Consider the following 113801-nt stretch of genomic DNA (forward strand, 5'->3'; position numbering starts at 1 on the left):
ATTTCGCGCGCGTTTGGGCGGGTGCCTCGGCTGCCGCGAGTGTTGGGGCCCGGTGAGCCGGCCGGCGAAACTTCCGCCGGGGTGCTCGTCTCCGCCGGTACCGGCGACAACATGGCCGCCGCGCTCGGCCTGGATGCCCGGCCCGGCGACGTGGTGGTGTCCCTGGGCACGAGTGGCACGGTGTTCGCCGTGCACGGGTCGCCGGTCGCCGACTCGTCCGGGACCGTGGCCGGGTTCGCCGACGCCACCGGCCGGTACCTGCCGCTGGTGTGCACGCTCAACGCCGCCCGCGTCCTCACCGCGGCGGCGCAGATGCTCGACACGGACCTGGCCGGCCTGGATCGACTGGCGCTCGAGGCGCCGGCCGGGGCTGACGGGCTGGTACTGCTGCCCTATTTGGAGGGTGAGCGTACGCCGAACCTGCCCGACGCGAGCGGAAGCCTCGTCGGGCTGCGCCGCACCAACATGACGCCTTCGCACGTGGCCCGCGCCGCCGTGGAAGGCATGCTGTGCGGGCTGGCCGACGGGCTGGACGCGTTGCGCGCCTTCGGCGTCGAGGTACGGCGGGTACTGCTGATCGGCGGGGCGTCGCGCTCGCGGGCGGTCCGTGCGGTTGCGCCGGTGGTGTTCGGCGCGCCGGTGGTGGTTCCTGAGCCGGGGGAGTACGTGGCGCTGGGAGCGGCGCGGCAGGCGGCGTGGGCGCTGGGTGGCGGTGCGGAGCCGCCGAACTGGGGTGGCGACCAGTCCAGTGTGGAGTTGGTTGAGGGCGCGGACGGGGACGCTGGGAAGCGGATCCGGAGCGCGTACGCCGAGGCAAGGGTGGCGATGTACGGCCACTGATCCGGACAGACTCGTAGTCTGCTGCTGGCTGTCAGCTCATTTCTGTGGGCGGCCGGATCCGTCCGTTGCGGCAACAGGGCTCGGCCGCACGACGGCGCGTGCCCGCGCCCGTACGGCAATGCGACTGATCCGGATCGAGGGCGGCGGAGGAGGCAGTGCGCGGGTGGGCGTTCACGATCGTCTGGACCTTGTCATCTTTGACTGCGACGGGGTGCTGGTCGACAGCGAGCCAATCGTCATCGGTGTGCTGGCGGAGTGGATGCGGCAGCTCGGCGTTGAGATCACCGATCCGGAGGCGGAATGTGGGCGGGAGTGCGTGGGACTCGCCCAGGACGAGGCAGCGCAGCTGATCGCCCGCCGCGTTGGATCAGTGGTGCCACCCGACTGGTTCGATGCCCTGACCGTCGCGGTGGATGCCGCGCGGCAAGCCGGCCCCGGACCTGTTTTTGCTGGCCGCGTCACGCATGGGCGTGCGCCCGGATCGCTGTGTGGTGGTCGAGGACAGCGAGGCGGGTGTGGCGGCAGCTCGAGCCGCGGGGATGCGAGTTCTCCAGTACGCGCCGGTCGGATCCTCAGTGCTGAACGGCGTGGACCTAGCCTTCGCCAGCATGATGGAGCTGCCGTCGCTGCTCGGCGTGGCGACCGGCTGACGACGGCGGCCACCGCGTGCCGCAGGCCCGGGAATGGGGCGGAATCCCAACGCCGCCCACGGTAGCGTCAGGCCCATGGGTTCGACGGCGCGTAAGGTCTCGCTGACCGGCATCAAGCCGACCGGTGAGCCGCACCTGGGCAACTACATCGGCGCGATCCTGCCCGCGCTCGAGTTGGCCGATAGCTACGAGTCCGTCTACTTCATCGCGGACTACCACGCGCTGACGACGATCCGCGACCGTGACCTGCTGCGGCACTACACCCGTTCGGTGGCCGCGACGTGGCTGGCGGCCGGGCTCGACCCGGATCGCACGACGTTCTACCGCCAGTCGGACATCCCAGAGATCTTCGAGATGGCGTGGGTGCTGTCGTGCGTGACCGGCAAGGGGCTGATGAACCGGGCGCACGCGTACAAGGCGGCGCGCGACCGCAACCGTGAGGCCGGCAGGGAAGACCTCGACGCGGGCGTGAACATGGGCCTGTTCAACTACCCGGTGCTGATGGCGGTCGACATCCTCATCATGGACGCCGACGTGGTACCGGTGGGTCGCGACCAGGTCCAGCATGTCGAGTACGCCGCCGACATCGCCGGGGCGTTCAACAGCGTCTACGGTGACCGGTTCAAGTTCAAGATCCCGGCAGCCGTGATTCCGGACGAGGGCTCAGCGCACACCCTGCCCGGCACTGACGGGCGGAAGATGAGCAAGTCCTACGGCAACACGATCCCGTTGTTCGCCCCGGAAGCTGACCTGCGCAAGATGATCCGGCGCATTCCGACCGACAGCGCGCCGGTGGAGGCGCCGAAGGATCCGGACTCGGCGGCGGTGTTCACGCTGTTGGAGCGGTTCGGTGAGCCGGATGTTGTGGCCGACACCAGGGCCGGGCTGCTCGCCGGCGGGATGGGCTGGGGCGAGGTCAAGGCCCGACTGACGGATGCGCTGATCGCCCGGTTCGCGCCGTTGCGGGAGCGCTACGAGACGCTGATGGCGCAGGGCAGTGAGCTGGATGACCTGCTGGCCCACGGCGCGGACAAGGCACGTAAGCAGACCCGGCCGGCGCTGGAGCGGGTGCGGGACGCCATCGGTATCGGATAGCGCGCGACGGTCAGACGATCGCGTCGACCACCTGGTCGGCGCAGTGCCACGCGGTGCTCCATTTGCCGGGCAGCGCGACGACCAGGTTCGCGGTCGGAGTCCAGCCCGGTGGCGGGTCGCGGAGGTCGATGACGGTGCTGGATGGGTTGGCGTGCGGGTTGGTCGGCTCGCACACGGTGCCCCATAGCAAGTCGAGGTCGCCGTCGCCTGGACGGATGCCGCGCCGGTCGAGCGCGGCCCGTAGTCGATCATGTTCCGCCTCGGTCGTGTCGTACCGGCCCTCGACCGCGGGCAGGCCAATGCGGATACCGGCGACGTCCGGGCTGATCGCCAGCAGGTCGCCGTCCAGCCAGTAGGTCAGGCTCTTCGCGTCGACCCCAATGAACCGACCCCAGGCGATCCGGCGGACTCCCAGCGTGTGCCGGATGCCCGCGCGGGAAAGTAGGAGTGGCGTGTCGGCGCCGGTCGCCAGCACCACTACGTGCGCACGCTGCGTGGACTGGCCGGGCCAGACGAGTGTGCTGGTCGGATCGCGGCGTAACGTGACGTCGAGCCGCCGTGCCGGTGGCACACCGCTCGCCCGGGCCAGGTCGAGCAGGCGGGCGTGCAGAGCCGGTAGGTTCACGCTTCGGTCCGGGATACGGAAGGCCGCGGCCGGGGGAGGGAACGGGCCGGCGGTGCGGGGATCCACCTCCACGGCGTCGATGCCGATCCGGGTCCAGGCGTCGTGGTAGCGGTCGAGGGCGTCGATCGCGTGGAACAGGGCCAGCCCGTAGGAGTCGCCGACCTGCGCCGGCTCGATGAGGGCACGCCATCGGTCGTGATGCTGCCAGCACGCCCGCGCCACCGCGGGGAGGACCGGGGCGTATACGGCGCCGGAGTGCAGCTGTCCGAAGTTCGCCAATGACGCGCCGGGCCGTTCGTTGCTCACGCACCGCACCTGCAGGCCACGCCGGGCTGCGGTGACGGCGATGGCCAGGCCGCACAGGCCCGTTCCGATGACGAGGACGTCTACGCGCTCATCGAGCATGGGCCGCTCCGTTCTCGATCGGGGAGGATCCGAGGGTTCGTTCGTCGATGACCGTCACGTGGTACCGGTCGGCGAATCGGCGCACCAGCGCGGCCGGAGCCAAGTGGTGGTCGATCAAGCGTCGAAGCCGTAGGGGCGCCAGGCGAAGCCGGCTGCGGGTGGCGGCTCGGTGAGCCTGCATGGAGTCGCGCTCCAGGACAAGGCTGCGCAGGTGGGTCCGGATGGCGGTGCCGACATCGGATAGCGGCATGATCCGCTCGCTGAGCGCAGCGGCGGCGAGGTCGGGAACGCGAATCGTGAATCCGGGTCGGGTCGGTGCGGTCAGAGCTGCGGCGACCAGCCGTCGCGCGGCCTGGTCGAACGACCACGCCGGCCGGCATGCGGTCTTGGCGCAGGGCAGCGGGGTGAGTTGGGGTAGGAGCAGTGCCGCGCCGGAGACGCCGGAGCGGGCGTAGGTGATGATCTGCCGCCGCTTCGCCCGCCCGTACGGCGTCTGGTACGGGCCGGGCGCGAGCACCGCAGTGGTGCTCGCGGCGACCAGCGCCCACGAACGGCCGCCGGCGCTGAGTCGGTCGTGCAGGCCCACCACCGCGTCGGTGACGCCCTGCACGCTGCGCCGCATGGCGTTGACCCCGCTGCGGTCAAGCACGCTGTCGACGACGCAGACGTGGTCGTACCCGGCGGTCCAGGCATCTACCACAGTGGCGACTCGGGCCCGGTCCCCGGCGACCGTCAGGTCTGCGGTGATCCACCGGGTGTTGCCCGGTCCCTCGATGTCCAGCGGCGTACGCGCGACTGCGATGACGTCGAAGCCGGCCCCGGCGGCCAGTGGGCACAGGGCGTGGCCGAGCCGACCGGACGCTCCCAGGATGACGACGGCCTGGCTCATGGGGTGCATCGCCGCCACGTTTCGGCGAACTTGGCGAAGGAGAGGCAGAACTCCTGTCGCGCCTCGCGCCACGCGTTCGGCCGGGCGGCGCGTTCGGTGAATGCCTGACTCGCGTGGGTGATGTCGGCCGCGTCCCAGCCGCTGCTTAGCTCGATGGCGGACAACACCGCGGGTTGGCTCGCCTCGTCGTCGCTCATGACGCGCTCGTTGATCTCACGGGGAGTCATGTTGAGGTGGATGCTGGACGCCTGGATGCTCTTGGACATCTTGGGGTAGCCGGCGAGGCCTTCGAGAACTCTGAAGTACAGGGCGCCGATCCGGCTGCGCCAGCCCAGGCTCAGTTCACCGGCGTCGGCCTGCCGCTGCAGCACCAGGCGGGCCAGGTCGGTGAAGTACGCCTCCTCCATGCCGGACACCATGAGGACGTTGGTGGCACCGTTGTCGAACGGGCCGAGCACGTCGGCGACGGTGTACAGCGAGTCGACGACCACGCCGGTTTCGCTGCCGAGCAGTCCGTGGTCGGCGTACAGCTCCAGCAGGCTCTCGCGGTGCTTCTGGAAATCGGCCCGAGACAGGTAACGCGCGATTCGGCCGGCTCGGGTGAGGTTGTCGTGGTCGAGGTGGGAACGCAGTCGGGCTGTGTCCGGATCCAGGCCGAGCGCGACGAGGAACGCGAACATCTGGTCTCGCACCTGAACCAACGTCGACCAGGCGACATTGCGGGAGTTCCACGCTCCCAGATCTGAGATGACGACCGTCATCTTCACCGCGAGCCGGCGTTGCAGTTCGACCGTGCCGAGCATGACCGACAGGGTGCCGGCGGTCGGCGCGTTCGTCGGGCCGAATCCGGTGACGACGGCCATCGACTCTCGAGCCTTCGGGTCCAGGACCGTGAGTGCGTTGTCGGAGTGGGTGAAGCGGGCAGCGGTCGGGCCGAGGTGTTCGGCTACGACCTCGGCGGATTGTGGATCGATCCGCGTGGCGGGCATTGGGGCTCCTCTGCCGGAGGTGGGTGAGCGTCTATCGGAGGTTGGTGAGCGCCGTGAGCAGTCGCATGGCGCGGCCGGACCGGCGAGCGTGGCCGACGCGGTCGACTGCGTCGTCGATGTCCAGCCCGGTGGCGCTCGCGGTGAGGACGAGCGCGGCGTTCAGCTCAACCAGTCGGGTGGCCGGTGTCTCGCCGCCCGGGGCGAGAGATTCGGTGACGAGAGCGGCGTTACCGTCGTGTGTCGGCCGGTGCGCGATGGCTCGCCGCCATCCGTCTGTCGGCGCGATGCCCTGACGCGTGCCTGTTGTGATCATGCCGCCAGCCACGCGGGCCAGCCGCGCCGCGCCGCCGTCACCGTACTCGTCGACCATTTCGCCGGGGGACAGCTCGGTCGAGGCGACAGCGCCGGCGGCGAGGTCCGGCCTGATCCGCCGCAGCGCGGCGGCGGCGAGCGTGACGTCGCGGTGTGCCAGGCCGAGCACGAACCCGCTGGCGCGCACGCACATCGCCGCGACCGGCATGAAGAAGCTCGCCGGGTTCAGCGTGTCGAACACGCCGTCGTAACGCGCCGCGTAGCGCGGGCAGAAGATCGGGTACGCGACGAACGCGATGCCGTGCCGCTGCAGTGTCTGCGGAATGGCAGCCGGGCAGCTGACGGGCCGAATGCCGAGGACATCGAGAATGTCGGCGGCCCCGGAGACCGCGGACACCGATCGCGAGATCCCCTTGATGACGGGTGTCCCGGTCGCTGCGGCGAGGATCGCGGCGGCGGTGCTGACGTTGAAAGTCTTGAACTGTTCCTTGCCGCTGCCGGCGACCACGACGGCGCCTTCGGGTACGGGGACCGGCCGCGCGGCGTAGCGGCCGAGAACCGGATCGAACCTGGAAATCACCGTCCACCAGTCAGCCAGTTCTCCAGGCCCGAGTCGGTCTGCGCGCAGCAGGTCAGCGCACCATCGCCGCCAGCACGCGTCCGACGCGGGAGACGCGTCCCGCAGCATCGTGTCCAGGAACTCCGGACACCACGTGCCGGGAGGTGCGGTGAGGGACCGGGCGCTCACGCGGTCCACCACGGACTCGGCGTGGTGACCTGGCGCGCGCCGCACAATTCGGGCCGGGACGCCCCGGGTGTACGCCGGGGCAGACGTAGCGACAGGCGGAACAATCCCGCTGCCCACTCGTGCGCTGGGCACGGCCCCGGCACCGCGCAGGCCAGGCAGCGGCCGTCCACGCAGGACACCACATGCCGTGTCAAGACGGCCTGTGCTTGCTCGATCTGTTCACCGCCGGGATACCTTCCCATGAGTCCTCCGAGAGCAGTCGTTGGATGGGCGCGGCGGCGGCAAGTGGGTCATGCGAGATCGCTCCAGCCGACGTCGATCGCCGCCGCCGTCGCCCGGGACCCAACGGCCCGGCCCCTTCCGGCTCAGACCGTCACGTCCCTCGATGGCAAGCGTGGCCGTGGCGGGTGGCAGGTTGAAGCGGTGCGTCGTCAGCAGCTGTCAGCCGACACCGTCGCCCTGGCGGAGTACGGGCCGGCGCACGCCGATAGGGTGCGGGGCATGGATACGGGTGCTCGGCGGGCCAGCGAGTGGACCATCCACGGCGAGCGGGTCGTCGACGACACCAGACGCGCGGTGTTGAGCGTCGCCGACGTCGAACTACCCGACGGCGTCCGCTTCGAGCAGTACGTGCTCCGGGTACCCGCCGCGGCGATGGTGGTCGTCCTCGACGACGCCGACCGGGTGCTGATGATGTGGCGGCACCGGTTCATCATCGACCGATGGGTATGGGAGCTGCCCGGCGGCTACCTCGACCCGGACGAGGAGCCGGCCGCGTGCGCCGCCCGGGAGGTCGAGGAGGAGACCGGCTGGCGGCCCAGAACGATGGAGCCACTGCTGGAGTTCCAGCCCATGGTCGGCACCATCGATCAGCGCAACGTCGTCTACCTGTCTCGCGGAGCCGATCACACCGGCGCCGCGCCCGATGTCAACGAAGCCGAACGGCTCGGCTGGATCCCGCTGGCCGAGGTGGAGCAGCGGATCAAAGCAGGGGAGATCGTCGGCTCCGGTTCGGTCACGGGCCTGCTCGCGGTCCTGCTCGCGAGGGCGACCGGACGGATCTGACCGGTCTTATGCCGTCTGGAGCACCGGCCGTACCCGTTCCGTGAACTCCCGCACCGCCGTCACGTCGCCGTAGGGCGCGAGCCGGCGTGCGAGGTCGGCGAGGTAGTCGTGCGCGCGTCGGGACCGCAGGCCCGTGGCCGCCTCGACGGCCTGTCGGCCCACCGTGCCGGCCTGCTCCGGATCGCCCGAATGCAGGTGCGCGACGGCCAGCAGCGCCAGGTTGAACTGCCGGCCGCGCGCGTACGCGTGGCCATCCATCTGAAGCGACCGCACGGCGAACCGGGTGGCGAGGTCACCACGGCCGAGAGCCGCGAAACAGTGTCCGAACTTCGCAGACAGGTACGCCTCGTCGAAGTAGCCGATCCACTGCGGGGCGCTGGTGCGGTCCGCGCGGTCGAAGGCGCGTTCGGCGCGGTCCAGCGCCGCCGCGCACGCTGCTTCGTCGCCGCCGATCGCGTGGCCCTGCGCCTCCAGCACAGCCGACTCTGCCTGGATCGCGGTCGCCCCGGCCTCGGCCGCCGTACGCCCGGCGGCGCGGGCCAGGTCGACCGCTTCCGACGAGGCGCCCAAGTAGGCCGCCTGGTGGCTCATCGCCGCGAGGATCTCCGCGCCCAGCGCGCGGTCGCCCGCCGCGGCGGCCAGCCGTAGCGCGTGGACCAGATACCGCTGCGCCAGGCCGTTTCGCCCGACGTCGTACGAGGCCCACCCTGCGAGCTGGGTCACCTCGGCCGCCGCCGACAGCAACGCGGCGCCGGTGCGGGCGTCGTAACGGCCCCGCAGCAGTCCCGCCACCTCGGTGTCGAGGAACCGGACCACCCGGTCGCGGACGTGGCCACCGCCGTACCTGTTGTCGAGCGCCCGGTAGACGCTCGTGATCTGCCGCACGGCCTCGACATCCGGCTCTCCGACGACACGCTCACCGCGGCCGACGGGCTCCTCATCAAGCCGCGAGGTCAGCCAGCGGAGAGCCGGCGTGACGAACGCAGCCGCGCTGAACGTCGCGCCCACAAGAAGATCTCGCCGTTGCATGTCCGCCTGCCACAGCTCAGCCGCGGCCTCTACGCCGTGTCGCCAGTCTGGTGCGAACTCTAGCCCGCGCGCTGCCTTGCCGTCGGTGTCGCCGACGTCGGCGGTCTGTTCGCCGCTGTCGGCGGACACCTCGCTCACCATGGCTGACAACTGCCCGTCGGCACCGAGCGCCGCGTCGAGCAGCGCCGCCACGGACGCGCTCGGCCGCTTGCCGCCCGCCTCGAGATCCCATAGGTAGCCGTGAGAGCAGTGAACCTGCCGCCCGAGCTGGCGCAGTGACAATCCCCGCTGTTCGCGCAGCTCCCTCAGGCGGACCCCGAAGCCTGGGACAACGGCGACGATCTGTCGCGGCATGCCATGCTCCTCAGAACAAGGTCATGGTTGGCCGGTCGTCCGTCGGACGACGGCGTGGTCTGACGGTACCCGCTCAGCCGCATCGATGGGACCACAGCGTTCCACGCAGGACCGCCAGCGCGAGAGTGCGTTCGGCGGCGCCACCGCGGTCACCATAGGATTGAGCGGCGGTGAGCACCGCGAGCCAGTCGTCGACGGTCTGGCGGGCGAACTCCGCCCATGGCCCGTCCGGTTCGGTCAGCGACAGGGCGTACGCCGCCAGCCAGAGGGTCAGCAGCGGCCGATGTCGTTGGTCCGCCAACCAACGCCAGGTGGTTCTCACCGTGGTGGCTAGGTCTCCGTCAGATCGGACCTGCCCCAGCAACGCCAACTCAGCGGCGCGGGAGGCCGCCTGGATTGCGGAGGTGGACGGGCGCCGGGTCGGGTGCGTCTTCTGCGTCGCCGCCGACAAGAGCGCCGACCAAACCGCCGACCAGGCCACCGCGCAGCTGCGGATCCTGCTCGTCGACCCGTCCGCCCGCGGGCATCACCTCGGTGGCCGGCCGGTCGACGAGTGCGTGGCGTTCGCTCGCCGGGCCGGGTACGCGCGGATGAAGCTGTGGACCAACGATCCGCTGGTCGCGGCCTGCCACGTCTATCTGTCGCGCGGCTTCGCTCTCGTACAGGAGGAGCCGCACCACAGCTTCGACGTCGACCTCGTCGGCCAGGTGTACGAGTTCGACCTCCGTGAGGGAACGGAGCCCGCAACGGTCTGACCGGATGCCCAAACGCTCAACCGGGTAACAAACGGGCACCGCAAACGTCCGATCGATCACGCTCTTTGTGAGCGGATGACCTCATTAATGCGTTTCAACCGCTCGATTGCCTGCATCCGAACGGGCAAAATCAGACGTGAATGGTCACGCTGTGAGCCCGTTCACACCATGACGCGGATGTTAGACATTCTCCACCCCTGAAACCCGGGCGAAACAGCAGCGCTGGAGGGAGGTGCGGGTGAACACGGAGGAGCGCCGACACCGGATCCTGAGCCAGGCTCGCCGGGACGGCGCCGTCGACGTGGCCAAGCTCGCCGCCGACCTGGCGGTGGCGCCGGAGACCATCCGGCGTGACCTGCGCCTGCTGGAGAAGCACGGGCTGGTACGGCGTACGCACGGCGGCGCGTACCCGGTGGAGACCGCCAGGTTCGAGACGACCCTCGCCATGCGGACCACGCGCCAGGTGCCGGAGAAGCGGCGGATCGCCGCGGCAGCCGCCGAACTTGTGGGCGACGCCGAGACGGTCTTTATCGACGAGGGGTTCACCCCGCAGTTGATCGCCGAGGCGCTGCCGATCGACCGCTCGCTGACGGTGGTCACCGCGTCGCTGAGCACGGCCGCGATGCTGTCCGCAGCCTCGACCTCCACCACGGTGCTGCTCCTCGGCGGCCGGGTACGCGGCCGCACCCTGGCCACGGTGGATCACTGGGCCACCCGGATGTTGGCCGGCTTCGTCATCGACCTGGCGTTCGTCGGTGCCAACGGAATCTCCCGCGAACACGGGCTCACCACCCCTGACCCGGCGGTGGCGGACGTGAAGTCGCAGGTCGTCAAAGTGGCGCGCCGCCGGGTGTTCGCGGGCGTCCACACGAAGTTCGGGGTGAGCACCTTCTGCCGGTTCGCGGAGGTCGCCGACTTCGACACGATCGTCACCGACACCGCGCTGCCGACCCTGGAAGCGCACCGCTACTCGCTCCTCGGACCCCAGGTGCTCCGGGTATGACCGCGCTCGGCTGAGCGGGCGCCCGCCACCTGACAACGAAGTTCTCACCATCACTCTCATTACCCTCATTGGAGGTCTGCTGTGCAAAAACAGGGGACAAGAGGGCGCCGCTCGCCCGCGTTATCGCTGCTGGTGGGTGCGGCCACGGTTGGCCTTGTGCTCAGCGGCTGTTCGGGCGCCGGTGACACCGGCTCGGGTGCCGGCAGCGACAAGACCATCACGGCATTGATGGTCGGCAACCCGCAGATGGAAGACATCGCCAAGCTCACCGCCGACGCCTTCACCAAGCAGACCGGCATCACGGTGAAGTTCACGATCCTGCCGGAGAACGAACTGCGCGACAAGGTGACTCAGGACGTGGCCACCCAGGGCGGGCAGTACGACGTGGCGACGATCGGCGCGTACGAGGCGCCGATCTGGGCGAAGAACGGCTGGCTGCACGAACTGTCCAGCTACGCCGACTCCGACTCCGCTTACGACAAGGGCGACCTGATCGAGCCCGTGGTGAAGTCGCTGTCGGGCGAGGACGGCAAGCTGTACGCCGCGCCGTTCTACGGCGAGTCGTCCTTCCTCATGTACAACAAGGAGATCTTCGCCGCGAAGGGCTTGACGATGCCGGAGCGGGCCACCTGGCAGCAGGTGGCGGAGCTGGCGGCCAAGGCCGACGACAAGGCGAACGGCACCGCGGGCATCTGCCTGCGCGGCCTGCCCGGCTGGGGTGAGATGTTCGCCCCCCTGACCTCTGTGGTCAACACTTTCGGTGGCACCTGGTTCGAGAAGGACTGGACGCCGAAGGTCAACGCGCCGGAGTTCACCGAGGCGGTCAAGTTCTACGTCGACACCGTGCGCAAGTACGGCGAGCCCGGGGCCTCGCAGGCCGGGTTCACCGAGTGCCTCAACGCGTTCGGCCAGGGCAAGGCCGCGATGTGGTACGACGCTACCTCGGCCGCCGGCACCCTCGAGGACCCGAAGGCCAGCAAGGTCGCCGGCAAGGTCGGCTACGCGTACGCCCCGGTCGTGAAGACCAAGGCGTCGGGCTGGCTGTGGGCGTGGGCCTGGGCGATGCCCAAGACCACGAAGAAGGCCGACAACGCCTGGAAGTTCATCTCCTGGGCGACCAGCAAGGAGTACGAGAAGCTGGTCGGCGAGAAGCTGGGCTGGTCGCGACTGCCGGCCGGTAAGCGGAAGTCCACCTACGACGTCCCGCAGTACAAGGACTCGGCCAAGTCGTTCGCCGACATCACGCTGAAGGCCATCGAGGAGGCGGACCCGGTCAACCCGGGCGTGCAGCCGCGGCCCACGATCGGCGTGCAGTTCGTCGACATCCCCGAGTTCGCCGACCTTGGGACGAAGGTGTCCCAGGAGATAGCCGCGTGCATCGCGAACGGCACCCCGGTCGATCAGGCCCTAGCCAACGGCCAGAAGCTCGCGGAAGACGTCGCGAAGAAGTACCGCAAGTAAGAAGAAGTACCGCAAGTAAGAGGCAGCGGGCGCGCCCGCGGCGAGAGTCGCGGGCGCGCCGGCCCACCATGGAAGGGCCTGTCACATGACTCAAGCGATTGCCACCGGCGCCGCGCCGTCCGGTGCCCGGGCGGCCCAACAGAAGCGCGCCGGCGCGCGGGACCGCTTGGTACGCCGGCTGCCGCTGCTGCCCGCGCTGATCTTCGCGATCGTCGTGACGCAGATTCCGTTCCTCGTCACGCTCTACCTGTCCACCTTCGGCTGGAACGCGCTGCGCCCCGGCGAGCGCCGCTTCGTGGGCCTGGACAACTACGCGGCCGTCCTCACCGACGCGCGCCTGCGGGCCGCGCTGCTCAACACGGTCGTGCTGACGGCCAGCGCGGTGCTGGTGTCGCTGGTCCTCGGCCTCGGCCTGGCCCTCCTGCTCGACCGTAGGTTCCCGGGTCGTGGCGTGGTGCGCACGCTGCTCATCACGCCGTTCCTGGTCATGCCGATCGCCGCCGCGCTGCTGTGGAAACACGCGATCTACAACCCGACGTACGGTCTGATCAACGGCCTGCTCGGCGGCCACACCGACTGGGTCTCCAACTACCCGATGGTTGCCGTGGTGGCGACGCTCGTCTGGCAGTGGACGCCGTTCATGATGCTGATCCTCCTCGCGGGGCTGCAGAGCCAGAGCGAGGAGGTCCTCGAGGCGGCGCGGGTCGACGGCGCCGCGCCGCGGCAGGTGTTCACCCGCATGACGCTGCCGCACCTGCGCCAGTACCTGGAGTTGGGTGCGCTGCTCGGCTCGATCTACCTGGTGCAGACGTTCGACGCGGTCTTCACCATCACCCAGGGCGGCCCCGGCACGGCGACGACCAACCTGCCGTACGAGATCTACCTGACCACGTTCCGCAAGTTCGAGTACGGCGAGGCGGCCGCCGCCGGCGTCGTCGTGGTGATCGGCACGATCATCGTGGCCACGTTCGCGCTGCGGGTCATCTCCAGCCTGTTCCGGATGGAGGAGGGGCGTTGAGGAAACTCGCCTGGACGGTCACCGCGTGGGCGGTCGGCATCATCTTCGTCTTCCCCGTCCTGTGGATGGTGGTGACCGGGTTCAAACAGGAGCAGGACGCGGCCAGCAACCCGCCGACCTGGCTGTTCGACCCGACGCTCGACCAGTACCGGCAGGTCTTCGGCCGGCACATCACGCCGTACCTGCTGAACTCCCTGATGGCCAGCGGCTTTTCCACACTGCTGGTGCTGGTGTTGGCCACGCCGGCGGCGTACGCGCTGTCGATGCGGCCGGTCGACAAGTGGCGCGACGCGCTGTTCTTCTTCATCTCCACCAAGATGCTGCCGGCTGTCGCCGCGCTGCTGCCGCTGTACCTGGTCATCAAGCAGTTGGGCATGCTCGACAACGTCTGGAGCATGGTCATCCTGTACACCTCGATGAACCTGCCGCTAGCGGTGTGGATGATGCGCTCGTTCCTGCTGGAGGTGCCGCGCGAGATCGTCGAGGCGGCCTCGGTCGACGGGGCCGGGCTCGGGTTGACGATCCGCAAGGTGATCGCGCCGATCGTCTCGCCCGGGATCGCCGCCACCGCCCTGATCTGCTTCATCTTCGCCTGGAACGAGTTCTTCTTCGCGGTCAACCTGACTGCCACCCGATCCGGCACGGCGCCGATCTTCCTGGTCGGGTTCATCTCCTCGGAGGGTCTGTTCCTCGCCCGGCTGTGCGCGGCCGCGACGCTGGTGTCCCTCCCCGTACTGCTGGCCGGCTGGCTGGCGCAGAACAAGCTGGTACGCGGACTCTCGATGGGAGCAGTGAAGTGAAAGCAGCGGTCATCGTCGAGCCGGGTCGGATCGAGATCCAGACGATCCCGGATCCGACGCCCGGCCCGCGCGACGTGGTGGTCCAGGTCGCCGGGTGCGGTATCTGCGGCACCGACCTGCACATCATGGAGGGCGAGTTCGCCCCCGCGTACCCGATCGTGCCGGGCCACGAGTTCGCCGGCACGGTCGTCGAGGTGGGCCCGGACGTCACCGAGGTAGGTGTCGGGGACCGGGTCGCCGTCGACCCGTCCCTGCACTGTGGAGAGTGCTACTACTGCAAACGGGCGCGCGGCAACCTGTGCGAGAACTGGGGCGGCATCGGCATCAGCGTCCCGGGTGGCGCCGCTGAGTACACCGTGGTGCCGGTGAAGAACTGTTTCCGGCTGCCCGACGGCGTCGCGGTCGCCGACGCGGCCCTGATCGAGCCGCTGTCGTGCGCGGTACGCGGCTTCGACGTGCTGCCGCGCAACATGGCCGACCACTACCTGATCTACGGCTCGGGCACGATGGGCCTGATGATGATGGAGCTGGCCAAGCGGGCGGGGGCGGCCAGCGTGTCGATGGTCGACCTCAACCCGCAGCGGCTCGAAACGGCGCGGCTGCTCGGCTGCACCGCCGCGGTGACCTCGGCCGACGAGCTGGCCGCGCCGCGCGGCTGGGACGTGGTCATCGACTGCACCGGTGTCGCGGCCGCGATCGCCGACGGGCTGCGGCGGGTCGGCAAGGGCGGGACGTTCCTGCAGTTCGGTGTCGCGAACTACGACGCCCGGGTCGAGGTCGAGCCGTTCAAGATCTACAACCAGGAGATCACGATCACCGGCTCGATGGCCGTGCTGCACAGCTTCGAGCGGGCCGGCGACCTGTTCGCCACCGGGGTGCTGCCGCCGGAGATCTTCATCAGCCACCGGTTCCCGCTTGACCAGTACGCGGACGCCCTCGGCCAGTTCCAGGCCGGTGTCGGCCGCAAGATCCAGATCACTCCGGGGGCCTGAATGCACACCCTCGTGGTCGGAGACGGCTTCATTCCGGCGGACCCGTACGTGTCGGCGCTGCGCGAGCGGCTCGGGCCGGACTTCGGCCCGGTGCGCACCGTCGACCTACCGGGCGACAAGAAAGACCAGCACGAGTGGCAGCAGATCATGGAGGCGCGCGGCCCGAACGCGGTCGAGCCGGCGCCGGCCCTGCTGTCCGCCGTGGCCGGCGCCGAGGTGCTGTGCGCGCACTTCGCCCCGGTGGGGGAGAAGGTGCTCGCCGCGGGCGACGCGCTGCGCCTGATCGCGGTGGCGCGTACCGGGCTGGAGAACGTCGACGTCGACGCGGCGACGGCGCGGGGCGTGGGGGTGGTGCCGGTGTACGGACGCAACGCTGGCGCCGTCGCCGAACTGCAGATCGGACTCATGCTCGCCGAGGCCCGTAACATCGCCCGCGCCGACGCGTCGGTCCGTTCGGGTGGGTGGCGCAAGGACTTCCCCGGGGCGCGGATCGAGATCGCCGGCCGTACGGTCGGCATGGTCGGGTTCGGTCACGTCGGCGCGCAGTTCGCGCGGCGGCTGGCCGGCTTCGGCTGCCGGCTGATCGCCTACGACCCGTATACGTCTCCGGCTGCCCTCGCTGAGCACGGCGTCGAGCAGGTGTCCACCCTGGACGAGGTGTTCGCGTCGTCGGACTTCGTCGTCGTGCAGGCCCGGCACACGCCGGAGACCGACACGTTCATCGGCGCGGCGCAGTTCGCGTTGATGAAGCCGCACGCGTACTTCATCAACGTCGCGCGCAGCCGGGTCGTCGACACCGACGCGCTCCACGGCGTGCTCGCGGCCGGCCGGATCGCCGGCGCCGGCCTGGACGTCTTCGACGCCGAGCCGCTGCCAGCGGACAGTCCGTGGCGCGGGCTGGACAACACCACGCTCACCACGCACTTCGGCGGCGACACCGAGGAGACGAACCTGACCTCGGCCCGTCTGGTCGTCGAGGCGGTCGCCGAGTACGCGGCGACCGGCCGGGTGGCGTCCGGGGCGAACGCGAAGGCGCTGGGCTGGACGTGAATTATCTGCTCGGCATCGACGCCGGCCAGACGGTCACCAAGGCAGTCCTGTTCGACGACACCGGTCGGGCGGTGGCCGCCGGCCGCGCCGACACACGCGTGTCCAGCCCGTACCCGCGCTGGCAGGAGCGGGACATGGAGGAGGCGTGGCGGCAGACCGCCACCGCGATCGCCGCGTGCCTGCGCGCCGCCGGCCGCGACGGCCGGGCCGTCGCGTCGATCGGGCTCTGCGGGCACAACGACGGCGTGTACGCAGTGGACGGTGACGGATCGCCGGTGCGCCCGGCGATCCTCGCCACCGACTCACGCGCGCACGAGTACGTCGCGCGGTACCGAACCGACGGTACCGCGGAGCGGGCCCTGCCGCTGACCGGGCAGTCACCGTTCGCCGCCTCGCCGGCCGCCGTCTACGCCTGGCTGCGCGACCACGAGCCGGCGACGCTGGAGCGCGCCCGGTGGCTGCTGTTCTGCAAGGACTGGCTGCGCTTCCGGTTGACCGGGGTGCCGGCCACCGACCCGACCGAGGCGAGCGCGTCGTTCACCGACGTGGCCGACCAGGGGTACGCCGCCGACGCCCTCGCCCTCTACGGCCTCGAAGCGTGTACCGGGAAGCTGCCGCCCATCCTGCGGGCCGACGAGGTGGCCGGCCGGGTGACGGAGCGCGCCGCGGCCGAGACGGGTCTACGGGCCGGCACCCCGGTCGTGACCGGCGCCCACGACGTCGACGCGGCGGCCCTCGGCCTGGGTGCCGTCGATGCCGGCGCTGTCTCGATCGTGATGGGCACCTTCTCGATCAATCAGGTCGTCGCCGCCGACTTCCGCCTGGACCACCGCTGGCAGGCCCGCAACTTCCTGTCGCCGAGCCGGTGGATGCACATGTCGACCTCCCCGTCGTCGGCGTCCAACCTGGACTGGGCGGTCCGGCTGCTCGGCCCGTACGACGGCGACGGGCGACCGGACTTCGCCGCGGCGGTGGCCGCCGGGGCGGCGACCGCGCCCGCCGACGCGCCGCTGTTCCTGCCGTTCCTGTACGGGTCACCGCACGGCGACGGGATCGCGGCGTCGTTCGCCGAGGTACGCGCCTGGCACGGGCGTGGGCACCTGCTGCGCGCCGTGCTCGACGGTGTCGTGTTCAACCACCGCACCCACCTCGACGCGCTACGGGAGGCGTTCGACCTCGCCGGCCCGGCCCGGCTCGCCGGCGGCGGCGCGCGCAGCCCGCAGTGGTCGCAACTGCTCGCCGACGTGACCGGCCTGCCGGTGGAGGTGGTCAACAGCGACGAGGCCGGGGCCCGGGGCGCGGCCGCGCTCGCGGGTATCGGCCTGGGCTGGTACTCCTCGCTCACCGACGCGGTGGCGGCAACGGTACGGGTCGTACGCCGGCACGATCCCGTCGCCGACCCGGTGCTGGAGGAGCGCTACGAGCGGTATCTCGCGCTCGTGGCGCGGGCTCAGGCCTGATCGAAGAAGTCGCCGCCGCTGCTCTTCTGGCCCTCGCCGGTCAGAATGGCCGTGCCGAGCGGTGAGAGCAGGAAGACCCCGCGGGTCAGCCGGTGGATGTTGCCGCGGCGACCGAAGATCAGGCCCGCCGCGAAGTCGACGATGCGCCGCGCGTCCGGGTCATCCAGCCCGGAGAGGTCGATGATGACCGGGACGTCCTGGCGGAAGTACTCGCCGATGATCCGTGCGTCACGGAAGCCGCGGGCGTGGATCGTGGCGATCTGCATGGGCTCGGTTTCCGGCTCCGGGGCGCTGTCCACCGGCACCGGCAGGCGCCGTTCCGCAGCAGCCCGCTCCGCCGCCGCCCGTGCCGCGGCCGCCCGCACCGCCGGGTGCCGCCGGGACCGCACCGGCAGCTCGTCCGCGGTGTAGTCGTCCTCGTCCAGGTCTTCTTCGCTGTCCTCGGCAAGGCCGAGCCAGACACCGGTCTTTCGAAGCGACCCCATGCCCACGTCCTCTCGCTCGTGCGGTGCCAGCCGGGCGCGGCCCGACAGCGGCGTCTTCGATGACAAGCGATGGGCCGGCGGCCTTGACGGTACGCCAACACGCCGCCGCCAGGTGCGACAACGCGCCGGTGCGCGGTGCGACGTTCAATCGACCGGCAGCGCCAGGTTTCGCCCGGACGGGGGCGGGCAGGCCCTCAGTTGGTACCGACCGGACGAGGCGAGAGCGCGGCGAGGTGAGCGACGTGGGCAACCCGCAGGACCGGGACGCCAGGAACCAGGACTCCGGGGGCCAGGAGGTCAGGACCCCGGACATCCAGTACCCGGAAACCAAGCTCCCGGACGCCGCGAAGCGGGGCGCCGAGGAGGTGCTGGACGAGTACGACCGATACGGACCCGGCTACCTCGACGAGGTCACCGAGCCGCAGGACGAGGCGGGGCAGGCCAGGGCGGCCGCGGAAAGTCAGGACGTGGCCGACCACCCCATCGATCCGTTCATCTACGAGTCCGGCGGCCCGACGGACACCCGGGGAATGGTGACGACGACCGGCGGCAAGGCCGGCCCGGCCGCCGCTCACCCGTACCACAACCGGGAGCCCAAGGGGCCGGGCAAGGTGGCCAACCCGACCACCGGTGACGCCACGAGCGGCGGCATGGGAACCCCGGTCGGCGGCCCGTACAGCGACGCCACGACCGCAGTCAGCGTCGGCGGCACGATCGTCGGGGGCTGCGATGAAGAACCGGACGGCGCCCCGGCCGAGGGCGCCGGTGCGAACCGGACCGGCGACGGCAGCTACTCCGCATGACGCGGGGGTTCCTGCTGATCGGCCCCGAGTCCAGCGGCACGAAACTGACCGCTGAGCTACTGCGGCGGGCCGGCTGCCGATCGGTGGGGATCATCGGCGGTGACGACGGCCCGCAACTGCCGGCAGACGACCGGCCCCGGTTGTTACGGCGCAGCTTCCCGCACGGGTTCGAGTGGTTCACCGTACGGGACCTGGTCGCGCTCCTGGACGCCGAGGGCGTGAAGGCCGAGGGCGTGAAGGCCGAGGACGTCCAGGTCGTGATCACGACCCGGGACTGGTTCACGATGGTCGACAGCCAACTGAACCGCCGGCTGGCCGCCGACCGCGAGACCGCCTTCGCCAACCTCCGCCGCGCGTACCGCGAGATCTTCGCCGGGGTCTTCGAGCTGGGCCTGCCGTACCTCGTATCCAGCTACGAGGCGTTGACCGCGCAGCCCCGGTACGCCGAGCGTTTGCTGGACGCGATCGGCCTGCCGCCCGCCGCGGTCGAGTGTTACGAAGCGAATGCGAAATGGTACGGCGACCAGCCCGCCCGGACCGGCCCACCGCCCGGCGTATGGACCGCGGGGCAGTACTGACCGGCCGAAACCCGTTATCGACAACAGTCGACTCACCTGCGCGCGCAAGGCACGCTATCTTTGGTGGTTCGGGCATAAAAAAAGAACGGCGAGAATGCCGTTATGTCGCCAGAGAATAGCGGACAGGGAGTCAGTTTGTCAAACGCTCGGGCCTTCTGCGCCGACAACCGAGACGTCGACAACCGAGACGTCGACAACCCGGAGCTCGGTCGGGAGCAGGAGTACGTGTCGATGCTGTACGGCCGGCTCGACGACCTGCGTGCGCAGGCGTCCAATCGGCTGGACGCTTCCCTGCGGGCAACCGGCGGTACCCCGCAGGCGCGGTCTGAACGCGAGACCACCATCCGCATGTACACCGATCAACTGGCCCACCTCAGCGCGGTGGAGAACGGCCTGTGCTTCGGCCGGCTCGACTTCGAAGCCGGGGAGCGCCGGTACATCGGCCGTATCGGGGTCTTCGAGGAGAGCGGCGACTACGAGCCGCTGCTGATCGACTGGCGAGCGCCCGCGGCCCGCCCGTTCTACCTGGCGACCGCGGCGTCACCGGAGGGGGTCACGCGGCGCCGGCACATCCGGACCAGGAGCCGGACCGTCGTGGGCCTCGACGACGAGGTGCTCGACCTGACCGCCGTCAAGGCCGGCGCGCACGAGGAGGTGACCGGCGAGGCCGCGCTGCTGGCCGCGCTGGACGCCCGGCGTACCGGCCGGATGCAGGACATCGTCGAGACCATCCAGGCCGAGCAGGACCGGGTGATCCGCGCCGAGCCGGGCGGGGTCCTCGTCGTGCAGGGCGGCCCCGGCACCGGCAAGACCGCCGTCGCGCTGCACCGGGTCGCGTACCTGCTCTACACGTACCGGCAGCAGCTGTCCACGCGGGTGGTGCTGGTCGTGGGGCCGAACGAGACGTTCCTGCGCTACATCTCCCAGGTGCTGCCCTCACTGGCCGAGACCGGCGTGCTGCTCGGCACCGTCGGCGACCTGTACCCCGGGGTCACCGCCCGGCGCGCCGAGTCGGCCGAGGCCGCCGAGATCAAGGGGCGGCTGGAGATGACCGACGTGCTCGCCGCCGCGATCCGCGACCGGCAGGAGGTGCCCGACAACGACATCGACATCACGATCGAGGGCGACACTCTCCGGCTGGACCGGGCGATCTGCGAGGACGCGCGGGCCGCGGCACGGAAGTCGGGCAAGCTGCACAACCTGGCCCGTCCGATCTTCGACACCGAGGTCATCCACGCGTTGTCGCTGCAGCTCGCCGAGAAGATCGGCACCGACCCGTACGCCGACGACCCGCTCGGTGGCGACGACGCGCCGGGCGACCCACAGGTCCTGTCCGAGGCCGACCTCGCCGAGATCCGCCGGGAACTGCGCGAGGAGCCGGAGCTCAAGGCCGCGCTGGACTGGATGTGGCCGATCCTCACCCCGCAGAAGCTGCTCCGCGACCTGTACGCCTCCGACGAGCGGCTGGCCACCGCCGCGCCTGCGCTGACCTCCGACGAGCGGGCCCTGCTGCGGCGCGAGCCGGCCGGCGGGTGGACCCCGGCGGACGTACCGCTGCTGGACGAGGCGGCCGAGCTGCTCGGCGAGGACGACCGGCCGATCAACGCCCTCGCGGAGAAGCGGCGCCGGGAGCGGATCGCATACGCCGAGGGCGCACTGGAGATCCTGTCCGGTTCGGCCTCCCTCGACTTCGAAGACGACGCGGAGTCGGAGATCCTCGCGGCGACCGACCTCCTCGAGGCCGAGCGGCTCGCCGACCGGCACGACGAGGAGTTGCGGCTGACCCCGGCCGAACGCGCCGCGGCCGACCGCAAGTGGGCCTTCGGGCACGTCGTCGTCGACGAGGCGCAGGAACTGTCACCGATGGCCTGGCGGCTGCTGATGCGGCGGTGTCCGAACCGGTCGATGACCGTCGTCGGCGACGTCGCCCAGACCGGTGACCTGGGCGGGACAACGTCCTGGGAGCAGGCGCTCGAGCCGTACGTGGACCACCGCTGGCGGCTGGAGGAGCTGACGGTCAACTACCGCACGCCGGCCGAGATCATGGCGGTCGGTGGCGGCGTGCTGGCCGGCATCGACCCGTCCCTGCAGCCGCCGCGCTCGGTGCGGCACAGCGGGGTGGACCCCTGGGGCCTGCGGGTAGAGCCGGCACAGCTCGACGAGTGCCTGGTGGAGGCCGTGCTGCGGGAGGCCGCCGAGGTGGCCGACGGCAGGATCGGCGTGATCGTTCCCGCCGGGCACGAGTACGAGCTGGGCCGGGTGGTCACCAAGGCCGTGCCCGACGCGGCGATCGGCGAGCAGCCGGACCTGGAGCGCCGGGTGGTGGTGCTGACCGTACGCCAGGCCAAGGGGCTGGAGTTCGACTCGGTGATCGTCGTCGAGCCCGCCCGGATCGTGGCCGAGTCCACGCGCGGGTACCGCGACCTGTACGTGGCCCTCACCCGGGCGACGCAGCGCCTCGGCGTCCTGCACACCGCGCCGCTGCCGGCCGGCCTGGATGGGCTACGTCCGCTGACTGACGGGCTACGTCCGCTGACTGACGGGCTACGTCCGCTGACTACCGAGGCGGCGTCACCGGCGAACTTCTGAGCGCCGGCAGCACCTCGGCGCCGAGCCGAGCAGGAACAGGTCCACCCGAAGCCCGGTGGCCGCCGGCGTACGCCGGCGGCCACCGGGCTTCGGGTCTCAAGGACCATGGGGATCAGCAGTCACGGAGCTCCGGTGACTGGTTGAGCAGCTGGCCACGCGGGGAGATGAAGTCACGGTAGGCCTGCCCGTCCACGGCGGCGGGGGTGAACGCGGCGACCCGGTGGCAGTTCTGGAACGCCAACTTCACCCCGAAGTGGCGTTCGAGGCCCCCGCGGATCGCGTCGCTGGCGAGCGCCCGCAGCAGTTGGCCGCGCTCGGCCTCGCTGGGCGGCGGAACGGCGTGGTCGGCGAACTCGCCGCCGTCACGGCGGAGGTCGGAGACCGCCTCGGTGATGACGCGCCAGGCGTAGGGCAGCGAGTCGCGCACGCAGGCGACGAACTCGGCGTCGTCGACCGGGCCGGCCTCGGCCCGTTCCAGCAGGGCGGTTGGTACGTCGAGGGACATGTCGCTTCCTTCCGCTCAGCGGCCACGTGAGGGCGCCGCGTAGAGGTGATCGATCGACGGAGGTACTTCGACAGCCTGTCAATCGATACGGACGGCGTCTATCTGATTACAGATAGCGGGAACGGCCGCGCCCTGGCGGCTACTTCGTCAGACCGGCGACCAAGTTGATCGTCAGCGCGACGATGACGGTGCCGAACACGTACGACAGCAGCGCATGCCGAAGCACAACGGCCCGGAAGTCGGAGTTGTTCAACTCGGTGTCGGAGACCTGGAACGTCATGCCGACGGTGAAGGCGAGGTAGGCGAAGTCGGAGAAGCGAGGTCAGCGCGGAAGTGTCCCAGGCGACCAGCGGTACGAGCGGCCACGGCACCAGCCGCGCCGACAGCACGCCGGCACTGATTCCGGCGGCCACCGACGTCGCCACCCGCCGCCGTGCGGAGACGCCATGAACTGGCGTTTCGCCGGTTTCTCGTACCATCGTCGCGGTCTCCGCTCAATGATCGACGTGCAGCCGAAAACCGCACGTGCTCGATGACCGAGGTCGGCTAAGCGCAGCCCGCATCGGCGGCGACGCAACCGCGTAGAAAACGCGTCAAGAAACGGTCCGGACGCGTAGAGAACACGTACATGCGCTGGCTGGTCGGTAGTGCCAGCGGTGGAATGGTCTCCATTGTGCTCCGTTCAGTGCTCTGCCAGGGGTTTCTGGTCGACCGGTTCGGTGAGTTCTCCCGGCAGGGAGGCGCCAAGCGCAGGAAGGAGCGGCGCGGTGTCTGACGTGATCTTCGTGTTGTTGACGGTGCTCCTATTCGCCGGCCTGGCACTGCTGCTACGCGGGGTGGAGAAGCTGTGAACGCCGAGAACCTGATCGGCCTCGTCCTCGCCGTCGGGCTGCTGGCGTACCTGGTCGTAGCACTGCTCTTCCCGGAGCGCTTCTAGATGAGCACCGCAGGCGCGGGTGCGCTCTTCATCGCCTCTCTCGCGGTCGCCCTCGCCGTGGCGTACCGGCCGGTCGGCGACTACCTGTACCGCGTGTTCACCTCCCGCCGGCACTGGCGGGTGGAGCGGGTCATCTACCGGCTGGTCGGGGTCAACCCCGACGGTGAGCAGACCTGGCGCATGTACGCGCGCGGCGTCCTGGCCTTCTCCGCGGTGTCGGTGCTGGCGCTGTACGCGCTCCAGCGGCTGCAGAACCACCTGTGGCTCTCGCTCGGACGGCCCGCGGTACGGCCCGACCAGGCCTGGAACACAGCGGCCAGTTTCGTGACCAACACCAACTGGCAGTCTTATTCGGGCGAGACCGCAATGGGGCACCTGGTACAGATGGCCGGCTTGGCGGTGCAGAACTTCGCCTCGGCGGCGGTCGGCATCGCGGTCGCGGTGGCGCTGGTACGTGGGTTCGCGCGTAGCCGGACCACGGAAGTGGGCAACTTCTGGGTCGATCTGGTGCGCACCTGTCTGCGGATCCTGCTGCCGGTCGCCGTGGTCGGGGCGCTGGTGCTCATCAGCGCAGGCGTGGTGCAGAGCCTGTCGGCCGGGCGCGACGCGCACACCCTGGCCGGCGCGGCGCAGCACATCCCCGGCGGGCCGGTCGCGAGCCAGGAGATCATCAAGGAGTTCGGTACGAACGGCGGCGGCTTCTACAACGCCAACAGCGCCCATCCGTTCGAGAACCCGACCGGCTGGACCAACTGGATCCAGGTCTTCCTGCTGCTGGTGATCGCGTTCTCGCTGCCCCGGACGTTCGGCCGGATGGTCGGCGACCGGCGGCAGGGCCTCGCGATCGCGATCATCATGGCAGTGCTGGCGGTCGGCAGCGTGGTCGCGGTCAACGCCTTCCAACTCGCCCACCAGGGCACCGTGCCACAGGCCGTGGGCGCCGCGACCGAGGGTACGGAGGTCCGGTTCGGCGTACCGCAGTCGGCGACCTTCGCGGCCGCGACCACGTTGACCTCGACCGGTGCGGTCGACTCGATGCACGACTCGTACACCGCGCTCGGCGGAGCGGGGCTGACGGCCAACATGATGCTGGGCGAGATAGCGCCCGGCGGGACCGGTTCGGGCCTGTACGGCATCCTCGTCCTCGCCGTGATCACGGTCTTCGTGGCCGGGCTGATGGTCGGTCGCACCCCGGAGTACCTGAGTAAGAAGCTCAGCGCCCGCGAGATCAAGTTCGCGTCGCTGTACTTCCTGACCACGCCGGCGCTGGTACTGGTCGGCACCGCGGCCGCGATGTCGCTGACGTCGGCGCGGGCGTCGATGCTCAACGCCGGGCCGCACGGACTGTCCGAGGTGCTCTACGCGTACACCTCGGCGGCCAACAACAACGGTTCGGCCTTCGCCGGTCTCAACGCCAACACCACGTGGTACAACACGACGCTCGGCGCGGTCATGCTCCTCGGCCGGTTCGCGCCCATGGTCTTCGTCCTCGGCCTGGCCGGGTCGCTCGCGGCACAGCGGCCGGTACCGGCGTCGGCCGGCACGCTCAAGACCTACCAGCCCCTGTTCGTCGGGATGGTGGTCGGCATCGTCCTGATCGCGATCGCGCTGACCTACCTGCCCGCCCTCGCCCTCGGTCCCCTCGCGGAGGGGCTATGACTACCACACAGAAGTCGCCACCCGCGGCCCAGCCGCCGTCTGCCGCCCCGAACCGGGTCCGGGCCGGCCTGCTCGATCCATGGCAACTGATCAGGTCCTTGCCGGACGCGCTGCGCAAGCTCAACCCGACCACGCTGTGGCGTAACCCGGTCATGTTCATCGTCGAGATCGGCTCGGTGTTCACCACCGTGCTGGCGATCGCCCATCCGACCGTCTTCGCCTGGACGATCGCGATCTGGCTGTGGCTGACCGTGGTGTTCGCCAACCTCGCCGAGGCGGTCGCCGAAGGGCGGGGCAAGGCGCAGGCGGAGACGCTGCGGCTGGCCAAGAAGGACACCATCGCCCGCCGGCTGCGCAACTGGACTCCCGGTGCCGCGCACCTCGACGAGGAGGCCGTGCCGGCGCCGGCGTTGCGCCTCGGCGATGTCGTGGTGGTGGAGGGCGGCGAGATCATCCCCGGTGACGGTGACGTGATCGAGGGGATCGCCAGCGTGGACGAGTCAGCGATCACGGGCGAGTCCGCGCCGGTGATCCGGGAGTCCGGTGGGGACCGGTCGGCGGTCACCGGCGGCACGAAGGTGCTGTCGGACCGGATCGTCGTACGCATCACCCAGAAGCCGGGGGAGAGCTTCATCGATCGGATGATCGCCCTGGTCGAGGGCGCCAACCGGCAGAAGACCCCGAACGAGATCGCGCTGAACATCCTGCTGGCGGCCTTGACGATCATCTTCCTGCTCGCGGTCGCGACGCTCCAGCCGCTGGCCATCTTCGCGAAGGCACAGACCCCGGCCGCGCCGTCCACCCAGGCGTTGACGCCGCACGGCGTGACCGGCATCGTGCTCGTCTCGTTGCTGGTCTGCCTCATCCCCACCACGATCGGCGCGCTGCTGTCGGCGATCGGCATCGCCGGCATGGATCGGCTCGTGCAGCGCAACGTGCTGGCCTTGTCCGGCCGGGCGGTCGAGGCCGCGGGCGATGTGAACACGCTGCTGCTGGACAAGACCGGCACCATCACGCTGGGCAACCGGCAGGCCACGGAGTTCACGCCCGTGGACGGGGTGGACGAGAAGGTGCTGGCCGACGCGGCCCAGCTGTCCAGCCTCGCCGACGAGACACCGGAGGGGCGTTCGGTCGTCGTCCACGCCAAGGAGCGCTACGGACTGCGTGAACGGCAGATCCAGTGCGCCGACTGGGTGCCGTTCACCGCACAGACCCGGATGTCCGGCGTCGACCTCTGTGCTCCCGGCGACGTCCGGCAGATCCGCAAGGGCGCGTCGAGCGCGGTGCTGAAATGGGTACGTGACCACGGCGGGCACACCAGCGACCACGTCGCGACGGTCGTCGACGGCGTCAGCGCCAGCGGTGGGACACCACTGGTGGTGGCGGAGAAGCGGGCGGGTGAGCCGGCGAGAGCGCTCGGCGTCATCGATCTCAAGGACGTCGTCAAGGTCGGCATGCGGGAGCGATTCGACGCGATGCGGCGGTTGGGCATCCGCAGCGTGATGATCACCGGTGACAATCCGTTGACCGCCCGGGCGATCGCGGCCGAGGCGGGCGTGGACGACTACCTTGCCGAGGCCAAGCCCGAGGACAAGATGGACCTGATCAAGAAGGAGCAGGAGGGCGGCAAGCTGGTCGCGATGACCGGCGACGGCACCAACGACGCCCCCGCGCTGGCGCAGGCCGACGTCGGGGTGGCCATGAACACCGGCACGTCGGCGGCCAAGGAGGCCGGCAACATGGTCGACCTGGACTCCGACCCGACAAAGCTGATCGAGATCGTTCAGATCGGCAAGCAGTTGCTCATCACGCGGGGCGCGTTGACGACGTTCTCGATCGCCAATGACATCGCGAAGTACTTCGCGATCATTCCGGCGATGTTCGTCGCTGTCTACCCGGGCCTGGACCGGCTGAACATCATGCGGCTGCACAGCCCGGCCTCGGCGATCCTGTCCGCGGTCATCTTCAACGCGATCATCATCGTCGCGCTGATCCCGCTCGCGCTGCGCGGAGTGCGCTACGCCCCGGGGAGCGCGGCCGCGATGCTCCGGCGCAACCTGCTCGTCTACGGCGTCGGCGGCATCATCGCCCCGTTCGTCGGCATCAAGGTCATCGACCTGGTGGTCCAGTACCTGCCGGGGCTGTAGCGATGCGTCTTCCGTACTGGTTGTCGCAGCATCTCGCCGCGCTACGCGCGCTGCTCGTCCTCACCGTGCTGCTCGGCATCGGCTATCCGCTGGTCATGGTCGCCGTCGCGCAGCTTCCCGGGCTGAAGCACGCGGCCGACGGCTCGCCGGTCGTGGCCCCGAACGGCGCGGACGCCGGCAGCCGGCTCATCGGCCAGCCCTTCGCCGACGCCCACGGCCAGCCGCTCGGGCAGTACTTCCAGTCGCGCCCGTCGGCGGCCGGCAGCGGCAACGGCTACGACCCGACCGCCAGCGGCGGGTCGAACCTGGGGCCGAACAGCGTCGTCGACCCCGGCCCGGACAAGCCCAGCCTGCTGACCCTGGTCTGCGCCCGCAGTCGGAGCGTCGGCGAACTGGAGGGCGTGGACGGGCGGCGCCCGTACTGCACCCCGGAGGGGGTCGGCGCCGTCCTCGCGGTCTTCCACCGGAACGGGATCACCGGCCCGGTCACCCGCGCGGTCAGCCTCAACCAGCGCTGCCCCGTACCGCCGTTCGTCGCGACGTACCAGGGCGTGCCCGTCGAGTGCGCCAAGGCGGAAGAGGACTACTCCCGCGGCATCGTGACGCCGGTGCGCGGCGACGCCCCGGCCAACCCCGCGGTACCCGCCGACGCGGTCACCGCCAGCGCCAGCGGACTCGATCCCGACATCAGCCCCGCGTACGCTCGATTGCAGGCAAACCGGGTGGCGAAGGCGCGCGGAACTACCGTTGACACTGTGCTGCAACTGGTCGACCGGCACACCACCGGGCGCGCCCTCGGCTTCCTCGGCGAACCGGCCGTCAACGTCCTCGAACTCAACGTGGACCTCGACCGGAAATACCCCTACCGCCGTTAGGGGAGGACGGGATGGCGCGCGGACAGCTTCGCGTCTACCTCGGGGCTGCGCCCGGCGTGGGCAAGACGTACAAGATGCTGGAAGAGGGGCGGCGCCGCCATGACCGCGGCACCGACGTCGTCATCGGGTTCGTCGAGACGTACGGCCGGCGGGTGGTCGAAACGCTCCTCCGCAACGGTTTGGAGGTCGTGCCGCGTAAGGAGATGGCCTACCGCGGCGCCACTTTCACCGAGATGGACCTCGACGCCGTCCTCGCCCGCAGCCCGCAGGTCGCCCTGATCGACGAGTTGGCCCACACGAACGTCCCCGGCAGCGGTAACGCCAAGCGGTGGCAGGACATCGAGCAGTTGCTCGAGGCCGGCATCACGGTCGTCACCACCCTGAACATCCAGCACCTGGACTCGCTCAACGACGTCATCCAGGAGATCACCGGCGTGGTGCAGCGCGAGACCGTGCCGGACGAGGTCGTGCGCCGCGCCGAGCAGATCGAACTGGTCGATATGACCCCGGAGGCGCTGCGACGGCGGATGGTGCACGGCAACATCTACCAGCCGGACAAGATCGACGCGGCGCTGGGCAACTACTTCCGGGTCGGCAACCTCACCGCCCTGCGCGAACTGGCGCTGCTGTGGCTGGCGAACAAGGTCGACGACCAGTTGGACCGCTACCGCGCCGGCCATCACATCGACCAGACCTGGGAGACCTGCGAACGGGTCGTCGTTGCGCTGACCGGAGGCTCCGAGGGCGACACGGTGGTCCGGCGGGCCGGGCGGATCGCCGCGCGTACCAAAGGGGCCGAACTGCGGGCCGTGCACGTCGCGCGTAGCGACGGGCTGGCCGGTGCCGACCCGGCGCACCTGGCTCGCCAGCGGGTGCTGGTCGAGAGCCTCGGCGGGACCTACCACCAGGTCGTCGGCAGCGATGTCCCGGCCGCGCTGCTGGAGTTCGCCCGCGGGGTCAACGCCACCCAACTCGTCCTCGGTACGAGTCGCCGCGGCCGGCTCGCGCAGATCTTCTCGCCGGGCGTCGGCGTCACCACCGCTGCCGAATCCGGCCACATCGACGTGCACCTGGTCAGCCACGAGGAGGCGAAGCGCGGCCGGCAGCCGGTGCGGATCACCGCCGGGCTGACCCGCGGTCGCCAGCTCGCCGGGCTGGCCCTCGCGGTGGTGGGGCTGCCGCTGCTGACCCTGCTGCTGGATCGGGTGCGCGCCGACCTGTCGATGGCCGGTGAGATCCTGTCCTACCTGCTCGCTGTCTTGGCGGTCGGGCTCGTCGGAGGCATCCTCCCGTCCCTGTTCGCGGCCGCGCTGGGTGCCCTTCTGGTCGACTGGTACTTCATCCCACCGCTGCACCAGTTGGCCATCGCCCGACTCGGGGACCGGTTGGGATTGTTCATCTTCCTGCTGGCCGCGGTCGCGGTCAGCACCGTCGTCCAGTTGGCGGCGCGGCGGACGGGGGAGGCGGCCCACGCCCGGGCCCAGGCCGAGACGCTGACCACGGTCGCGGGCAGCGTCCTGCGCGGCGAGCGCCCGTTGCCGGCCCTGCTCGAACAGGTCGGTGAGACCTTTTCACTGGCCAGCGTCACGCTGCTGGAGCTGACCCCGGACGCGCCGCACGGTCCGGAGCAACGCCACGACCCCGCGGCCTGGCGGATCGCCGCGTACGTCGGCGGGCCGCCGGCTGCCACCCCCAGTGAGGGTGACACGGACGTGCCGATCATCGGCGGCCTCTCGCTCGTCCTGCGTGGGCGCCCGCTCGACGCCGCAGACCGGCGCGTCGTGGAGGCGTTCGCCGCGCAGGCGGCGCTCGCGCTGCGGCAGGAGCGGCTGGCCGAGCAGGCAGGCGCGGCCACCGTGCTGTCGGAGGTGGACCGCATGCGCAGCGCGCTGCTCGGCGCGGTCAGCCGTGATCTGCGGACCCCGCTGTCGGCGGTGAAGGACGCCGTCGCGAGTCTGCGCAGCCACGAGGTGGCCGCCGACGACGAGGACCGGGCCGTACTGCTGACCACCGCCGACGTATCTATCGACCGTCTCGGCCGGATGGTCGAGAACCTGCTCGACATGAGCCGGTTGCAGGCCGGAGCGCTCGCGATGCGCCTGCAGCTGGTCAGCGTCGACGAGACGCTGCCGCGCGCGGTCCAGGCCCTTGGGGAGGCGGGGCGCAGCGTCGGTCTCGAGGTTCCCGACGACGTACCCGAGCTGTACGCCGACCCTGCCCTGCTGGAGCGAGTCCTGGTCAACCTGATCGCCAACGCCGTACGGTTCAGCCCCGCCGGGCGGCCGCCGACCGTCTCCGTCAGCGAGCACGGTGGCCAGGTCGAGGTACGGGTGATCGACCACGGCCCCGGCATCCTGATCGCCGACAGGGAGAAGGTCTTCCTGCCCTTCCAGCAGTGGGACGGTGGCGAGCACGAGACCGGCGCCGGGCTCGGCCTGGCGCTGTCGCGGGGCTTCACCCAGGCGATGGGCGGCGATCTCACCCCCGAGACCACTGCCGGGGGAGGCTTGACGATGACGCTCAGCCTGCCCGCTGCCGACTTGGACGCGGTGGGCAAGCCACCGCCCGATATCGACGTCCAGCGGGCCGACCCGGCCATCCTCGACCGGATCGACAGTTGGACGGTGCGCGATGAGGGTAGCGGGCCATGAGCGCCCCCGAGGATCGGACCGAGCGATGAGCCAGGTGGTAGTCGACGCCGTACCGGTCGAACGCCGGCCAGGGCTGAGGGGGTGGCTGCTCGACGATCTCCAGCAGGACCACGCACCCGTGCCGGGCCCGCACATCAGGCCGGGGAGGGTCGTGGGTCGGCCGTGGTGGCAGGTGATGTGCCTGACCGGCCTGGACTACTTCTCCACGCTCGGCTACCAGCCGGGCATCGCGGTCCTCGCCGCCGGCGCGGTGGCGCCGATCGCCACCGTACTGCTCGTCGCGCTGACCCTGTTCGGCGCGCTGCCGGTGTACCGGTGGGTGGCCCGGGAGAGCCCGCACGGCCAGGGCTCGATCGCGATGCTGGAACGCATCCTGCCGAAATGGCACGGCAAGCTGTTCGTCCTCGTGCTGCTGGGCTTCGCGGCCACCGACTTCATCATCACGATCACCCTGTCGGCGGCCGATGCGACCGCCCACGTGCTGGAGAACCCGTACGCGCCGGCTGCGCTGCACGGCCATCAGATGGGCGTGACGCTGGTCCTGCTCGCGCTGCTGGGCGCGGTGTTCCTGAAGGGGTTCCGGGAAGCGATCACCATCGCGGTTGTCCTCGTCGGGGTGTATCTGACGCTCAACGCCGTCGTGGTCGGCGCCGCGCTGACCCACATCGCCAGCACCCCGCACGTGGTGGCGGACTGGCGTCACACGCTGTTGACGCAGTACCCCAGCCCGCTGGCCATGGCGGCGGTGGCGCTGCTGGTGTTCCCGAGGCTGGCGCTGGGCCTGTCCGGGTTCGAGACCGGGGTGGCGGTCATGCCCCTGATCCGCGCCCGCCCTGGCGAGATCGAAGACCGGATCCGGGGCGCGCACCGGTTGCTGACCACGGCAGCGCTGATCATGAGCGGCTTCCTGATCGCCAGCAGCATCGCGACGACGCTGCTGATTCCGCGGCATGAGTTCAATCCGGGTGGCCGGGCCTACGGCCGGGCGCTGGCGTACCTTGCGCACGAGTACCTGGGCAGCATCTTCGGCACCGTCTATGACGTCAGCACCGTGCTGATCCTGTGGTTCGCCGGCGCCTCGGCCATGGCCGGGCTGCTCAACCTGATACCCCGGTACCTGCCCCGCTACGGCATGGCGCCGGAGTGGACCCGCGCGCTGCGGCCGCTGGTGCTGGTCCTGACGACCATCGCGTTCCTGGTGACGTATGTGTTCCGGGCGGACGTGAACGCGCAGGGCGGCGCGTACGCGACGGGTGTCCTCGTGCTGATCACGTCCGCGGCCGTCGCGGTGACCCTGTCGGTCCGCCGTCGCCGGCACCACCGGCTGACCGTCGCGTTCGGCCTCGTGACCCTCATCTTCGTGTACACCACGATCGCCAACATCATCGAGCGCCCGGACGGTGTGAAGATCGCCTCGCTGTTCATCGCCGGCATCATCACGTTCTCGGTGCTGTCGCGGATCCTGCGCGCCACCGAACTGCGCGCCACCGGCGTGGAGATGGACGACCTTGCCCGGCAGTTCATCGAGGACGCGGCGGCGTACGGAGAGATCCACCTCATCGCCAACGAGCCGGACGCCCGGGACGAGGCGGAGTACCGGGAAAAGGAGGCTGAGGAGCGGCGCGACCACCACATCCCCGAAGAGGCTCCGGTGCTGTTCGTCGAGGTCCAGGTCACCGACCCGTCCGAGTTCGAAGCGCCCCTGCGGGTACGGGGGGAGGAGCGGTACGGGTACCGGATCCTGCGGGTCGAAGGTACGTCCATCGCCAACGCGATCGCGGCGCTGATGCTGGCCGTCCGCGACATGACCGGCAAGACCCCGCACATCTACTTCAACTGGACCGAGGGCAACCCCCTGGTCTTCCTGCTGCGCTACCTGCTCTTCGGTGCGGGCGAGATCGCCCCGCTCACCAGGGAGATCCTGCGGGAGGCCGAGCCCGACTACCGGCGCCGGCCGATGGTGCACGTCGGGTAGCGGGCGTCATCCCACGTGCACCAGTGGGCGCCGTAGGCGGCCGCCGATGTCGACCACCGCCAGCCGGGTGGCTGTGTGAGGTGGCTGACGTCAGCCGTTAAGAATGCGTCAAGATAGCGCCAGCGGTCGCCGAGACGTTGTAGAGAAGGCCTGGTCGAGGCCTGCGACGGGCACCTCGCGCGGGCAATCCGTGGGTCCTTTTAACGCCTTTTAACGCCTTTTCACGGCCTTGACCGCCGGAGGGGTGCCAATCCCCGCTGCGAGTTGATCGGTAGCTGACCGGGTAGCCCCGAGGAGAGGAGGCATCGGTGGCGACGCGGGGACAACTGCGCGTGTACCTCGGGGCTGCCCCTGGGGTGGGCAAAACGTACCGGATGCTGGAGGAGGGCCGCCGGCGGCGCGACCGGGGTACCGACGTGTTGGTCGGCTTCGCCGAGTGCCATGGCCGGCGCTTGACCGAAGCCCTCCTGGCAGGTCTGGAGGTCGTGCCGCGTAAGCAGATGAGCTATCGCGGCGCCTCGTTCACCGAGATGGATCTGGCCGCGGTCCTGGCCCGCCGCCCCCGGGTGGCGCTGGTGGACGAGCTGGCCCACACCAACGTGCCCGGCAGCGGCAACGTCAAGCGCTGGCAGGACATCGAGCAGCTGCTCGACGCCGGCATCGACGTGATTACCACGGTCAACATCCAGCACCTGGAGTCCCTCAACGACGTCGTCGAGAAGGTCACCGGCGTGATCCAGCGCGAGACCGTACCCGACGAGATCGTGCGGCGGGCCGAGCAGATCGAGCTGGTCGACATGGCCCCCGAGGCGCTCCGCAAACGGATGGAGCACGGCAACGTCTATCCGCCGGAGAAGATCGATGCTGCGCTGGGCAACTACTTCCGGCTGGGTAACCTCACGGCACTGCGCGAACTGGCGCTGTTCTGGGTCGCCGGCAAGGTCGACGAGCAGCTCGACCGCTACCGCGCCGACCACCACATCACCACGACCTGGGAGACGCGTGAACGGGTCGTGGTCGCGCTGACCGGGGGCCCCGAGGGCGAGACGCTGATCCGGCGGGCCGGACGCATCGCCGCCCGTACGAAGGGGGCCGACCTGATGGCGGTGCACGTGGCGCGCAGCGACGGCCTCGCCGGCGGCGACCCCGCGATCCTGGCCCGCCAGCGGGTCCTGGTCGAGAGCCTGGGCGGCACCTATCACCAGGTCGTCGGCACCAACGTCCCCACCGCGCTGCTGGAGTTCGCCCGCGGGGTCAACGCCACCCAGCTCGTCCTCGGCGCGAGCCGACGCGGCCGGCTCGCGCAGATCTTCGCGCCCGGGGTCGGGGTCACCACCACGGCCGAGTCGGGCTCGATCGACGTACACCTCGTCACCCACGAGGAGGTCAATCGTGGCCGGCGGCGGGTGAGCCCCGCCCGAGGGTTACCGGCGGCGCGCCGACTGGCCGGGTTGGTGTCAGCGGCGGTCGGACTGCCGCTGCTGACCGTGGCGTTGACGCAGGCCCGGGAACACTTCTCGCTGCCCAACAACATCCTGCTGTACCTGGTCGCGGTGGTCGGCGTGGCGCTGGTCGGCGGGCTGTACCCGGCGCTGTTCGCGGCGGTCGCCGGCTTCCTCCTACTCAACTGGTACTTCACTCCGCCCATCCACCAGTTGACCGTCGCCGAGGGCGAGAACATCCTCGCGTTGGGCGTCTTCCTGCTGGTCGCTGTGGCGGTCAGCGCGGTGGTGGATCTGGCCGCCAGGCGTACCGGCGAGGCGGCGCGGGCGCGCGCCGAGGCCGAGACGCTGTCCACCCTCGCCGGCAGCGTGCTGCGCGGAGAGCGCCCTCTGCCGGCCCTCCTCGAACAGGTCCGCGAGACGTTCGGCCTCGCAGCCGTGACCCTCCTGGAGCGCAGACCCGATGTCGCGCCCGGTGCCGAACGTCGCCGCTCCCCGCATGCCTGGCGCATCGCCGCCTCGGTAGGGGGAACGCCCAGTACCGCCCCGTCCGACGGCGACGTCGCGGTGTCCATCGGCGACGACCTGACGCTCGTCCTGCGCGGGCGGCCGCTGCACGCGGCCGACCAGCGGGTGGTCGAGGCGTTCGCCGCCCAGGCCGCGGTCGCGCTGCGCCAGGAGCGGCTGACCGAGCAGGCCGCCGCCGTCGGTTCCCTCGCCGAGGTGGACCGGATGCGGACGGCCCTGCTCAGCGCGGTCAGCCACGACCTGCGTACCCCGCTCGCGTCCGCCACCGCCGCGGTCACCAGCCTGCGCAGCCCCGATGTCGCGTTCAGCGCCGCCGACCGGGACGAACTGCTCGCGACCGCCGAGGAGTCCATGCAGCGGCTGGCGCGACTGGTGGAGAACGTGCTCGACATGAGCCGGCTGCAGGCCGGTGCGCTGGTAATGCACCTGCACCTCATCAGCGTCGCCGAGGTGATCCCCCGGGCGATCGACGATCTGGGCGAGGCCGCCCGCGACGTACGCGTGCAGGTCGCCGAGGAGGTGTCCGAGGTGTACGTCGACCCGGCCCTGCTCGAACGGGTCCTGGTCAACCTGATCTCGAACGCGCTGCGCTACAGCCCGGCCGGCCGGCCCCCGCTGATCACGGTCAGCGAGCACGGCGGCCAGGTGGAGGCGCGCATCATCGACCACGGTCCCGGCCTTCCGGTGACCGAGCGGGAAAGGGTCTTCCTGCCCTTCCAACGCCTGGGCGACCGGGACAACGGGACCGGAGTGGGTCTCGGCCTCGCCCTGTCCCGGGGGCTCGCCGAAGCCATGGGCGGCAGCCTCCTGCCGGAGACCACCCCCGGCGGTGGCCTGACCATGACGCTGAGCCTGCGCGCTCATCGGGCCGCCTGCCTGGACGGAGCCCGCCGGTGAGCCGCATCCTCGTCGTCGACGACGTACCGGTTCCAGCCGTAGGCCACCGCCCAGCACGGATCTCGCGGATGGACAATGCGAACGTGCATGGAGACGGCGGCGGTATCCGCGTTCACCGGATGGTGCGGCGGGGATGGTTGGGCGGCGCGGTCGCGATCGTCGGCCTCGTCGGCGTCACCGCCGCGCTGCTTCCGATGCGCGGTGGCCTGTCCCTGGCCGGCGTGACCATGCTCTACCTGGTTCCGGTCGTGGCGGCCGCGGTTGCCGGCGGCGTGTGGCCGGCGTTGGTGACCGCAGTCGCCGCCGATCTGCTGCTCAACTTCTGCTTCGTCCCGCCGTACCGCACCCTCGCGGTGGAGAGCCCCGGCAACGTCATCGTCCTGGTCGTGTACGTGCTCGTCGCGGCCACCGTCGCGCTCGCCGTCGATGTGGCCGCCCGGGCCAGGCAACTGGCCGAGGTCGACCGGCTGCGCTCAGCGCTACTCGACGCGGTCGGCCACGACCTGCGCACACCCTTGGCCGGTATCAAGGCCGCGGTGTCCAGCCTGCGGCAACCGGACGTGACCTGGGCCCCCGACGACCAGGCCCAGCTGTTGGCCACCGTCGAGGAGTCCACCAACCACCTCGTCGACCTCGTGGAGAATCTGCTGTCGCTGAGCCGGCTGCGGGCCGGGGTGCTGTCGGCCGATCCGCGGCCGGTGGCCCTCGACGCCGTCGTGGCCGAGGCGGTGCTGCATGTCCCCGGGCACGACCAGGTCGAGGTGGACGTACCGGATGACCTGCCGTTGGCGGTGGCAGATCCCGGGCTGCTGCAACGCGTCGTGGCCAACCTGCTGGCCAACGCCGTCACCGCGAGCCCCGGAGGTACCCCGATTCAACTGCGCGGCCGCGCCGCGGACCACCAGCTCCGGCTGGAGGTGATCGACCACGGCCCCGGCCTGCCGGCACCCGACCGCGAGCGGGTCTTCACCCCGTTCCAGCGCCTGGACGACAGCTCCAGCATGGGGCTCGGGCTCGGGCTGGCCATCGCCCGGGGCTTCACCGAGGCGATGCACGGCACCCTGACCCCGTCCGACACCCCGGGCGGTGGCCTCACGATGACCGTCACCCTCCCGGAGGCGCGATGACCCGCATCCTGCTCGTCGACGACGACCAGGGCCTGTTACGGGCCCTGCGGGTCAACCTCAGCGCCCGCGGCTACGAGGTACACACCGCCGCCGACGCCGCCACCGGCCTGGCCACGGCCAGCCGCCAACCACCCGCGCTGGCCATTGTCGATCTCGGGCTGCCCGACATGGACGGCATCCGGGTCGTGGAGGGTCTCCGGGGCTGGACGACTGTTCCGATCATCGTGCTGTCCGCCCGGCACGCAGAATCCGCGAAGGTCGCCGCGCTCGACGCCGGCGCCGACGACTACGTCATGAAGCCGTTCGGCATGGACGAACTCCTCGCCCGGGTACGCGCGGCGCTGCGCCGCAGCGCGCCCGGTATCGAAGCACCCGTGATAACCACCGCCGCGTTCACCATCGACCTGGCGGCCAAACGGGTCATCGGCCCGGCGGGCACGATCCGGCTGACCCCCACCGAGTGGCACCTGCTCGAGATCATCGCCCGCCACCCGGACAAGCTCGTCACCCAGAAGCAGTTGCTCCGCGAGGTCTGGGGACCGCACTACGAGACCGAGGCCAACTACCTGCGGGTGCACTTCGCCAACCTGCGCCGCAAGCTCGAGCCCGACCCGGCCCGACCGCGCTACCTCATCACCGAACCCGGTATCGGGTACCGCTTCACCGCTTGATCGTGGACCCGCGCGGTGCGCGGGCCGCACGTTGACGCAGGACGTTTCGGCACCGCAGAAATGGTGAGGTCCTGTCTGAACAGCGGAAAGGCAGTGCGGTCGCCGGGGGGAAGCGCGTGTACGACGCCGCAGTAGACGAACTGATCGCACCCCTACCCTTTGCCCGCCGTGAAACCGGGTTGCAGTCCCCGTTCCCCCCGATCGAGGACTATGGCTTCCTGTCCGACTGCGAGACGACCGCCCTCGTCGCGCCGAGTGGAAACGTCGAGTGGCTGTGCGTACCGCGGATCGACTCGCCGAGCGTGTTCGCCGCGATGCTGGACCGGGACGCCGGCGGGTTCCGGTTGGGCCCGGCGGACATCGTGGTGCCGGCCGACCGCCGGTACCTGCCCGGTACGAGCGTGCTGGAGACGAGCTGGGGTACCCCGACCGGTTGGATCATCGTGCGGGACGTGCTGCTCATGGGGCCGTGGCACCACGAGGAGGAGCTGTCCCACACCCACCGCCGGGCCCCCACCGACTACGACGCCGACCACGTGCTGCTGCGCACGGTCCGCTGCGTGACCGGCGAGGTGCAGGTGACGCTGGAGTGCGAGCCGGTGTTCGACTACGGCCGGCGCGGGGCACGGTGGGCGTACACGAACCACGTCTACCACCAGGGCGTCGCCCGCGCCGCCGGGACCGATCTGGAACTGGCGTTGACCACGGACATGCGCATCGGGTTCGAGGGCGGCCGGGCCACCGCGCGCACGCTGCTCAAGGAGGGCGACACCCGGTTCTGCGCGCTGACCTGGACCGAACATCCGCCGCCGTACACGTACGGCGAGGCGCAGGCGCGGCTGACCTGGACCGCGCACCACTGGCAGCACTGGCTGGCCCGCGGCAACTTCCCCGACCACCGCTTCCGCAACTATCTCGAGCGCAGCGCGCTCACCCTCAAGGGGCTCACCTTCGCGCCCACCGGGGCCCTCGCCGCCGCGGCGACCACCTCGCTTCCCGAGACGCCGGGCGGTGAGCGCAACTGGGACTACCGGTACAGCTGGATCCGGGACGCCTCGTGGGCCCTGTGGGGCCTGTACACCCTGGGCTTCGAATGGGAGGCCAACGACTTCTTCTACTTCATCGCCGACGTGGCAGAGCGGGACCTCGACCTTCAGATCATGTACGGGGTCGGCGGCGAGCGGGACCTCGACGAGGAGATCCTGGACCACCTGAGTGGCTACGAGGGGGCCCGCCCGGTCCGGATCGGCAACGCCGCGTACCAGCACCGCCAGAACGACGTGTGGGGCGCGGTGCTCGACGCCGTCTACCTGCACACCAAGTCTCGCGACCGGCTCGACGAGCGGATCTGGCGGATCCTCAAACGGCAGGTGGAGAACGCGATCACGCACTGGAAGGAGCCCGACCGCGGTATCTGGGAGATCCGGGGCGAGCCCAAGCACTTCACCTCCTCGAAGGTCATGTGCTGGGTGGCGGTCGACCGCGGCGTACGCCTGGCCCGCATCCGCGGGGATCTCGTGCTCGCCGCGCGCTGGCGGAAGGTCGCGAACGAGATCCACGCGGACATCTGCGCCCACGCCGTCGACGAACGCGGCGTCTTCACCGCCCACTACGACACCGACGCCCTGGACGCCTCGGTCCTTCTCATTCCGCTGATGGGGTTCCTGCCCCCGGACGATCCACGGGTGCGGGCCACCGTCATGGCGGTCGCCGACGAGCTCAGCGTCGACGAGATGGTGCTGCGTTACCAGCCGGGGAAGACCGACGAGGGGTTCGAGGACGTGACCGAGGAGGGTACGTTCACGATCTGCTCGTTCTGGCTGGTGTCCGCGTTCACCCTGATCGGGGAGCACGTGCGGGCCCGGCGGCTGTGCCAGAAACTGCTGTCGTTCGCCGGCCCGCTGGGACTGTACGCCGAGGAGATCGACCCGCGAAGCGGCCGCCACCTCGGCAACTTCCCGCAGGCGTTCACCCACCTGGCCCTGATCAACGCGGTGATCCACGTGATCGACGTCGAGCAGCGCGAAGGTCCCTCGCTGTTTCCCTGACGGTGAACCCGGGGTATCGGGTCCGCGAATCTGGGTAGACGCTGCCTAGGTGCGGCATACCCCTGGAGATCGTCATGTCGCTGGCTGCCCGAATTATGCGGAGCATTGGTCTGGATCACAACCCGCTGCGCCGGACCATCGATCGTGTCGAAGCGTGGATCACCGTCGCGCTCGTCGTCGCGTTCATGGTCGTCGTGCCGGCCACCATCTGGTTGACCGGGCGGGCGGCGTACTCCGCCGGCGTGCACACCGAACAGGTCGAGCGGGCGCAGCGGTACCGAGCGGAGGCGGTGCTGTTGGCCGATCCCGGCTCCGACACGACCGCCGATAACCCACCCGCGCACCGCGGGGCCGCGCCCATGCGGAGCGGAACGAGCACCGGGGTGCGTACGTCGGCGCGCTGGACGGGCGCCGACGGTCGGGAGCATCGCGGCAACGTCCTGGCCGACGAGCGCGCCCGGGCGGGCCAGTGGATGCCGGTGTGGACGGACAGCCGCGGCGACCTGACGGACCCGCCGCAGCAGCGGGTGCAGACCTACATCAACGCCGTCGCGGCCGCGATCCTCGCCGGGGTCGGAGCGGTCGGCCTCGCCGGGGTCATCCACGTGCTCGTGCACAGGGCTCTCGACGTACGCCGGATGGCCCAGTGGGAGGCCGCGTGGTGGCAGTTCGAGCCGCGCTGGACGGGCCGGTCGTAGGAGATCGTGCGCCCCGCGCCGTGCGGGTGTCGCGCGCAAGATCCGCGCAGTTTGGGCAAAACTGCGGCCTCCCGTCGCGGAATAGCAGCAACTTGGCCCAAACTGCGCGGATCTTGTCGATTCGTTAACTGCTCAGCCAGCGGACGATCACCCACGTGAGCGCCCCCAGCGCCACCAGCCCGACGGCGTACCCCGCCATCCGGCGCCCCGCCGCGGTGCTGCCGGTGAGCTTGAGCAGGTCGATGGGCTCGGCCGGAACGGGCGCTGGTTGCGCCGCCGGGGCCGGTAGAGTGGCAGCCGCCGGTTCGGCAGTAGCGGCCGGTTCGGCGGCGGCAGGTGGCGTCCGTTCTTCGGCGAGCGTGCGGGCGAGGCAGTCGGCGAACTGCCCGATGAGCTTCCCGCCGACGTCGGCGATCATGCCCCGGCCGAACTGCGCCGGCCGCCCGGTCACGGTCAGGTCGGTACCGACGTCGACCCGGGTCGCGTCGCCGTCCGCCGCCAGCACCGCGGTCACCGTCGCGGCCGCGGTACCGGCCGATCTGGCGTCCTTGCCGCTGGCCTCGATGACGACCCGGCGGCCCGCCTCGTCGCGTTCGGCGAAGCGGCCCTTCCCTTGGTACGTCAGCGAGATCGGGCCGAGCTTGACCTTGACGGTCCCGGTGAACGTGTCACCGTCCACCCCGGTGAGCGTGGCGCCCGGCATGCACGGCGCGATCCGGGGCAGGTCGAGAAGGACCTCCCAGGCCTTCTCGACCGGCACCGGAACCGTGAAGCTGTGGTCAAGCCGCATGAGCCTGCCCCACCGCAGCCATGATCGCCCGCTCCGTGAGCACGCGAGCCAGGTGGCTGCGGTACTCGGCGGATGCGGACAGATCCCCACTCGGCTGGGTGCCTTCGGCCGCGGCCGCGGCCGCGGCCCGCACCGCCTCGAGCGACGCGTCAGCCCCGGTGAGTGCTGACTCCACCGCGGTGGCACGGACCGGGGTGCTGCCCATGTTGGTCAGCGCGATCCGCGCCTCGGCGATGGTGCCGTTGTCCCGGCGTACCGCCGCCGCGACCCCGACGAGGGCCCAGCCCTGGGCCATCCGATTGAACTTCTCGTAATGGGTCGACCAGCCCTCGCGTTTCGGTACCCGTACGGACACGAGCACCTCACCGGGCTCCAAGGCCGGCGTGAAGTAGTCGACGAAGAAGTCCGCCGCGGCGATCTCACGCCGGCCGCCCGGACCCGCGACCTCCATCGACGCGTCCAGGGCGACCACGACGGCGGGCAGATCGCCGGCGGGGTCGGCGTGGGCGAGTGAGCCGCCGAGGGTGCCCCGGTGGCGTACCTGCCGGTCGGCGACGGTCGCCGTGGCCTGGGCCAGCAGCGGCGCGTACTGGTTGACCAGCGGATCGCCGAGCACCGCGGCGTGGGTGGTCATGGCGCCGATGACCAGATGGTCGCCATCGGAACGGACCCCGCGCAGGTCGGAGATCCGGTCCAGGTCGACCAGGAGGGTCGGCGCCGCCAGCCGTAGCCGCAGCATCGGGATGAGGCTCTGGCCGCCGGCGAGGACCTTCGCGTCCTCGTCGCCGAGCGCCTGCACCGCTTCTTCCACTGTGGAGGGACAGCTGTAGTCCACCGCTGCCGGGATCATGCGACACCTCCGTTGAGAGCCCGCCACACCCGCTCCGGAGTGCAGGGCATCGGAATATCCCGCACCCCGTACGGGCGCAGCGCGTCGACGATCGCGTTGACCACCGCCGGGGTGGAGGCGATCGTTCCGGCCTCGCCGACGCCCTTGGTGCCGAGCGGGTGTCCCGGCGCCGGGGTCTCCGTACGGTCGGTCACGATGTCGGTCAGGTCGGCCGCGCTGGGCAGCGTGTAGTCGACGAACGTGCCCGACAGCAGGTTGCCGTCGTCGTCGTAGACGGCCTCCTCGAACAGGGCCTGGGCGACGCCCTGAGCCACGCCGCCGTGCACCTGGCCCTCCACGATCAGCGGGTTGATGACCCGGCCCACGTCGTCGACGGCCACGTACCTGCGTATCGACACCCGCCCGGTCTGCGTGTCGATCTCGACCGCGCACAGGTGGGTGCCGTGCGGGTACGAGAAGTTGTCCGGGTCGTAGACCGCGTCGGCGTCGAGGTTCGGCTCGATCCCGTCGGGCAGGTCGTGCGCGGCGAAGACGGCGAGGGCGCAGTCGGCGAGGCTTTTGCCGCCGTCGGGGTTGCCGCGCACCCGGAACTGGCCACCGGCGAACTCCAGGTCGGCCGGGTCGCATTCGAGCACGTGCGCGGCGATCGGCTTGGCCTTGTCGATCACCTTCTGGCAGGCGTTGTACAGCGCGATCCCGCCCACGGCGAGAGACCGTGAACCGTAGGTGTCCAGGCCCTTGTGCGAGGTACGGGTGTCGCCGTGCAGCACTTCGACGTCATCGAACGCCACCCCCAACTGGTCGGCGACGATCTGGCTCCACGCCGTCTCGTGGCCCTGCCCGTGCGGGGACGTGCCGGTGATGACCTCGACCTTGCCGGTGGGCAGCATCCGGATGCTCGCCGTCTCCCAGCCGCCGGCGCCGTAGCGCAGGCTGCCGAGCACGCGGGACGGCGCGAGGCCGCACATCTCCGTGTACGTGGAGACGCCGATGCCGAGCTGTACCGGATCGCCGGACTCCCGCCGCGCCGCCTGTTCCCGGCGGAGGTCGTCGTACCCGAGCAGTTCCAGCGCCTTGTCGGTGGCGGCGGAGTAGTCACCCGAGTCGTAGGTCAGCCCGGCGACCGTGGTGAACGGGAACTCGTCGGCGTTGATCCAGTTGCGCCGCCGTACCTCGATCGGATCGAGGCCGACCTCCACGGCCAGCTCGTCCATGATCCGTTCGATCGCATACGTGGCCTCGGGCCGGCCGGCGCCCCGGTACGCGTCGGTGAACACGGTGTTGGTGAACACCCCGGTGCACTCGAACCGGTACGCCGGGAACTTGTAGATCGCGTTGTACATGAACGCTCCCAGGATCGGCACGCCCGGCGTGACCAGCCCGAGGTAGGCGCCCATGTTGGCCAGCAGCTTCACCCGCAGGCCGAGGACCGTGCCGTCGCGGCGGGCGGCAAGTTCGACGTCCTGGATCATGTCGCGGCCGTGGTGGGCGGCCATCAGGCTGTCCGATCGCGACTCGGTGTACTTGACCGGCTTGCCCAGCCGCTTCGCGGCCACGAACGCGATCAGCTCCTCCGGCGTGACCTGCAGCTTCCCGCCGAACCCGCCGCCGACGTCCGGGGCGACCACGCGGACCTTGTGCTCCGGGGTTCCGGTCACGACCGACACCAGGAAGCGCAGGATGTGCGGGATCTGGGTGGCGGACCAGATTGTGTACTGGTCGCCGGTCGGGTCGACGACGACGCTGCGCGGCTCCATGAACGCCGGGATCAGCCGCTGTTGCCGGTACCGTCGCTTGATGACGACCTCGGCGCCGTCGAAGGCGGCGCCGACCGCGCCGCCGCTGCCGGCCTCGGCAGAGTCGAAGATCCAGGTGTACGAGCGGTTGGTGCCCTTGTCCAAGTGCACCAGATCGGCATCCTCGGTCAGCGCGGCCTCCAGGTCGAGCACCACGGGCAGCGACTCGTAGTCGACGTCGATGGCGGCGAGGGCGTCGAGCGCCGCCGCCCGCGACCGGGCCACGACGACCGCGACCGGTTCGCCGACGTGGCGTACCTCGTCAACGGCGAGCGGCGGGTGGTCCGGGTGCACCATGTCCTCGGTCACCGGCCACGCGCACGGCAGGCTGCCCTGGACGTCGGCGACGTCTCGGCCGCTGAACGCCGTGACCACGCCGGGCTCGTTCAACGCCGCGCTCGTGTCGACCCGGGTGATCTTCGCATGGGCCACCGGCGAGCGCAGGATCGCCAGGTGCAGCATGCCGGGTAGGACGACGTTCTCGGTCCACATTGTGCGGCCGGTGATCAGCCGGGCGTCCTCCTTGCGGCGCCGTGGCGAGCCGACTTCGGTAATGGTCATCGGTTACCTCCTCTAAGGCACCGGGTGGGGGACGGCTTCTTCGGGTACCCGATCGGGCGGCAGCCCGCCGTCCGGGGTAGCCGCGTCGACGGCCTCGGGAGTGGGCGGCGCCGGCTCCGCGGACTCGCCGCCGGACCGGATGGCGCTTGCCGCGTCCCGGACGGCCCGCACGATGTTCTGGTAGCCCGTACACCGGCACAGGTTGCCCTCGAGGCCCTCGCGGATCTCGGTGTCGGTGGGGTCGGGGTTCTCGCTGAGCAGGTCGACCGCTGCCATGATCATGCCGGGCGTGCAGTACCCGCACTGCAGGGCGTGCCGTTCGTGGAAGGACCGCTGTACCGGGTGGAGCGTGTTGTCCGGGCCGGACAGGCCCTCGATGGTCGTGATGTCCCGGCCGTCGGCCTGGACCGCGAGGACGGTACAGCTCTTCACACCGACCGGCTTGCCGTCGGGGCCGGACATCAGCACGGTGCAGGCGCCGCAGTTGCTGGTGTCGCAGCCGACGACGGTGCCGACCTTGCCGAGCTGTTCGCGCAGATGATGGACGAGAAGGGTACGGGGTTCGACGTCGTCGTCGTAACGAACGCCGTCGACCCTGAGGCTGATCCTGGTCAACGGATCTCTCCCGCCGTTCGAGGGGCGTAAGGGAGCGCGCACGCTTCGGCGCCATCGCCGCGTGCGCGCCCTCCTTTCGCTGCCGGCCTCGGACGTCGAAGGTGATCGTTACGCGCTGGCCTAAGCCAATATCTTCGCGCGGTCCGCCGCAAGACCCATATCGAAATCAGTCGGTCGAATCGTGGTGGATGCGGCCGTCCAGGATGCTCAGCCGCTCACCGCTGCCGCCCCAGCGCGCTGCGATGATCTCCGCGGCGATGCTGACCGCGGTCTCTTCCGGAGTACGCGCGCCGAGGTCCAGTCCGACGGGGGAGGCGAGCCGCGCCAACTCGTCGTCGGTGAGGCCGGCCTCCCGCAGGCGCGCCAGCCGGTCGTCGTGGGTACGCCGCGAGCCCATCGCGCCGACGTACGCCAGCGGCAGCCGCAGCGCGACCTCCAACACGGGCCCGTCGAACTTCGGGTCGTGGGTGAGCACGCAGACCACTGTGCGCTCGTCGATCTTCCCCGCCTCGACCTGCGCCGTCAGGTACCGGTGCGGCCAGTCCACCACGACCTCGTCGGCGTCGGGGAAGCGGCGGTTCGTGGCGAACACCGGTCGCGCGTCGCACACGGTGACGTGGTAGCCGAGGAAGCCGCCGATGCGGGCCACGGCGGCGGCGAAGTCGATCGCCCCGAACACGATCATCCGCGGCTTCGGCGCGTAGCCGGCGACGAAGAGCGTGAGGTCGTCGCCGCGGCGCTGCCCGTCGTACCCGTACCGCAGCAGCCCGGTACGGCCGGCGGCGAGCATGCCGCGGGCGTCGTCGGTCGCGGCGTCGTCCAGCCGGGCGCTGCCGAGCGTGCCCTCGGTCCGGTCGGTCCACACGATCAGTCGCCGGCCCAGCCGGTCAGCCGAATCGTCGTCGCCCGCGCTGACACACGTCACGACCGCGACCGGCTTGCCGGTCCGGATGGCCTCGGCCACCGAACCCAACTCCGGGAACGACTCCCGGTCGACCCGCTCGACGAAGACGTCGATGATGCCGCCGCAGGTCAGCCCGACCGCGAACGCGTCGTCGTCGGAGACCCCGTACCGCTGCAGCACCGGCGTACCGGCGGCGACGGACTCCTGGGCCAGGTCGTACACGGCACCTTCGACACAGCCGCCGGAGACGCTGCCCACCGCCGAGCCGTCCGGCCCGACCAGCATCACCGCGCCGGCCGGCCGGGGCGACGACCGCCAGGTCCCCACGACCGTACCCATCCCGACCGGTTCACCCGCCTCCCACCAGCGGGTCAGGTCGTCCAGGACGTCACGCACGCGCGATCACTCCCACCAACTCCTCGAGGGCGCCCAGGCTGTGCCCGGCCACGAACTCGTCCAGGTACGGCAGTGCGGCGGCCATCCCGCCCGCCAGCGGCGCGTACCCGGCCTTGCCCCGGTGTGGGTTCACCCACACCAATCGATACGCCAGTCGTGACAGTCGCCGCAACTGTTCGGCGAGGGCGCTCGGGTCACCGCGTTCCCAGCCGTCACTGCACACCACGACGACCGCGCCGCGCGCCGTTCCGCGCTGCCCCCACCGGGTCAGGAAGGCGCGCAGCGAATCGGCCAGGCGGGTGCCGCCGTGCCAGTCCGGGATCGCGGTGCCGGCGGCGCGCAGCGCGGAGTCCGGGTCGCGGTGGCGCAGGGCGCGGGTCACCCAGGTCAGCCGGGTACCGATGGTGAACACCTCGCACGCGGCCGGCCGGCGACGTACCGCGGCGTGCCCGAAGCGCAGCAGCGTCTCCGCGTACGGGGTCATCGACCCGGAGACGTCGAGCAGCAGGACCAGCCGACGGGGCTTGGTCCGGCGTTGCTTTTGCAACAGACGCGTCGGCTCGCCGGCGTTTCGCAGGATGTGGCGTACGGTGCCGTGCGCGTCGATCGCGCCGCGCTGAGCCGGCCGGTGCCGCCGGCTGCGCCGGGGCGCGGTGGCCGGGGCGAGCAGGTCGATCAGGCGGAGCACCTCGGCGCGCTCGGTCGTGGACAGCGCGGCCACGTCCCGGTGCCGGAGCACCTCGACCTGGCTCGCGGACAGCCCGACAATCTGCTCCGCGTCGTCCGCCTCGGTGTCGTCGCCGGGTGGTCCGGACGCGAACGGCACGGCCACCCGTGGGGGACCGGGTCTTGCCGCCGGCTTCGCGCTGGGTTTCTCACCGCCGAAGTACGCGGTGAAGGCGGCGTCGTAGACGGGCAGGTCGTCGGGTTGGCCGCACAGCGTGAGGCGGCCGGCCCAGTAGACATCCTCGATCCCGAGGATGTCTACGGCGCTGACCATCGTCTGTACCCGGTCGGGCGTCGCCGCCGCCACGCCGGCATGGCGCAGCGTACGGGCGAACCCGACGAGCACTCCGGTGGGGTTTGTGCTCATGGCTACGCGTCCAGCAGCGTGGCGAGGCCGGTCGCGCGTACCCGGTCCGCGTCCTCGCGGTACTTCAGCACCGCGCCGAGCGTCGCCGCGGCGATCTCCGGATCGAGCGAGTCGGCGCCCAGCGCCGACAGCGCCGCCGCCCAGTCGATCGACTCGGCCACCCCCGGCGGTTTGATCAGATCGAGCCCGCGCATCCGGCCGGTCGCCGTGGCGACCTGCGCGGCGAGCCGGTCGGTGATCTCCGGCAGCCGGGTACGCAGGATCGTCACCTCCCGCTCGAAGTCGGGGTGCTCGACCCAGTGGTACAGGCAGCGCCGCTTCAGGGCGTCGTGCACCTCGCGGGTGCGGTTGCTGGTGAGCACGGTGAGCGGTGGTTCGGTAGCGGTGATCCGGCCGAGTTCGGGGATCGTGATGGCCGCTTCGGCGAGCACCTCGAGCAGGAACGCCTCGAACTCGTCATCGGCCCGGTCGATCTCGTCGACCAGCAGGACGCAGGGGCTCTGCTCCAGGGCCTGCAACAGAGGACGAGCGATGAGGAACCGCCGGTCGTACAGGCTCGCTTCGTCCGGTCGCTCGCCGCGCGCCTCCATGGCCCGCAGGTGCAGGATCTGGCGGGGAAAGTCCCAGTCGTACAGGGCCTGAGCGACGGCGAGCCCCTCGTAACACTGCAACCGGACGAAGTGAGCGCCCGTTGCCTCGGCGAGCGCCTGCGCGAACGCGGTCTTGCCGACGCCGGCCTCGCCCTCCAGGAACAGTGGCCGGCCCAGCCGCATCGCCAGGAAGCCGGCGGTCGCGAGCCCCTCGTCGGCCAGGTAGCCCTGGGCGGCGAGAGCCCGGGCCAGCTCGACCGGTGAGGCGGGCGATCGTCCGGGGCCGATGGTCACCAGCCCACTATGCGCTGCGATAGGTGGATGCGCTAGATCTTGGTAGTTCGGGAGTTGGGGTGCGGTAGAGAACCCGGCGTACAGGTCGACACGTCCGTCGCACCCCTGGCCGGTACCATTCCGGCCCTCCTGAGCTGCGTGAACGGCTGGCCGTCTCTGGTCGATGTTGGTCGTCGTTGGGCACCGTTTGACGGCCCGGCGACGGCCCAGGCGGCCCGGAGGCGGCCCAGCGGTGATCGGGATGGGATAAGCGGGTCTTGCGTGCTCACTCGATCTCTGCCACCGCGGCGGTGCGCCGTGTCGCAGCATCGGCCGACGGATCCATCGGCGGAGAAGAGTTCGGCGGGTTCTGTGACTGTGAGGTCGTCATGAACGAGGAGCGCAGCGGGGAGGACATCGAGGTCGCTGTCGTCTACGGTGCGGCCCATGTGCCCGCCATCGTGCAGGGACTGATGAACCGGTACGGCTACCGGCCACGTTCCGCTGACTGGCTGACCGCCGCCGACCTGTGACCGGGCCGGCGACGGCGAGCCGTAGCGGTACGGGCCGGGGCCCCGGCTCCGGGCGATTGCGCCCACATCGGCAGAGTCGGGCGGTAGCGGCTGGTGGGCGCGCGGTCGGCGGCATTAGAGTACGTCAATGCGCCTCATGCCCCCTCGGATCGTCGTGGCCGAGCCGTTCGGCAAGGAAGGCCAGGATCTCGTCTCTGGCGCGCAGTGTGGGGTGTCCCTGCTGGTCGACGAGATGGGCTGTGACGACGCTGTGGGGGCAGCCGACGACATCACGGAAGAACGGGGGTGGCTCGGGGTTGGCCGTCTCGCCCGGGATGACGCGTCCGTCGAACGCGTCGCCCAGGAGCGCCTGGTAGGCGGCGAACCGTTGGCCGGTGCACCACCGGTCGTTGTCGAAACGGTAGGCGAGCACCGTCAGTCCATCACGCTGGATGCGCTTGCGCACCATCGCGGCGTCCTCGTCGCTGATCTCCAGTCCGGCGGGGTCGTCCAGTGGCAGCGAGGGATGGTTGACCACAGGCGCGATGACGGCTGGTTCGAGTGTCATGGTGAGCGCGAAGTTGCCGGTGAAGCACAGCCCGATCGCTCCCACGCCGGGCCCGCCGCACTCGGCCAGCGCCGTCCTGGCCAACCCCCGAAGCCAGGCCGTGATCGGGCTTGTGCCGCCACCGGCGAACGCGCGGAACTCGGCGCTGACGCAGGCACGACGGACGACCTTCTCCCCGTCGGCGGTGCTGGGGAAGGCGCCGTCGATACCGAACAGCGACGGAAGGTAGACCGTGAATCCCGCGTCTCGAATCCAGCGCGACAGGCGGACGACGTCTGGGCTGATGCCGGGCATCTCCGGCATCAGCACGACAGCCGGCCCGGACCCGCCGACGTAGACGGTCTTGCTGACGCCCTCGGTGTCGATAAGCCGCGTCGAGAAGTCCGCGAGAGCGTCATCCGCTTGCGGTTCAGTGATCGCCATAGCCGTATCGTCGGGCGGGAGTGTCTGGTCCGGCCAGGGGCGAGATCGCCACATGTCCGGGTAATCTCGCCACCATGGTGGCCCCGCTTCGTGTCGGTTTGCTCGCGTATCCAGGATGCTTCGCGTCGGAGGTCTTCGGGGTTCCCGACCTCCTCACGATGGCCTCGCACATCGCCGCGGCCAACGCGACCAGGGATCCGCTGTACGACGTGTCGATCCTGTCGCCGCGGCGGCGCGTGGTCGCCTCCGGCGGCGTGGCGATCACAGTCGTGCCGGTGCGGCAGGTCGATGTCCTCGTCGTACCCGGGTTCGAGCTGTGCCCCGGGCTCGACCTGGACGCGACGCTCACGTCGCTCGGGCCGGAGATCGAAACCATCAGGTCCAGTTCGCAATCGGGAGTCGCGCTGGTGTCGATCTGTGTCGGCGCGTTCCTGCTGGCCGACGCCGGCCTGCTTGACGGGCGAGAGTCGACGACCTCGTGGCTGTTCGCCGACCGGCTGGCAGACCGTTGCCCTGGCACCGACGTCAGACCGGAGAAACTCGTGGTCACCGACAGCGGGGTGACCACGACAGGCGCGTTCAGCGCGATGTACGACTTCGCCCTCGGCCTCATCCGCGAGCACAACGGCAGCCGCGTCGCCCGCGCCACCGCGCGTGTCGCGCTCGTCGACGACGCGCGGTCGAGCCAGGCTCCGTACGTCGACGCGGAGCTGTTGCCGGCCACCGGCAGTCAGTTCTCGCAAGGCGTCAAACGCTGGCTGGACCAGAACGTGCGCGAGCGCTACGACCTCGGGCTGCTCTCCGCGACGTTCCACGTCAGCACACGAACCCTCCTGCGGCGGTTTCGCGGCGAGACCGGCCAGACCCCGCTCGGATACCTGCAGGCGCAACGGGTGCGCAGGGCGAAACACCTGCTCGAGACCACTGAGCGGACAGTCGCCAGCATCGCCGCCGATGTCGGCTATCGCGACCCCGGGACGTTCAGCGCCGTCTTCACCCGCCTGACCGGGCACCGGCCGCGGGACTACCGCGCGACGTTCGGGGGAAGCGCCGAACCCATCTCCTGACGAACCGAAGCACAACGTCCGCCCATCGGCATGAGCGAGCGGTTGCGGTATTCAAGACGAGGCCCCGTGGCCCTCATCATCGCGCCTGGTTCTGCTGCCTGGCCCATTCCGCGACCCGCCGCGCGCTCTCCTCTTCGGAAAGGTCCTCGACCCGGGTCATGACCGACCACCGTACGCCGAACGGGTCCCGGATGCTGGCGAACCGGTCGCCGGACACGAACGTCGCCGGTGCTTCGCGAATGACGGCGCCTGCCGCCTCGGCCCGGGCGACCACGGCGTCCACGTCCGGACAGTAGAGGCCGATGGAGTAACAGTCCTGGCCCCCTTCGGGCGCCGCGACGAGGCCGTAGTCGGGTATCGGCTCGCCGAGTTGCAGCAGCCCGTTGCCGAAGTCGAGGACGGCGTGGGCCACGACACCGCCCATCTCGGTCACGTCGACCACCCGCGCCCCGAAGATCTTGTGATAGAAGCCAATGGCTTCACGTGCATCCGGAATGGCCAGGAATGGAGTCAGGCTGGTGGCGCCGTGCGGCGTACCGTTCGTGGTGTGCTCGCCGTCGGCGGCTCGGCTCGTCTCAGTCATAGGGCACGATCGTAGGTATGCCCAGCGTGGACCGGCTTGAAGATTCGCGACACGTGCCCGACCCGGGCGTGCCGAGCCCTCGAGGTGTCCTCTATCCGGCGCGGCTGCCCACGTTCGACCGGCTTCCAGCCCCGGATGCGGTGGCGCAGCTGGTGCGCTGGTTCTGGATTCCGGAGTGGCAGATCCAGCCCGGGCGCTCCTCCCGGCAGCACCTGATCGCCTTTCCCGCCTACAACCTCGTCGTCGAGCCGCGTACGGTCGGCCTCGCTGGACCAACGACCCGCAGTTCGTACCGTGACCTCACCGGGACCGGCTGGGCCGTCGGAGCTCTGCTGCTGCCGGCGGCGGTGCCCCACTTCGCCGCGGACCCGGCGGCCCTGCGTGACGCGTACCAGCCCGTGGACTTACCCGTCTTGCACGAACGGGTGTGTAACGCGATGCTCGGGCCGGGCGACCGGCAGGCCCGGCACCGCCACGCGGTCGATGCATTCGCGGCGTGGCTCGCCGGTACGGTTCCACCGCCGAACCGCGAGGCGCTGCTGGCCAATGCGATGGTCGAGGCCATCGACTCCGATCCGGCGATCCGGACGGTCGAGGACGCCGCCGTACGCCTGCGCCTCTCCACCCGGTCGTTGCAGCGGCTCGCGTCCCGGTATGTCGGGTTGCCGCCGTCGACGATGATCCGTCGGCGCCGGCTACAGGAAGCGGCCGAACGCCTGCGAACGGACCCGGGCACGACTCTGGCCGCCATCGCCGCCGACCTCGGCTACAGCGACCATGCCCACCTTGCCAACGAGTTCCGGTCGGTACTCGGCCTCACCCTGAGCACCTATCGGCGGCGGGTATCGCCGGAGGCCACCTGACCCGGATACCTCGACGCTTGCCGGCCAGCGAGCGCTGGACAGGTCGCCGACGCATGGAAGTCGGTTGTGTGTTCACTTTTGACGGGCTGGACATCTGGCGCAGCGGATGAAGCAGCGCCTGGAACAGCCGCCTGACTCTCGACTGAGACCTGCTACCGGCCGCACCGGCCCGCAGCCGGGCTCGGCGTGATCGACGGGCAGACTGCCCTCGACCAACCCACCCTCATCGGCTGTCCCACTCTCGCGCTCGTCCTCCCACCGTGCTCAGTTGCACTCGATTCGCGGCGGAACAGTGCGCCCGTGCGGCGGCGGATCGCGGATACCGCTGGCAGGGGACACGTGACTGGACGTTGCGCCAGGCAATACCTAGAAGTACTATGCATCGTACTTCTAGGGGTAGGAGCGGGGTGAGGTCCGTGAAGGTCGCTAAGGATTTGGTGGCCGCCTCGGCGACACCGATGGTGCTCGGCATCCTGGCTGAGGACGCGAGCTACGGCTATGCCATCCTCAGGCGGATCAACGAGCTGTCCGGTGGCGAGCTGGACTGGACCGAGGGCCTGCTGTACCCGCTGCTGCACCGGCTTGAGCGCCTCGGTTATGTGGAGTCGAGCTGGCAGTCGGTTACGGGCGAGCGGCGGCGCAAGTACTACCGCATCACCGACAAGGGCCTGGCTGAGCTGGCCGAGCAGCGCCGCCAGTGGGACACGGTGGTGGACGTGCTCAAGGAGATCTGGCTCGGCCTCGGCGACCGCGGGCCGCTGACCGCGATCCCGCTGGAGGGCCGGGCATGACGGCGCGGGAGGACCAGGACAAGCTGGAGGCGCAGTTCGCGCAGTGGCGTCAGTACGTGCAGCGCCGCCGGGAACTGCTGCCGTCCGACGCCGACGAGCTCGAAGACCACCTCCGTGGTTCGGTCGACGAGCTCGTCGCGGCCGGCCTGAGCCCGGATGAGGCGTTCCTGGTCGCGGTCAAGCGGATGGGCAGCCTCGACGAGCTGTCTCGCGAGTTCGCCCGGGAGCATTCGGAACGGCTCTGGAAGCAGCTGGTGCTGACCGGTGAGACCGGCAGCCCGGTCGCGGACACGCGGTCGCGGCGGGACCTGTGGGCCATGGTCATCTGCGCGGCGGGCGCGGTGGCGTCCGTCAAGGCGCCAGCACTGTTCGGGCTGAGCTTCGAGGACGACAGCTCGTTCTACGCGCGGAACTTCACCCTGTTCGCGCTGCCCTGGCTGGCGGCGTTCCTGGCCTGGCGCCGTCAGGCCCGACGCCCGCTGATCGGGATACTGGTGGCGCTGTTCGCTCTCGGCGCCGTGGCGGGCAACGCCTACCCCCTGGCGGACAAGTCGCAGTCCGTGGTCGTCACCAGCATCCACCTCCCCATCGCCCTGTGGCTCGTGGTGGGTCTGGCCTATGTCGCCGACGACTGGCGCTCGTCCCGTCGACGCATGGACTTCATCCGCTTCACCGGCGAGTGGTTCATCTACTTCGTACTCATGGCCCTCGGCGGCGGCGTACTCTCCGCGTTCCTGTTCAACACCTTCAAGGCCATCGGGATCGTCCCGGAGGAGTTCATCTCGCATTGGCTCCTTCCCTGCGGCGCCACGGCCGCGGTCGTCGTGGCCGGGTGGCTCGTCGAGGCCAAGCAGAGTGTCGTCGAGAACATCGCGCCGGTCCTCACGCGGCTGTTCACCCCGCTCTTCACGGCCGCCCTCCTCGCCTTCCTCGTCGCCGTCGTCTGGACCAGCCACGGCATCGACGTCGAGCGCGAAGCGCTGATCCTGTTCGACCTCCTGCTGGTCGTGGTGCTGGGGCTGCTGCTCTACTCGCTCTCGGCCCGCGATCCGCTGGCCCCGCCCGGCCTGTTCGACAAGCTCCAGCTCGCGCTCGTGGTAAGCGCGTTGGCCATCGACGTGCTGGTGCTGCTGGAGATCGCCGGGCGCATCACCGACGAATACGGCAGTACGCCAAACAGGGCGGCCGCGCTCGGCGAGAACGTCATCCTGCTGGTCAACCTCGCGTGGTCGGCGTGGCTCCTGCTGACCTTCATCCGTCGGCGCACGCCGTTCGCGGCGCTCGAACGTTGGCAGACCGGCTACCTGCCGGTGTACGCCGCGTGGGCCTGGATCGTGGTCCTCGTCTTTCCTCCGTTGTTCAGCTACGTCTGACCGAGAAGGTCCACCACAAGGACACCAATGTCGCCCGCCCGCCCGGCGGTGTGACGGGCCTGTCGCAACGCTCGCGTGCCAAGCACGCACCTTCGGCCAGTCGTGCTCCGGGAGCGCGGATGGTCCTCCGCTGGCGTCCTCATCGGCACGAGCGCGCTTTGCGGCTACTTGCACCTACTCGGTCGGCGGCTGTTCCTGCTCTGCGGCTCCTGCTCTGCGGCGGCCTCCTCCTTGCGGTGTAGGAGGTGTCCGAGCGGGTACGAGCCGGGCGACAGGGTAGGCCCCGAAGACCGGCGGTGTGGTTGCGTGCGTCCAGGCGCAGCTCGCGTAACCGGGTGCCCAGCGCTTCCCGGGCCTGCCTGATGTTGGTCAATGGGACTCTTTACACAGGGTGTTTGGCGATGAATTCGTCGCGGCTGACGGCGTAGTGCCAGGCGACGTCGCGCCATTGGCAGTGCCGCAGTACCTGGTCGGGGTCGGTGATGATTTCTGTACCGAGGAGGCGGTCATCGTCGTCGAAGTGCAGGAGAGCGAGCCGCTGGGAGTCGAACAGCCAGACGTCGTGCTCCGGAAGACCCAGCTCCCGGTACCGGTTCCGCTCCATGTACCGGATGTCCTCGCCGGCTGCGTTGTTGTACTGCGCGCCGACGAGGCCGAACCGGGTGTAGTCGGAGAGCGGCACGGAAACGGCTCGCACCCGCATGAATCGCTTGCCGGCTGTTACCGCGTTCCTGACCGTGTCATGCCACGGCCGCCAGCGTCGCTCCGGGTCGGGCTCGCCCGCCAGGAACCTGCGAAGGTGTTCTTGTTCCGCGTTGACGTTGTACCGATCTCTGGTCTCGAAGCGGAACGCGGTGTGATCGAACGACGTGAACAGCTGGTCGAAATCCTCATCGGTCAGCAGGTTCATTCTGGTCAGTCCCGAGGTGCGAATCGCAGCAGTTCCTTCGGGATCTCGACGAATCCCTCGCCGTCCAGGACGTCACGTAGGCCAGCCAGTGCTTCCAGGTCAGTGACGAGATCGCCCTGCACCACGTAGGTGTCTCGGTCGGTGGCGTACAGCGTCGGACAACTGCCACCGTCCGAGGTGCTGCCAAGGAACGTCAGTCGCATTGCCCTCACCTCTCGAACGTTTCTTGAAGTTGCGGACACCCCATGCTGGGGCCCGCCCGGGACCGCCGTCGACGATGCCTATGACTCTTGCCAGATAGTGCGATGCGCAGGGCTGCGGTTGTGCGGAATTCCCACGGCCAGATCTGGCACCGACGGGTTTCGGAATTTCGAGCAATTTGTTGGAGGTGCTGCACTGGGTACCCATACGGTCGCCAGCTATGGAACCGGTCGACATCGCCCGTATCAAGGCAACTCATAAACCCCGGCCGTGGTGGCGGGCGTGTCGCGTGACGACCGGCTGTACCTGTGGCGCGAAGCGCTGGCCATGCGACGCGCTGCTGGTCGCGCGGGACGCGGAGAGCCGTGCCAACCAACCCAACGTCGAGGCGCGGGTACGGGTGATCATCAATCGTAAGTACGGACGGTACCCGTCGTGAGTGGACTTCACGTACCGATGCGGCCGGCCTGGACGTGTGCCGCCTGTGGGATGGACTGGCCCTGCCCCACGAAGCGAAGTCAGCTTGCTGCCGAGTACGACCGGGCCCGCACGAGCTTGGCGCTGGTGATGGCTGGGTACTTCGTCGAGGCGGCCGAGGACCTGCCGCTACGCGGCTGCGGCGAGATGTACATCCGTTTCGCCGGCGGAGAGGTTCGCCCTTGACCCTTACCGCACCGGGCGGTCCAGATCCGTACCGTCCGCGATGTCCTCGCACGCCACCGTCACCACCCGGTCCGGATTAGCGAGCAGGTACGCACGCGCGCCGACGTCACCCACCGCGAGCGCGGAGACCCCGGCCCAGTGCTCCCGGCCGAGCAGCACCGGGTGGCCCCGCTCGCCGTGGTAGGTCGCGATCACCAGTGCGCCGGGGTCACTGAGCGCCGCCACCCGCTGTACCGCCGACGCGGTGACGCCGGGCGTGTCGACCAGCAGGACCACCGTGGCCTGCGCCGACGTGCCCGCGAGCGCGTCGAGCCCGGTCCGCAGCGACGAACCCATGCCGCCGCCCCAGTCGGGATTCGTGACGGTTAGCGCTCCGGCCAGGTCGGCCCGGGCCCGTACCTCATCGGCGGCGGCGCCGAGCACCACCACGACCGGGTCGCACCCGGCCGCGCGTAGCGTCGCCAGGCCGTGCTCGACCAGCAGCCGTCCGTCGCGTTCGACGAGCGCCTTCGGCATCCCGTACCGCCGCCCCGCACCGGCCGCGAGCAGCAGGCCACCGGTTCTCACCGAGCTCGCACCTCCGTGGACGGTATACGGGGTTTGGTCGCTTGCCGCGAGGCTAGTGGGGTGCGGTGCCCGCGGGGGCACGTCCCGCGTCACCAACCGAGGGGAACGTCTATGAACCCTGGAGACCCGACGACTCCCGCAGACCCACGGCCACCGATGAACCCTACCGGCAGGCGGGTATTTCCCCCGAGGCGGTCTCCACTGTGGGCCAGGCTGTTGGTGCTCATCGGCGCGATACTGCTGACGGTCAGCGCCGTGGTGATCCTGGGCGGCAGGTATCTGCTGACCCAGTACTCCCGTGAACTCAACGTGGAGAACCTGCTGGGTGACGCGGTGGCCACCGACAACCACGGTCGGGGGTCCCTTCAAGGGCCTATCAACATATTGCTGGTCGGCCTGGATGAGCGGCCGGGTGGAAATCCCGACGACGGCGTCCGCGCCGACTCGATCATTATCGTGCACATTCCGGCCAGCCACGATCAGGCGTACCTGCTCTCCGTCCCGCGCGACGCGCTGACCACCATGCCGGCGTACCCGAAGACCGGGTACGCGGGGGGCGAGGACAAGGTGAACGCGGCCTTCCAGTACGGCTCCCAGGACGGGGGAGGGCGCGGGGGAGGGTTTGAGCTGCTCGCCATGACGGTCAAGCGGCTCACCGGCGTCTCCTTCAACGGCGGCGCGCTCGTCAACTTCGCCGGCTTCCAGTCGCTGGTGTCCGCGCTCGGCGGGGTCGACATGTGTGTCGACGAGACGGTCGTCTCCGTGCACGTCGGCGTCGACGCCGACGGCAACGCCCGGGTGCCGTACGACCTCACCGACGGTGGGCCGGTGCCCGTCCCCGGAGTCACGGCCCAGGTGTACAAGCCGGGTTGCCAGCACCTGGCTGCCTGGCAGGCGCTGGACTACGTACGCCAGCGCGAGTTGCTCCCCGATGGTGACTACGGTCGGCAACGGCACCAGCAGCAGTTCCTGCAGGCGGTTCTCAAAAAGGCCGGCAGCGCGGGGATCGCGGCCAACCCCGTCAAGCTCGACGCCGTCATCCGCGCGGCCGGGCCGGCGCTGACCTTCGACCCCGGCGGTGTCTCCATCGCAACCTGGCTGGACACGCTCAAGCACGTCCGGGCCAACAAGACGACCCTGATCAAGACCAACGGCGGTGCGTTCAACTCGACGGAGGTCAATGGCCAGTCGGTCGAGCTCCTCAGCGATCTGAGTCTGACGCTGTTCCAGCATCTCCGTCGCGACGCGGTGGGCGTGTTCGTCGCCGCCCATCCGGACTGGGTCGCCTCCGGTGCCTCATGATCGTGGAGACTTTTCCGTGCTGGAACACGGAAAAGTCTCCGTGATCATGGGAGTAACGGGTCCTTCAGCAGCGGCTCGAACGCCACCTCGGCGGCACCGAGCAGCGCCGCGTCGTCGCCGAGCAGCGGGGTCCGCAGCCGTACGTGCTCCCGGCACGCCGGCAGGCCGTTGCGGTTGAGGCGGCTGCGTACCTGCGCGGCGGCGGCCAGGTACACCTCCCGCAGGCTGCCGCCGAAGATGACCATCTCGGGATTGAAGATGTTGACCAGGTTGGCGACGCCGAACCCGAGCCAGTCGCCGACCTGCCGGATCGCGTTCTGCGCGACGGCGTCCCCGCGCGCGGCGGCGTCCACCACGGCGGCGACGAGTTCGCGACCGTACCCGTCGCGCGCCGCCGCCCGTAGCAGGGCAGCCTCGCCCACCTCGGTCTCCCAGCAGCCGCGCGCCCCGCACCCGCAGGGGCTGCCGGCCGGGTTGACGACCATGTGGCCGACCTCGCCGCCGTAGCCGCCGTGCCCCGTCATCGGCCGGCCGCCGGCGATGATGCCGCCGCCGATTCCGGCGTCGCCGTGCAGGTACACGAGGTTGTCGCAGCCGACCGCGGCGCCGCGGGTGTGCTCGGCGAGGGCCCGCAGGTCGGCGCCGTTTCGGATGGTCACCGGCCGGTCGGGTCCGAGTACCTTCGCCAGGGTTTCGCCCAGCGGCTCGTCGACCCATCCGACGTGCGGGGCGAGCCGGACCAGGCCGTCCTCGCGTCGCACCATCGCGGACACGGCCGCGCCGCTGCCGATGTAGCGGGCGCCGGGCGGGATTGATCGCTGCATCGCGCGGACGGCGTCGGCCAGGGGCGCGACGACCTCGACCGGTGGCAGTTCGCCGCGCGGGCGCGGAGTGTCGCGGCGGTCGAGGATGACTCCGCCCAGCCCGACCCGGGCGGCGGTGATCCGGTCGGCCTCGATGGTGAACGCGAACACGTACGCGGCCGGCTCGGGTCGGACGACCAGCGACGGTCGGCCGGCCCTGCCGCGGTCGCGGGGCAGTTCCTCGAGGATCAGCCCGGCGGCTGCGAGGTCTGCGGTGAGCGCCCCGATGGTGCTGCGGTTGAGGCCCAGGTTGGTGGTGAGCTCTGCGCGCGAGGTGGGCCCTCGTAGGTGGACGTAGCGCAGCAGCGCGCCCAGGTTGAGCCGGCGAATCTCGTCCTGGCTCGGTCCGGTGCGCAGCCCCTGCTCCGAGTCCCGGGCGCCGCTCATCGCAGACCAGCCGCGGCGGCCCGCCGGCGGGAGAGAGCGTCCACACCGGCGGCGAGCAACAGTACCCCGCCGGTGAAGGCGTACTTGATCCCGGCGTCGACCCCCATCAACCCCATGCCGTTCTCGATCACCGCCATGACCGCGCCGCCGAGGACGGCGTCGACGATCCGGCCCTTGCCGCCGAACAGGCTCGTGCCGCCGATGACGGCCGCGCCGACCGCGTACAGCAGGACCGTGCTGCCGCCCGTGTTCGGGTCGACCGAGTTGGCCCGGGACGCGGCGATGATGCCGCCGACCGCGGCCATCGTCGAGCCGATGACGAACACCGAGATGCGGATGCGGTCGACGTTGATGCCGGCGCGGCGGGCGGCTTCCCGGTTACCGCCGACGGCGTAGACGTGCCGGCCGTAGGCGGTGCGGTTCAGCACGAACGTCCACAGCACGGCGATGAGGCCGAGGATCAGCACGATGACGGGTACGCCCCGTACCGACGCCGCGATCGGGTTGATGCTGCGCTCGAGGTTGAGGACGTACACGGCCGCGCCCCCGATGACGGCGAGCGTGCCGACCCGGACGGCGACCACCGACAGCGGGTCGGCGGCGAGCCCGCGTCCGGCCCGGTTGCGTCGGCGCACGAGCTGCGCCGCGGTGAAGCCGGCGACCGCGACGACCAGCAGCGCCCAGCCAACGGCCGGGGGCAGTTTGCCGGTGGCGTTGATCGCCATGATGGCCGGGTCCGTCACCGGAATGTTCTTGCCGCTCTCGACGAGCAGGAGCAGGACGCCCTGGAAGGCGAGGAACCCGGCCAGGGTGACAACGAACGACGGGATGCCGACCTTGGTGACGAGGAACCCGATGAGCACGCCGATCACGACACCGGTGACGAGCGCGGCCAGGATCGCGACGTACCAGGGCGCGTGGTGCTTGGTGAGCAGCACCGCGAGGACCGCGGCGCACACGCCGCTGGCGAACCCGGCCGACAGGTCGATCTCGCCGAGCAGCAGGACGAAGACGAGGCCCATCGCGATGGCGGTGATCGCCGCGGCCTGGGTGAACAGGTTCGCGAAGTTGATCGTACTGAAGAAGACCGGCCGCGCGATCCCGAAGCCGAGGCACAGCACGATCAGGCCGAGCACCGCCGGCAGGGAGCCCATGTCGCCGCCGCGGACACGGGCGGCGTAGTTGCGGGTGTACGTCGACAGCGACGCCGGGCGCTGCTCGATCTCGCTGGACGGCTGGGTCGCGGAGGCGACAGCGCTCATGACTCCACTCCGTTCACGGACTCGGTGCCGCTCGGTGCCAGCCCCAGCTCACCGCTGCGGCCGGCGGTGATCAGCTCCACGACCTGGGCGTGGGTGACGTCGGTCGCCTTGACCTGGGCGGCCATCCGGCCCAGGTACATCGCGGCGATGCGGTCAGAGACGGCGAAGACGTCGTTCATGTTGTGTGAGATCAGGACGACCGCGTGGCCGGTGTCCGCCAGGCGGCGGAGCAGTTCCAGGACGTTGGCGGTCTGCGCGACGCCGAGCGCGGCGGTGGGCTCGTCGAGGATGACGACCTTGCTGTTCCACAGCACGGCCTTGGCGATCGCCACGGTCTGGCGCTGGCCTCCGGACAGGCTGGCCACCAGTTGGCGTACGGACGTGACGGTGCGTACCGAGAGGCTGGTCAGGGTCTCGCTGGCCAGCTGCTCCATGGTGACCTCGTCCAGCACGATGCCGTTGCGGCGCTCCCGGCCCAGGAACATGTTCTGGACGACGTCGAGGTTGTCGCAGAGGGCGAGGTCCTGGTAGACGATCTCGACGCCGAGGCTCGCGGCGTCGCGGGGGGAGTGGACCGTGACCGGGTTGCCGTCGAAGTAGTACTCGCCGGAGTCGATCGGGTGGATCCCGCTGAGGCACTTGACCAAGGTGGACTTGCCGGCGCCGTTATCGCCGACGAGGGCGGTCACCTCACCGGGGTAGATGGCGAAGTCGACGTCGCGCAGGACCTGTACGGGGCCGAAGCTTTTGTTGATCCCTCGCACTTCCAGCAGGGGAGTGGCGGTCACGGGATTCCCTTCCGTGATTCGGTACGGTGGCGGCGCCGGTCCGGCGCCGCCACCGCGCTAGCGGATCTGCTACTTGACGCGCGCTACTTGATGCCGGCTTCGGCGCACTTCGCCGCGAACTCGCCCGCGCACAGCTCCGCAGCGGTCACGTAGCCGTCGGTCACGACGTCCTTGACGTTGTCCTTGGTGATGGAGACCGGGTCCAGCAGCACCGCCGGCACGTCCTTCTTGGTCGTCGGGTCGGTCACCCTGGCGTCGACGCTCTTCTTCTGTCCCTTTGCCAGGCCGGCGGCCAGCTCGGCCGCCGCGTCGGCCTCCTTCTTTACGGCCTTGTAGACGGTCATGCACTGGTCTTCCGCGAGGATGTTCTGCAGGCCTTGGACGGTGGCGTCCTGTCCGGTCACCGGCACCTTGCCGTTGAGGTGCTGCTTCTTGAGCACCGTGATCGCGGCGTTGCCGAGGCCGTCGTTGGCGGCTAGCACGCCGGCGATGTTCGGCTGCTGGGTGAGCATCTGCTCGAAGATCGTCGCCGCCTGGGCGTTGTCCCACTCCGGTACGGACTGGTCCGGGCCCTTGACGTACTCGCCCGAGTCGTACTTGGGTTTGAGTACCGAGTCATAGCCATTCTTGAACAGCGTGGCGTTGTTGTCGGTCGGCGAGCCGTTGAGCTCGGCGACGACGGGCTTCTGCGCGCCCTTGGCGGTCAAGCACTTGACCAGGCCCTCGCCCTGCAGCTTGCCGACCTTGGTGTTGTCGAAGCTGACGTAGTACTCCGCGCTGCCGCCCAGCGTCAGCCGGTCGTAGTCGATGGTCGCCACACCCTGCGACTTGGCCCTGTCCAGGACGGCCTTGCCGGTGCCGCTGTCCAGGTTCACGATCATCAGGACGGTGGCGCCGTTGGTGATCATCTGGTCGGCGATGGTCTGGAACGCGCTCTTGTCGTTCTGGGCGTTCTGGATGTCGGCCTGGACTCCGGCGGCCTTGAAGGCGGCCTCCAGGTACCTGCGGTCCGCGGTCTCCCAGCGGGCCGACGACTTGCTGTCCGGGAGGATCACTCCGACTTTGGGCGTCTTCGTCTGGGTGGCCCCGCTCGACGACGCGGTGTTGCCGCAGGCGGCCACACCGCCGACTGCGGCAACCGCGACGGCGAGGGCAAGAATGCCGCTGCGCATGAGCACAGGTCCTTTCGGGTCGGGCTGCCGCCGCACGCGGCGCTGTGGGCGGCGGAAGGGGTTACGGGGTAAGCCGGCAAGCGCTCGGCGTATCCGCTGGTTTGTTGTGCCCGGCAACGTATTTCGATCTTTCGGCTCGGCGCAATGCTCTGGTGGGGCCGAGTTTGTTGTTGCCAATAACAATTTGGCGACTGCGATGTCATCGATACGCCAGGTGACGGGCGCTGAACCGTTACAAGGCCGACATGGCGGGCGAGTCGGGTACCGCTCGCGATCGTCTTGCCGTTATGGCAAAGGTGCCGCGGATCGCCCGACCTCGCGCTACTCCGGGGTTACTTTGGAAGCTGCGAGCAGTACCCCCACTGTCGTCCCCTGGGGAGGCGTCGACATGTCAGGGACCACCGCTACCCAACCCACCCCTGCCGATCTTCCGCTGTTCCCGTTCCCGGAACCCGTCGCCCACCCGCTCGATCCGCCCGCGTACCGGGACCTGCTGAGCGGCGAAGCTCCGATCACCCGGGTCGCGCTGCCCACCGGGGGCTGGGCCTGGTTGGTGACCCGGCTCGCCGAGGTGCGGGAGGTGCTGCGCCACCCGGCGTTCAGTGCCGACATCGCCAAGCCGGGCTTTCCGCTGCTCCGGCCGCTGCCCCGGCCACGTGACCGGGACCGGGCCGGACTCTTCATCCGGATGGACCCGCCCGAGCACGGACGGTACCGCCGGATGCTCACGCCCGAGTTCATGATCAAGAGCATAAGGCGGCTGGAACCGCTGATCCAGCAGACCGTCGACCGGTTCCTCGACGACATGGTCGCCGCCGGTCCGCCGGCCGACCTGGTCGACGCGTACGCGCTGCCGGTGCCGTCCCTCGTGATCTGTCACCTGCTCGGTGTGCCCTACGAGGACCACTGCTTCTTCCAGAGCCGTAGCCGGGTGCTCCTCAACAGCAGCGTTTCCGTGGAGGAAGCCCAGGGCGCGGCCGACGAACTGCGCGACTACCTCAGCCGGCTCGTCACGGCCAAGCAGCGCGACGGCGGTGACGACCTGCTGGCCCGGCTCGTCGCCGGCCGCCTGCGCGGCGGGGCGCTCACCCACGACGAGGCCGTCGGCATGGCGGTGCTGCTGCTCGTGGCGGGGCACGAGACCACCGCGAACATGATCGGCCTGAGTACGCTCGTCCTCCTGCGCCACCCGGACCAGTACGCCGCCCTGCGTGACGACCCGGGCCGAGCCCCGGCGCTGGTCGAGGAGCTGCTGCGGTACCTGACCATCGTGCGTACCGGGCTGCCGCGGCTCGCCCTCGCCGACGTCGAGATCGGCGGCACCCGCATCCGGGCGGGCGAGGGCGTGATCGCACTGTTGTCGGTGGCCAACCGCGACGAGGGGGCGTTCGCCGACGCCGACCGGTTCGACGTCGACCGCGGCGCCCACCAGCATGTCGCGTTCGGATTCGGGGTACACCAGTGCATTGGCCAGCCGCTGGCCCGCGCCGAACTGCGCATCGCCCTGGTCGCGCTGGCGGAGCGGCTGCCGGCGCTGCGACTGGCCATACCGGACGACGAGGTGCCGCTGCGCCGCGACTCGTTCATCTACGGCCTGCAGCGGCTGCCCGTGACCTGGTGAAGGCGGTGAGCTCATGCGCGTACGCGCCGATCGGGACCGCTGCTGCGGGTCCGGAAACTGCGTGATGACGGCACCGGAGCTGTTCGACCAGGACGACGCCGAGGGCCTCGTGCTCGTACGAGAGCCCGAGGCCCCACCTGCCTTGCACGATCGGGCCCGGCAGGCGGCGGAGCTGTGCCCGGCCGCCGCCATCCAGCTCGACGCGGACTGACCCGTCGGCCCGGTTGCCGTGGCAACCGGGCCGACCCGCACAGGAGCGCCGGACGGTCGGGTCAGCTCTTGGGCGCCTTGCTCACGAACTGCGTCGCTTGCTCACGAACTGCGTCGCTTGCTCACGAACTGCGTCGCTTGCTCACGAACTGCGTCGTGTACGTCTTCGACAGGTCGATCGTGTCCTTCTTGCCCTTGACGTTCGGTGAGAACTGGCTGAGCACCTCAAGGACGTTCTTCGCGCCTTCGGGCTTCATCACGCCGTCGCCGTTGAACATCCCGATCGTGTCGTGGACCGACTTGACGTACAGGTCCTTGCCACCGGCGGCGTAGTCGGCCGGCATCTTCGCGGCGATCTCCTCGGCGCTGTGCCCCTTGATCCAGCGCAGCGTCTTGACGAACGCGTTCGCCAGCTTCTGGACCACCTGCGGATGAGCCTTGACCCAGGCGCAGTCCATGTACAGCGAGCTGGCCGGGTACAGGCCGCCGAGCGCCGCCCTGGTGCCCTCCTCGGTACGCATGTCGAGCATGACCTGTGCCTTGCCGGTGCTGACGAGTTGCGCGGCGGTCGGGTCGGTCGTCATGCCGGCGTCGATGCCGCCGTTGGTGATCGCGGCGATGAAAGTCTGCCCGGCGCCGGCCTTGACGGTGGTGTAGTCACCTCTACTCAGGCCGCCCTTGGTCGCCAGGTACTGGGTGAGGAAGTCGGTCGACGAGCCGGGGCTGGTGACGCCGAGCTTGCGGCCCTTGAAGTCGGCCGGGCTCTTGATCTGCTGCGCCTTGTCGGTCGCCACCATCTCGACCTCACCGGGCACGTCGGCGAACTGGACCACGCTCTCGATGCACTTGCCCTTGGTCTGCAGGTCGACGGTGTGGTCGTAGAAGCCGACCACGCCCTGGACGTCGCCGGAGATCAGGACGTTCTCGGCGATCGCACCGGCCGGCTCGGTCAGCAGCTGGACGTCGAGGCCCTCCGCCTTGAAGTAGCCGAGCTGCTCGGTGAGCTTGGCAGGCAGGTAGATGACCTTGTCGATACCGCCGACCATGATTTTGGCCTGGGTCGTGGTGTCGGTGCCGCTGCTCGTGCCGGCGTTCGGGCTCGTGCCGCGACACGCGGCGAGGCCGGCGGCGGTGGTGAGGGCGAGGACGACGGCCATCGCGCTACGCGTTCTCATAGTGCGCTTCCTTCCGGGGTTGTCGCATGAGGAGGGGAGGGGTTCAGAGCTGGGCGTCACCGCCGGCCACGGGCGGCCGCCAGCGCAGGAGCCGGTTCTCCAGGCCGGTGAGCAGCCACTCGGCCAGCAGCGCGATGACTGTGGTGATGATCATTCCGGCGTAGATGCCGGCGGCGTCGAACGAGCCCTGGGCGGTGGCGATCAGCAGACCCAGGCCCTTATCGGCGCCGGTGTACTCGCCGACGACGGCGCCGATGAGCGCGAAGCCGAACGCCGCGTGCAGAGAGGCGAGGATCCACGAGGTAGCGCTGGGTACGACGATCGAGGTGAGCACCTGCGTCCGGCTCGCACCGAGGATCCGGGCGTTGTTGACGAGGTTGCGGTCGACCTCGCGGGCGCCCTGGAAGGCGTTGAAGAAGACCGCGAAGAACACCAGTACCAGCGCCGTGGCGATCTTCGAGGACAGGCCGAGGCCGAACCAGATCACGAACAGCGAGGCGAGCACGATCCGGGGTACGGCGTTGGCGGCCTTGATGAACGGCGCGCACACGTCCGACAGGAACCGGCTGCGGCCGAGCAGGATGCCCAGCACGACGCCGAGGATCGCGCCCAGGACGAAACCGAACACCGCCTCTTGGAGCGTGGTGGCGATCTGCGTCCAGATCGAGCCGGCCGAGGTCCCCTTGGTGAACCAGTCGATCAGCCGGTGCCAGATCGCCGTCGGCTTGGAGTAGTTGAACGGGTCGATCCAGTACGTGGCCGACACTTCCCAGCTCACCAGCCAGACCACGACCGCGGCCAGGCGCACCGCCCAGACCACGGCACGGCGGCGTCGGCGCGCTGCGGCGGCTGCGGCGATGGCGGCGGCGTTGTCGAGGTCGGCAGGGGTACGCGGCGAGGTCGGCTGGGTCGGCTGGGTCGGCTGGGTCGCCGTGGCCGTGGCGGTGCCGGTGTCACGAGCGTCAGGCTGCATGGTCAACCCCCTGACCGGTGCCCTGTGCGCGCGAGCGGGCCACCTCTTCGCGCAGCGAGTCCCACACCTCGCGGTAGATGTCGAGGAACGCAGCCGTAAGCCTGACCTCCTCGACGTTGCGCGGGCGGCTGAGCGGGATGTCGAAGGACGCCTTGACGGTCGCCGGCGCGGTCGTCATCACGATCACCCGGTCGGCGAGCGAGATCGCCTCCTCCAGGTCGTGGGTGACGAAGATGACCGCGGCGCCCGTACCCGCCCACAGGCGCAGCAGTTCGTCCTGCATCAGGCCGCGCGTCTGCACGTCGAGCGCGCTGAACGGCTCGTCCATCAGCAGCATCTCCGGCTCGTTGACCAGCGTCTGCGCCAGCGCCACCCGCTTGCGCATGCCACCGGAGAGTTGGTGCGGGTAGTAACCCTCGAACCCGCCGAGGCCGACCCGTCGCACCCAGCCGCGGGCCCGCTCCCGCGCCTCCGCCTTGGCCGCTCCCCGCCAGCGCGGGCCGGCCGCGACGTTGTCGAGGACGGACCGCCAGGGCAGGATCGCGTCCTGCTGGAACATGTAGCCGACGCCGGCCGGGATGCCGCGAACGGGAGCGCCCCGGACCAGCACCTCGCCGGCGGATGCCGGCTCGAGCCCGGACACCAGCGACAGCGTCGTCGACTTCCCGCAGCCGGTCGGGCCGACCACGGCGAGAAACTCGCCAGGTCTGACGTCCAAGGTCAGGTCGTGTACGGCGGTATGGATGCCGGTCGCGCCACGGAAGCGCTTCGTAGCGCTTCGCAGGCTGATCACAGGATCGTCGGTCATCGCCGGTTCCTCCGTCCAATGTGGCCGATTCGTTGCGCCGCGTTTCGTCGGGGCAACGTTGTGTTACGGCGCTGTGACGGGAGACCGTAGGGCAGGCATCGACGTAGGTGAACCCTTGTGAGCCTTGCTCATTCAACTCGCGTTAAGAATGTTTTGCTCGTTTTGCTACGCAGTATCGTCCCGACATGGGACCGCCCCGGATCGCCTTCGCCCGACAGGTACTGCTGCTGCAGATCGGGGTCGTCGCGCTGGTCGTCGGCGTGGGATTCGTGCTGGTCGGTTGGCTACTCAACAGGGAGATCGTGCAGCAGTACCAACAGCGCGCCCTCCTCGTCGCCCAGAGCGTCGCCTCGGACAAGGCCATCGGCGACGAAGCTGCCCGCTACGACCCGAACGGCGTCGTGGCCGTCCGCGCCGACGAGGTTTACCGGGCGACCCATGCGCTGTTCGTGGTCGTCGCCGACCGCAATGGAATCCGGCTGTCCCATCCGAACGCCGCCCTGATCGGCCAGCGGGTGAGCACCGATCCGTCGGGCGCGCTGTCGGGCCGCACCGTCCTCACCGTCGAGCAGGGCACGCTGGGCTGGTCCGCCCGCGCCAAGGTGCCGCTCACCGACAGTTCGGGTGCGATCGTCGGCGAGGTCAGCGTCGGGTTCCGCATCGAGGACACCCGTGCGCACCTCTGGTGGCTGCTCGGCCTCGCCGCGCCCTTCGCCCTGGCCGCGCTGCTGCTCGGCGTGGCCGGGTCGGCGCTGCTCACCCGCCGGCTCAAGCGCCAGACCCTCGGCCTCGAACCGCACGAGCTGGCCGAGCTGGTCCAGGAGCGGGAGGCGGTCCTGCACGGCATCGGCGAAGGGGTCCTCGCCGTCGACAACAACGGCCGGGTGTCCGTCTGCAACGACGAGGCGGCGCGCCTGCTCGACATCACCGCGGCGCCCGGCACGCCAGTGGCCGGCCTGGACCTGCCGCCACGGATCCGTACGGCGCTCGACGACGCCGGCGCATCCGACAACCTCATCACCATCGCCGGCGACCGGGTGCTCGTGGTCGGCCGCCGGCAGGTCCACCGCGACGGTCGCAGCCTCGGGCTGGTGCTGACCCTGCGCGACCGTACCGATCTGGAGACGCTCACCCGGGAGCTGGACGCGGTACGGACCCTGACCGACGCCCTGCGGGCCCAGCGCCACGAGTTCGCCAACCGGCTGCACATCATCGCCGGACTGTTGCAGACCAACCACCACGCCGAGGCGATCGAGTACCTGCACGCGCTGTCCGGGCCGAGCGCCGCGATCGGGCCCGGCGCCGACTCGCTGACCGACCCGTACCTGCAGGCGTTCCTCGCCGCCAAGACGACCGAGGCGCGCGAGAAGGACGTGGCGCTGCGGCTGGGAGACGACACCTGGGTACCGGGGCGCGTGGTCAAGCCGGTCGAGGTCATGACCGTCCTGGGCAACCTGGTCGACAACGCCCTCGAAGCGGCCCGGCTCGGCGCGCGCCGTCCGGCGTGGGTCGAGGTCGACCTGCTCGCCGACTGCGACTGCCTGCACATCTCGGTCGCGGACTCCGGCGACGGGGTGCCCGAGCCCCTGCGCGGCACGCTCTTCACGGAGGGCGTGAGCAGCCGGGACGGCGCAGGCCGGGGACTCGGGCTGGCCCTCGCCCGGAGCGCCGCCCGCAGTGGCGGGGGAGACGTGCGACTCGCCGACCCCGGCGACGGCGGGCACGGGGCGGTCGTCACCGCGCAGATGCCCGGTGCGCTGCGGGGGACGGAGGCGGAACCGTGATCCGGGTACTGATCGTCGAGGACGACTTCCGCGTGGCGCAGATACACGTCGCCTTCACCCAGCGGGTGTCCGGGTTCCGGGTGGTCGGCACGGCGCGTACCGGCCAGGAGGCGCGTGAGCTGGTCGAGCGGGAGCAGCTCGACCTGCTGCTGCTCGACACGTACCTGCCCGACGAGTCAGGCCTCGGCCTGCTGCGTGACCTCGACACCGACGCGATCATGCTGACCGCCGCGTCCGACTCCGCGACCGTGCGCGCCGCGTTCGCCAGAGGTGCGCTCAACTACCTGGTCAAGCCGTTCACCGCCGAGCAACTGACCGACCGGCTCACCGCGTACCGGCACTACCGCGCACATCTCGCCCGTGACCGCGGACTCGCGCAGGTCGACATCGATCGGGCCGTCCACATGCTGCACGACGGCGACCACCCGGTCACCCGCAAGGGGCAGTCGGCCGTGACGTTCCGGTTGGTGGCGGAGGTGCTGCGGGCGGCGGGCGAACCGCGGTCAGCGGCCGACATCGCCGGGCAGCTCGGCATTGCCCGGGCTACCGCCCAGCGGTACCTGACCGCGCTGGCGCAGGGCGGTTCGGCGCGGATGAGCCTGCGCTACGGCACGAGCGGGCGACCGGAGCACCTGTACACCTGGTCTGATTAGGCGGCGCCGGCCTGACTCTTGCTGGCGGGGCTCTTGCTGGCGGAGCTCTTGCTGGCGGGGCTCTTGCTGGCGAGGCCGGGCGGTGCGCTGGCGAGCGCCGCCCGGACCGCGTCGACGAGGGCGAGCGCCGCCTCCTCGGTCAGTTCGACGGCCACCCGCGCCGACGGCCCGGCGGCCGGGTTGATGAAGTCGATGTTGAGCGTGTGCTCCTGCGGCGCGTGCTGGGGATGGTCGACGTAGACGGTGGCGTGGGTGAGCGGAAACCAGCCCCGAGCGCCCTTGCCGCTGCCGTCGATCTCGATCTTCTCGGTCAGATACGTGCACATCGCGGCTGTCTCCTCACGCGCTCAGGTGGCGGCCGAAGAAGTCGAAGACCCGGTTCCAGCCGTCGACCGCGGCCTCCGGCCGGTAGCTCGGCCGGTTGACCGAGAAGAACGCGTGCCCGGCGCCCTCGTACGTGTGGAACTCGAACGTCTTGCCGAGCTTGGTGAGCGTCTTCTCCAGTTCGGCGGTCTGCTCGGGCGACGGGTACTGGTCCTCGGCGCCGAACAGTCCGAGCAGCGGGCAGGACAGCCGGTCGGCGATGTCGAGCAGCGGCTTGACGGCGATCGGGAAGCCCTCGGGCGGGGTGCCGACCACGAACGCGCCGTAGCAGTCGACGGCCGCGTCCAGGTGCAGGTTGCAGGCGGCCAGGAACGCGTGCCGGCCACCGGAGCAGTACCCGATCACGCCGACCTTGCCGTTGGCCGAGGTGAGCGAGCGCAGGTACGCGGCGGCTCCGGCCACGTCGCCGACCAGTCGCTCGTCCGGCACGCCACCGGCGGCCCGGGCGGCCGCGGCGGCGTCGTCGGGGCTCGCTCCGGGCGCCTCCCGGGTGTACAGGTTGGGGCAGATCGCCAGGTAGCCGGCTGCGGCGAACTTGCGGGTGATCTCCTTGGTCGGCTCGTCGTAGCCGGGCATGTGGTGGATGACGACCACCGCGCCGTACGGTCCAGGGCCCAGCGGGCGGGCGAGGTACGCCTCGATCTCGTCCCCGCCGTGGCCGGTGAGGGTGACGGTCTCCGCCAGCATCGCGTCGTCTGTCCCGGTCCTATCAGTCATGAGGTTGAATCGTACTGAGCCCGTCGGAGCTGGCGGCGGGAGCGGCCCCTACATCGCCCACAGTGGCCAGAGGTTCGGCCACCGCAGCCCCTTCTTGGCCGTACCCTGCTTCGCCACCGGACCGAAGACCGTGGCCTCGCGGCTGTTCGTGCGTAGTCCATTGACGCCGGTAAGGAACCGGACGCCCCACGGCGTGCGGAGCTTGGGATCGAAGTTCTTCACCATGTCCAGATAGGTCGCTTCTGTGTTGCCGCTCCACGACCAGCCCAGGTAACCGATGCGGTACAGCTGGGCGTACTTCAGCACCGCGTCGACAGCGGGCTTGCCGTACGGATGGTTGCTGGAGAACTCGGCCACCATGAGGGGAAGCCTCCGGTCAACGAACGACTGGAAGTACGCGTGGACCTTCGCGGGCGTGTCGAAAAACCCGTACATGTGGACGTCGAACACGGTGTTCCCGGTCGGGTCGGCGGCCAGCACCTTGGGAGCGTTGTCGCGCATGGTGAACATCAGGTCCTGCCCCCAGTCGGGCGCGTCGACCATCAGGGTGTGCTGGAAGCCCGCGGCCCGCAGTCGCCGGATCGCTCTGATCGTGTCGTCGGTCCAGGTCGCGAAAATCTTGTAGCCGAACGGCTCGTCAGCGAGGTTGAGGATCACGTAGCTCTCCTGGCCGACGAGGGCGCTGCGGATACTGAGCCAGTACTCGACCGCCTGGTCGATCGTGGCGGCGCGCTCCTGCTGGCCGTAGCCGATCGTGTCGTGCGCGTCGAGGACGCAGATGAGCCGGTTCTGCTTACACAGCGTGATTGCGGTGGCCACTTCGGACGCGGTGTTGGCTGGTTTCCAGCGCTGGCCGATGACTAACGGCAGCCGGATGGCGTTCGCGCCCGTGGCCTTGATCGCGGCGAACGCCCCGGTCTGGCCCGGGTACCACGCGAAGGCGTGGTTGATGCCGCGCAGTACGAGATCCCGGCCGTTGGCCTCGACCAGGCGGCCGTTCTGCACCCGCAGGCCCGTAGCGGCCTGCGCAGGCGGCGCGAAGACGAAAGTCGAGGCGAGGAGCGCGAGAACCGTGGCGCTCACCGCCGCAAATCCTCTTCTCATGGTCACCTCTGGGTAGCGCTGAGCCGGGCGAAGCTTTGCGTCGGACCCAATGGATTCACCGGGCAGCTACCCGGCCGCGCTCCACTTACCCGCGCGCCGCGGTACGGATAGCCTGAGCTGCCTAGTAGTCGATATTCATCTTTACTTCGTTCCCCGGCGTGCCGAGGTGGCGCTCCACCGACGCCACCTTGCCGGTCAACGCGTCCGTCACATCCGGGCGCCAGTCCATCTTCACCAGGGTGCTGACCCGGGGAGCGCGTTGGGCCACCGCCTCCACGGCACGCTTGACCACGTCCATCACCTCGTCCCAGCTGTCTCCCTCGACCAGGGTGAACATGGCATCCGTGTGGTTGGGCAGCCCTGATTCGCGGACGACGCGCACGGCCTCGGCGACGATCTCGCCGACGTTCTCACCGACGCCCAGCGGGGTGACCGAGAACGCGACCAGCACCGACATGAGCATCCCTTCCGAGGCGGACCGAGGTGTCGTGGCCGACGCTACCGGGTGCCCTCGGCCGGGCGCTGCGGGGCGTACTCTGACGGGCCGGTGACGCGAACGTCCGGCGAGGGAGAACCATGGGCCTGCGAGAGGACGCGAAGGAAATCCAGGACGAGCTGGTGTCGCTGCGCCGTGAGCTGCATCAGATACCGGAGATCGGGCTGCACCTGCCGCGTACGCAGGAGAGGGTTCTCGCCGCGCTGGAGTCCCTGCCGCTGGAGGTGAGCACCGGCTCGAGCCTCTCCTCGGTCACCGCGGTCCTCAGAGGAGGCAAGCCCGGGCCTGTCGTGCTGTTGCGCGGCGACATGGACGCCCTGCCCGTCACCGAGCGGACCGGCGAAGAGTTCAGCTCGCGTCACGAGGGCGTCATGCACGCCTGCGGCCACGACCTTCACACCGCGGGGCTGGTCGGGGCCGCGCGGCTGCTCAGCGCCCGGCGCGACGACCTGGCCGGCGACGTGGTCTTCATGTTCCAGCCGGGCGAGGAGGGCATGGACGGCGCCGGCCACATGATCGCCGAGGGTGTGTTGGCTGCCGCGGGGCGCCCCGTCGACGCCGCGTACGGGCTGCACGTACTGTCCTCGGAGTACGCCCGCGGTGTCTTCGCGTCGCGTCCCGGTCCGCTGATGGCCGCCTCGGACGGGCTCTTCGTCCGCGTCGTCGGGGCCGGTGGCCACGGCTCGACGCCGCACAGCACGCTCGACCCGGTACCCGCCGCCTGCGAGATGGTCACCGCGCTGCAAGCCATGGTGACCCGCCGGTTCGACGTGTTCGACCCGGTCGTGCTCACGGTCGGCTCGTTCCACGCCGGCACCAAGCGGAACATCATCCCCGACGACGCGACCTTCGAGGCGACGATCCGGACGTTCAACCCCGCGGTCAGCGCGCAGGTGCGCGAGTACGCCGTTCAGCTGTGCCAGAGCATCGCGGCAGCTCACGGACTGCAGGTCGAGGTGCGCTATGACAGCGAGTACCCGGTGACGATCAACCACCCGGCCGAGCACGAGTTCGTCGCCGACACCGTACGGGACGTCTTCGGCGAGGAGCGGTTCGCCGAGATGGCCAACCCGATGGCGGGGTCGGAGGACTTCTCGCGGGTGCTGAACAGCGTTCCGGGCGCGTACCTCTTCCTCGGCGCCTGTGTCACCGATGACCCGGCGAGAGCCCCGTCCAACCACTCGCCGCGCGCGGCGTTCGACGACAGCGTGCTGTCCGACGGCGCTGCCTTGCTCGCCGAGCTGGCGATGCGGCGATTGGGGTAGTTCGCGGTTGGGTGACAGTGCGGTACCGCGGCGCGGCACAATCGTCTCGTGCCCTCGGTACGCGCGAGGAGGGTCCCCCGGCTGACGAGGCCGGGGGTTGCCGGGCCCAGGTTCGAGCGGCCCAGTTTCAGGCGGCCCGTGTTCAGGCGGCCCAGTTTCAGGCGGCCCAGCTTCAGGCGGCCGAGTTTCAGGCGGCCGAGTTTCAGGCGGCCAGGCTTTGTCGACCGCGTCCCGTTGCGGTGGCGGGTGGCGTACTTCGTCGCGTTGGCGGTCCTGGTGGCGGTCCTGGCTGGCCAGAGCCTCCCCGGTGGCATCGAAGACCATGGCCGGACCTGCCCGGGCGGGCCGGACCTGGCCGGCCGGGTGGTCGCCGGGGTCGACCTCAGCCAGCAGGAGATACCGTGCGTCAACCTCGAGCGCTCGACGCTGAGCGGCACGGTACAGGAGGCCGACCTGAGCCGGGCCAACCTGCACCGCGCCCGCCTGCCCGCGTTCTGGCTGAACAACGTCAACCTGTCGGGAGCCGATCTGACGGACGCGTACGCCGAGTCGGCCAACCTGACCGGCGTCAAGCTGGAGGGCGCCGACCTGCGCCGGGCGGTCCTGAAGAGCAGCCGGCTGGAACATGTCGGCCTGCAGCGGGCGCAGTTGGGGCAGGCGAACTTTCGCTCGGTCGCGTTCAGCCGATCTGACCTGGGCGGTGCGGATGCTCGGGGCGCCGACTTCACCGGGGCGTCGCTGTTCGATTCCAACCTGCGCGGCGCCCGCCTCGACGGGGCGAAGCTCGACCGGACCATCTGGTCGAACGTCATCTGTCCGGACGGCACCAAGTCGTCCGGCACCGAGCGGGAGTCGTGCGACCGGCACCTCACCCCGGCGCGGTGAGGATCGTTCTCCAGCTGTACGTCCGTACCCTTGGCGGATCGGCGAATGTTCTCGCCGGGCCGCGCGTCGACCGAGGAGTCTTTCCCGTGCTCATCCTGCTGCCGCCGTCGGAGGGCAAGGCCGCGCCCGGATCAGGCGATCCCCTGGACGTGGCGTCGCTGTCCCTGCCGGGCCTCACGCGAGCGCGCGAGCGGGTGCTGGAGTCGCTGGTGACGCTCTGTGCGCAGGCCGACCCGGACCAGGCCCGTACGGTCCTCGGACTGAGCCCCGGCCAGGCCGGCGAGGTGCTCCGCAACGCCCGGCTATGGGAAGCCCCGGCGGCGCCGGCCGGTGAGATCTACACCGGCGTGCTGTACGACGCGCTGGACCTGGCGTCGCTGAGCGCGCCCGCGTACGACCTCGTGGCGCGGTCCGCCCTGGTGTTCTCGGGGCTGTGGGGAGCGGTGCGCCTCGGTGACCGGATTCCGGCGTACCGGTGCTCCGTCGGGGTGAAGCTGCCGGAGGTGGGGGCGCTAGGAGCGTACTGGAAGCGGGCCATGGCGGAAGCGCTCCCGAAGGCGCTCCCGAAGGCGCTTCCGGCGGCCGCCTGCGACGGCCTTGTGCTCGACCTGCGCTCGTCCGCGTACGTCCCGATGTGGACGCCGCGCGGTGCGGCGGCCGGGCGCGCCGCCGTCGTACGGGTGATGCACGAGCGGGTAGTGAACGGCGTACCCAAGCGCTCGGTGGTGAGCCACTTCAACAAGGCCACCAAGGGGCGGCTGGTCCGGGACCTGGCGATGGCCGGCGCCGAGCCGGGCACGCCCGCCGAGCTTGTGGCGGCGCTGCGCGACCTGAAGTACACGGTGGAGGAGCGGACGGCGGCAGCGGGCGGGCCCAGGCAGCTCGACGTGGTCGTGACCGAGCTCTGAGCCACCGAACGTTGACGGACCGCTAACGCACCGTAGCCGCACTGTCCGCCGGACGGGGGATCAAAAATCGGCTCGCCAAACTACAAAGGTTGCCCACTTGCTGACCGAAAGTGTTTGCAGGGCCACCGAGTGTGGCGAACCGACGACCCTCGGAGGTCTGAATGAACAAGCTCGTGGCCAAGGCTCAGGCCGTGTGGGCGACCCGGGAGCGGGGCGCGACGGCGGTCGAGTACGGCCTGATGGTCGCTCTTATCGCGGTCGTCATCATCACCGCGGTCACCCTGCTCGGTACCAATGTGTCGGCGATGTTCAGCAAGATCGCGAACTCGATCAAGTAAGGCGTACCGGTAGTCCGGCTTAGGAGGTCTGAATGAACAAGCTCGTGGCTAAGGCTCAGGCCGTGCGGGCGACGCGCGAAGAAGGCGCGACGGCGGTCGAGTACGGCCTGATGGTCGCTCTTATCGCGGTCGTCATCATCACCGCGGTCACCCTGCTGGGTGGCAACGTGTCGGCGATGTTCGACAAGATCGCCAACTCGATCAAATGAGGCGTACGGGTAGGCCGGCCGTCGTGCGTACCACGGCGGCCGGCCTGACCCGTACCCGCAAGGCACGTCGTGACGACGGGGCGGCGGCCGTCGAGATGGCACTGATCCTGCCGCTGCTGCTGTTCGTCCTGTTCGGCATCGTCGACTTCGGCCGGTTGCTCAACGCGCAGATCACCCTCACCGAGGCGGCGCGGGAAGGTGCCCGCGCCGCTGCCCTGTACCAGAACGCGGATGCCCGGGTGCAGGCCGCGACGAAGGACAGCCTGGGCGGGGCCACGGTGACGACGACCGTCACGGCGTGCCCCGCGGGCGGGTCCACGTCAGCCAACGCGGTCGTCACAGCGAAGGTGACCTTCACCTTCATCACGCCGCTGGCCGCCCTGGCCCCGCTGTTCGGCGGCAGCCTGAACAGCAGCCAGACGGTGACCGGAAGGGGGATCATGCCGTGCGTCGGTTGAGATCCCTCGTGCGTCGGCGGTTGCGCGCCGCCCTGACCCGTTCCCGGTTGCGGGGCGAGCGGGGAAACGTCACCGTTCTCGTCGCCATTGTGCTGGGCGGCGGTGTGCTGATGGGCGCGAGCGCGATCGCGATCGACGTCGGTCAGCTCTACGCCGAGCGCGAGGAGTTGCAGAGCGGCGCGGACGCGGCGGCGATGGCCGTCGCGCAGAACTGCATCCGTACGCCTTCGTCCTGCGGCAACCAGACCGGTACGGCGCTCAGCTACGCGGGCGGCAACGCCAAGGACGGGGCGAGCGCGGTGACCGCGGTCTGCGGACGGGCCACCGGCCTCCCCGCCTGCCCGGCGCCGGCCGGCACCCGCGCGGACTGCCTGGGTGGCGCGCCCTCCGCCGGCAACTACGTCGAACTGCGAACCGCCACCCAACGGCCCGACGGCTCCACCCTGCTGCCGCCCACCTTCGCGCAGACCTTGCTGGGCAACGACGGGTACCAGGGGACCCGGATCGCCGCCTGCGCGCGCGTCGCCTGGGGACCGCCGCTCAACGGCACGGGACTCGCCGTCACTGCGTCTACCTGCGAATGGAACCAGATGACCGGCGGCGCCCCGGGCTACTGGCCGCCCGGGACCGTTCCGCCCACGAGCGCCGAGGGCATCATCTACCTGCACGGCGGAAAGGGAGCGACCACGTGCCCGGCCGGACCGTCCGGCTGGGACGCTCCCGGCGGCTTCGGCTGGCTCGACGACCCGAACGGCAACTGCACCACCACGGTCTCGGCGTCGGGCAGCTACGGCGGCAACACCGGTGTCTCGGCCTCCAAGCCGTGCAAGACGGCGCTGGAGGACCTGTACGCCAGCCACAAGTCGGTGCTGATCCCGATCTACGACGGGGTCAAGGGCAACGGCGCGAACACCACGTACCACCTGTCGGGCTTCTCGTCGTTCGTGCTGACCGGGTACGCCCTGTCCGGCCTGTCTGAGCCGTCCTGGCTGAGCGGCCGCACCCTGTGCAGCGGTTCCGACAAGTGCCTGTACGGCTACTTCACGACCGCGATCCTGCCCAGCGGCGGCAGCTTCGGCACCGTTGACTACGGCACCACCATCCTGAAGATGGTCGGTTGAGTTCGGTCGGCATCGCCCTATTTCTCATAAATGTCACCACCCTGCCGATCGGGTGGGCGTGGGTACGCATGCAGAACGTGTGGTTGAGCCGTTCAATGTGAGGAGCGCCAGCCCGCGACGCGATCGGACGACACGATGAGGCGAAGCATTCTTGCGGCCCTCGTCGCGATCGGACTCGCGGCGGTCGGCTGCGTCAGCGTCCTGTTGTACGTGCGCGCCGCCGACAATCGGGTACTGGCCGGGCAGAAGGCGGTCCAGGTGCTGGTCACGACCAAGAAGATCCCGGCCGGCACCACCGCACAGGCGATCCGTGCGGGCGGCTACACCGAACTGGTCACCATGCCGGCGGCGACCATCCCGGCCGACGCCCTGACCAGCCTCGACGGGACGCTGCTGGCGCTGGCGGTCACCGCCGACCAGCAGCCGCGCCAGCTGCTGTTGCGCGGCGCGTTCGACGTGCCGTCCATCCATAGTGGCGGCCTGGGCATCCCGGACGGGATGTTCGCGGTGAGCGTGTCCATGCGGGTACCGGCGCAGGTCGCGGGTTATCTGCAGCCCGGTTCGTGGGTGGCGGTGTTCGACACGTTCAACGTCGCCACCGGCAAGGGCGGAAATGTGCCGGCAGGCGACGGGCTTTCCACCAACCATGACTACAACCAGGCGACCCGCCTGCTGCTGCCGAAGGTGCAGGTGCTCGCGATCGGTGGCCGCGGTACGCCCGGGGCGATGGCCGGTCCCCAGCCGTCGGCGAGTTCCGGCGCGAGCCAGACCAACGGCGGCGCCGGCCAGTCGGAGAGCGCAATGGCGCTCGTCACCGTCGCGGTCAACCAGGACCAGGCGCAGCGCCTCGTCCACGCGGCCCAGACCGGGAACCTGTACCTGGCTCTGATCGGCAACGGGTCCGAGGCGACGCCGGGGCCCGGTATGGACAACTACTCGCTCTTCCAGTGACTGTCGAGGATGTGCCATGACGCTGTACTACGAGCCGGTACCGGACCGTGCCCGTGCGCTGGCCGACGCGCTCGAGGGAGAGCCGCACGGCGCCGGGGATCTCGCGGAGTTGGCTTCGCTGGTACGTGCCGACCCAGGCGCGCAGCTCGTCATTCTCGGTCCCACCGTCGAGCTCACCGACGCGGTGGCGTTCGCCACGCAGCACCGGTTGACCCGGCCGTCGCTGGGCGTGGTGCTGCTGCGCGACCAGGTCGACGTCGCCGTTCTCGCCGAGGCGCTGCGCTCCGGCATCCGGGAGGTCATCACCGCTACGGATGTCAACGGCATCCGCGCCGCCTGCGCCCGCTCGCTGGAGGTCTCCCAGCAGCTGGCTCAGGGGCGTATGGCGCCGGCCGACACTCCGGTCAAGGAGGGGCACCTCATCACGGTGTTCGCGGGCAAGGGCGGCTGCGGTAAGAGCACGATCGCCACGAACCTCGCCGTCGCGCTCGCCGACGGCGGGAAGTCCCGGGTCTGCCTCGTCGACCTCGACCTGACCTTCGGCGACGTCGCAATCATGCTGCAGCTCGTTCCGAAGCGGAGCCTCGCCGACGCCGTGCCGATGGCCGGGCGTCTGGACGAGACCGGCGTCCGCTCGCTGGTCACCCCGTACGCACCGGGGCTGGACACCTTGCTCGCGCCGCCCTCGCCGGCGGAGGGCGAGCGGGTGGGCCGGGAACTCGTCAGTGAGATCGTGAAGATCGCCAAGCGGATGTACGACTACGTCGTCGTGGACACGCCGCCGTTCTTCTCCGATCAGGTACTGGCCGCGCTCGACCTGTCGCAGTGGTACATCCTGCTCGCCACCCCGGACATCCCGGCGCTGAAGAACCTGCGGCTCACCCTGGACATGTTCGACATGCTGGAGTACCCGACCAGCCAGCGCATCATCGTGCTCAACCGTTCGGACGCCCAGGTCGGGCTGACCCACGCCGACATCGAGCGGGTGGTGCGGGCGCCGATCGCCGGGCGGGTGCCCTCGACCCGCGACGTTCCGGTCTCCATCAACCGCGGCGTACCGCTCATGGTGGACAGCCCGAACAACCCGGTCAGCCGGTACATCCGGGAGGTGCGCGGCTGGATCGTGAGCGCGCAGGCGCAGAACGGCGAAGCGCCCGCGCCCGCTCCCCGCCGTGGAGTCTTCGGACTGCGTAGGGGGCGATGACCGGTGGGCCTGTACGACCGCCTCGAACAGCGCCGGACCGCCGCGGCCGAGTCCGACCCGGGGACGCCCCCGCCGTCCGGGCGTGCACCCCATTCACCGGTGCCGCAGGTAAACGCTCCGCAGGCTTACCTGCCGCCCGTCCCGGTGGAACCGGCCGCGCCCGCTACCCAGGATGTCGTTGGGTCTGAACGACACCGTCCCGCCTCGGCGGTGGTGGACCCCGTCACCGCCGTGCGTCGTCGCATCCAGCAGGGCCTCGTCGAGACGCTCGGCCCACAGTTGTACGAGGACATCGGCGACGAGGAGGACCTGGCCGCGCGGGTACGCGAGACGATCCTGTCGCTGCTGGCCCGCGAGGAGACGCCGCTCGCCGGCGCCGACCGGATGCGCATCACGCAGGAGGTCACCGACGAGATCCTCGGCCACGGCCCGATCGAGCCACTGCTGCGTGACGACACCGTCAGCGAGATCATGGTCAACGGCCCGCACCGGATCTTCGTCGAGCGCTCCGGCCGGCTCACCCAGGTCCAGGCGGAGTTCGCCGACGAGGCACACCTACGCCGGGTGATCGACCGGATCGTCTCGCGGGTCGGTCGCCGCGTCGACGAATCCAGCCCGATGGTGGACGCCCGCCTGCCCGACGGTAGCCGGGTCAACGCGGTGGTGCCCCCCATCGCGCTGGACGGCTCCACGCTGACCATCCGTAAGTTCTCCACCGACCCGCTCACCGTGGCCGACCTGATCCGCTTCGGCACGCTCACCCCGCCGGTGGCTCAGCTGCTGTCCGCGTGCGTGCGCGGCCGGCTGGACATTGTCGTCAGCGGCGGTACGGGCTCGGGCAAGACCACGACGCTCAACGTGCTGTCGGGTTTCATCCCGCCCGACGAGCGCGTCGTCACCGTCGAGGACGCGGCCGAGCTGCAACTGCACCAGGAGCACGTGGTGCGCCTCGAATCCCGACCGGCCAACGTGGAGGGCCGGGGCGAGGTGAGCATCCGGGACCTGGTCCGCAACGCACTGCGAATGCGCCCCGACCGCATCGTCGTCGGTGAGGTCCGGGACGGCGGCGCGCTTGACATGCTGCAGGCGATGAACACCGGTCACGACGGCTCGCTGACCACCGTCCACGCCAACACTCCCCGCGACAGCGTGGCCCGGCTCGAGACCATGGTCATGATGGCCGGGATGGACCTGCCGATCCGCGCCATCCGCGAGCAGATCGCCTCCGCCGTCGACCTCATCGTGCAGGTCGCACGGCTCAAGGACGGCACCCGGCGGATCACCCACGTCACCGAGGTGGTCGGCATGGAAGGCGACGTGGTCACGCTGCAGGATCTCTTCGTGTACGACCACCGCGCCGGCCGCGACGAGCAGGGCCGGCCGCGGGGCGCGCTGGTCTCCACCGGCCTGCGCCCGCGGTTCCTGGAAGAGTTGGCCGCGCACGACGTCACGCTGCCGATGGAGTTCTTCGCCCAGGCAGGTGGTGGCCGGTGAAGCGGTGCTCCTTCGCCAGGGCCCTGTTCGCCAGGGTCCTGTTCGCCAGGGTCCTGTTCGCCGCGGTGCTAGCCGCTGTCTTCATTGGCGCACCGACCGCACCGACCGCACCCGCCGCGGCGGACCCGGCGTCGCAGGTGTCCATTTCGGACGTACAGGCCGGTGACGGCGAGTTGCGGTTCACGGTCGCCGCACAGGGCCTGCCGCCCGGTACCGTCCTGGACGGCAACCGGCTCGTGGTCGACCTGGACGGCACACCGGTGCGTGCGACGGTGGTTCCGGCGCCGGAGCCGAGCCCGACGGCGGCACCGGAGCGCAGTGTCGTCCTCGTCCTCGATACCAGCGGATCGATGGAGGGCACCCGGCTCGTATCAGCGAAGGAAGCCGCCGTCGGGTACGCGGAGGCGCTGCCGGCCGACGTCCGCCTCGGGCTCGTGTCGGTCTCGGAGAAGCCGGTCAGCGTACTGGCGCCCACGACTGACCGGGCCGCCTTCCGGGCTGCGGTGGACGGGCTGCGCGCCGCCGGCGGCACCGCGCTCTACGACGGCGTACAGCAGGCTCTGGGCTTGTTGACAGGCCCGGGGGAGCGGCGCATCGTGGTGCTCTCCGACGGCGCGGACACCAACTCGGTCGCCACGCCGGCCGCCGTCGGCGGGCAGCTTGCCGCGGCCAACGTGACGCTCGACGGCATCGCGTACGGGCCGGACGCCCACAGCCCGGCGATGAACAACCTCGCCGCCGGTACGGGTGGGCGTATGGTCGCGGCGGGAGACGCCGCGGCGCTTCGCGCCGCCTTCGCCGGGATCGCCGCTGCCACCCGTCCGGCTGTCGCGGCCGTCACCGTCACCGTCCCGGGCAGGCTGGCCGGTGCCGCCGCCACCCTGCGCGTCGGGGTGAAAACCGGTGGGGCCACGCTGACGGCCGATACCCCGGTCCGGTTGGCGGCCGGCCCCGCGCTGGCGGCCGTGCCCGTACCGGCGACACCCCGCTGGCCGCTGTACGTCGCTGTCGGCGGCGTCGGCGCCGGCACGCTGCTGGCCGCCTCCATCGCGATGTACCTGCTCGTCGGCCGGTCCGCGGTACGCAGCCGGCTGCGCCAACTGGAGAGGTTCGGCGCCGCCCCCGCGCAGTCCGCGCGGGAGGAGAGCTCGGTGCTTCGCGCGGCGGTGTCGGCGTCGGAACAGGTCATCGCCAGGCGCGGCAACGCGGCCCGGATCGAATTCGACCTGGACCGCGCCGGCATCGACCTTCGGCCGGCCGAGTGGATCCTGGTGCGTCTCGGCGTCGCGCTGCTGGCCGGGCTGTTCTTCGCGCTCCTCCTGCCATGGCTGGTCGGCCTGCTACTGGGCGGCCTGGTCGGCTGGCTCGCCACCGGCGTGTACCGGCGGCTGCGCGCCAGCCGGCGGGCCCGCCGCTTCAACGACGAGCTTCCCGAGGCACTGCAGCTGGTGGTGAGCGCGCTGCGGTCGGGCTTCTCGTTCCCGCAGGCGATCGGCGCCCTGGTGTCGGAGGGGGACGAGGCCGTGGCCGGCGAGTTCGGCCGCGCCCTCGCCGAAACCAGACTCGGCGGCGACCTGGAGGACGCGCTGCTGCGTACCGCCGAACGCAACGCAAGCAATGACCTCGCCTGGCTGGTCATGGCGATCCGGGTGCAGCGGGAGGTCGGTGGCACGCTGTCGGAGGTACTGGAGACCGCGGTCGAGACGATGCGCGAGCGTGCCCGCCTGCGCCGGCACGTCCGCGCGCTGTCTGCCGAGGGCCGGCTGTCGGCCTGGGTACTGGGCGCCATGCCGGTGGCCCTGGCGGCGTTCATGTTCGCCACCCGCGGCGAATACTTGCGGCCGCTGTACACCACCCCGCTGGGCGTGATGATGCTCGTGGTCGCCGTCGTGATGATGGGCGTCGGCGTGTTCTGGATGACGCGCGTCATCAAGGTGGAGGTGTGAGGAGATGAGCTCTTCCAGCCTTGTGGCTTCCCCGCTGCTGACCGTCGCGGTGAGCGCGGTCGCGCTAGTCCCGGTCTTCGGCGTGCTCGCGCTGCTGCTGCGGGACCCGGACCGGGCCAACGTCAACCGTACGCTGGCGACGATTGGGCGGGGCTACGTCGACCCGAACCGGCGGCCCTCGTTCAGGGTGCGGGTGGGCCAGCCGTTGGCTCGCCGGCTGGGGAAGCTGGGGACCGCCCTGACCGTGGGCGGCGCGGTGGCGCGGCTGCAGCGGCTGCTCGACCGCGCTGGCAATCCGCCGGCGTGGCCGGTCGAGCGGGTCATCGCGGCAAAGGGCATCGGCCTGGTCGTGGGCGGGGCGGGCGGGGTGCTGTTCGGCCTCGTGCTGGGCGGCTTCAGTACCGTGCTGCTCGTGGCGGTAGCCGGCGCAGCGCTCGGTTTCCTCGGCCCTGACCTCGCCATCTACAACACCGGCGTCAAGCGGCAGGACGAGATCCGCAAGTCCCTGCCGGACGTGCTGGACACGCTCACCATCTGTGTGGAGGCCGGACAGGGCTTCGACGCGGCGCTCGCCCAGGTGGCGCGCAACGGCAAGGGGCCGATGGCCGGCGAGGCGGCGCGGGTGCTGCAGGAGATGCGCATCGGCAAGTCGCGCAGCGAGGCGCTGCGGTCGATGTCCGCCCGTACGACCATAGGCGAGCTGCGCGGCTTTGCCTCGTCCGTGATTCACGCCAGCGACCTGGGCGTACCGGTCGCCCAGGTGCTCCGCGAGCAGTCCCGGGAGATGCGGCTACGCCGTCGGCAGCGCGCCGAGGAGCTGGCTCAGAAGGTACCCATCAAGATCTTGTTCCCGACGTTGTTCTGCCTGTTCCCGGCGCTGTTCGTGGTGATCCTCGGCCCGGGCGTCATCAACATCATCAAGGCGTTCGCGCACTGAGCCGGGCCGTGTGTTGAGCCGGTTCGCGCGCTGAGCCGGTTCGCGCGCTGAGTCGGGCCGTGGGGTCAGGCGTCGTCCTCGTTGTCGATGCGGATGCCCAGCGCGGCGGCCAACTCGTACGCCAGGGCGATCAGGTCCTGACCCCGCACGATCGCACCTTCCCAACTGGTCAGTCCACCGATGCCGGCCAGCGTGCAGTTGACGAACCGGGCGCCGTCCATCTTCGCCTGGGAGAACTGCGCCCCGGTGAGGTCGCAGCCGACGAACTGCGCACCGGTCAGGTCGGCGTTGGTGAAGTCGGCGCGGGTGAGGTTGCAGTCGTCGAAGCGAACCGCGTTGAAGGCGGCGAAACGCCAGCCGGAGAGGTCCAGCCGACACCCGGTGAAGGTCACGTCCTTGAGGCGGCTGCCGGCCCAGGTGAACCCGGTCATCCGGGACGTCGACAGCCGTACCCGGTGCAGGGACGACCCGTCGGCGCGCAGGTTGGCCAGGTTGCAGTTCTCGAACAGGCAGTCCGTGAACCTGGTGCGGTCGAGGTTGGCGCCGGCCAGGTCCGCGTTGCGGAATCGGCACTGCTCCACCTCGACCGACTCGGCGGCAGAGGCCGACAGGTCGACGTCGAAGTAGCCGAGCCGGCGGTAGGTGCCTTCGCTTTCCAACGAATGGTCCGGCAGCACCGCCATGTCCAGCGATGACGGCGGCTTGGGCTTCGCCGGTGTGCGGAAGGTGCCGGTGCCGGCGCGTCCCCGTGCGCGATCAACCACCGGCCCACTCTAGGCCTACCCCGGAGGCACAGCGTGGGGATCCGATCGGGGTGTGTCTCATCGGGGTGTGTCTGGTCGGGGTGTGTCTAATCGGGGTGTGGATGGTCGGGGTGTGGATGGTCGGGGTGTGTCTGGTCGGGGAGTGAGCCCAACGGGACTTCCGTGCAGGCGGGCGGCCGGTTGCGGGTCGCCCGCACCCGGTTCTCCTTCGGCAGACAGGAATCCGGCGCCGATGGTCAGCACGTGCCGGCGCCCTCACTCCCGTCGGTGGTAGCGGTTGCGCTGCGGCTTCTGCGCCGGGTCGATGTATGTCGGCGGGGTGAATTCGGGTAGCCCGTCGGCGGGGTTGATGCGGACCTGCCACGGGCTGTGGTGGATCAGCCGGTGGTGGCGGCCGCACAGTAGGACGGCGTTGTCGAGGCTCGTTGTCCCGCCGTCCGCCCAGTGCACGATGTGGTGGCCGTCGGCCCAGCGGGGCGGCCGATCGCAGCCGGGGAACGCGCAGCCGCGGTCGCGTACGACGAGTGCCCGGCGCAGCGGTCCCTTGATCAGCCGATTTTCCCGGCCGACGTCGAGGACCTGGCCGGCGGTGCCGAGCACGGCGGGCAGCAGGGCGGCGTCGCAGGCGAGCCGGCGCGCTGCGGTGGCAGAGAGCGGCGACCCGTCGTCCAACGTCGCCATGCCGAGCTGGTCGCGAAGGACGTCGTAGTCAACGGTCACCACGATCTGCGGACGGTCGCCGCCGTTGTCGGGCAGCTCCCGGCAGGCCATCGCGATCCGGCACACCTCAACGAGGGCGTCGACGCGCCGTTGCCCCGGGGTGCGCACGTCGGGTTCTCCCGCGCTCGAGCGGGGCGCGGACAGCGGGTCGGTCGCCGCCCGCAGATGCGCGGCGGACTCGCGGTCCAGCCAACCGGTCAGCCGCACCCGGTTCTCGCCGGGCACCTCCGACAGCCGCAGATCCCGGCCGAGGATGGCACGTTCCTCGGCCCGTTCGAACTCCGCGCGGATTCTTGCCGCGGCCTCCTCGGGCGCCACGTTCTCGAAGATCCGCTTGCCCAGCACCCGTAACTGGATCGGCCCGAACGTGTCCGCATCGTCGACCAGGCGCTTTTCGGCGACTACCCGATGCTCGGCCGGCAACGTGGCCACCGCCTTGGCGATCTCGTCTGCCTGCTCCACGTTGATGTCGCCGTTGGCGAGCGCGTGGCCGGTGGCGGGCAGGTCACGGTCGAGCGCGGCGGCCAGCCGTACCAACTGGCTGGCCGTCTCCTTCTTGATGCGGTACCGGTCCCGCAGCCAATCCGCGGTGCTCTTCGCGCCCTGCCCGGCCGCGACCGCGCGCCCGTCGACCTCCCGGATCAGCCGCAGCTGAAACTCGATCGCACCCTGGATGTGGGCCTGCAAGCAATCCAGCGCATCCACCAACGTGGTATCCGGCCACGCCCACACTGACGATGCCCGGCACTCGTCGAGCGCCTCCTCCAGCACCGTTAGCGACTCATCCACGAACGCCACGCTACGGACCACGTACGACGGTTCTGTTCGTACATATGTCCGATGGTGCTCAGTGTGGAGATGGCGCTGCGCGCGGAGTGCCAGGCTCTGAAGGTACGGCTCGCGGGGGAGCACCCCGACGACATCGTCGCCTACACCGAGGACAAGCGCGACTTCGTCGCGAAGTTATGTGAAAGCACCGGGATCGAGCTATGGCGCCGGGATCGAGCTATGGCGCCGGGATCGAGCTATGGCGCCGGGATCGAATCGGCGATGTCGAACCCGGCGAGCGCTTCGGGGTGCGGCACCTGGGCCAGATGTGCGTCGGCGACGCCGAGCCCGCGGTACGTCGTGTGCAGCGCGTTCACGACGGCCCCGAGCGCTCCGGACAGGTCGCCGAGTTCGCTGCACTGGACCGGCGCGGCGGCCGGCACGATCGCGCGCAGCCGCTGGTTGAGCTGGTCGAGGTCGGGTTCAAGCGCGTGCGAGATACCGCCGCCGAGGATGATGACGTCCGGTTCGTAGGCGACCACGGCGGCGGTCAGGACGATGAGCAGCGCCTGCTCTATCTGCTGCTTCACCGGGATCAGGCGGGGGTCGGACGAGCGGAACACGTCGGCGGGGTTGTCGAACGGCAGCCCGAGTTCCAGCGCGCGACCGAGGATGCCGGGCCCGGTGATGAGCTTCTCCAGGGGAGTGCCCAGCGGTCCGGCGGGTAGATGTCCGAACTCGCCCACGAGCCCCGTACGGCCGTGGAAGAGTCGCCGGTCGAGCGCCACGCCGGCGCCCAGGCCCGCGCCGACGGTGAACATGACCGCGGTCTCGGCGGCCCGTGCCGCGCCGAAGCGGAGTTCGCCGAGCATGGCGTAGTTGGAGTCGTTGTCGACCTCGACGCTCATCCCGAGTTGCTGGTCGAGCTGTCGTAGGAAGTTCGGGTCCTCGACCTGGGGGAGGTTGGGGGCGTCGGATACCGACCGGTCCTCGCGTGAGACGGCGCCAGGCAGGCCGAGGGCCACCGAGCCGAGCCGGGGGCGCAGGTCGCCGACGGTCTCCAGGACCAGCTGGCCGAGCCACTTGGCCAGCCCCGCAGGATCGCTCGTCGCCGGCGTAGGCACCGTCCTGGTGGCCAATGGCCTGGCCGCGAGGTCGGACACGACTATCCGGACATTCGAGCCACCGAGGTCGACTCCGCACACGACGGTGCGTTCGGCATCGATCGTCAGGAGGGTGGCGCGCCGGCCCCGGCCGGCGGTCGGTTCGCTGTCCGTCTCGTTCAGCAGCCCTTCCGCGAGCAGTTGCTCGACGATCCGGGAGACGGTCGCGGGGGACAGACCCGTTTCCTGGCCGATCGCGGTCCGGGTGGCCGAACCGTGGGTCAGTACGTGCGCGAGGACGGCAGACCGGTTGGCGCGCCGTGGCGCTTCCGCATCCACGGGCCCACCTCCCAATTCTTTTCGGCTCGAAAATGCTAGGTGAGCAAATTCCGCAGGTCAATGGCAGACACGCACGCCGGTCTGACCAAATCTGCCCCAATTGCGTGACTTATGGCACCTCATTGGAGGGGTTTTCCAGCCGGTCCGGCTCTTGACGGGAAGTGAACGTCTGCTAATACTTTCGACCTGAGCAAAATTGGGAACGGGTCAACGCACTCGAGGCGCTACGGGCACGCCGGCGCGGTCCGGTCTTCACAGACTGGCCGGTGTCGGTACCCCCGCGAACTGCAGTGCGGTCCGTCGGCGCGTACGCGGCAGGCCGTGCCCAAAGGCATGTGACAGGCATGTGACACAGGGTTCGAAGGGGAACTGGTATGAACTTCAGGCCTAGACGGGGTGCCGCGTTAGGCGCCCTGTGCGCGTTGGCGCTTCTGGTTAGTGCATGCGGCGGCGGGAACAGCAACGGTTCGAGCGCCCCCAAGGCCTCCGGTGCCAAGCCGAGCATGGCGTTTGTCGGGCCCAACGGGGAGACGCCGACCGCGGCCGATCAGCTGAGCCTGACCCCCGAGGACATGGACAAGATCAAGGCCGGCAACTTCACCGCCGCCTTCGTCTGGCACGAGGATTCGGCCCTGGTCAAGGCGGTCGAGTCCGGGGCGCGCAAGCAGTTCGAGAAGCTCGGCATCAAGGTGGTCGCCACCACGAGCGCCGACTTCGACGCCGCCAAGCAGGCGAACAACGTGCAGAGCGTCCTGGCGAAGAACCCCAACGTCATCGTCACGATCGCGGTCGACCCCACCTCCGCCGCCGCCGCGTTCAAGCCGGCCGTGGACAAGGGCACGAAGCTCGTCATCATGACGACGCCCCCGAAGGGGTACAAGGCCGGACAGCAGATGGTCGGCATCGTCACCATGGACCTGGCCGCGATGGGCAAGGCGAACGCGGAGATGCTCGGCAAGGCCCTGAACGGCAAGGGCAAGGTCGGCTACCTCTACCACGACGCGGACTTCTGGTTCACCAACCAGCGGGACAAGGCGTTCAAGGACTGGCTGGCGTACCTGTACCCGGACATCCAGATCGTCGCGCAGCAGGGCTTCAGCGACCCCGCCCGCACCGAGGACATCGCCAACGCGATGCTGACCCAGCACTCGGACCTCAACGGCATGTACGTGGCCTGGGCCACCGCCGCCGACGGCGTGCTGTCCGCGCTGCGCTCGGCGGGCCGCAAGGAGGTCAAGGTCGTGACCAACGACCTCGAGGCCAACCAGGCGGCCGACCTCGTCAAGGGCGGCAACATGGCCGGCATGGTCAATAACGGCTCGGTCCGGGTCGGCGAGGGCCTGGCCACGATGGCCGGGTACGGCCTGATCGGCAAGAAGGCCCCGGAGATGGTCGTCGGTGCGCCGAAGACCGCGACCAAGGACACCATCGCCGACGCCTGGCGTGACGACTACGCCCAGGACCCGCCGGCCAGCGTGACCAAGTAAACGCTGAGCAAAGTAAGCGCTGACCCGGTCAGCGCAGAGCAGGTTACCGGTTCGTGAGTGTCCGGGGCCTCGCCCGCAACGACAGCAGGGCGAGGCCCCGGATCCGGACCGGACGGTAAGAACCGCACGGTGCAGGGAGAAAGAGCATGGGGTACGTCCAGACAGTTCTCGGGCCGGTGGCCCCGGAGTCACTGGGGCGGGTGATGCCCCATGAGCACCTTGGCTCCCTCGTACCGGGACCGTGGTTGACCGGTGGCCTCGCCGACGACCGCGCGGATCTGGCGGTCAAGTCCGTCGCGGGCCTGCCCGACCTCGGCTTCGGCACCATCGTGGACCTGTCGCCGTACGAGGTCGTCGGCCACGACGTCACGCTGCTGCGGGACGTCGCCGAGCGCACCGGGCTCAACGTCGTCGCCGGATCGTCGATCTACCTCGAGCCGTACTCGCCGCGCTGGGCGCTCGACGCCAACGTGGACGAGATGCGGGACCGGTTCATCGCCGACGCGACGGACGGCGTGGGGGACACCGGCATCAAGTCCGGCATCTACGGCGAGCAGGCCACCGGCCTCAACGAGATCACCCCGCACGAGGAGAAGTGCCTGCGGGCCGCAGCCCGCGCCCACCGCGTGACGGGGCTGTCCATCAACACCCACACCACGCACGGCACGATGGCCCTGGAGCAGGTCGAGATCCTGCGCGAGGAGGGGGTCGACCTCTCCCGGGTGGTCATCGGCCACATGGACATCCACCCCGACCTGTCGTACGTGCGCGCGGTGCTCGCGACCGGGGTCAGCGTCGCCTTCGACACCATCGGCAAGCAGTTCTGGGACTTCGTGCTCGCACCGCTGCCCGAGGACCCGGAGGAGGGCGAGTTCGAAAAGCGCGCGTACTACCGCCGCGACCGGGTCCGCATGGAGAACCTCGCCGCGCTAATCCGGGACGGCTACGCCGACCGGATCCTGATGGCGCAGGACATGACCGGCGCGGAGGCGTACCTGAACCCGCGTACGCACGGCCGGCTCGGCTACTCGTACCTGGGGCAGGAGTTCGTGCCCGGCCTCGCCGCCCTCGGCGTCTCCGCCGAGGATCTGGAGCAGATCCTGGTCCACAACCCCACACGTCTGCTGACCATCGGCTGATGACCGCATTGGACGTTCCACAGCAACACCGCTCAGCCATGGAAACTCAATCCGGTGACGACTCAAGCGGTTACGACTCAAGCGGTTACGACTCAAGCGGTTACGACTCAAGCGGTTACGACTCAAGCGGTTACGTCGCCGGCGTGGACCTCGGTGGTACGAAGGTGCGGGCGGCCCTGGCGGATCTCACCGGCCACATCGTGGCGGAGGAGGTCCTCGCCACCGACCCGCGCGGCGGCGCGGCCGTCGCCGAGCAGATCGCCGACCTGATCCGGTCGCTGGCCGCCCAGGCCGGCATCGAGTGGACCGACGTCCGCGCCTCGGCGGTCGGCAGCCCTGGCGCGTACAACCCGCAGACCGGCGCGATCGACCTGTCGCCGAACATCGCGAGCTTCGACTCGCTCGACCTCCGCCAGGAACTCGTCGATCGCCTGGGCCACCCGGTCGTCCTCGACAACGACGTGAACATGGCCGCGTTCGGCGAGCAGTGGCTCGGCAGCGGTCGCGACCATCGCGACTTCGTGTTCGTCGCCGTCGGTACGGGGATCGGCATGGGCATCGTCGTCAACGGCGAGCTCTGCCGCGGCGCCCGGGGCGCCGCCGGTGAGATCTCCTACCTGCCCATCGGCACCGACCCGTTCGACCCGGCCAACCAGGTCAGAGGGGCGCTCGAGGAGGCGGTCGCCGGCGCGACGGTCGCCCAGCGGTACGAGGAGGCGACCGGGGAGTGCGTGAGCGTACCGGTCGTGTTCGAACGGGCCGCCGCCGGCGACGCGCATGCGGTGGCTGCCATCGATGACGAGGCCAGGCTCATCGCGCTGGCCGTGGTCGCGGTCGGCGCGGTGCTCGACCCGGAGGCCGTCGTCCTCGGCGGGGGCATCGGCTCCCGGGCCGAGATGCTCGACCCGGTCCGAAGCTGGCTCACCCGACTCGGCACCTACGCGCCGGCCGTGAAGACGAGCCTGCTCGGCCATCGCGCGGCATTGATCGGAGCCGTCGCCGCGGCTCGGGATGCTGCGACTTGTGACGGGGCCGCCGACGCGGCTTCGTATCGGAACGGCCCGCCTATCGAATCGATACCGGGGAGCATGGAAAGGGATCGCACATGAGTGAGGCGGGGGTTGCCACCCCGGCTGTCGGCCGTCTGCGGTGGCGCACGTTCAACTGGCGTGAGTACGTGGTGTACATCGGGTTCGTCCTGGTGTTCCTGTTCTTCGCCATCTACCTCGGGGAGAACTTCCTCAACTGGACCAACCTCTCCAACATCGTCATCCAGACGGCACCGATCACCGTCATGGCCGTCGGCCTGGTCTTCGTGCTGTCCACCGGTGAGATCGACCTGTCGATCGGCTCGGTGGTCGCCGTCTCCGCGCTGACCGGCGCGACCGTGGTGCGCGATACCGACAGCATGATTCTCGGCGCCGCGGCGGGCCTCGCGGTCGGCGCGATCGTCGGCCTGGTCAACGGTTTCTTCGTGACCATCGTCCGGCTGCCGTCCTTCCTCGTCACGCTCGCGACGATGGGCGCCGTGGCCGGCGTGGCCCGGCAGATCAGCAACCTGCAGTCGGTCCCGGTCACCAACGACTCCTTCGTGGGGCTCTTCGGATCGGGCAACGTCTTCGGCATTCCCGGGCTGATCATCTGGTCGGTGGTGGCCATCGCCATCGGCTACCTGGTGCTGAAGCAGACCCGTTACGGCGCCCATGTGCTCGCGATCGGCGACAACGTCGGCGCGGCGCGGGTCAGCGGCATCAAGGTGACCCGCGTCAAGATCATGGTGATGGTGGGCAGCGCGATGTGCGCCTCGCTCGCCGGCCTGCTGTACGCGGGCCGCCTGCACGGTGCCCGCTACACCCTCGGCGAGGCCGACCTGATGACGGTCATCGCGGCCGTGATCGTCGGTGGCACCAGCCTCTTCGGCGGCAAGGGCGCCATCGTCGGCGCGCTGATGGGCAGCCTGCTGATGGGCATGCTCAACAACGGACTGATCCTGGCCAACCTCTCCGTGTCGCAGCAGATGATCGCCCGCGGCGTCATCATCCTCATCGCCGTGTCGCTCTCGCTGCGCGAGAAGCGCAGCTGACCTAGGAGAAACCGATGTTCCTGGACCTCCTCCGGCGCCGTAACCCGGCGTTCCTGCGGGCAGCCGCGCAGCTGCACCACAGCGGGCAGTTGCCCGCCAACACCTACGCGCTGGACCTCGACACGGTCGGCGCCAACGCCACGGCCATCAAGCGCGAGGCCGACCGGCTGGGCCTCACCCCGTTCGCGATGACCAAGCAGATCGGCCGCAACCCGGACTTCTGCCGGACCGTCCGGGACGCCGGCATCACCGAGGCCGTCGGCGTCGACCTCCAGTGCGCGCTCGCCGCGCACCAGGGCGGCCTGCGCACCGGTCACCTCGGCCACCTGGTGCAGATCCCGCGGCACGAGGCGGCCACGGCCGCCGCGCTGCGCCCGCGGTACTGGACGGTCTTCAACGACGCCAAGGCCGGCGAGGCCGCCGCCGCCAGCGCCGCGCTCGGCCGCGACCAGGCGCTGCTGGCGCGCATCGTGGCGCCCGGTGACACGTTCTACCGGGGACACGAGGGCGGCTTCGACGCCGACGACATCGTCGCGGTGGCCGACCGGCTCGATGCACTCGACGGCGCGCGGTTCGCCGGCATCACCAGCTTCCCGGCCCAGCTGTTCGACAAGGCCACCGGCAAGGTGCTGCCGACGCCCAACCTGACCACCCTGCAGAAGGCGGCGGAGCGGTTGCGCGCCGCCGGCCGCGAGCACGTCGAGCTCAACGCTCCGGGTACGACCTCGGTGGCGATCCTGCCGATGCTCGCCGAGGCCGGGGCGACCCAGGTCGAACCCGGGCACGGCCTGACCGGCACGACCCCCTGGCACGCCGTCGAGGACCTGGTCGAGGAGCCGGCCGTCCTCTACGTCAGCGAAGTCTCCCACCTGCACGGCAAGTACGCGTACGTGTTCGGTGGCGGTCTGTACGTCGACCCGGTCCTGGGCCTGGGCTCGACCAGGGCGCTCATCGTGCGCGGCGGTGACTTCGACAGCGCCCAGCTGGTCGACGTCGAGATGCCGGCGCCGGAGGCCATCGACTACTACGCCATGGCGGACCTCAGCAACGCGACCGGTGTGGCCCCCGGCGACACCGTCATCTTCGGGTTCCGGCCGCAGGCGTTCGTGACCCGGGCGCTGACGGCGGGCATCACCGGCGTGCGGTCGGGCGCACCGGCCGTAGCCGGCGTCTACGCGGCGGACGGGTCGGTGCCCATCGGCCTTGACGACTCGGCCGACACCGCCTCCACCGAATCCGCCGCGAGCTGAAGGAGCAGATCGTGAACAGCGAGCAGATCGGGACCACCGCCACCGTGCCGGACCGGAGTGTCGCGGCGCTGTCGCTCAAGGGCATCCGCAAGCAGTTCGGCGGCGTCGTCGCGATCGAGCGATTTGACCTGGAGGTACAGCCCGGCGAGATCGTCGCGCTGGTCGGCGACAACGGCGCCGGCAAGTCGACGCTGGTGAAGATGGTGTCCGGCGTCTACCAGCCGACCGAGGGCGAGATCCTGCTCAATGGTCGACCGGCCTCCTTCCGGGACGCGTCCGACGCCCGCCGGCAGGGCGTGGAGGTGGTCTACCAGGACCTCGCCCTCGTCGACTCGCAGCCGGTGTACATGAACATGTTCCTCGGACGCGAGTTGACCCGTGGCCCGCTGCGCCTGCTCGACCGCCGTCGGATGGCGCGCGAGACGCAGGAGCTGGTGGACAACCTCGACGTACGGATCCCGAGCGCCAAGGCGACGATCCGGGAGCTCTCCGGTGGCCAGCGGCAGGCGATCGCGATCTGCCGGGCCACCCACTGGGCGAGCAGCCTCGTCCTGATGGACGAGCCGACCGCGGCGCTGGGCGTCGCCGAGACCGCCAAGGTGGAGGAGCTCATCGTGCGCCTGCGGGAGCGCGGCGCCGGCGTCCTGATCGTCAGCCACAACCTGGACCAGGTCTTCCGGATCTCCGATCGGGTGGCGGTGCTGCGCCGCGGCAAGCAGGTCGGTGTCCGGAGCATCGCGGAGACGAACCGGAACGAGATCGTCGCCATGATCACCGGAGCGGCCTGATCACGTCCTGCGGGTCGGCCTGACGCCGATCGCATCGAGCAAAGTGTCGACCCCGGCGGCCACCCCGTCGGGGTCGACCAGCATATGCAGGTGCTGGCCGGGCAGCGTGCGGACGGGCCAGCCGCGCTGCGACAGCGCCGCCGACACCGGCTGCCAGGTGGCCGGGCCGAGTAGCGGACTCGGAAGTAGGGCCGGCAGAGTTCCCATTGGTCCGGATCTTATCGTTCTGATCAATCGGTCATATCGTCTGGAACGGACGGGCTTACAGCATTGCTACAGAGCAATTAAATGCATTGTCGACCTTTCGTCTGGTGCAACGTTATACCGGGCGTATGACTACAGCGGGTGAATTTATCATTACGCTCGGTATGGATGAAGGTGCTCGCACGGGCGGCGCCGTTGACGGAGGCCGAGCTGTATATGTCGCAACACAATTCCGCTGGCTCCTCGCCGAACGTCGACGCTGGACGTGTTGACGCTGGACGTGTTGACGCTGGACGTGTTGACGCTGGACGTACGGCAAAGGGTGCTTCCGGCTGGATCGCGAACCTGCCGATGAGAATCAAGTTCCTGTTGGTGATCGCGGTCGGCGCCGTGGTGTCGATCGGCGTCGGAGTCACCGGCGTGCTAGGCATGTCGTCCATGCATCAGAAGGCCGAGACCATGTACGCGGACAACCTGCTGCCGGTCGATCACCTCGCGACGATGCGTGACACCATGCTCAGCGCCCGCATCCACTCGCTCAACGCGGCCCTCACCCCGGACGCGCAGGCGGTCGAGAGCGCGCTGAGCAAGCTCCCGGCCGAGGACGCGGAGTTCGACAAGGCTCTCGCCGCGTATACCGCGACCGACATGACCGGGCGTGAGGCCGACGTCGCCGCGCTCCGTTCGGGCATGGCCGAGTACCGGAAGATCCGCAGCGAAAAGCTGGTGCCGGCGGCGCGAAGCCACGACATCGCGACGTTCCTGCGGGTACGCGACCACGAGGTGGCGCCGGCGATCGACCGGATGCAGACGGCGCTGGACAACCTGAGCCGGATCGAGACGGAAGCCGCGGCCAAGTCGCTCCAGGCCGCGCGTCAGACCCACTCGTCAAGTCAGCTGAGCATCGTCGCGTTCGTGGCCGTCGGTGTGCTGCTGGCACTGGTGATCGGTCTCTACCTCGCTCGCCTGGTCGTCAACGCGGTGAACAAGGTCGGCGCGGCGATCGCCGCGGTCGGCGACGGGGACCTCACCCGCTCGGCCGGCGTGTCGAGCCGCGACGAGATCGGCCGGATGGCCGTCGCGCTCGACCGTGCCAACGCCCGTACCCGCGAGACCATCGCGGCGGTCGCCACCAACGCCAGCGCGCTGGCCTCCAGTTCCGAGGAGCTGTCGGCGACCAGCCAGCAGATCGCGGCGTCCGCCGAGGAGACCTCCGCTCAGGCGGAAGCGGTGTCGGCCACCGCCGGGCAGGTCTCGATCAACGTGCAGACCCTCGCGGCCGGCTCCGAGCAGATGGAGGCGTCCATCAAGGAGATCGCGCACAACGCCACGGAGGCCGCCCAGATCGCGGCGCAGGCGGTGCACGCCGCCGAGAGCGCTGGCGCCACCGTCAGCAAGCTCGGTGAGTCCTCGACCGAGATCGGCAATGTCATCAAGGTGATCACCTCGATCGCCGACCAGACGAACCTCCTCGCGCTGAACGCGACCATCGAAGCCGCCCGCGCGGGTGAATCGGGCAAGGGCTTCGCGGTGGTTGCCAGCGAGGTGAAGGACCTGGCGCACGAGACCGCCAAGGCGACCGAGGACATCGCCCGTCGCGTCGACGCCATCCAGCAGGACGTGGCGGCGGCGGTCGCGGCGATCACCGAGATCAGCAACGTGATCGGGGCGATCAACGACTCGCAGACCACGATCGCCTCCGCGGTGGAGGAGCAGACCGCCACGACCAACGAGATCAGCCGAAACGTCTCCGAGGCGGCGACCGGTTCCGGCGCGATCGCCGAGAACATCAACGTCGTCGCGGTGGCGGCGCAGAGCACCAGCAGCGGGGTGACGCAGTCGCAGGCGGCGGCGTCCGAGCTGGCACGCATGTCCGCCAACCTGCAGCAGCTGGTCGGGCAGTTCAAGTACTGAAGCAGTTCAAGTACTGAGCAGTTCAAGTACTGACAAGAAAAGCAAGGGCGCCCAAGAAAACGGCGCCCAAGAAAACGGCGCCCGAGAAAACGGCGCCCAGGAAAACAAAGCGCCCTCAGGGGTGCGACCGCGATCCGGGCGGTCGCACCCCTGAGGGGTAACCAGAGGGGAGACGATCCGATGGCCGAACCGGTACCGTCAGCCGAGCCGGCTCCGCACGGGGCGCACGCCCTTGGGCTGCGGGAACGCAAGAAGCGCCAGACCCGCCAGGCCCTGCGGTCCAACGCTCTCCGGCTGGTCGCCGAGCACGGCCTGGACGCGGTGAGCGTCGAGGACATCGCCGCCGCCGCCGACGTGTCGAAGCGGACATTCTTCAACTACTTCGAGACCAAGGAAGCGGCGATCGTCGACTTCACGCCGGAGCAGCTGTCGATGTTCGAGACCGTACTGGCGCAGCGGCCGCCCGGCGAGCCACCCATCGAGTCTCTGCGCGCCATCATGATGCAGCTGATCGGAGCCCAGGCCGAGGAGCTTGCCAGCGAGTTGGAGCAGCAGCGGCGGCGGCTCATCCAGGCGGATCCCGCATTGTCGCACCGGCAGTTGACCGTGTTCGGTGCTGTGGAGCGCATCATCATCCGCTGGGTCAACGAGCGGTTCAGGATCGACCCGACCAGCTCGCTGTACCCCGCCGTGCTCGCCGGCGCATCGAGCGCGGCGGTCGGCGCGGCCTTCATGCGCTGGGATCCCGCAACCGGGGTCCCGCGCCTCCTCGACCTGCTCAACGAGGCGTACGACGTGCTCGCCGCGAGCCTGGTCCCGCCCCAGGGGTGGCGCATATAACGGACCCAGATCGGGGGGAACTTCTGGACCGGTGGTGACGACTATCCCCGCGATGCAGAACGGACCTGCACGGCAATTGTGTCGCGACCGCGAGGAGACGATTGATGCGTAAGGTTCTGGCCCGGTCCGGGGCCATTGCGGCGGGGGTGCTGGCCACCGTGGTACTCGTGGCGTCGCCGGCTTCGGCGCACGTGACGGTCAACCCCAAGGAGGCCACCCAGGGTGGCTACAGCAAGTTGACCTTCCGGGTGCCCAACGAGAAGGACAGCGCGGCCACCACGCAGGTGGAGGTCAATCTCCCGCAGGACGCCCCGATCACGTCGGTGTCGGTCAAGCCGGTGAACGGGTGGACCGCGGAGGTGACCAAGTCGAAGCTGGACAAGCCGATCAAGACCGGTGACGGGGAACTCACCCAGGCCGTCACGAAGATCGTGTGGAAGGCCGACACCCCGGCCGCCGCGATCCAGCCGGGCCAGTTCCAGGAGTTCGACGTCTCCGCCGGGCCGCTGCCGAAGGTCGACAAGATCGTGTTCAAGGCGCTGCAGACGTACTCCGACGGCGACGTGGTGCGCTGGATCGAGGAGCCGGCCGCCGACGGCAAGGAGCCGGCGCACCCTGCGCCGACGCTGAAGCTCGTCGCCCAGTCCTCCACCAGCACCGCGGGTGGTGGCGCTGCCAACGCCGGGGCGAACGGCAACGGAGGCAAGGACGCGTCGGCGGCGGAGGACGGTGCGGCCGATTCGCGCGCCACGCTTGGGGTAGGCCTGGGCATCGCCGCTTTGGTCGTGGCCATCGCCGGCCTGGTGCTCGCCGGGCTGGCCTGGCGGCGCCGGCCGACTGCCTGACGGCTGCTGGCTGGCGTGCGGCCCGGGCCGCACGCCAGCCAGGCGCACCCCGCACATATATGGAAAGACAGCGAAGAAATTGAGACGTACGGGCTGGCCGCGCCGTCCGGCGCGGCTGATCGCCGCGATGCTGTTCGCGGTGCTGGCGACGGTACCGGTGCTGCCGCAGACCGCCTGGGCACACAGCCAACTGCGTGCCACGACCCCGGCGGCCTCGTCGACCGTCACGGCGCCGATCAGCGAGGTCACGCTGACCTTCAACGAGCCGGTGCAGCAGCGCTTCAGCATCGTGGTGGTCGACGGCCCCGGTGGGGTCAACTACAGCGACGGCCCGGTGCGGGTCGTGGACTCGACCGTGCACCAGCCGGTACGCCCGCTCAGATCCGGCTCCTACACTGTGCAGTGGCGGGTCGTCTCCGCCGACGGCCACCCGGTGGAAGGCAGCTTCGGCTTCACCGTGGCCCTACCGGCCCAGCTCGAACCCTCGGCCGGACCGTCCCAGCCGCCTCAGCCGTCACAGGTCCCGACCGCGGGCGCCGGGGCCCGGGCCGCGTGGTGGCCCTGGGGGCTCGGCCTCGGGGTGCTGGTGGCCGGCTCGCTGCTGGCGATGGGATTCGCACGAAGTAGGCGTACATGACCTTGAACTCCGCTTCGCCGTCCACCGCCGCCGCCCCGACCCCGTCGAGGCCCGGCCGGTGGTGCTTTCTCGCCGGCTGTGCCGCAGCCGTGGCCGGAGTGCTCGTGCTCGTCCTGGCACTGCGTCTCGGTCGTGGTGCGGGGCAGGCGCGGCTGCCGGGCCTGCCCGACCCAGGGCCGGGTACGACGTGGGGCCTGCCGATCGTCCGGTTGCTGAGCGACGTGCTCGGCACGCTCACCGTCGGCTTCGCGGTGACCGCCGCGTTCCTGCTGCCCGGGAACAGCGCCGACGACCGACCCGGCCACGGTGATCTGGTCTCGCCGGCCGGCTACCGGCTGCTCCGCCGCGCGGCCGTGGTCGCGCTGTGCTGGGCGGTGGCCTCGGTGGCGCTGCTCGGACTGACCCTGTCGGATCTGCTCGGGGTGCCGTTGCCGCAGGCGGTCTCGGGCGTGGGGCTGGCCAGCTTCATCACGTCCGTCTCCGTCGGGCAGGCCTACGCCGTCCAGGCGGGGCTCGCGCTCGTCGTCGCGATCGCCTGCGCGCGGGTACTGCACCGCAACGCCGCCGCCTGGACGGCGGTGGTGGCCGTGGTGGCGGTGCTGCCGCCGGCGTTGACCGGCCATGCCGCCAGCGCCGGCAACCACCAGGTCGCGGTGACGAGTCTCGCCATGCACGTCGTCGCGGCGGCGCTGTGGGCCGGCGGGCTGGCCGCGCTGCTGATGCTGCGCGGTACGGACATCCTCGCGGCGACGGCGGCCCGGTACAGCCGGCTGGCTCTCGGTTGCCTGGTCGTCGTGGCGTTGAGCGGCGTTGCCAGCGCACTCGTCCGCCTCGGCTCGGTCGACCAGCTGTGGCGCTCGGCGTACGGCGCGCTCGTCGTCGGCAAGACGATCGCCCTGGTGGCGCTCGGCGTGCTCGGCGTGCTCCACCGTAGGCGTACCCTGCCGGCGCTGGCTGCTGGGCGGCCGGCCGCGTTCCGGCGGTTCGCCGCCGCCGAACTGATCGTGTTCGCGGCTGCCTTCGGGCTGGCCACGGCGTTGTCGCGCAGCCCGACGCCGGTACCGTCCAACCCGCCGAGCCCGGATCCCGCCACCGACCTGCTCGGCTTCGCGATGCCGCCGGCCCCCACCGTGGGGCGGATGATCACCGAAACGGTCCCGGACCTGTTCTTCCTCACCGCCGTGGTTGCCGCCGCCGGTATGTACCTGGCCGGGGTGCGGCGGCTGCACCGCCGGGGCGACTCGTGGCCGCTCGAACGCACCCTGTGCTGGCTCGCGGGCGTGGCCGTCCTGGGGGCCGTGACCCTGCTGGGGATCGGCAAGTACGCCTACATCCTGTTCAGCGTGCACATGGCCCAGCACATGGCGCTGGCCATGGTCGTACCCGTACTGCTGGTGCTCGGCGCGCCCGCCACGCTCGCGCTACGGGCGCTGCGCCCGTCGCCGGACCCGGCTGTGCGCGGCCCCCGGGAGTGGCTGCTGCTGGCCCTGCACAGCCGGCTCACCCGGCTGCTCACGCACCCGGTGGTCGCGTTGATCCTGGTGGTCGGCAGCCTCTACGGGCTGTACTTCAGCAACCTGTTCGAGGTGCTGATGCGCACCCACCTCGGCCACCTGGCGATGCTCACCCACTTCGTGGTGACGGGGTACCTGTTCTTCTGGGTCGTCATCGGCGTCGACCCCGGACGCCGGCAACTGCCGCACCCCGTACTGATCCTGGTGCACTTCGCGTCCATGAGCTTCCACGCCTTCTTCGGCATGGCGCTGATGCTGACGAGCGGCCTGCTCGCGGCCTCGTGGTTCGGCGCGCTGCACCCCGCGTGGCGGGCGTCGCTGGCCTCCGACCAGACGGTCGCCGCCGGAATCGCCTGGGCGTTCGGCGAGATCCCGGCCGCCGCTGTCATGGTCGTCCTGGTGGTGCAGTGGGTCCGCGCCGACGAGCGGGAGCAGCGCCGCCTCGACCGGGCCGCCGACCGGGCCGAGGCCGGCGGCGCCGAGGACGACCTGGCCCGGTACAACGCGTTCCTCAAGTCGGCAAATACCCGACCGGAGCGCCGATAGGGCCTACTGGCTCTCGTCGCGCTTCTTGCGCGCCTCGCGTTCCTGCTGGCGGAGGGCGCGCTGGCGCTCCCGGTACGCCTTTGCCTGCGGGCTGTGGGCGCTGATCGCGTTGTTGGCGGTCGGCGGGCCGAAGATCCAGTAGAGGAACCGGCCCAGCCGGTCACGTTGTTTGGGCTTCGCCGCTGCCGCCGTGTCGGGGGCGGGTGTCTTGTCCGGCTCGCTCACGTGTCTGACATCCGTTCTCGGCGGGTACCGTCTGTGCCAATTACTGTGCGCACCAATTACTGTGCGCACCCAAATACACGCGCACCCAATTACTATGCGCACCAACGTTTGGTGTACAAATCATATGAGATCAGAGGAGGCGGGCGCGAAGCATCATGGGTGACCTGTCTGACAGCGCCAACGCTGACACCGCCGCCGCTGACACCGCTGACACTGACACCGCTGACACTGCCGCCGACCCGCTCGCGCTGGAGCGCCAGGTCTGCTTCGCGCTGTCCGTGGCGTCACGCAGCGTGGTCGCGGTCTACCGGCCGCTGTTGGAGCCGATGGGGCTCACGCATCCGCAGTACCTGGTGATGTTGGCGCTCTGGCAGCATGCCCCCCTGTCGGTCAAGGATCTCAGCGCGCTGCTGCAGCTAGACCCCGGTACGCTGTCGCCGCTGCTCAAGCGGTTGGAGACCGCCGGGTACGTCCGCCGCGAGCGGGATCCCGGAGACGAGCGGGCCCTCGCCGTGACCCTCACCGAAGCGGGCGCCGCGCTGCGGACCCAGGCCGAGCGGGTGCCCGCCGCCGTCGTGTCGCGCCTCGGCATGGGCCTCGATGAGCTTCAACGCCTGCACGAGTCGCTGACCCGCGTCATCGCCGCTGCCCGGCCCGCCCCGTAGCCGCCGCACCGCCTCGTCGCCGCATGGACAGTGATGGCCGTCGTTTTACGGCGGTGTCATGCAACATCGTCTGGCGCGAAACACGCTCCGTAGAGGCTGCGGCCATGAAGCCATTTCGCCGTACAGCGCCCACGCACGCCCACGGCTCGCGAACCGCTTCGTGGGCGGCAGACCTCGTCGAGCTGGCCGCCCTGTTCATCGCAGTCGGCCTGGCGCACCTGTTCGTCAGCATCCTGGGCCATCAGGCGAACGGTTCGACGATGCTGTTCATCAGCGGAGCGGCGCTCATCGTGGGCGCCCTGGCCCAGCGCTGGTGGGGTACGCGTTCGCGGCGGGCTGTCCTCGCCGAGCAGGCACAGCCGGCGTCGGACCTGCGCGAGCTGTTGGAGTTGCCGGGTGAGCGCAGGAGCATCTGGCAGATCCGCGTCACCCTCCGCGACCGTCCCGGGAGCCTCGCCGCGCTGAGCGGAAAGCTGGCCGCCCTCAATGTGAACATCCTCGCGATCCAGGTGCACCCGGCGAAGAACGGCGTCGCGGACGAGTTGCTCGTCGCCGCGCCGCAGGGCGTCACGGTCAGGGAGCTCGCGGCCGCGGTCGACGCGGGTGGGGGAGTGGACATCGCGATCGCCGCGGCCGACGCCCATGACCTCGTCGACCCGCAGACCCGTACGCTCGACCTCGCTGTCCGCGCGGCGAGTGACACGCATCTCCTGCCTGGCGCGCTGGGCGAACTGCTGCGCGCGACCGCCGTACGCGAACCGGCGGCGCCGGGTGAGTCCGAAATGGAGGGAGAGATGATGCATCTCCGCGACTACGTCGGCGCGCCGCTGACCCTGTCCCGGCCCGGCATGCCCTTCACGCCCGTGGAGCGCGCGCGAGCGGAGGCACTCATCGACTTGTGCGCCACCCTCGGTCCGCGTACCGCAGCCCGCTGCTGATCCGCACGCCGATCGTGGATTGTCGATCGGACAACCGAAGCGGCGCGCAAGCCCGTGCTGCGGAGCACGGTACCGGGACGGGCGCTTAACGAGCAGGTAACCGCCCGCTTCTATCCCCGGAACCAACCTGACGAACTTGCGACTCAGCGCTGAGGCGACTCAGTGCTGAGGCGACTCAGCGCTGAGGCCGCCGCGGGTCTCGTCACGTACACGCCAACGAACGCCGTGAGGAGGAGCAGGATGCTTCCGCTGTCACCCGTCAGGACCGAAGAGGCACGGGCCCGCTGGGGCGCCGTCTGGCGCTGGTTCGACGACTGGACCATGGAGAGCTTCAACCCGAGGGCCTACCGGGTCGACAGACGCTAGGGCCGACAGTCGGCCGGAGATGCGGGGCGCGCGGCGGAAACCGGGCGCCCCGCATCCCGTTCGGCGCTACCGTGGAGGTGGCTGTCTCGCTCGTCCGCAAGCCCGGTTGCGCAGGCGGGAGTGGTGTGACATGGCCCGGTCTGAGGTGGCACGGTCCGAACCCGATCCGGTGCGGCGTTCGCTGCCGGACTTCCTGGCCTGGCTGGAGCAGTTGCGCCAGCGGGGCCGGGTTCACTACGACGACAGGCAACAGTGCTGGCATGTCCTCGGGCACCCCGAAGCCAACGAGGTGCTGGCCGACCCCGCCACGTTCTCGTCCGACCTCGGCGACCTGCTGCCGAAGCAGGAGGACATGGAGCTGTTTCAGCGGGGGAACTTCGTGCGGATGGACCCGCCCCGGCACCGCATGCTGCGCGGCCTGGTCAGCCAGGCGTTCACCCCGAGGGTGGTGGCCGGGCTCGAGCCGCGCATCGCCGAGGTGGCCACCGAACTGCTCGACGCAAGCGGCGGAGCCGAACACCTGGATCTGATCGAAGAGCTGGCGTACCCGCTACCGGTGATCGTCATCGCCGAACTGCTCGGCATCCCACCCGATGACCGGCCGGTGTTCCGGCGCTGGGCAGACGCGCTGTTCGAGCGCACCAACGTCGACCCGGACGGGTCGCTGACCAGGATCGGGGAAGAGGCGGTGACATCCGTCGCGCCGACTCTGCGCGAGATGAACTCCTACCTTCTCGACCACATCCGGACCCGCCGGGCCGACCCCGGCGACGACCTGACGAGCGCGCTGTTGCGGGCAGAGGTCGACGGGCAGCGGCTGGACGACGAGGAGGTCGTGGGCTTCGTCGGGCTGCTCTTGCTTGCGGGACACATCACGACTACCGCGACCCTGGGTAACGCCGTCGTCAGCTTCGACGAGCATCCGGACGCCGCGGCCGAGGTACGGGCGGAGTACGGGCGGCTGCCCGCCGCGATCGAGGAGGTGCTGCGCCACCGCACCCCGTTCCCGCGCCTGGGCCGGCGGGCAACCCGCGACACCGAGGTCGGCGGCGTCGCGATCCCGGCCGGGGCGATCGTCGTACCGTGGCTCACGGCGGCCAACCGCGACGAGCGGGTGTTCGCCGAGCCGGACAGGTTCGACATCCATCGCCACCCCAATCCGCACCTCACCTTCGGCCACGGCATCCACTTCTGCCTGGGTGCGCCGCTCGCGAGGCTGGAAGCGAAGGTTGCGCTGGAAATTCTGTTCCGGCGGTACCGCGACATCGCGGTGGCGGGCGACGCGCCGGTGGAGTATCGCAACCCGTGGGTGATGATCAGCGTCACCAAGTTGCCGCTGGAGGTCACGCGGTGACCTGACCACCGTCCACTGTGATGTGCCGGTTGGTGTGCACCGCGTCGAGCATCCGGCGGTCATGGGTGACCAGGATCAAAGTGCCCGGGTACGACGCGAGCGCCGACTCCAGTTGCTCGATCGCCGGTAGGTCGAGGTGGTTGGTGGGTTCGTCGAGTACGAGCAGGTTGACCCCGCGCGCCTGGAGGAGGGCGAGCGCGGCCCGGGTGCGCTCGCCAGGGGAGAGGGTCACGGCCGGTCGCAGTACGTGCGCCGCGCGCAGGCCGAACTTGGCCAGCAGCGTGCGGACCTCCGCGGGCGCCAGGTCGGGGACGGCGGCGCAGAACGCGTCGAGCAGGGACTGGTCGCCGAGGAACAGCCCGCGGGCCTGGTCGACCTCACCGATGACGACGCCGGGCCCGAGCGAGGCGTGCCCGGCGTTCAGGGGCAGCCGGCCGAGCAGCGCCGCCAGCAGGGTCGTCTTGCCGGAGCCGTTGGCGCCCGTGACGGCGACCCGGTCGGCCCAGTCGATCTGCAGGTCGACCGGGCCCAGCGTGAACGAACCGCGGCGGACCACCGCGCCGCGCAGGGCGGCGACGACCGCGCCGGCGCGCGGCGCGGCGGCGATCTCCATCCGCAGTTCCCACTCCTTGCGCGGCTCCTCGATGACCTCGAGGCGCTCGATGAGCCGATCGGTCTGGCGGGCCTTGGCCGCCTGCTTCTCGGACGTCTCACCTCGGAAGTGGCGGATGGACTTGTCGTTGTCGGGGGCTTTGCGGCGGGCGTTCCGCACGCCCTTCTCCATCCACGCGCGCTGGGTACGCGCCCGTGCTTCGAGGGCCGCCCGGGTGTCGGCGTACCCCTCGTAGTCGGCGCGGGCGTGCCTGCGGGCGACTTCGCGCTCCTCCAGGTAGGAGGCGTACCCGCCGCCGTAGTGGTTCACCTGCTGCTGGTACACGTCGAGCTCGACGACCCGGGTGACGGTACGGGTCAGGAACTCCCGGTCGTGACTGACCAGTACGGTCCCGGCGCGCAGGCCGGTGACGAACTCTTCGAGCCGGGCCAGCCCGTCGAGGTCCAGGTCGTTGGTCGGCTCGTCGAGCAGGAAGACGTCGAAGCGGCTCAGCAGCAGGGACGCCAGCCCTGCCCGGGCGGCCTGCCCGCCGGACAGGCCGGTCATCGGCTGCGCCAGGTCAACCGTCAGCCCGAGGTCGGCTGTGACCTGCTCGGACCGCTCTTCCAGATCCGCGCCGCCCAGGGCGAGCCAGCGGTCCAGGGCGGGCGCGTACGCGTCGTCGGCGCCGGGTAGGCCGGCGGTCAGCGCTTCGGTGGCGGCGTCGAGGTCGGCCTGCGCCGCCGCGACGCCGGTGCGGCGGGCGAGGAACTCGCGGACCGTCTCGCCCGGGCGGCGCTCCGGCTCCTGCGGCAGGTGCCCGACGGTAGCCGTCGGCGGATTGAGCTGCACGGTGCCCTCTTCGAGGGGGAGCTCGTGGGCGAGCGTCCGCAGCAGCGTGGACTTCCCGGCGCCGTTCGGGCCGACCAGACCGATGACGTCACCGGGGGCGACGACGAGGTCGAGCCCGGAGAAGAGGATCCGGTCACCGTGCCCGGCGGCCAGGCCCTTGGCGATCAGTGTTGCGCTCATGAGGTCACTGATCGTATCCGGCGCAGCCTGCTGATGCCGCGCATTATCCGGCGGGCATCACGATGGTGGACAGCACGCGGCGTGCCCGGTCGGGGCCCGGCGGGCGCTTCATCCACCGCTGGAGAAGCTCCCGGAGTTCGGCGGCGAACTCGTCGAACTCCGCGTCGCTGAGGTTGAGGGCGACCTGCCGGTACCCGACGCCGTCGCGGGCCAGGTTGAACCCGTCCCGCGCCACGTAGTGGTCGAAGTCGCCGAGCAGCGCGGCGACGAAGGTCATGAAGGCGCGCCGGTGGGCGTCGGCGTCCATCGCGGCCGCCTCCTTGCCCGTGACGTTGGCCTTGGCGAGGTTGAGCCGGTAGGTCCGCTCGAACGTTCCGCGTACCTTCCGCTCGGCCACCACGTCCAGGACGTTGCCCTCGGTCAGGGTCGCCACATGGCGGTACAGGCTCGCGGTCGGGACGTCGGGCAGCTCCTCGCCCAACTGCGCGGTCGTCAGCTCGCGGTCGGCGAGGAAGGCCTGGACGATCCGCAGCCTGACCGGGTGCAGGAGTAGTTCGGCGGTTGACACAACTCACATGTTCTCATGGTTGACATCATTCTCAAAGTCGATAATTATTTGGTCATGACCGAGATCGTCCTGACCGAGGACTTCCTGCAGTTGAAGCTCACGACCACCGAGAAGGTCGTCACCACCCACGGCGACATCAGCGTGCCACGCAGCGCCATCACCGCTGTCGAGATCGTCGACGACGCGCTGGGCGCGGCGCACGGCCTGCGCATCGGACTCGGTCTGCCGGGCGTGCGCAAGCTCGGCACCTGGGTCAGCCGCTCGGGGCGGGAGTTCGTCGACGTCCGCAAGGGGCAGCCCGCGATCCGCGTCCAGCTGACCGGGCAGAGCCTCAGCTCCCTGCTGCTGGGCACCGACGACCCGCAGGCGCTCGCGGCCGCGCTCGCACCGAAGGCCTGAGATGGCTGAAGTGGAGATGCGGTTCGCGTCCGCCGACCAGACCCTCGTGGGCAGCCTGCTCCTGCCGGCGGGGCCGGGTCCGTTCCCGGCCGCCCTGCTCATCACCGGCTCCGGTCCGATCGACCGCAACTCCGACCACAAGCGGATGCCGCTGGGCGTGACGCGGCAACTCGCCGAGGCGCTCGCCGCTCGGGGAATCGCCTCCCTGCGGTACGACAAGCGCGGCGTCGGTGCGAGTACGGGCAGTTTCCTGGCTGCCGGCCTGAGCGACAACGTCACGGACTCCCGCGCCGCGCTGGACGCCCTCGTAGCCCGCCCTGAGATCGACGTGAACCGGCTGTTCGTCGTCGGGCACAGCGAGGGTGCGCTGATCGCGACCGCCCTCGCTGCGCAGGAAGGCGCGCCGGTCGCGGGCCTCGTGCTACTCGCCGGCGCCGCGCGTACCGGGGCGGAGATCCTGCGCTGGCAGGCTGCCGCGATCGCGCCGAGCCTGCCCGCCCCGGTTCGCGCCCTGCTGCGCCTGCTCCGGACCGACCTGGTCGCGAAGTCGGCCAAGACCCACGAGCGACTGCGCCGCACCACCACCGACGTCGCCCGCATCGGTGGCAGGCGGATCAACGCCAAGTGGTTCCGGGAACTCCTCGATTACGACCCGGCCGCCGACCTGGCCCGGCTGCACATCCCGGTGTGCGCGGTGACCGGGGACAAGGACCTCCAGGTCGACCCGGACGAACTCGGCCGAATCGCTGCGGTGGTGCCCGCGCCGGTCGAGGTGCACCGGCTGCCTGACGTCACGCACCTCCTGCGGGCCGACGAGGGCCCGGCGTCGCTGCGGACGTACAAGAAGCAGGTCCGCCGACCGGTCGCGCCCGAGGTCGTCCAGGTCGTGACCGGCTGGCTGGCACGCCGGGTCGCGGAGGTCGCCGGGCCGGGGGTTACGCCTGCCGACGCTGGGTAGCTGTAGCCGAGGAGGTGGTCTCGATGCCACGCCCGGGGAGCCACAAGTACGACATCAGGCGGAGCCGTCTGCGCAACCGACTCGACGACCACGGGTTCCCGGACGAGCGGGCCGATCAGCTGGCCAACGAGATCCTGCGGAACCCGCGTGGCGCGAAGGCACGGCTGCTGCAGGTGGCACGCAAGTTCGTCCCCAGGCCGGGGCAGCGCGGGGCCTGAACGCCGCCCCGCTCACCCCTGGGCGAAGCCGATCGCCGAGGTCGTCGGGAACGTGCGGATCAGCTTCTTGTTGACGAACTCCTGGATGCCCAGGTCGCCGAGTTCCCGCCCGTACCCGGAGCACTTGATGCCGCCGAACGGCAGTTCGGGGCTCGACGACGTGGGGTGGTTGATCCAGACCATCCCGGTGTCGAGTCGTTCGGCGACCCGGCGGGCCCGGACGAGATCCCGGCACATGACGACGCCGCCGAGGCCGTACGGGTTGTCGTTGGCGAGCGCGACGGCCTCATCCTCATCGGCGACCTGGTACACCACGGCGGCCGGCCCGAACAGCTCCTCGTGGTAGGCGCGCATGCCCGGGCGGACGTCGGTGAGGATGGTCGCCTCGACGAAGGCGCCGGGGCGGTCGATGCGCTTGCCGCCGAGCACGAGGGTGGCCCCCTGCGCCACCGTGTCCTGGATCTGGCTCACCAGGTTCTCGGCGGCCTGCTCCGACGACAGGGGGCCGAGCGTCGTGGCGGGATCCATCGGGTCGCCCGGGGTCAGCGCCGCGAATCGGTGCCGCAGCCGGTCGACGAAGTCGTAGTAGATGTCGGACACGACGATCATCCGCTTGGCGCTGACGCAGCTCTGGCCCATGTTGGAAAGGCGCCCGACGGCGGCGGCGTCGATCGTACGGTCGAAGTCCTCCCCGTCGAGCACGATGAACGGGTCGCTGCCGCCGAGTTCCAGGACGGTCTTGTCGATGTTGCGGCCGGCCTTCTCGGCCACGCTCGCGCCGGCCCGGTCGCTGCCGGTCAGCGAGACTCCCTGCACCAGCGGGTTGTCGATGATCCGTCCGACGCGCGAGCCGCGGACGAACAGGTTGGTGTAGACGCCCTCGGGCGCGCCGGCGTCCCGGAACAGCCGTTCGAGCGCCAGCGCCGACTGTGGGCAATTGCTGGCGTGCTTGAGCAGGATGGTGTTACCCGCGACCAGGTTCGGCCCGGCGAAGCGCACCACCTGGTAGAGCGGGTAGTTCCACGGCATGACGCCGAGGAGTACGCCGAGCGGCCGGTTCGCGACCACGGCGGCGCCGTCCTCGACGGGTATCGGCTGGTCGACGAGGAGCGCGGGCCCGACCTCGCCGTAGTAGCGCAGGATGTCCGCCGAGAGGTCGACCTCGCCCTGGCTCTCGCCGATGAGCTTGCCCATCTCGCACGTCACGGTCCGGGCGAACTCGTCGCGGCGCTCGAGCATCAGCTCGCCGGCCCTGCGTACGACGATCGCGCGCTCGTCCGGAGTCAGGTCCCGCCATCCCCGGAACGCCTCGTGGGCCGCTGCGACGGCCCGTTCGACCTCCTCGTCGATCATGGTGGGGAACTCGCGTAGGACCTCGTTGTTGTACGGGTTGATGCTGGCGATCGATGTACGGGTGACGGACGGCGTGGCGGTCACGACAACAACTCCCTGGGCTCGTCGCTTCGCCCGGCTGACTTCCCCGCGCAGCCGCCGTCGAACGTCCGAGCGTCGAATGTCCGAGTCGAACGTCCGAGCGTCGAACGTCCGAGCGTCGAACGCACAGCTCAGGCGAGCAGCGCGGCCACGGCCTCCGCGACGGGCCGGTCATCCGGCACGGCGCGCACTGCCACGACGGCGTCCACCGGCAGCGGCGCGTACAGGTGGGGAAAGAGTGCGCCGCCGCGGGACGGCTCCCAACGCAGGTCGTCGCCCAAGCGTTGCGGATCGACGGCGAGCAGGGTCAGGTCGGTCCGCCCGGCGAAGTGCCGGGCCGCCGTCTCGACCACCTGGTCCGGACCGGACAGGTGGATGAAGCCGTCGCGCTCGTCGTCCGCCGAACCGGCGTACGCGCCGCGGACCTCGGCCGCCGCCCACTCGTCGGCGGACAACAGTTTGTAGATCACCTACGGCACTCTACGTTCCGCCCGGGTCAGGGCCTGGTCGAGGATCTCCAGCCCGAGGTCGATCTCGTCGTCGGAGACGGTCAGGGGCGGCGCGATGCGGAAGACGCCTCCCATGCCCGGTAGTTGGACGATGTTCATGTGCAGCCCGAGGGACAGGCACTCGGCGGTCACGCGCCGTCCCAGGTCCTCGGCGGCCGCCTTGGTGGTGCGGTCCTGGACGAGCTCGATGCCCTGCATCAGGCCACGACCCCGGACATCTCCGATCTGTTCGTGGCGGTCCTGAAGCTGGAGCAGGCCGTCGCGCAGTCGCTTGCCGCGGTTGGCGGCCTGGACGTGCAGTTGGTCGCGCGTGATGACGCGCATGACGGTCAGCCCGACCGCGGCCGGCAGAGGGTCGGAGACGTGCGTGGTGAAGAAGAGGTACCCGAGATCGTGGCAGCGCTGTTCGATCTCGGCGGTCGTCACGACGGCGGCGAGGGGCAGCCCCGCGCCGAGCGTCTTCGACAGGGTGAGGATGTCAGGCTGGACCCCGTCCCGCTCGAACGCGAACATGTCGCCGGTGCGGCCCAGGCCGGTCTGCGCCTCGTCGAGGATCAGCAGCATGCCCCGCTCGGCGCACTTGTCCTTCAGGGCGCGCAGGTAGCCCACCGGCAGGTCGATGAGGCCACCCGAGCTGAGGATCGGTTCGACGAGGCAGGCGGCCAGGTTGCCGCTGGACTGGCGATCGACGAGGTCGAAGGCGTAGTCGAGTTCGCCGCGCCAGTCGTAGCGGCCGTCGATGACGAACCGTGGACGGTACGTGTTCGGCGCCGGGATGGCGATGTTGCCCGGTACCGGCGGGCCGTATCCGCGCCGGCCGGCGCTGTATGTGGCAGCGGCCGCCCCGGACGTCATCCCGTGCCAGGACTGGTTGAAGCTGACGATCTCATAGCCGCCGGTGTAGAGCTTGGCCATCTTGATCGCGGCCTCGTTCGCCTCGGCGCCGGTCGTCAGCAGCAGGGACTTCCGCAGCGGCGCCGGCGTGGCCTCGGCCAGCGCTCGGGCGAGGTCGACCACCGGCCGGCTCACCATGCCGCTGAACAGATGATCCAGTGTCGCCACCGCGGAGCGGACGGTCTCGACCACCTCTGGATGGGAGTGGCCGAGCACCGCGCTCATCTGGCCGGAGGTGAAGTCCAGGATGGCGCGGCCGGAACTGTCGTAGACGAACGATCCCTGCGCCCGCTCGATGATCGCCGGGACGAATGATCCGCCGTAGCGCACCAGGTAGTCGTCGACGGCGCTCCAGAACTCGGGATCGTTCACGATCACTCCTCGGGCCGATCGTCGATCAGTTCACCTTAGGTCCCATCGTCGTCGTGGCACATGGGTCCCGCACATGGCTCGCTGGGGCGTGATGTCCTTGATCCCAAGTGTCCGCCCCGCTCACCGCCTCGAACCCGGTATCGCGACTCAGGCGAGCTGAGCCGGTCTCATCCGGCGGCGCGCGGGCGCGCTCGGCCCAGCAGTTCCGCCACCCGGTGCATCCGCGGGTCGGCGGACATGGCCTCCAGGGGCACCGGCAACGGGATTCGCCAGTTCGGGTACTGGTCGACCGTGCCCGGCAGGTTCGGTTGGCGCCGCTCGCCGAGCGCGTCGTACGGCGAGGCGAGCAGGAACCGGCACGGCGACGCGGCCAGCAACCCGTGCATGCCGACCACGAGTTCGTCGTCGGTCGGGTCGTCCGCGACCAGGCCCTCCCGGCGAAGCAGCGCGACCAGCGCGCGCCGGTCGGCCCGGGCCCGTCCGGCCTCCGCCTCGACATCGCCGAGCAGGCCGAGCTCCGCGCGTACCCGTACGTGTTCGCCTTCGAGCATCCCGGCTGCCGTCGGCAGGTCGTGGGTGGAGATGCTCGCCATCGCACCGGCGGGCCAGTCGGCGGGCGGCTGGAACGGATGGACCCCGGTGTCGTCGGGTTTCTCCTCCCGGGCGAACCACAGGACCTGGGATCCCAGCATGTTCGCCTCCCGCAGCCCTCGGGTCACGCGCGGCTCGACCGTACCGAGATCTTCGGCGACCACGGCGGCGCCGGCGCGGTGCGCTTCCAGCGCGAGGATCGCGAGCATCGCCTCGTCGTCGTAGCTGACGTACGTGCCCTGGTCGGCGGAGGCGCCGGGCGGCACCCACCACAGCCGCCACAGCCCCATCACATGGTCGACGCGCACGCCGCCCGCGTGCGCCAGGACCGAGCGCAGCATGTCGCGGTAGGCGGCGTACCCGGTTTCGGCGAGCCGGTCGGGCCGCCACGCGGCCAGGCCCCAGTCCTGGCCCTGCTGGTTGAACCCGTCCGGCGGCGCTCCGGCGGTGACGCCGGGGGCGAGCACGTCCTGGAGCAGCCAGCCGTCGGCGCCACCCGGGTCGACGCCGACGGCCAGGTCGTGGATGAGGCCGACCCGCATGCCGGCGGCTCGCGCGCCGTCCTGGGCGCGGCCGAGCTGCCGCGCGGTCTCCCGCTGCAACCAGGCGTGGAAGGCGACCCGGTCACCGGCTTTCGCCCGGGCCGCGACGACGGCGGGGGAGTCCGGGCGCCGCAGCTCCGCCGGCCAGGCCTGCCAGTTGTGGCCGTGTACCTCGGCGAGGGCGCAGAACGTGGCGAAGTCGCGCAGGCCGGGGTCGAGGTCCGCGATCGGCTCCGCGTACGGGAAGAGCAGCTCCAAGGCCGTGCGCTTGGCCTGCCAGGCCCGGTCGTAGTCGATGTGTTGGCCGGTGGCATCGGGGCGCAGGGCGTCGACCCTGGCCCGCGCGGCCGGCTCGGCCCGGCGGTAGGCGTCGGTGTCCTCGACGGCGAGGTAGAGCGGGTTGGCGAAGCGGCGGCTGGACGGCGAGTACGGCGATGCCTGGACAGCGGGTACGGTCGCGACGGCGTGCAGCGGGTTGAGCAGGACCAGGTCGGCCTGGCCGGCGTCGGCCGCCCAGTCGGTGAACGTGCGCAGGTCGCTCAGGTCGCCGACACCCCAGGACCGTCCGGAGTGCACGGCGTACAGCTGAAGCATCCAGCCCCACGCCGGTGGCGGCGCGGGCAGCCGCTCCGGCGCGACGACGAGGGTCGACTCGGAACCTGCCACGGTCAACCGGTACCAGCCAAGCGGCAGCGTGACGGGGGCGCCGTCGACGACGTCGTACGCCGCGTCGTCCTCGCCGTACGCGACCCCGTTCGCGCCCCTCGGCAGCGCCCAGCGCTGGCCGGGTCGCACCACCACGGTCGGTGGCAGGGCGCGGGCACGGTCGCGCTCGCGGACCCGGGCCAGCTCCCGGCGTACGTCGGCCGGGGTGCCGGTCGCCACGTCGAGCAGCCCCAGGATCGTACGGACGACGTCCGGGTCGACCTCGACGCGACGGTGACGCCAGTCCTCGTACGAGGTTGCGACGCCGTGCGCCGCGGCCAGCTCAGCCAGTTCCTGATCCGTTGTGTCCGCCATCGGTCACGCCCACCTTCCTCGCCGCCGCCGCGCACGTGGTACCCCTGGGGCGCGGTATTTATGTGGGTTGTGTGATGTCGCTCGATCCTGCCGGGGCACCCGCCGGCCCGGGCGCCCCGGCTGCTGGCAGCATGTGGCTATGACGAGGGATCGGGACCCGTCCGGCCGGCCACGGCAGGCGCGCCCGCGGGACGCGACCGGCCGGCCGCTGCGGTACGGCGATC

At 70.3% G+C, this 113801-nt stretch carries 111 protein-coding genes and 1 pseudogene (2 of these 112 running past the window's edge); 69 read left to right on the forward strand and 43 right to left on the reverse strand.

The features are described 5' to 3' along the window. The 3 genes from xylB to HC028_RS11595 all read left to right on the forward strand — a co-directional run. On the forward strand, positions 1–840 hold the 3' portion of the coding sequence (gene xylB, locus HC028_RS11585) for a xylulokinase (RefSeq protein WP_168076339.1). 558 nt of this gene lie to the left of the window's left edge; the window shows 840 of its 1398 coding nt (coding positions 559–1398); its start codon lies beyond the left edge, outside the window; its stop codon occupies positions 838–840. Between the two features lie 413 nt (positions 841–1253). Further along, positions 1254–1490 (forward strand): HAD-IA family hydrolase, encoded by a 237-nt coding sequence (locus HC028_RS27525; protein WP_239075225.1) that lies wholly within the window; start codon positions 1254–1256, stop codon positions 1488–1490. A 75-nt stretch (positions 1491–1565) separates the two neighbouring features. Then, positions 1566–2585 (forward strand): tryptophan--tRNA ligase, encoded by a 1020-nt coding sequence (locus HC028_RS11595; RefSeq protein WP_168076340.1) that lies wholly within the window; start codon positions 1566–1568, stop codon positions 2583–2585. A gap of 10 nt (positions 2586–2595) precedes the next feature. Here HC028_RS11595 and HC028_RS11600 read toward each other — a convergent pair whose 3' ends face one another. Genes HC028_RS11600 through HC028_RS11615 form a run of 4 tightly spaced genes read right to left on the reverse strand, consistent with a single transcriptional unit; the run spans position 2596 to position 6553 of the window. Next, on the reverse strand, positions 2596–3615 hold the full coding sequence (locus HC028_RS11600; protein WP_168076341.1) for an NAD(P)/FAD-dependent oxidoreductase: 1020 nt from the start codon (positions 3613–3615) through the stop codon (positions 2596–2598). Then, entirely contained in the window at positions 3605–4504 is a 900-nt protein-coding gene (locus HC028_RS11605) for an NAD-dependent epimerase/dehydratase family protein (protein WP_168076342.1), read from the reverse strand. The genes HC028_RS11600 and HC028_RS11605 overlap by 11 nt, the downstream gene beginning before the upstream one ends. Beyond that, on the reverse strand, positions 4501–5493 hold the full coding sequence (locus HC028_RS11610; RefSeq protein WP_168076343.1) for a nucleotidyl transferase family protein: 993 nt from the start codon (positions 5491–5493) through the stop codon (positions 4501–4503). The genes HC028_RS11605 and HC028_RS11610 overlap by 4 nt, the downstream gene beginning before the upstream one ends. A gap of 31 nt (positions 5494–5524) precedes the next feature. Continuing rightward, positions 5525–6553: a hypothetical protein gene (locus tag HC028_RS11615; RefSeq protein ID WP_168076345.1), complete on the reverse strand. Its 1029-nt coding sequence runs from the start codon at positions 6551–6553 to the stop codon at positions 5525–5527. A gap of 501 nt (positions 6554–7054) precedes the next feature. On the opposite strand from HC028_RS11615, the gene HC028_RS11620 reads away from it, so the two are divergent. Next, positions 7055–7618 carry an NUDIX hydrolase gene (locus tag HC028_RS11620; RefSeq protein WP_168076567.1) on the forward strand — a complete coding sequence of 188 codons (564 nt, stop codon included), beginning with the start codon at positions 7055–7057 and terminating at the stop codon, positions 7616–7618. Positions 7619–7624: 6 nt separating this feature from the next. On the opposite strand, the gene HC028_RS11625 is transcribed toward HC028_RS11620, so the two are convergent. Further along, entirely contained in the window at positions 7625–9001 is a 1377-nt protein-coding gene (locus tag HC028_RS11625; protein ID WP_168076347.1) for a helix-turn-helix domain-containing protein, read from the reverse strand. Between the two features lie 73 nt (positions 9002–9074). Further along, entirely contained in the window at positions 9075–9323 is a 249-nt protein-coding gene (locus tag HC028_RS11630; protein ID WP_168075984.1) for a hypothetical protein, read from the reverse strand. 1 nt (position 9324) lies between these two features. On the opposite strand from HC028_RS11630, the gene HC028_RS11635 reads away from it, so the two are divergent. From HC028_RS11635 to HC028_RS11670, 8 genes are all read left to right on the forward strand, one after another. After that, positions 9325–9756, forward strand: coding sequence for a GNAT family N-acetyltransferase (locus HC028_RS11635; RefSeq protein WP_239075226.1), 432 nt, complete (start codon positions 9325–9327; stop codon positions 9754–9756). A gap of 238 nt (positions 9757–9994) precedes the next feature. Beyond that, positions 9995–10759, forward strand: coding sequence for a DeoR/GlpR family DNA-binding transcription regulator (locus HC028_RS11640; protein WP_168076351.1), 765 nt, complete (start codon positions 9995–9997; stop codon positions 10757–10759). 156 nt (positions 10760–10915) lie between these two features. Further along, positions 10916–12220 (forward strand): ABC transporter substrate-binding protein, encoded by a 1305-nt coding sequence (locus HC028_RS11645; RefSeq protein WP_239075227.1) that lies wholly within the window; start codon positions 10916–10918, stop codon positions 12218–12220. Between the two features lie 85 nt (positions 12221–12305). Continuing rightward, a complete protein-coding gene (locus HC028_RS11650) occupies positions 12306–13238 on the forward strand; it encodes a carbohydrate ABC transporter permease (protein ID WP_168076353.1) in 933 nt (310 codons plus the stop codon). Continuing rightward, positions 13235–14038, forward strand: a complete 804-nt coding sequence (locus tag HC028_RS11655) for a carbohydrate ABC transporter permease (protein WP_239075228.1) — start codon at positions 13235–13237, stop codon at positions 14036–14038. The genes HC028_RS11650 and HC028_RS11655 overlap by 4 nt, the downstream gene beginning before the upstream one ends. Further along, a complete protein-coding gene (locus HC028_RS11660) occupies positions 14035–15030 on the forward strand; it encodes a zinc-dependent alcohol dehydrogenase family protein (protein WP_168076355.1) in 996 nt (331 codons plus the stop codon). The genes HC028_RS11655 and HC028_RS11660 overlap by 4 nt, the downstream gene beginning before the upstream one ends. Further along, a complete protein-coding gene (locus tag HC028_RS11665) occupies positions 15031–16080 on the forward strand; it encodes a 2-hydroxyacid dehydrogenase (RefSeq protein ID WP_168076357.1) in 1050 nt (349 codons plus the stop codon). Then, positions 16077–17540: an FGGY-family carbohydrate kinase gene (locus HC028_RS11670; protein ID WP_203981115.1), complete on the forward strand. Its 1464-nt coding sequence runs from the start codon at positions 16077–16079 to the stop codon at positions 17538–17540. The genes HC028_RS11665 and HC028_RS11670 overlap by 4 nt, the downstream gene beginning before the upstream one ends. Here the strand turns inward: HC028_RS11670 and HC028_RS11675 are convergent. Beyond that, entirely contained in the window at positions 17531–18025 is a 495-nt protein-coding gene (locus HC028_RS11675) for a cell division protein SepF (protein ID WP_168076359.1), read from the reverse strand. The genes HC028_RS11670 and HC028_RS11675 overlap by 10 nt on opposite strands. Positions 18026–18267: 242 nt before the next feature. On the opposite strand from HC028_RS11675, the gene HC028_RS27045 reads away from it, so the two are divergent. From HC028_RS27045 to HC028_RS11690, 3 genes are all read left to right on the forward strand, one after another. Then, on the forward strand, positions 18268–18828 hold the full coding sequence (locus HC028_RS27045) for a hypothetical protein (RefSeq protein ID WP_203981116.1): 561 nt from the start codon (positions 18268–18270) through the stop codon (positions 18826–18828). Continuing rightward, positions 18825–19406: a hypothetical protein gene (locus HC028_RS11685; RefSeq protein WP_168076361.1), complete on the forward strand. Its 582-nt coding sequence runs from the start codon at positions 18825–18827 to the stop codon at positions 19404–19406. Before HC028_RS27045 ends, HC028_RS11685 begins: the two co-directional genes overlap by 4 nt. A 231-nt stretch (positions 19407–19637) precedes the next feature. Beyond that, complete coding sequence (locus HC028_RS11690; RefSeq protein WP_239075242.1) at positions 19638–21995, forward strand: HelD family protein; 2358 nt, start codon at positions 19638–19640, stop codon at positions 21993–21995. A gap of 112 nt (positions 21996–22107) precedes the next feature. Here HC028_RS11690 and HC028_RS11695 read toward each other — a convergent pair whose 3' ends face one another. Together HC028_RS11695 and HC028_RS11700 are read right to left on the reverse strand one after the other, a co-directional pair. After that, positions 22108–22500 (reverse strand): SCO5389 family protein, encoded by a 393-nt coding sequence (locus tag HC028_RS11695; protein WP_168076365.1) that lies wholly within the window; start codon positions 22498–22500, stop codon positions 22108–22110. 139 nt (positions 22501–22639) lie between these two features. Continuing rightward, positions 22640–22810 (reverse strand): annotated as a pseudogene (locus HC028_RS11700) (DUF1345 domain-containing protein); the annotation flags it as partial. A 537-nt stretch (positions 22811–23347) separates the two neighbouring features. On the opposite strand from HC028_RS11700, the gene kdpF reads away from it, so the two are divergent. The 11 genes from kdpF (at position 23348) to HC028_RS11755 (ending at position 40155) form a co-directional block, all read left to right on the forward strand. Continuing rightward, positions 23348–23437: a K(+)-transporting ATPase subunit F gene (kdpF, locus tag HC028_RS28125; protein ID WP_168076369.1), complete on the forward strand. Its 90-nt coding sequence runs from the start codon at positions 23348–23350 to the stop codon at positions 23435–23437. Continuing rightward, positions 23438–25096, forward strand: coding sequence for a potassium-transporting ATPase subunit KdpA (gene kdpA, locus HC028_RS11710; RefSeq protein ID WP_168076371.1), 1659 nt, complete (start codon positions 23438–23440; stop codon positions 25094–25096). Further along, a complete protein-coding gene (gene kdpB / locus HC028_RS11715) occupies positions 25093–27243 on the forward strand; it encodes a potassium-transporting ATPase subunit KdpB (protein WP_168076373.1) in 2151 nt (716 codons plus the stop codon). Before kdpA ends, kdpB begins: the two co-directional genes overlap by 4 nt. A gap of 2 nt (positions 27244–27245) precedes the next feature. Further along, positions 27246–28118, forward strand: a complete 873-nt coding sequence (locus HC028_RS11720; RefSeq protein WP_168076375.1) for a potassium-transporting ATPase subunit C — start codon at positions 27246–27248, stop codon at positions 28116–28118. An 11-nt stretch (positions 28119–28129) separates the two neighbouring features. Next, the gene (locus HC028_RS11725) at positions 28130–30769 is read left to right on the forward strand and encodes a sensor histidine kinase (RefSeq protein ID WP_168076377.1); all 2640 of its coding nucleotides are present in this window, start codon (positions 28130–28132) and stop codon (positions 30767–30769) included. 25 nt (positions 30770–30794) lie between these two features. Beyond that, positions 30795–32744 carry an APC family permease gene (locus tag HC028_RS11730; RefSeq protein WP_168076379.1) on the forward strand — a complete coding sequence of 650 codons (1950 nt, stop codon included), beginning with the start codon at positions 30795–30797 and terminating at the stop codon, positions 32742–32744. A 308-nt stretch (positions 32745–33052) separates the two neighbouring features. Further along, entirely contained in the window at positions 33053–35611 is a 2559-nt protein-coding gene (locus HC028_RS11735; protein WP_239075229.1) for a sensor histidine kinase, read from the forward strand. Further along, the gene (locus tag HC028_RS11740; protein ID WP_239075230.1) at positions 35608–36738 is read left to right on the forward strand and encodes a sensor histidine kinase; all 1131 of its coding nucleotides are present in this window, start codon (positions 35608–35610) and stop codon (positions 36736–36738) included. The genes HC028_RS11735 and HC028_RS11740 overlap by 4 nt, the downstream gene beginning before the upstream one ends. Then, the gene (locus HC028_RS11745) at positions 36735–37409 is read left to right on the forward strand and encodes a response regulator (RefSeq protein WP_168076381.1); all 675 of its coding nucleotides are present in this window, start codon (positions 36735–36737) and stop codon (positions 37407–37409) included. The genes HC028_RS11740 and HC028_RS11745 overlap by 4 nt, the downstream gene beginning before the upstream one ends. A 179-nt stretch (positions 37410–37588) precedes the next feature. Next, positions 37589–39457, forward strand: coding sequence for a glycoside hydrolase family 15 protein (locus HC028_RS11750; protein WP_203981117.1), 1869 nt, complete (start codon positions 37589–37591; stop codon positions 39455–39457). Between the two features lie 95 nt (positions 39458–39552). Beyond that, positions 39553–40155 (forward strand): Rv1733c family protein, encoded by a 603-nt coding sequence (locus HC028_RS11755; RefSeq protein ID WP_168076382.1) that lies wholly within the window; start codon positions 39553–39555, stop codon positions 40153–40155. A gap of 124 nt (positions 40156–40279) precedes the next feature. On the opposite strand, the gene HC028_RS11760 is transcribed toward HC028_RS11755, so the two are convergent. From HC028_RS11760 to HC028_RS27050, 7 genes are all read right to left on the reverse strand, one after another. Next, positions 40280–40945 (reverse strand): SRPBCC family protein, encoded by a 666-nt coding sequence (locus tag HC028_RS11760; protein WP_168076384.1) that lies wholly within the window; start codon positions 40943–40945, stop codon positions 40280–40282. Further along, positions 40935–41795, reverse strand: a complete 861-nt coding sequence (locus HC028_RS11765) for an FAD binding domain-containing protein (protein WP_168076386.1) — start codon at positions 41793–41795, stop codon at positions 40935–40937. The genes HC028_RS11760 and HC028_RS11765 overlap by 11 nt, the downstream gene beginning before the upstream one ends. Further along, the gene (locus HC028_RS11770) at positions 41792–44152 is read right to left on the reverse strand and encodes a xanthine dehydrogenase family protein molybdopterin-binding subunit (RefSeq protein WP_168076387.1); all 2361 of its coding nucleotides are present in this window, start codon (positions 44150–44152) and stop codon (positions 41792–41794) included. Before HC028_RS11770 ends, HC028_RS11765 begins: the two co-directional genes overlap by 4 nt. A gap of 12 nt (positions 44153–44164) precedes the next feature. Beyond that, positions 44165–44767: a (2Fe-2S)-binding protein gene (locus HC028_RS11775; protein ID WP_168076388.1), complete on the reverse strand. Its 603-nt coding sequence runs from the start codon at positions 44765–44767 to the stop codon at positions 44165–44167. Positions 44768–44933: 166 nt separating this feature from the next. Then, positions 44934–46067: an XdhC family protein gene (locus HC028_RS11780; protein ID WP_168076389.1), complete on the reverse strand. Its 1134-nt coding sequence runs from the start codon at positions 46065–46067 to the stop codon at positions 44934–44936. After that, on the reverse strand, positions 46060–47160 hold the full coding sequence (locus tag HC028_RS11785) for a vWA domain-containing protein (protein ID WP_168076390.1): 1101 nt from the start codon (positions 47158–47160) through the stop codon (positions 46060–46062). Before HC028_RS11785 ends, HC028_RS11780 begins: the two co-directional genes overlap by 8 nt. Positions 47161–47162: 2 nt before the next feature. Further along, positions 47163–48044, reverse strand: a complete 882-nt coding sequence (locus HC028_RS27050; protein ID WP_239075231.1) for an AAA family ATPase — start codon at positions 48042–48044, stop codon at positions 47163–47165. Between the two features lie 368 nt (positions 48045–48412). On the opposite strand from HC028_RS27050, the gene HC028_RS11795 reads away from it, so the two are divergent. Further along, positions 48413–48556, forward strand: a complete 144-nt coding sequence (locus tag HC028_RS11795) for a hypothetical protein (protein ID WP_168075986.1) — start codon at positions 48413–48415, stop codon at positions 48554–48556. Positions 48557–48680: 124 nt separating this feature from the next. Here the strand turns inward: HC028_RS11795 and HC028_RS11800 are convergent, their stop codons facing one another. Then, positions 48681–49526 carry a dienelactone hydrolase family protein gene (locus HC028_RS11800; protein WP_168076392.1) on the reverse strand — a complete coding sequence of 282 codons (846 nt, stop codon included), beginning with the start codon at positions 49524–49526 and terminating at the stop codon, positions 48681–48683. 74 nt (positions 49527–49600) lie between these two features. Here HC028_RS11800 and HC028_RS11805 point away from each other — a divergent pair, with 74 nt between their 5' ends. Then, entirely contained in the window at positions 49601–50593 is a 993-nt protein-coding gene (locus tag HC028_RS11805) for a GlxA family transcriptional regulator (protein WP_168076393.1), read from the forward strand. A gap of 76 nt (positions 50594–50669) precedes the next feature. Here the strand turns inward: HC028_RS11805 and HC028_RS11810 are convergent, their stop codons facing one another. Beyond that, the gene (locus HC028_RS11810) at positions 50670–51176 is read right to left on the reverse strand and encodes a VOC family protein (protein WP_168076394.1); all 507 of its coding nucleotides are present in this window, start codon (positions 51174–51176) and stop codon (positions 50670–50672) included. Positions 51177–51202: 26 nt separating this feature from the next. On the opposite strand from HC028_RS11810, the gene HC028_RS11815 reads away from it, so the two are divergent. The 3 genes from HC028_RS11815 (at position 51203) to HC028_RS11825 (ending at position 54203) form a co-directional block, all read left to right on the forward strand. Next, the gene (locus tag HC028_RS11815; protein ID WP_338091278.1) at positions 51203–52039 is read left to right on the forward strand and encodes an AraC family transcriptional regulator; all 837 of its coding nucleotides are present in this window, start codon (positions 51203–51205) and stop codon (positions 52037–52039) included. 416 nt (positions 52040–52455) lie between these two features. Next, positions 52456–52830 carry a PadR family transcriptional regulator gene (locus HC028_RS11820; RefSeq protein WP_168076397.1) on the forward strand — a complete coding sequence of 125 codons (375 nt, stop codon included), beginning with the start codon at positions 52456–52458 and terminating at the stop codon, positions 52828–52830. After that, positions 52827–54203: a permease prefix domain 1-containing protein gene (locus tag HC028_RS11825; protein ID WP_168076398.1), complete on the forward strand. Its 1377-nt coding sequence runs from the start codon at positions 52827–52829 to the stop codon at positions 54201–54203. Before HC028_RS11820 ends, HC028_RS11825 begins: the two co-directional genes overlap by 4 nt. Positions 54204–54585: 382 nt before the next feature. Here HC028_RS11825 and HC028_RS11830 read toward each other — a convergent pair whose 3' ends face one another. Together HC028_RS11830 and HC028_RS11835 are read right to left on the reverse strand one after the other, a co-directional pair. After that, entirely contained in the window at positions 54586–55113 is a 528-nt protein-coding gene (locus HC028_RS11830; RefSeq protein WP_168076399.1) for a DUF6879 family protein, read from the reverse strand. 5 nt (positions 55114–55118) lie between these two features. Beyond that, the gene (locus HC028_RS11835; protein ID WP_168076400.1) at positions 55119–55316 is read right to left on the reverse strand and encodes a hypothetical protein; all 198 of its coding nucleotides are present in this window, start codon (positions 55314–55316) and stop codon (positions 55119–55121) included. A gap of 287 nt (positions 55317–55603) precedes the next feature. Here HC028_RS11835 and HC028_RS11840 point away from each other — a divergent pair, with 287 nt between their 5' ends. Then, positions 55604–55753, forward strand: a complete 150-nt coding sequence (locus tag HC028_RS11840) for a hypothetical protein (RefSeq protein WP_168076401.1) — start codon at positions 55604–55606, stop codon at positions 55751–55753. Then, complete coding sequence (locus tag HC028_RS11845; protein ID WP_239075232.1) at positions 55750–55977, forward strand: flavin reductase; 228 nt, start codon at positions 55750–55752, stop codon at positions 55975–55977. The genes HC028_RS11840 and HC028_RS11845 overlap by 4 nt, the downstream gene beginning before the upstream one ends. A 3-nt stretch (positions 55978–55980) precedes the next feature. Here the strand turns inward: HC028_RS11845 and HC028_RS11850 are convergent, their stop codons facing one another. Further along, complete coding sequence (locus HC028_RS11850) at positions 55981–56544, reverse strand: nucleotidyltransferase family protein (RefSeq protein WP_168076402.1); 564 nt, start codon at positions 56542–56544, stop codon at positions 55981–55983. A 219-nt stretch (positions 56545–56763) separates the two neighbouring features. Here HC028_RS11850 and HC028_RS11855 point away from each other — a divergent pair, with 219 nt between their 5' ends. After that, positions 56764–57846: an LCP family protein gene (locus tag HC028_RS11855; protein ID WP_239075244.1), complete on the forward strand. Its 1083-nt coding sequence runs from the start codon at positions 56764–56766 to the stop codon at positions 57844–57846. A gap of 44 nt (positions 57847–57890) precedes the next feature. Here the strand turns inward: HC028_RS11855 and HC028_RS11860 are convergent, their stop codons facing one another. From HC028_RS11860 to HC028_RS11875, 4 genes are all read right to left on the reverse strand, one after another. After that, on the reverse strand, positions 57891–59066 hold the full coding sequence (locus HC028_RS11860) for an ROK family protein (protein WP_168076581.1): 1176 nt from the start codon (positions 59064–59066) through the stop codon (positions 57891–57893). A gap of 26 nt (positions 59067–59092) precedes the next feature. After that, positions 59093–60358, reverse strand: coding sequence for a sugar ABC transporter permease (locus HC028_RS11865; protein WP_168076404.1), 1266 nt, complete (start codon positions 60356–60358; stop codon positions 59093–59095). Further along, complete coding sequence (locus HC028_RS11870) at positions 60355–61146, reverse strand: ATP-binding cassette domain-containing protein (protein ID WP_168076405.1); 792 nt, start codon at positions 61144–61146, stop codon at positions 60355–60357. Before HC028_RS11870 ends, HC028_RS11865 begins: the two co-directional genes overlap by 4 nt. Before the next feature lie 83 nt (positions 61147–61229). After that, positions 61230–62318, reverse strand: a complete 1089-nt coding sequence (locus tag HC028_RS11875) for a sugar ABC transporter substrate-binding protein (protein WP_168076406.1) — start codon at positions 62316–62318, stop codon at positions 61230–61232. Positions 62319–62706: 388 nt separating this feature from the next. On the opposite strand from HC028_RS11875, the gene HC028_RS11880 reads away from it, so the two are divergent. Both HC028_RS11880 and HC028_RS11885 read left to right on the forward strand, forming a co-directional pair. Then, complete coding sequence (locus tag HC028_RS11880) at positions 62707–63939, forward strand: cytochrome P450 (RefSeq protein WP_168076408.1); 1233 nt, start codon at positions 62707–62709, stop codon at positions 63937–63939. 13 nt (positions 63940–63952) lie between these two features. Beyond that, complete coding sequence (locus HC028_RS11885) at positions 63953–64150, forward strand: ferredoxin (RefSeq protein WP_168076410.1); 198 nt, start codon at positions 63953–63955, stop codon at positions 64148–64150. Positions 64151–64271: 121 nt separating this feature from the next. On the opposite strand, the gene HC028_RS11890 is transcribed toward HC028_RS11885, so the two are convergent. The 3 genes from HC028_RS11890 to HC028_RS11900 are packed head-to-tail and all read right to left on the reverse strand — an operon-like array spanning position 64272 to position 67105. Continuing rightward, positions 64272–65324, reverse strand: a complete 1053-nt coding sequence (locus tag HC028_RS11890; RefSeq protein ID WP_239075234.1) for an ABC transporter substrate-binding protein — start codon at positions 65322–65324, stop codon at positions 64272–64274. Positions 65325–65367: 43 nt separating this feature from the next. Continuing rightward, the gene (locus HC028_RS11895) at positions 65368–66297 is read right to left on the reverse strand and encodes an ABC transporter permease (RefSeq protein ID WP_168076412.1); all 930 of its coding nucleotides are present in this window, start codon (positions 66295–66297) and stop codon (positions 65368–65370) included. Next, positions 66287–67105 (reverse strand): ABC transporter ATP-binding protein, encoded by an 819-nt coding sequence (locus HC028_RS11900; protein ID WP_168076414.1) that lies wholly within the window; start codon positions 67103–67105, stop codon positions 66287–66289. Before HC028_RS11900 ends, HC028_RS11895 begins: the two co-directional genes overlap by 11 nt. 185 nt (positions 67106–67290) lie before the next feature. Between HC028_RS11900 and HC028_RS11905 the strand changes: the two genes are divergently transcribed. Both HC028_RS11905 and HC028_RS11910 read left to right on the forward strand, forming a co-directional pair. Further along, a complete protein-coding gene (locus HC028_RS11905; RefSeq protein ID WP_203981118.1) occupies positions 67291–68889 on the forward strand; it encodes a sensor histidine kinase in 1599 nt (532 codons plus the stop codon). Continuing rightward, entirely contained in the window at positions 68886–69542 is a 657-nt protein-coding gene (locus HC028_RS11910; protein ID WP_168076416.1) for a response regulator, read from the forward strand. Before HC028_RS11905 ends, HC028_RS11910 begins: the two co-directional genes overlap by 4 nt. On the opposite strand, the gene HC028_RS11915 is transcribed toward HC028_RS11910, so the two are convergent. From HC028_RS11915 to HC028_RS11930, 4 genes are all read right to left on the reverse strand, one after another. Then, complete coding sequence (locus tag HC028_RS11915) at positions 69539–69868, reverse strand: DUF6295 family protein (protein ID WP_168076418.1); 330 nt, start codon at positions 69866–69868, stop codon at positions 69539–69541. The genes HC028_RS11910 and HC028_RS11915 overlap by 4 nt on opposite strands. A gap of 13 nt (positions 69869–69881) precedes the next feature. Continuing rightward, positions 69882–70643 carry a dienelactone hydrolase family protein gene (locus tag HC028_RS11920; RefSeq protein WP_168076420.1) on the reverse strand — a complete coding sequence of 254 codons (762 nt, stop codon included), beginning with the start codon at positions 70641–70643 and terminating at the stop codon, positions 69882–69884. A gap of 48 nt (positions 70644–70691) precedes the next feature. Beyond that, a complete protein-coding gene (locus tag HC028_RS11925; RefSeq protein ID WP_168076423.1) occupies positions 70692–71726 on the reverse strand; it encodes a cellulase family glycosylhydrolase in 1035 nt (344 codons plus the stop codon). A gap of 142 nt (positions 71727–71868) precedes the next feature. Continuing rightward, positions 71869–72204, reverse strand: a complete 336-nt coding sequence (locus HC028_RS11930) for an MTH1187 family thiamine-binding protein (RefSeq protein WP_168076425.1) — start codon at positions 72202–72204, stop codon at positions 71869–71871. Between the two features lie 119 nt (positions 72205–72323). Between HC028_RS11930 and HC028_RS11935 the strand changes: the two genes are divergently transcribed. The 12 genes from HC028_RS11935 (at position 72324) to HC028_RS11990 (ending at position 83959) form a co-directional block, all read left to right on the forward strand. Continuing rightward, the gene (locus HC028_RS11935; RefSeq protein WP_168076427.1) at positions 72324–73508 is read left to right on the forward strand and encodes a M20 metallopeptidase family protein; all 1185 of its coding nucleotides are present in this window, start codon (positions 72324–72326) and stop codon (positions 73506–73508) included. A gap of 246 nt (positions 73509–73754) precedes the next feature. After that, entirely contained in the window at positions 73755–74393 is a 639-nt protein-coding gene (locus HC028_RS11940) for a pentapeptide repeat-containing protein (protein ID WP_168076429.1), read from the forward strand. An 86-nt stretch (positions 74394–74479) separates the two neighbouring features. Continuing rightward, a complete protein-coding gene (gene yaaA, locus HC028_RS11945) occupies positions 74480–75301 on the forward strand; it encodes a peroxide stress protein YaaA (RefSeq protein ID WP_168076587.1) in 822 nt (273 codons plus the stop codon). A gap of 161 nt (positions 75302–75462) precedes the next feature. Beyond that, positions 75463–75639 (forward strand): Flp family type IVb pilin, encoded by a 177-nt coding sequence (locus tag HC028_RS11950; RefSeq protein ID WP_168076431.1) that lies wholly within the window; start codon positions 75463–75465, stop codon positions 75637–75639. A 32-nt stretch (positions 75640–75671) separates the two neighbouring features. Next, complete coding sequence (locus tag HC028_RS11955) at positions 75672–75848, forward strand: Flp family type IVb pilin (RefSeq protein WP_168076433.1); 177 nt, start codon at positions 75672–75674, stop codon at positions 75846–75848. A gap of 23 nt (positions 75849–75871) precedes the next feature. After that, positions 75872–76306 (forward strand): TadE/TadG family type IV pilus assembly protein, encoded by a 435-nt coding sequence (locus tag HC028_RS11960; RefSeq protein WP_203981119.1) that lies wholly within the window; start codon positions 75872–75874, stop codon positions 76304–76306. Beyond that, on the forward strand, positions 76294–77427 hold the full coding sequence (locus HC028_RS11965) for a pilus assembly protein TadG-related protein (RefSeq protein WP_168076437.1): 1134 nt from the start codon (positions 76294–76296) through the stop codon (positions 77425–77427). Before HC028_RS11960 ends, HC028_RS11965 begins: the two co-directional genes overlap by 13 nt. A 135-nt stretch (positions 77428–77562) precedes the next feature. Next, on the forward strand, positions 77563–78378 hold the full coding sequence (gene cpaB / locus HC028_RS11970) for a Flp pilus assembly protein CpaB (protein ID WP_168076438.1): 816 nt from the start codon (positions 77563–77565) through the stop codon (positions 78376–78378). A gap of 16 nt (positions 78379–78394) precedes the next feature. Beyond that, positions 78395–79582 (forward strand): CpaE/TadZ family protein, encoded by a 1188-nt coding sequence (locus HC028_RS11975; RefSeq protein WP_168076439.1) that lies wholly within the window; start codon positions 78395–78397, stop codon positions 79580–79582. 210 nt (positions 79583–79792) lie between these two features. Next, the gene (locus HC028_RS11980) at positions 79793–81076 is read left to right on the forward strand and encodes a TadA family conjugal transfer-associated ATPase (protein WP_239075235.1); all 1284 of its coding nucleotides are present in this window, start codon (positions 79793–79795) and stop codon (positions 81074–81076) included. After that, positions 81073–83022 (forward strand): VWA domain-containing protein, encoded by a 1950-nt coding sequence (locus tag HC028_RS11985; protein WP_168076440.1) that lies wholly within the window; start codon positions 81073–81075, stop codon positions 83020–83022. Before HC028_RS11980 ends, HC028_RS11985 begins: the two co-directional genes overlap by 4 nt. A gap of 4 nt (positions 83023–83026) precedes the next feature. Further along, the gene (locus HC028_RS11990; protein WP_168076441.1) at positions 83027–83959 is read left to right on the forward strand and encodes a type II secretion system F family protein; all 933 of its coding nucleotides are present in this window, start codon (positions 83027–83029) and stop codon (positions 83957–83959) included. Between the two features lie 65 nt (positions 83960–84024). Here the strand turns inward: HC028_RS11990 and HC028_RS11995 are convergent, their stop codons facing one another. The 3 genes from HC028_RS11995 to HC028_RS12005 all read right to left on the reverse strand — a co-directional run bounded on the left by HC028_RS11995 (position 84025) and on the right by HC028_RS12005 (position 87653). After that, positions 84025–84723 (reverse strand): pentapeptide repeat-containing protein, encoded by a 699-nt coding sequence (locus HC028_RS11995; protein ID WP_239075236.1) that lies wholly within the window; start codon positions 84721–84723, stop codon positions 84025–84027. Between the two features lie 255 nt (positions 84724–84978). Further along, positions 84979–86232 (reverse strand): HNH endonuclease signature motif containing protein, encoded by a 1254-nt coding sequence (locus HC028_RS12000; protein WP_168076443.1) that lies wholly within the window; start codon positions 86230–86232, stop codon positions 84979–84981. A gap of 236 nt (positions 86233–86468) precedes the next feature. Continuing rightward, positions 86469–87653: an ROK family transcriptional regulator gene (locus HC028_RS12005; RefSeq protein WP_168076445.1), complete on the reverse strand. Its 1185-nt coding sequence runs from the start codon at positions 87651–87653 to the stop codon at positions 86469–86471. Between the two features lie 503 nt (positions 87654–88156). Between HC028_RS12005 and HC028_RS12010 the strand changes: the two genes are divergently transcribed. From HC028_RS12010 to HC028_RS12035, 6 genes are all read left to right on the forward strand, one after another. Continuing rightward, a complete protein-coding gene (locus HC028_RS12010) occupies positions 88157–89140 on the forward strand; it encodes a substrate-binding domain-containing protein (RefSeq protein ID WP_239075237.1) in 984 nt (327 codons plus the stop codon). Positions 89141–89286: 146 nt separating this feature from the next. Next, on the forward strand, positions 89287–90279 hold the full coding sequence (locus tag HC028_RS12015; RefSeq protein WP_168076449.1) for a phosphotriesterase family protein: 993 nt from the start codon (positions 89287–89289) through the stop codon (positions 90277–90279). 143 nt (positions 90280–90422) lie between these two features. Continuing rightward, positions 90423–91388 carry an ROK family protein gene (locus HC028_RS12020; RefSeq protein ID WP_239075238.1) on the forward strand — a complete coding sequence of 322 codons (966 nt, stop codon included), beginning with the start codon at positions 90423–90425 and terminating at the stop codon, positions 91386–91388. Continuing rightward, on the forward strand, positions 91385–92362 hold the full coding sequence (locus HC028_RS12025; RefSeq protein WP_168076453.1) for an ABC transporter permease: 978 nt from the start codon (positions 91385–91387) through the stop codon (positions 92360–92362). The genes HC028_RS12020 and HC028_RS12025 overlap by 4 nt, the downstream gene beginning before the upstream one ends. A 14-nt stretch (positions 92363–92376) precedes the next feature. Continuing rightward, on the forward strand, positions 92377–93612 hold the full coding sequence (locus HC028_RS12030; RefSeq protein ID WP_168076455.1) for an alanine racemase: 1236 nt from the start codon (positions 92377–92379) through the stop codon (positions 93610–93612). 11 nt (positions 93613–93623) lie between these two features. Then, positions 93624–94400 carry an ATP-binding cassette domain-containing protein gene (locus tag HC028_RS12035; RefSeq protein ID WP_239075239.1) on the forward strand — a complete coding sequence of 259 codons (777 nt, stop codon included), beginning with the start codon at positions 93624–93626 and terminating at the stop codon, positions 94398–94400. On the opposite strand, the gene HC028_RS12040 is transcribed toward HC028_RS12035, so the two are convergent. Next, positions 94401–94607, reverse strand: coding sequence for a hypothetical protein (locus HC028_RS12040; protein ID WP_168076457.1), 207 nt, complete (start codon positions 94605–94607; stop codon positions 94401–94403). It lies immediately after the preceding gene. Positions 94608–94955: 348 nt separating this feature from the next. On the opposite strand from HC028_RS12040, the gene HC028_RS12045 reads away from it, so the two are divergent. The 5 genes from HC028_RS12045 to HC028_RS12065 all read left to right on the forward strand — a co-directional run bounded on the left by HC028_RS12045 (position 94956) and on the right by HC028_RS12065 (position 100900). Continuing rightward, entirely contained in the window at positions 94956–96518 is a 1563-nt protein-coding gene (locus HC028_RS12045) for a methyl-accepting chemotaxis protein (RefSeq protein WP_203981120.1), read from the forward strand. Between the two features lie 180 nt (positions 96519–96698). Beyond that, positions 96699–97358: a TetR/AcrR family transcriptional regulator gene (locus HC028_RS12050; protein WP_168076459.1), complete on the forward strand. Its 660-nt coding sequence runs from the start codon at positions 96699–96701 to the stop codon at positions 97356–97358. 104 nt (positions 97359–97462) lie between these two features. Further along, complete coding sequence (locus HC028_RS12055; RefSeq protein WP_168076461.1) at positions 97463–98203, forward strand: YcnI family copper-binding membrane protein; 741 nt, start codon at positions 97463–97465, stop codon at positions 98201–98203. 79 nt (positions 98204–98282) lie between these two features. After that, positions 98283–98840, forward strand: a complete 558-nt coding sequence (locus HC028_RS12060; RefSeq protein WP_168076463.1) for a copper resistance CopC family protein — start codon at positions 98283–98285, stop codon at positions 98838–98840. Next, positions 98837–100900, forward strand: coding sequence for a bifunctional copper resistance protein CopD/cytochrome c oxidase assembly protein (locus HC028_RS12065; RefSeq protein WP_168076465.1), 2064 nt, complete (start codon positions 98837–98839; stop codon positions 100898–100900). Before HC028_RS12060 ends, HC028_RS12065 begins: the two co-directional genes overlap by 4 nt. Positions 100901–100903: 3 nt before the next feature. On the opposite strand, the gene HC028_RS12070 is transcribed toward HC028_RS12065, so the two are convergent. Then, the gene (locus tag HC028_RS12070; RefSeq protein WP_168076467.1) at positions 100904–101125 is read right to left on the reverse strand and encodes a hypothetical protein; all 222 of its coding nucleotides are present in this window, start codon (positions 101123–101125) and stop codon (positions 100904–100906) included. A 155-nt stretch (positions 101126–101280) separates the two neighbouring features. On the opposite strand from HC028_RS12070, the gene HC028_RS12075 reads away from it, so the two are divergent. The 4 genes from HC028_RS12075 to HC028_RS12085 all read left to right on the forward strand — a co-directional run bounded on the left by HC028_RS12075 (position 101281) and on the right by HC028_RS12085 (position 104448). Beyond that, positions 101281–101790 carry a MarR family winged helix-turn-helix transcriptional regulator gene (locus HC028_RS12075; RefSeq protein WP_168076469.1) on the forward strand — a complete coding sequence of 170 codons (510 nt, stop codon included), beginning with the start codon at positions 101281–101283 and terminating at the stop codon, positions 101788–101790. A 104-nt stretch (positions 101791–101894) separates the two neighbouring features. Further along, on the forward strand, positions 101895–102728 hold the full coding sequence (locus HC028_RS12080; protein ID WP_168076471.1) for an ACT domain-containing protein: 834 nt from the start codon (positions 101895–101897) through the stop codon (positions 102726–102728). Between the two features lie 240 nt (positions 102729–102968). Beyond that, entirely contained in the window at positions 102969–103094 is a 126-nt protein-coding gene (locus tag HC028_RS28130) for a hypothetical protein (protein WP_275408212.1), read from the forward strand. Positions 103095–103224: 130 nt separating this feature from the next. After that, entirely contained in the window at positions 103225–104448 is a 1224-nt protein-coding gene (locus HC028_RS12085) for a cytochrome P450 (RefSeq protein ID WP_168076473.1), read from the forward strand. On the opposite strand, the gene HC028_RS12090 is transcribed toward HC028_RS12085, so the two are convergent. Together HC028_RS12090 and HC028_RS12095 are read right to left on the reverse strand one after the other, a co-directional pair. Further along, positions 104438–106072, reverse strand: coding sequence for an ABC-F family ATP-binding cassette domain-containing protein (locus HC028_RS12090; RefSeq protein ID WP_168076475.1), 1635 nt, complete (start codon positions 106070–106072; stop codon positions 104438–104440). The two genes, HC028_RS12085 and HC028_RS12090, sit on opposite strands and share 11 nt — an antisense overlap. A gap of 43 nt (positions 106073–106115) precedes the next feature. Further along, complete coding sequence (locus HC028_RS12095; protein ID WP_168076477.1) at positions 106116–106640, reverse strand: helix-turn-helix domain-containing protein; 525 nt, start codon at positions 106638–106640, stop codon at positions 106116–106118. Between the two features lie 54 nt (positions 106641–106694). On the opposite strand from HC028_RS12095, the gene HC028_RS12100 reads away from it, so the two are divergent. From HC028_RS12100 to HC028_RS12110, 3 genes are read left to right on the forward strand one after another with little or no spacing between them, the layout of a single operon-like run. Then, positions 106695–107039: a hypothetical protein gene (locus tag HC028_RS12100; protein WP_168076479.1), complete on the forward strand. Its 345-nt coding sequence runs from the start codon at positions 106695–106697 to the stop codon at positions 107037–107039. 1 nt (position 107040) lies between these two features. Continuing rightward, on the forward strand, positions 107041–107997 hold the full coding sequence (locus tag HC028_RS12105; protein ID WP_168076481.1) for an alpha/beta hydrolase family protein: 957 nt from the start codon (positions 107041–107043) through the stop codon (positions 107995–107997). 23 nt (positions 107998–108020) lie between these two features. Continuing rightward, entirely contained in the window at positions 108021–108215 is a 195-nt protein-coding gene (locus HC028_RS12110) for a hypothetical protein (protein ID WP_168076483.1), read from the forward strand. A 12-nt stretch (positions 108216–108227) separates the two neighbouring features. On the opposite strand, the gene HC028_RS12115 is transcribed toward HC028_RS12110, so the two are convergent. From HC028_RS12115 to malQ, 4 genes are all read right to left on the reverse strand, one after another. Further along, on the reverse strand, positions 108228–109652 hold the full coding sequence (locus HC028_RS12115) for an NAD-dependent succinate-semialdehyde dehydrogenase (RefSeq protein WP_168076485.1): 1425 nt from the start codon (positions 109650–109652) through the stop codon (positions 108228–108230). Positions 109653–109780: 128 nt separating this feature from the next. Next, the gene (locus tag HC028_RS12120; protein ID WP_168076487.1) at positions 109781–110119 is read right to left on the reverse strand and encodes a DUF952 domain-containing protein; all 339 of its coding nucleotides are present in this window, start codon (positions 110117–110119) and stop codon (positions 109781–109783) included. Further along, entirely contained in the window at positions 110120–111424 is a 1305-nt protein-coding gene (locus HC028_RS12125) for an aspartate aminotransferase family protein (protein WP_168076489.1), read from the reverse strand. It lies immediately after the preceding gene. A gap of 167 nt (positions 111425–111591) precedes the next feature. Then, positions 111592–113577, reverse strand: a complete 1986-nt coding sequence (malQ, locus tag HC028_RS12130; protein ID WP_168076491.1) for a 4-alpha-glucanotransferase — start codon at positions 113575–113577, stop codon at positions 111592–111594. Between the two features lie 139 nt (positions 113578–113716). On the opposite strand from malQ, the gene HC028_RS12135 reads away from it, so the two are divergent. Beyond that, positions 113717–113801, forward strand: the beginning of a protein-coding gene (locus HC028_RS12135; RefSeq protein ID WP_168076493.1) for a DUF309 domain-containing protein. It continues 368 nt past the right edge of the window; the window shows 85 of its 453 coding nt (coding positions 1–85); the start codon lies at positions 113717–113719; its stop codon lies off the right edge, out of view.

It is taken from the genome of Planosporangium flavigriseum, from assembly GCF_011947225.1.
GTDB classification, from domain to species: Bacteria; Actinomycetota; Actinomycetes; order Mycobacteriales; family Micromonosporaceae; genus Planosporangium; species Planosporangium flavigriseum.

Excerpts from the sequence above, each read along its gene's own strand:
- HC028_RS27525 (WP_239075225.1), top strand. The coding sequence starts at position 1,254 with ATGCCGCGCGGCAAGCCGGCCCCGGACCTGTTTTTGCTGGCCGCGTCA.
- HC028_RS11595 (WP_168076340.1), top strand. The coding sequence starts at position 1,566 with ATGGGTTCGACGGCGCGTAAGGTCTCGCTGACCGGCATCAAGCCGACC.
- HC028_RS11600 (WP_168076341.1), bottom strand. The coding sequence starts at position 3,615 with ATGCTCGATGAGCGCGTAGACGTCCTCGTCATCGGAACGGGCCTGTGC.
- HC028_RS11605 (WP_168076342.1), bottom strand. The coding sequence starts at position 4,504 with ATGAGCCAGGCCGTCGTCATCCTGGGAGCGTCCGGTCGGCTCGGCCAC.
- HC028_RS11610 (WP_168076343.1), bottom strand. The coding sequence starts at position 5,493 with ATGCCCGCCACGCGGATCGATCCACAATCCGCCGAGGTCGTAGCCGAA.
- HC028_RS11620 (WP_168076567.1), top strand. The coding sequence starts at position 7,055 with ATGGATACGGGTGCTCGGCGGGCCAGCGAGTGGACCATCCACGGCGAG.
- HC028_RS11625 (WP_168076347.1), bottom strand. The coding sequence starts at position 9,001 with ATGCCGCGACAGATCGTCGCCGTTGTCCCAGGCTTCGGGGTCCGCCTG.
- HC028_RS11650 (WP_168076353.1), top strand. The coding sequence starts at position 12,306 with ATGACTCAAGCGATTGCCACCGGCGCCGCGCCGTCCGGTGCCCGGGCG.
- HC028_RS11665 (WP_168076357.1), top strand. The coding sequence starts at position 15,031 with ATGCACACCCTCGTGGTCGGAGACGGCTTCATTCCGGCGGACCCGTAC.
- HC028_RS11675 (WP_168076359.1), bottom strand. The coding sequence starts at position 18,025 with ATGGGGTCGCTTCGAAAGACCGGTGTCTGGCTCGGCCTTGCCGAGGAC.
- HC028_RS11685 (WP_168076361.1), top strand. The coding sequence starts at position 18,825 with ATGACGCGGGGGTTCCTGCTGATCGGCCCCGAGTCCAGCGGCACGAAA.
- HC028_RS11690 (WP_239075242.1), top strand. The coding sequence starts at position 19,638 with ATGCTGTACGGCCGGCTCGACGACCTGCGTGCGCAGGCGTCCAATCGG.
- HC028_RS11695 (WP_168076365.1), bottom strand. The coding sequence starts at position 22,500 with ATGTCCCTCGACGTACCAACCGCCCTGCTGGAACGGGCCGAGGCCGGC.
- kdpA (WP_168076371.1), top strand. The coding sequence starts at position 23,438 with ATGAGCACCGCAGGCGCGGGTGCGCTCTTCATCGCCTCTCTCGCGGTC.
- kdpB (WP_168076373.1), top strand. The coding sequence starts at position 25,093 with ATGACTACCACACAGAAGTCGCCACCCGCGGCCCAGCCGCCGTCTGCC.
- HC028_RS11720 (WP_168076375.1), top strand. The coding sequence starts at position 27,246 with ATGCGTCTTCCGTACTGGTTGTCGCAGCATCTCGCCGCGCTACGCGCG.
- HC028_RS11725 (WP_168076377.1), top strand. The coding sequence starts at position 28,130 with ATGGCGCGCGGACAGCTTCGCGTCTACCTCGGGGCTGCGCCCGGCGTG.
- HC028_RS11730 (WP_168076379.1), top strand. The coding sequence starts at position 30,795 with ATGAGCCAGGTGGTAGTCGACGCCGTACCGGTCGAACGCCGGCCAGGG.
- HC028_RS11745 (WP_168076381.1), top strand. The coding sequence starts at position 36,735 with ATGACCCGCATCCTGCTCGTCGACGACGACCAGGGCCTGTTACGGGCC.
- HC028_RS11755 (WP_168076382.1), top strand. The coding sequence starts at position 39,553 with ATGCGGAGCATTGGTCTGGATCACAACCCGCTGCGCCGGACCATCGAT.
- HC028_RS11760 (WP_168076384.1), bottom strand. The coding sequence starts at position 40,945 with ATGCGGCTTGACCACAGCTTCACGGTTCCGGTGCCGGTCGAGAAGGCC.
- HC028_RS11765 (WP_168076386.1), bottom strand. The coding sequence starts at position 41,795 with ATGATCCCGGCAGCGGTGGACTACAGCTGTCCCTCCACAGTGGAAGAA.
- HC028_RS11770 (WP_168076387.1), bottom strand. The coding sequence starts at position 44,152 with ATGACCATTACCGAAGTCGGCTCGCCACGGCGCCGCAAGGAGGACGCC.
- HC028_RS11785 (WP_168076390.1), bottom strand. The coding sequence starts at position 47,160 with ATGAGCACAAACCCCACCGGAGTGCTCGTCGGGTTCGCCCGTACGCTG.
- HC028_RS11795 (WP_168075986.1), top strand. The coding sequence starts at position 48,413 with ATGAACGAGGAGCGCAGCGGGGAGGACATCGAGGTCGCTGTCGTCTAC.
- HC028_RS11800 (WP_168076392.1), bottom strand. The coding sequence starts at position 49,526 with ATGGCGATCACTGAACCGCAAGCGGATGACGCTCTCGCGGACTTCTCG.
- HC028_RS11805 (WP_168076393.1), top strand. The coding sequence starts at position 49,601 with ATGGTGGCCCCGCTTCGTGTCGGTTTGCTCGCGTATCCAGGATGCTTC.
- HC028_RS11810 (WP_168076394.1), bottom strand. The coding sequence starts at position 51,176 with ATGACTGAGACGAGCCGAGCCGCCGACGGCGAGCACACCACGAACGGT.
- HC028_RS11825 (WP_168076398.1), top strand. The coding sequence starts at position 52,827 with ATGACGGCGCGGGAGGACCAGGACAAGCTGGAGGCGCAGTTCGCGCAG.
- HC028_RS11830 (WP_168076399.1), bottom strand. The coding sequence starts at position 55,113 with ATGAACCTGCTGACCGATGAGGATTTCGACCAGCTGTTCACGTCGTTC.
- HC028_RS11835 (WP_168076400.1), bottom strand. The coding sequence starts at position 55,316 with ATGCGACTGACGTTCCTTGGCAGCACCTCGGACGGTGGCAGTTGTCCG.
- HC028_RS11865 (WP_168076404.1), bottom strand. The coding sequence starts at position 60,358 with ATGAGCGCTGTCGCCTCCGCGACCCAGCCGTCCAGCGAGATCGAGCAG.
- HC028_RS11875 (WP_168076406.1), bottom strand. The coding sequence starts at position 62,318 with ATGCGCAGCGGCATTCTTGCCCTCGCCGTCGCGGTTGCCGCAGTCGGC.
- HC028_RS11880 (WP_168076408.1), top strand. The coding sequence starts at position 62,707 with ATGTCAGGGACCACCGCTACCCAACCCACCCCTGCCGATCTTCCGCTG.
- HC028_RS11885 (WP_168076410.1), top strand. The coding sequence starts at position 63,953 with ATGCGCGTACGCGCCGATCGGGACCGCTGCTGCGGGTCCGGAAACTGC.
- HC028_RS11890 (WP_239075234.1), bottom strand. The coding sequence starts at position 65,324 with ATGAGAACGCGTAGCGCGATGGCCGTCGTCCTCGCCCTCACCACCGCC.
- HC028_RS11895 (WP_168076412.1), bottom strand. The coding sequence starts at position 66,297 with ATGCAGCCTGACGCTCGTGACACCGGCACCGCCACGGCCACGGCGACC.
- HC028_RS11900 (WP_168076414.1), bottom strand. The coding sequence starts at position 67,105 with ATGACCGACGATCCTGTGATCAGCCTGCGAAGCGCTACGAAGCGCTTC.
- HC028_RS11905 (WP_203981118.1), top strand. The coding sequence starts at position 67,291 with ATGGGACCGCCCCGGATCGCCTTCGCCCGACAGGTACTGCTGCTGCAG.
- HC028_RS11915 (WP_168076418.1), bottom strand. The coding sequence starts at position 69,868 with ATGTGCACGTATCTGACCGAGAAGATCGAGATCGACGGCAGCGGCAAG.
- HC028_RS11920 (WP_168076420.1), bottom strand. The coding sequence starts at position 70,643 with ATGACTGATAGGACCGGGACAGACGACGCGATGCTGGCGGAGACCGTC.
- HC028_RS11930 (WP_168076425.1), bottom strand. The coding sequence starts at position 72,204 with ATGTCGGTGCTGGTCGCGTTCTCGGTCACCCCGCTGGGCGTCGGTGAG.
- HC028_RS11935 (WP_168076427.1), top strand. The coding sequence starts at position 72,324 with ATGGGCCTGCGAGAGGACGCGAAGGAAATCCAGGACGAGCTGGTGTCG.
- HC028_RS11950 (WP_168076431.1), top strand. The coding sequence starts at position 75,463 with ATGAACAAGCTCGTGGCCAAGGCTCAGGCCGTGTGGGCGACCCGGGAG.
- HC028_RS11955 (WP_168076433.1), top strand. The coding sequence starts at position 75,672 with ATGAACAAGCTCGTGGCTAAGGCTCAGGCCGTGCGGGCGACGCGCGAA.
- cpaB (WP_168076438.1), top strand. The coding sequence starts at position 77,563 with ATGAGGCGAAGCATTCTTGCGGCCCTCGTCGCGATCGGACTCGCGGCG.
- HC028_RS11975 (WP_168076439.1), top strand. The coding sequence starts at position 78,395 with ATGACGCTGTACTACGAGCCGGTACCGGACCGTGCCCGTGCGCTGGCC.
- HC028_RS11990 (WP_168076441.1), top strand. The coding sequence starts at position 83,027 with ATGAGCTCTTCCAGCCTTGTGGCTTCCCCGCTGCTGACCGTCGCGGTG.
- HC028_RS12010 (WP_239075237.1), top strand. The coding sequence starts at position 88,157 with ATGGCGTTTGTCGGGCCCAACGGGGAGACGCCGACCGCGGCCGATCAG.
- HC028_RS12015 (WP_168076449.1), top strand. The coding sequence starts at position 89,287 with ATGGGGTACGTCCAGACAGTTCTCGGGCCGGTGGCCCCGGAGTCACTG.
- HC028_RS12025 (WP_168076453.1), top strand. The coding sequence starts at position 91,385 with ATGAGTGAGGCGGGGGTTGCCACCCCGGCTGTCGGCCGTCTGCGGTGG.
- HC028_RS12030 (WP_168076455.1), top strand. The coding sequence starts at position 92,377 with ATGTTCCTGGACCTCCTCCGGCGCCGTAACCCGGCGTTCCTGCGGGCA.
- HC028_RS12040 (WP_168076457.1), bottom strand. The coding sequence starts at position 94,607 with ATGGGAACTCTGCCGGCCCTACTTCCGAGTCCGCTACTCGGCCCGGCC.
- HC028_RS12045 (WP_203981120.1), top strand. The coding sequence starts at position 94,956 with ATGAGAATCAAGTTCCTGTTGGTGATCGCGGTCGGCGCCGTGGTGTCG.
- HC028_RS12050 (WP_168076459.1), top strand. The coding sequence starts at position 96,699 with ATGGCCGAACCGGTACCGTCAGCCGAGCCGGCTCCGCACGGGGCGCAC.
- HC028_RS12055 (WP_168076461.1), top strand. The coding sequence starts at position 97,463 with ATGCGTAAGGTTCTGGCCCGGTCCGGGGCCATTGCGGCGGGGGTGCTG.
- HC028_RS12065 (WP_168076465.1), top strand. The coding sequence starts at position 98,837 with ATGACCTTGAACTCCGCTTCGCCGTCCACCGCCGCCGCCCCGACCCCG.
- HC028_RS12075 (WP_168076469.1), top strand. The coding sequence starts at position 101,281 with ATGGGTGACCTGTCTGACAGCGCCAACGCTGACACCGCCGCCGCTGAC.
- HC028_RS12080 (WP_168076471.1), top strand. The coding sequence starts at position 101,895 with ATGAAGCCATTTCGCCGTACAGCGCCCACGCACGCCCACGGCTCGCGA.
- HC028_RS28130 (WP_275408212.1), top strand. The coding sequence starts at position 102,969 with ATGCTTCCGCTGTCACCCGTCAGGACCGAAGAGGCACGGGCCCGCTGG.
- HC028_RS12085 (WP_168076473.1), top strand. The coding sequence starts at position 103,225 with ATGGCCCGGTCTGAGGTGGCACGGTCCGAACCCGATCCGGTGCGGCGT.
- HC028_RS12090 (WP_168076475.1), bottom strand. The coding sequence starts at position 106,072 with ATGAGCGCAACACTGATCGCCAAGGGCCTGGCCGCCGGGCACGGTGAC.
- HC028_RS12100 (WP_168076479.1), top strand. The coding sequence starts at position 106,695 with ATGACCGAGATCGTCCTGACCGAGGACTTCCTGCAGTTGAAGCTCACG.
- HC028_RS12105 (WP_168076481.1), top strand. The coding sequence starts at position 107,041 with ATGGCTGAAGTGGAGATGCGGTTCGCGTCCGCCGACCAGACCCTCGTG.
- HC028_RS12110 (WP_168076483.1), top strand. The coding sequence starts at position 108,021 with ATGCCACGCCCGGGGAGCCACAAGTACGACATCAGGCGGAGCCGTCTG.
- malQ (WP_168076491.1), bottom strand. The coding sequence starts at position 113,577 with ATGGCGGACACAACGGATCAGGAACTGGCTGAGCTGGCCGCGGCGCAC.